The 115,343-nt window shown below is 71.4% G+C and carries 82 protein-coding genes and 1 riboswitch (1 of these 83 running past the window's edge); of the genes, 58 read left to right on the top strand and 24 right to left on the bottom strand.

All coding sequences use genetic code 11. The features are described 5' to 3' along the window. Positions 1-288: 288 nt before the first annotated feature. Both ACIGJO_RS09345 and ACIGJO_RS09340 read left to right on the top strand, forming a co-directional pair. Positions 289-981, top strand: coding sequence for a response regulator transcription factor (locus tag ACIGJO_RS09345; protein ID WP_399954402.1), 693 nt, complete (start codon positions 289-291; stop codon positions 979-981). Between the two features lie 15 nt (positions 982-996). Beyond that, a complete protein-coding gene (locus ACIGJO_RS09340) occupies positions 997-2,391 on the top strand; it encodes a sensor histidine kinase (RefSeq protein WP_399954399.1) in 1,395 nt (464 codons plus the stop codon). A 93-nt stretch (positions 2,392-2,484) separates the two neighbouring features. Here the strand turns inward: ACIGJO_RS09340 and ACIGJO_RS09335 are convergent, their stop codons facing one another. After that, complete coding sequence (locus tag ACIGJO_RS09335; protein ID WP_399954396.1) at positions 2,485-3,483, bottom strand: TAXI family TRAP transporter solute-binding subunit; 999 nt, start codon at positions 3,481-3,483, stop codon at positions 2,485-2,487. A 147-nt stretch (positions 3,484-3,630) separates the two neighbouring features. Between ACIGJO_RS09335 and miaB the strand changes: the two genes are divergently transcribed. Beyond that, positions 3,631-5,151, top strand: a complete 1,521-nt coding sequence (gene miaB / locus ACIGJO_RS09330; protein WP_399954393.1) for a tRNA (N6-isopentenyl adenosine(37)-C2)-methylthiotransferase MiaB — start codon at positions 3,631-3,633, stop codon at positions 5,149-5,151. A gap of 94 nt (positions 5,152-5,245) precedes the next feature. Then, entirely contained in the window at positions 5,246-5,986 is a 741-nt protein-coding gene (locus tag ACIGJO_RS09325; RefSeq protein WP_399954390.1) for a class III extradiol dioxygenase subunit B-like domain-containing protein, read from the top strand. Between the two features lie 179 nt (positions 5,987-6,165). On the opposite strand, the gene ACIGJO_RS09320 is transcribed toward ACIGJO_RS09325, so the two are convergent. Beyond that, a complete protein-coding gene (locus ACIGJO_RS09320) occupies positions 6,166-6,402 on the bottom strand; it encodes an antitoxin (RefSeq protein ID WP_399954387.1) in 237 nt (78 codons plus the stop codon). Positions 6,403-6,562: 160 nt separating this feature from the next. Between ACIGJO_RS09320 and miaA the strand changes: the two genes are divergently transcribed. The 6 genes from miaA to hflX all read left to right on the top strand — a co-directional run bounded on the left by miaA (position 6,563) and on the right by hflX (position 14,588). After that, positions 6,563-7,501, top strand: coding sequence for a tRNA (adenosine(37)-N6)-dimethylallyltransferase MiaA (miaA, locus tag ACIGJO_RS09315; protein ID WP_399954385.1), 939 nt, complete (start codon positions 6,563-6,565; stop codon positions 7,499-7,501). 102 nt (positions 7,502-7,603) lie between these two features. Next, on the top strand, positions 7,604-8,041 hold the full coding sequence (locus ACIGJO_RS09310) for a hypothetical protein (RefSeq protein ID WP_266927847.1): 438 nt from the start codon (positions 7,604-7,606) through the stop codon (positions 8,039-8,041). An 85-nt stretch (positions 8,042-8,126) separates the two neighbouring features. After that, a complete protein-coding gene (gene dapF / locus ACIGJO_RS09305; RefSeq protein ID WP_399954382.1) occupies positions 8,127-8,999 on the top strand; it encodes a diaminopimelate epimerase in 873 nt (290 codons plus the stop codon). Positions 9,000-9,176: 177 nt separating this feature from the next. Then, positions 9,177-11,339 (top strand): RelA/SpoT family protein, encoded by a 2,163-nt coding sequence (locus tag ACIGJO_RS09300; protein ID WP_399954379.1) that lies wholly within the window; start codon positions 9,177-9,179, stop codon positions 11,337-11,339. 105 nt (positions 11,340-11,444) lie between these two features. Beyond that, positions 11,445-12,896 (top strand): M1 family metallopeptidase, encoded by a 1,452-nt coding sequence (locus tag ACIGJO_RS09295; RefSeq protein WP_399954376.1) that lies wholly within the window; start codon positions 11,445-11,447, stop codon positions 12,894-12,896. 171 nt (positions 12,897-13,067) lie between these two features. Beyond that, a complete protein-coding gene (gene hflX / locus ACIGJO_RS09290) occupies positions 13,068-14,588 on the top strand; it encodes a GTPase HflX (RefSeq protein WP_399954373.1) in 1,521 nt (506 codons plus the stop codon). Positions 14,589-14,760: 172 nt separating this feature from the next. On the opposite strand, the gene ACIGJO_RS09285 is transcribed toward hflX, so the two are convergent. Next, positions 14,761-15,981 carry a trypsin-like serine peptidase gene (locus ACIGJO_RS09285; RefSeq protein ID WP_399954371.1) on the bottom strand — a complete coding sequence of 407 codons (1,221 nt, stop codon included), beginning with the start codon at positions 15,979-15,981 and terminating at the stop codon, positions 14,761-14,763. Positions 15,982-16,308: 327 nt separating this feature from the next. Here ACIGJO_RS09285 and ACIGJO_RS09280 point away from each other — a divergent pair, with 327 nt between their 5' ends. The 5 genes from ACIGJO_RS09280 (at position 16,309) to ACIGJO_RS09260 (ending at position 24,348) form a co-directional block, all read left to right on the top strand. Continuing rightward, positions 16,309-17,703, top strand: coding sequence for a diaminobutyrate--2-oxoglutarate transaminase family protein (locus ACIGJO_RS09280; RefSeq protein ID WP_399954367.1), 1,395 nt, complete (start codon positions 16,309-16,311; stop codon positions 17,701-17,703). A gap of 29 nt (positions 17,704-17,732) precedes the next feature. Continuing rightward, entirely contained in the window at positions 17,733-19,622 is a 1,890-nt protein-coding gene (locus tag ACIGJO_RS09275; protein ID WP_399954364.1) for an IucA/IucC family protein, read from the top strand. A gap of 89 nt (positions 19,623-19,711) precedes the next feature. Beyond that, positions 19,712-20,407, top strand: coding sequence for a GNAT family N-acetyltransferase (locus ACIGJO_RS09270; RefSeq protein ID WP_399954362.1), 696 nt, complete (start codon positions 19,712-19,714; stop codon positions 20,405-20,407). 60 nt (positions 20,408-20,467) lie between these two features. Continuing rightward, positions 20,468-22,327 (top strand): IucA/IucC family protein, encoded by a 1,860-nt coding sequence (locus ACIGJO_RS09265; RefSeq protein ID WP_399954359.1) that lies wholly within the window; start codon positions 20,468-20,470, stop codon positions 22,325-22,327. Between the two features lie 50 nt (positions 22,328-22,377). Then, positions 22,378-24,348, top strand: a complete 1,971-nt coding sequence (locus ACIGJO_RS09260; protein ID WP_399954357.1) for an ATP-dependent DNA helicase — start codon at positions 22,378-22,380, stop codon at positions 24,346-24,348. 76 nt (positions 24,349-24,424) lie between these two features. On the opposite strand, the gene lexA is transcribed toward ACIGJO_RS09260, so the two are convergent. Then, positions 24,425-25,222 (bottom strand): transcriptional repressor LexA, encoded by a 798-nt coding sequence (lexA, locus tag ACIGJO_RS09255; RefSeq protein WP_399954354.1) that lies wholly within the window; start codon positions 25,220-25,222, stop codon positions 24,425-24,427. Between the two features lie 499 nt (positions 25,223-25,721). Here lexA and nrdR point away from each other — a divergent pair, with 499 nt between their 5' ends. Then, entirely contained in the window at positions 25,722-26,234 is a 513-nt protein-coding gene (gene nrdR, locus ACIGJO_RS09250; protein ID WP_399954351.1) for a transcriptional regulator NrdR, read from the top strand. Positions 26,235-26,399: 165 nt separating this feature from the next. Beyond that, positions 26,400-29,297 (top strand): vitamin B12-dependent ribonucleotide reductase, encoded by a 2,898-nt coding sequence (locus ACIGJO_RS09245; RefSeq protein WP_399954348.1) that lies wholly within the window; start codon positions 26,400-26,402, stop codon positions 29,295-29,297. Positions 29,298-29,990: 693 nt separating this feature from the next. Here the strand turns inward: ACIGJO_RS09245 and ACIGJO_RS09240 are convergent. Then, positions 29,991-30,554, bottom strand: coding sequence for a dihydrofolate reductase family protein (locus tag ACIGJO_RS09240; RefSeq protein ID WP_399954346.1), 564 nt, complete (start codon positions 30,552-30,554; stop codon positions 29,991-29,993). 45 nt (positions 30,555-30,599) lie between these two features. Next, complete coding sequence (locus ACIGJO_RS09235; RefSeq protein ID WP_399954343.1) at positions 30,600-31,136, bottom strand: TerD family protein; 537 nt, start codon at positions 31,134-31,136, stop codon at positions 30,600-30,602. Positions 31,137-31,370: 234 nt separating this feature from the next. Here ACIGJO_RS09235 and ACIGJO_RS09230 point away from each other — a divergent pair, with 234 nt between their 5' ends. After that, positions 31,371-31,976, top strand: a complete 606-nt coding sequence (locus ACIGJO_RS09230) for a YdbC family protein (RefSeq protein ID WP_399954340.1) — start codon at positions 31,371-31,373, stop codon at positions 31,974-31,976. 57 nt (positions 31,977-32,033) lie between these two features. Here ACIGJO_RS09230 and ACIGJO_RS09225 read toward each other — a convergent pair whose 3' ends face one another. Beyond that, a complete protein-coding gene (locus ACIGJO_RS09225) occupies positions 32,034-32,714 on the bottom strand; it encodes a TetR/AcrR family transcriptional regulator C-terminal ligand-binding domain-containing protein (RefSeq protein ID WP_399954337.1) in 681 nt (226 codons plus the stop codon). Between the two features lie 88 nt (positions 32,715-32,802). Between ACIGJO_RS09225 and ACIGJO_RS09220 the strand changes: the two genes are divergently transcribed. From ACIGJO_RS09220 to ACIGJO_RS09195, 6 genes are all read left to right on the top strand, one after another. Further along, positions 32,803-34,500: an ABC-F family ATP-binding cassette domain-containing protein gene (locus tag ACIGJO_RS09220; protein ID WP_399954334.1), complete on the top strand. Its 1,698-nt coding sequence runs from the start codon at positions 32,803-32,805 to the stop codon at positions 34,498-34,500. Next, positions 34,439-35,098, top strand: coding sequence for a histidine phosphatase family protein (locus ACIGJO_RS09215; protein ID WP_399954331.1), 660 nt, complete (start codon positions 34,439-34,441; stop codon positions 35,096-35,098). Before ACIGJO_RS09220 ends, ACIGJO_RS09215 begins: the two co-directional genes overlap by 62 nt. A gap of 12 nt (positions 35,099-35,110) precedes the next feature. After that, positions 35,111-36,034 carry an ADP-ribosylglycohydrolase family protein gene (locus tag ACIGJO_RS09210; RefSeq protein ID WP_399954328.1) on the top strand — a complete coding sequence of 308 codons (924 nt, stop codon included), beginning with the start codon at positions 35,111-35,113 and terminating at the stop codon, positions 36,032-36,034. A gap of 213 nt (positions 36,035-36,247) precedes the next feature. Then, complete coding sequence (locus ACIGJO_RS09205; RefSeq protein ID WP_399954325.1) at positions 36,248-37,906, top strand: DUF4153 domain-containing protein; 1,659 nt, start codon at positions 36,248-36,250, stop codon at positions 37,904-37,906. A 217-nt stretch (positions 37,907-38,123) separates the two neighbouring features. Continuing rightward, a complete protein-coding gene (locus ACIGJO_RS09200) occupies positions 38,124-38,834 on the top strand; it encodes a ribonuclease HII (RefSeq protein ID WP_399954322.1) in 711 nt (236 codons plus the stop codon). Between the two features lie 58 nt (positions 38,835-38,892). Next, the gene (locus ACIGJO_RS09195; RefSeq protein ID WP_399954319.1) at positions 38,893-39,522 is read left to right on the top strand and encodes a hypothetical protein; all 630 of its coding nucleotides are present in this window, start codon (positions 38,893-38,895) and stop codon (positions 39,520-39,522) included. 70 nt (positions 39,523-39,592) lie between these two features. On the opposite strand, the gene ACIGJO_RS09190 is transcribed toward ACIGJO_RS09195, so the two are convergent. Then, a complete protein-coding gene (locus ACIGJO_RS09190; RefSeq protein WP_399954316.1) occupies positions 39,593-40,234 on the bottom strand; it encodes a hypothetical protein in 642 nt (213 codons plus the stop codon). Between the two features lie 325 nt (positions 40,235-40,559). Here ACIGJO_RS09190 and ACIGJO_RS09185 point away from each other — a divergent pair, with 325 nt between their 5' ends. Continuing rightward, positions 40,560-42,719, top strand: coding sequence for a RecQ family ATP-dependent DNA helicase (locus tag ACIGJO_RS09185; protein ID WP_399954313.1), 2,160 nt, complete (start codon positions 40,560-40,562; stop codon positions 42,717-42,719). Between the two features lie 113 nt (positions 42,720-42,832). Here ACIGJO_RS09185 and ACIGJO_RS09180 read toward each other — a convergent pair whose 3' ends face one another. Further along, positions 42,833-43,783 (bottom strand): methionyl-tRNA formyltransferase, encoded by a 951-nt coding sequence (locus tag ACIGJO_RS09180; RefSeq protein ID WP_399954310.1) that lies wholly within the window; start codon positions 43,781-43,783, stop codon positions 42,833-42,835. 260 nt (positions 43,784-44,043) lie between these two features. On the opposite strand from ACIGJO_RS09180, the gene ACIGJO_RS09175 reads away from it, so the two are divergent. From ACIGJO_RS09175 to ACIGJO_RS09140, 8 genes are all read left to right on the top strand, one after another. Beyond that, complete coding sequence (locus tag ACIGJO_RS09175) at positions 44,044-45,390, top strand: lysine N(6)-hydroxylase/L-ornithine N(5)-oxygenase family protein (protein WP_399954307.1); 1,347 nt, start codon at positions 44,044-44,046, stop codon at positions 45,388-45,390. 101 nt (positions 45,391-45,491) lie between these two features. Then, positions 45,492-46,550: a FecCD family ABC transporter permease gene (locus tag ACIGJO_RS09170; protein ID WP_399954305.1), complete on the top strand. Its 1,059-nt coding sequence runs from the start codon at positions 45,492-45,494 to the stop codon at positions 46,548-46,550. Positions 46,551-46,707: 157 nt separating this feature from the next. Next, positions 46,708-47,766 carry a FecCD family ABC transporter permease gene (locus ACIGJO_RS09165; protein WP_399954302.1) on the top strand — a complete coding sequence of 353 codons (1,059 nt, stop codon included), beginning with the start codon at positions 46,708-46,710 and terminating at the stop codon, positions 47,764-47,766. Between the two features lie 39 nt (positions 47,767-47,805). Beyond that, positions 47,806-48,669, top strand: coding sequence for an ABC transporter ATP-binding protein (locus ACIGJO_RS09160; RefSeq protein ID WP_399954300.1), 864 nt, complete (start codon positions 47,806-47,808; stop codon positions 48,667-48,669). A gap of 224 nt (positions 48,670-48,893) precedes the next feature. Then, on the top strand, positions 48,894-49,943 hold the full coding sequence (locus ACIGJO_RS09155) for an iron-siderophore ABC transporter substrate-binding protein (protein WP_399954297.1): 1,050 nt from the start codon (positions 48,894-48,896) through the stop codon (positions 49,941-49,943). An 80-nt stretch (positions 49,944-50,023) separates the two neighbouring features. After that, a complete protein-coding gene (locus ACIGJO_RS09150; protein WP_399954294.1) occupies positions 50,024-51,811 on the top strand; it encodes an ABC transporter ATP-binding protein in 1,788 nt (595 codons plus the stop codon). 57 nt (positions 51,812-51,868) lie between these two features. Beyond that, a complete protein-coding gene (locus ACIGJO_RS09145; protein ID WP_399954291.1) occupies positions 51,869-62,797 on the top strand; it encodes an amino acid adenylation domain-containing protein in 10,929 nt (3,642 codons plus the stop codon). Further along, complete coding sequence (locus ACIGJO_RS09140) at positions 62,784-64,484, top strand: ABC transporter ATP-binding protein (protein ID WP_399954288.1); 1,701 nt, start codon at positions 62,784-62,786, stop codon at positions 64,482-64,484. Before ACIGJO_RS09145 ends, ACIGJO_RS09140 begins: the two co-directional genes overlap by 14 nt. A gap of 166 nt (positions 64,485-64,650) precedes the next feature. Here the strand turns inward: ACIGJO_RS09140 and ACIGJO_RS09135 are convergent, their stop codons facing one another. After that, positions 64,651-65,769: an alpha/beta hydrolase-fold protein gene (locus ACIGJO_RS09135; protein ID WP_399954285.1), complete on the bottom strand. Its 1,119-nt coding sequence runs from the start codon at positions 65,767-65,769 to the stop codon at positions 64,651-64,653. A 266-nt stretch (positions 65,770-66,035) separates the two neighbouring features. Here ACIGJO_RS09135 and ACIGJO_RS09130 point away from each other — a divergent pair, with 266 nt between their 5' ends. Together ACIGJO_RS09130 and ACIGJO_RS09125 are read left to right on the top strand one after the other, a co-directional pair. Then, the gene (locus ACIGJO_RS09130) at positions 66,036-66,248 is read left to right on the top strand and encodes an MbtH family protein (protein WP_399954282.1); all 213 of its coding nucleotides are present in this window, start codon (positions 66,036-66,038) and stop codon (positions 66,246-66,248) included. Positions 66,249-66,388: 140 nt separating this feature from the next. Then, entirely contained in the window at positions 66,389-67,957 is a 1,569-nt protein-coding gene (locus ACIGJO_RS09125) for an amidohydrolase (protein WP_399954279.1), read from the top strand. A gap of 267 nt (positions 67,958-68,224) precedes the next feature. Here ACIGJO_RS09125 and ACIGJO_RS09120 read toward each other — a convergent pair whose 3' ends face one another. Then, positions 68,225-68,677: a hypothetical protein gene (locus tag ACIGJO_RS09120; protein ID WP_399954276.1), complete on the bottom strand. Its 453-nt coding sequence runs from the start codon at positions 68,675-68,677 to the stop codon at positions 68,225-68,227. Between the two features lie 389 nt (positions 68,678-69,066). Here ACIGJO_RS09120 and ACIGJO_RS09115 point away from each other — a divergent pair, with 389 nt between their 5' ends. Next, positions 69,067-69,576 carry a GNAT family N-acetyltransferase gene (locus ACIGJO_RS09115; RefSeq protein WP_399954564.1) on the top strand — a complete coding sequence of 170 codons (510 nt, stop codon included), beginning with the start codon at positions 69,067-69,069 and terminating at the stop codon, positions 69,574-69,576. Positions 69,577-69,852: 276 nt separating this feature from the next. Here the strand turns inward: ACIGJO_RS09115 and argB are convergent, their stop codons facing one another. Both argB and ACIGJO_RS09105 read right to left on the bottom strand, forming a co-directional pair. Further along, positions 69,853-70,770, bottom strand: coding sequence for an acetylglutamate kinase (argB, locus tag ACIGJO_RS09110; RefSeq protein WP_399954274.1), 918 nt, complete (start codon positions 70,768-70,770; stop codon positions 69,853-69,855). A gap of 67 nt (positions 70,771-70,837) precedes the next feature. After that, positions 70,838-71,494: an isochorismatase family protein gene (locus tag ACIGJO_RS09105; protein WP_399954271.1), complete on the bottom strand. Its 657-nt coding sequence runs from the start codon at positions 71,492-71,494 to the stop codon at positions 70,838-70,840. Positions 71,495-71,783: 289 nt separating this feature from the next. Here ACIGJO_RS09105 and ACIGJO_RS09100 point away from each other — a divergent pair, with 289 nt between their 5' ends. From ACIGJO_RS09100 to ACIGJO_RS09075, 6 genes are all read left to right on the top strand, one after another. Next, positions 71,784-73,235 (top strand): DUF4192 domain-containing protein, encoded by a 1,452-nt coding sequence (locus ACIGJO_RS09100; RefSeq protein WP_399954268.1) that lies wholly within the window; start codon positions 71,784-71,786, stop codon positions 73,233-73,235. Positions 73,236-73,376: 141 nt separating this feature from the next. Then, positions 73,377-74,150 (top strand): NUDIX hydrolase, encoded by a 774-nt coding sequence (locus tag ACIGJO_RS09095; RefSeq protein WP_399954265.1) that lies wholly within the window; start codon positions 73,377-73,379, stop codon positions 74,148-74,150. 267 nt (positions 74,151-74,417) lie between these two features. Then, entirely contained in the window at positions 74,418-76,154 is a 1,737-nt protein-coding gene (locus ACIGJO_RS09090; RefSeq protein WP_399954262.1) for an ATP-binding cassette domain-containing protein, read from the top strand. Between the two features lie 160 nt (positions 76,155-76,314). After that, entirely contained in the window at positions 76,315-77,202 is an 888-nt protein-coding gene (locus ACIGJO_RS09085) for a FadR/GntR family transcriptional regulator (protein WP_266924647.1), read from the top strand. Between the two features lie 323 nt (positions 77,203-77,525). Beyond that, complete coding sequence (locus tag ACIGJO_RS09080) at positions 77,526-79,073, top strand: RNA polymerase sigma factor (RefSeq protein WP_399954258.1); 1,548 nt, start codon at positions 77,526-77,528, stop codon at positions 79,071-79,073. Positions 79,074-79,220: 147 nt separating this feature from the next. Then, complete coding sequence (locus tag ACIGJO_RS09075) at positions 79,221-80,051, top strand: S1 family serine peptidase (RefSeq protein WP_399954256.1); 831 nt, start codon at positions 79,221-79,223, stop codon at positions 80,049-80,051. Positions 80,052-80,156: 105 nt separating this feature from the next. On the opposite strand, the gene ACIGJO_RS09070 is transcribed toward ACIGJO_RS09075, so the two are convergent. Further along, positions 80,157-80,390, bottom strand: coding sequence for a hypothetical protein (locus ACIGJO_RS09070; RefSeq protein ID WP_073721947.1), 234 nt, complete (start codon positions 80,388-80,390; stop codon positions 80,157-80,159). 443 nt (positions 80,391-80,833) lie between these two features. Between ACIGJO_RS09070 and ACIGJO_RS09065 the strand changes: the two genes are divergently transcribed. From ACIGJO_RS09065 to ACIGJO_RS09050, 4 genes are all read left to right on the top strand, one after another. Continuing rightward, positions 80,834-82,966: a type IIA DNA topoisomerase subunit B gene (locus ACIGJO_RS09065; protein ID WP_266924651.1), complete on the top strand. Its 2,133-nt coding sequence runs from the start codon at positions 80,834-80,836 to the stop codon at positions 82,964-82,966. A gap of 123 nt (positions 82,967-83,089) precedes the next feature. Next, entirely contained in the window at positions 83,090-83,608 is a 519-nt protein-coding gene (locus ACIGJO_RS09060; protein ID WP_399954253.1) for a DUF1453 domain-containing protein, read from the top strand. Next, entirely contained in the window at positions 83,605-84,768 is a 1,164-nt protein-coding gene (locus tag ACIGJO_RS09055; RefSeq protein WP_399954251.1) for a sensor histidine kinase, read from the top strand. Before ACIGJO_RS09060 ends, ACIGJO_RS09055 begins: the two co-directional genes overlap by 4 nt. Next, entirely contained in the window at positions 84,765-85,442 is a 678-nt protein-coding gene (locus tag ACIGJO_RS09050; RefSeq protein ID WP_399954249.1) for a response regulator, read from the top strand. The genes ACIGJO_RS09055 and ACIGJO_RS09050 overlap by 4 nt, the downstream gene beginning before the upstream one ends. Before the next feature lie 258 nt (positions 85,443-85,700). Here the strand turns inward: ACIGJO_RS09050 and ACIGJO_RS09045 are convergent, their stop codons facing one another. The 4 genes from ACIGJO_RS09045 to ACIGJO_RS09030 form a co-directional block, all read right to left on the bottom strand. After that, positions 85,701-87,203, bottom strand: coding sequence for an alpha/beta hydrolase (locus ACIGJO_RS09045; RefSeq protein ID WP_399954247.1), 1,503 nt, complete (start codon positions 87,201-87,203; stop codon positions 85,701-85,703). Positions 87,204-87,476: 273 nt separating this feature from the next. Beyond that, positions 87,477-88,151: a response regulator gene (locus ACIGJO_RS09040; RefSeq protein ID WP_399954245.1), complete on the bottom strand. Its 675-nt coding sequence runs from the start codon at positions 88,149-88,151 to the stop codon at positions 87,477-87,479. Next, complete coding sequence (locus ACIGJO_RS09035) at positions 88,148-89,809, bottom strand: ATP-binding protein (protein WP_399954243.1); 1,662 nt, start codon at positions 89,807-89,809, stop codon at positions 88,148-88,150. The genes ACIGJO_RS09040 and ACIGJO_RS09035 overlap by 4 nt, the downstream gene beginning before the upstream one ends. A 152-nt stretch (positions 89,810-89,961) precedes the next feature. Further along, positions 89,962-91,362, bottom strand: coding sequence for a citrate/2-methylcitrate synthase (locus ACIGJO_RS09030; protein WP_399954239.1), 1,401 nt, complete (start codon positions 91,360-91,362; stop codon positions 89,962-89,964). A gap of 139 nt (positions 91,363-91,501) precedes the next feature. Here ACIGJO_RS09030 and ACIGJO_RS09025 point away from each other — a divergent pair, with 139 nt between their 5' ends. Both ACIGJO_RS09025 and ACIGJO_RS09020 read left to right on the top strand, forming a co-directional pair. After that, the gene (locus ACIGJO_RS09025) at positions 91,502-92,656 is read left to right on the top strand and encodes a citrate synthase/methylcitrate synthase (RefSeq protein WP_399954561.1); all 1,155 of its coding nucleotides are present in this window, start codon (positions 91,502-91,504) and stop codon (positions 92,654-92,656) included. Positions 92,657-92,679: 23 nt separating this feature from the next. Then, a complete protein-coding gene (locus tag ACIGJO_RS09020) occupies positions 92,680-93,921 on the top strand; it encodes a CobW family GTP-binding protein (RefSeq protein WP_399954236.1) in 1,242 nt (413 codons plus the stop codon). Between the two features lie 77 nt (positions 93,922-93,998). Here ACIGJO_RS09020 and ACIGJO_RS09015 read toward each other — a convergent pair whose 3' ends face one another. Then, complete coding sequence (locus ACIGJO_RS09015) at positions 93,999-96,449, bottom strand: DNA topoisomerase (ATP-hydrolyzing) subunit A (RefSeq protein ID WP_399954233.1); 2,451 nt, start codon at positions 96,447-96,449, stop codon at positions 93,999-94,001. Between the two features lie 259 nt (positions 96,450-96,708). On the opposite strand from ACIGJO_RS09015, the gene ACIGJO_RS09010 reads away from it, so the two are divergent. From ACIGJO_RS09010 to ACIGJO_RS08995, 4 genes are all read left to right on the top strand, one after another. Next, positions 96,709-98,076 carry a M16 family metallopeptidase gene (locus ACIGJO_RS09010; RefSeq protein ID WP_399954230.1) on the top strand — a complete coding sequence of 456 codons (1,368 nt, stop codon included), beginning with the start codon at positions 96,709-96,711 and terminating at the stop codon, positions 98,074-98,076. A gap of 26 nt (positions 98,077-98,102) precedes the next feature. After that, on the top strand, positions 98,103-99,485 hold the full coding sequence (locus ACIGJO_RS09005; protein ID WP_399954227.1) for a M16 family metallopeptidase: 1,383 nt from the start codon (positions 98,103-98,105) through the stop codon (positions 99,483-99,485). Between the two features lie 246 nt (positions 99,486-99,731). Continuing rightward, positions 99,732-99,900: riboswitch (cyclic di-AMP (ydaO/yuaA leader) on the top strand. Positions 99,901-99,912: 12 nt separating this feature from the next. After that, complete coding sequence (locus ACIGJO_RS09000; RefSeq protein ID WP_399954223.1) at positions 99,913-100,731, top strand: M23 family metallopeptidase; 819 nt, start codon at positions 99,913-99,915, stop codon at positions 100,729-100,731. A gap of 214 nt (positions 100,732-100,945) precedes the next feature. After that, complete coding sequence (locus tag ACIGJO_RS08995; RefSeq protein WP_399954220.1) at positions 100,946-101,653, top strand: GntR family transcriptional regulator; 708 nt, start codon at positions 100,946-100,948, stop codon at positions 101,651-101,653. A 178-nt stretch (positions 101,654-101,831) separates the two neighbouring features. Here the strand turns inward: ACIGJO_RS08995 and ACIGJO_RS08990 are convergent, their stop codons facing one another. Continuing rightward, entirely contained in the window at positions 101,832-102,113 is a 282-nt protein-coding gene (locus tag ACIGJO_RS08990) for an HPr family phosphocarrier protein (protein ID WP_018105371.1), read from the bottom strand. A gap of 160 nt (positions 102,114-102,273) precedes the next feature. On the opposite strand from ACIGJO_RS08990, the gene ACIGJO_RS08985 reads away from it, so the two are divergent. The 4 genes from ACIGJO_RS08985 (at position 102,274) to ACIGJO_RS08970 (ending at position 107,910) form a co-directional block, all read left to right on the top strand. Further along, positions 102,274-105,312, top strand: coding sequence for a GNAT family N-acetyltransferase (locus tag ACIGJO_RS08985; protein WP_399954217.1), 3,039 nt, complete (start codon positions 102,274-102,276; stop codon positions 105,310-105,312). A gap of 84 nt (positions 105,313-105,396) precedes the next feature. Beyond that, positions 105,397-105,993 carry a DUF5998 family protein gene (locus tag ACIGJO_RS08980; RefSeq protein ID WP_399954214.1) on the top strand — a complete coding sequence of 199 codons (597 nt, stop codon included), beginning with the start codon at positions 105,397-105,399 and terminating at the stop codon, positions 105,991-105,993. After that, positions 105,993-107,180, top strand: coding sequence for an alkaline phosphatase family protein (locus ACIGJO_RS08975; RefSeq protein WP_399954210.1), 1,188 nt, complete (start codon positions 105,993-105,995; stop codon positions 107,178-107,180). Before ACIGJO_RS08980 ends, ACIGJO_RS08975 begins: the two co-directional genes overlap by 1 nt. 79 nt (positions 107,181-107,259) lie before the next feature. Further along, complete coding sequence (locus ACIGJO_RS08970) at positions 107,260-107,910, top strand: thymidine kinase (protein WP_399954207.1); 651 nt, start codon at positions 107,260-107,262, stop codon at positions 107,908-107,910. Here ACIGJO_RS08970 and ACIGJO_RS08965 read toward each other — a convergent pair. Further along, the gene (locus tag ACIGJO_RS08965) at positions 107,902-109,245 is read right to left on the bottom strand and encodes an erythromycin esterase family protein (RefSeq protein WP_399954203.1); all 1,344 of its coding nucleotides are present in this window, start codon (positions 109,243-109,245) and stop codon (positions 107,902-107,904) included. The two genes, ACIGJO_RS08970 and ACIGJO_RS08965, sit on opposite strands and share 9 nt — an antisense overlap. A gap of 259 nt (positions 109,246-109,504) precedes the next feature. Further along, positions 109,505-110,281: a VOC family protein gene (locus tag ACIGJO_RS08960; protein WP_399954200.1), complete on the bottom strand. Its 777-nt coding sequence runs from the start codon at positions 110,279-110,281 to the stop codon at positions 109,505-109,507. A 239-nt stretch (positions 110,282-110,520) separates the two neighbouring features. Here ACIGJO_RS08960 and ACIGJO_RS08955 point away from each other — a divergent pair, with 239 nt between their 5' ends. Further along, on the top strand, positions 110,521-111,351 hold the full coding sequence (locus ACIGJO_RS08955; RefSeq protein WP_399954197.1) for a sulfurtransferase: 831 nt from the start codon (positions 110,521-110,523) through the stop codon (positions 111,349-111,351). Positions 111,352-111,424: 73 nt separating this feature from the next. On the opposite strand, the gene sepH is transcribed toward ACIGJO_RS08955, so the two are convergent. Continuing rightward, positions 111,425-112,489, bottom strand: a complete 1,065-nt coding sequence (gene sepH / locus ACIGJO_RS08950; protein WP_399954193.1) for a septation protein SepH — start codon at positions 112,487-112,489, stop codon at positions 111,425-111,427. Positions 112,490-112,984: 495 nt separating this feature from the next. Here sepH and ACIGJO_RS08945 point away from each other — a divergent pair, with 495 nt between their 5' ends. Further along, the gene (locus ACIGJO_RS08945; protein WP_399954190.1) at positions 112,985-114,151 is read left to right on the top strand and encodes a hypothetical protein; all 1,167 of its coding nucleotides are present in this window, start codon (positions 112,985-112,987) and stop codon (positions 114,149-114,151) included. Positions 114,152-114,234: 83 nt separating this feature from the next. Here the strand turns inward: ACIGJO_RS08945 and ACIGJO_RS08940 are convergent, their stop codons facing one another. Then, positions 114,235-115,343 carry the 3' portion of a D-arabinono-1,4-lactone oxidase gene (locus ACIGJO_RS08940; RefSeq protein ID WP_399954187.1) on the bottom strand. The gene runs 214 nt beyond the window's last position, so 1,109 of the gene's 1,323 nt are visible here — the last part of the coding sequence; its start codon lies beyond the right edge, outside the window; its stop codon occupies positions 114,235-114,237.

The raw sequence follows: 115,343 nt of genomic DNA, 5'->3' as shown, positions 1-115,343 counted from the left end.
TCCGGCGGCAACCGGACACTCCGCGTGAACAGGACGCCCGGAGTGCGGCCGGGGCGTACCGGGTGCATAACGGAAACCCTGCTGTAACCGGTGGGCCCTTGACTGGCGTGCCCGTCATCGGAGTGGATGCCCTGAGGCGAACGGACGTGAAACGCCGCTGAACGGGAAGTCTCACAGAGACCACGCGGAGTGAAACGCCATGTATCGCCATGTAACAGCACGTAATGCCATGCGACATCCGTACGTGGCACAGAGCCCCGCGGCGCCGGGGAGACGGAGAGGAGGGGCATGAGACTTCTGCTCGTCGAGGACGACAATCACGTCGCGGCGGCCCTGTCCGCCGTGCTCGCCCGGCACGGCTTCCGGGTGGTGCACGCACGCAACGGCGAGGAGGCGCTGCGCGCGCTGCTCCCGGCGGAGAGGGAGCCCTTCGGGGTCATCCTCCTGGACCTCGGGCTGCCCGATCAGGACGGCTACGAGGTCTGCGGCAAGATCCGCAAACGGACCTCGACCCCGGTGATCATGGTGACCGCGCGCGCCGATGTGCGCTCGCGCATCCACGGGCTCAACCTCGGCGCCGACGACTATGTCGTCAAGCCCTACGACACCGGCGAGCTGCTCGCCCGTATCCACGCGGTCGCCCGGCGCACCCTGCCCGGCGAGGACACCGCGCCCACACCCGTCGCCGCCCTGCGGCTCGGGCCGGTCCACATCGAGCTGCCGACCCGCAGGGTCAGCGTCGACGGGGACGAAGTCCAGCTCACCCGCAAGGAGTTCGACCTCCTCGCGCTGCTCGCCCAGCGGCCCGGTGTGGTGTTCCGCCGGGAACAGATCATCAGTGAGGTGTGGCGCACCAGCTGGGAGGGGACGGGCCGCACGCTGGAAGTGCACGTCGCCTCCCTGCGCTCCAAGCTGCGGCTGCCCGCACTGATCGAGACTGTGCGGGGCGTCGGCTACCGGCTCGTCTCGCCGTCCGCGTAGGGGCGTACGTTCCCGGTGCACACCCGCCTGCTTCCGCTGCTCATCATTCTCATGGCGGCCGTTCTGCTCGCACTGGGCTTCCCGCTGGCCGTCAGCGTGGCCGCCGCCGAACAGCAGCGCGTCGTCATCGACCGGATCGACGACACGGCACGGTTCGCCGCGCTGGCGCAGTTCGTCAGTGAGCCCATGCCGGGCAACGACGAACGCCGGCGCACGCTCCAGACGGAGCTGGAGGCGTACGACTCCGTGTACGGGATCCGGGTGGGCGTCTTCTACCGGGACGACCGACCGCTGGCGAAGGCCCCGTCCGGCTGGAGCCTGCCCGCAGCAGGGGAGGGGCGGGAGGCGTTCAAGGAGGCTCTGCTCGGCCGCCGTTCCCATGATCCGCCCCAGGTCTGGCCCTGGCAGACCGGCCGGATCGTCGTCGCCTCGCCCGTCGTGCGGGACGGGGATGTCGTCGCCGTCGTCGTCATCGACTCACCCACCGGTGGGATGCGGTCCCGGACGCTGCACGGCTGGCTGCTGATCGCGCTGGGCGAGGCACTCGCGATGCTCGTCGCGGTCGGCGCGGCGTTCCGGCTCACGGGCTGGGTGCTGCTGCCCGTGCGGATCCTGGACGCGGCCACCCACGACATCGCCGTCGGCCGCATGCGTTCGCGGGTCGCGGCATCCGGCGGACCGCCGGAACTCAGGCGCCTGGCCCGCTCGTTCAACGAGATGGCCGACAACGTCGAGGACGTGCTGGAGCAGCAGCGCGCCTTCGTCGCCGACGCCTCGCACCAGTTGCGCAACCCACTGGCCGCGCTGCTGCTGCGCATCGAGCTCCTCGCCCTCGAACTCCCCGAGGGGAACGAGGAGATCGCCTCGGTGCGTACGGAGGGCAAGCGTCTGGCGCAGGTCCTCGACGACCTCCTCGGCCTCGCGCTGGCCGAGCACGCCGAGGCCGACCTCAAGCTCACAGACCTCGGCGCGCTCACGGCGGAGCGGGTCGCCTCCTGGCGGCCGGTCGCGGAGGAGAAGGGCGTCGTCCTGACGCTCGACGGCGCGGCGGCGGTCACCGCGTGGGCGGACCCCATCGCCCTCTCCAGCGCCCTCGACGCGGTGATCGACAATGCCCTGAAGTTCACGCCGCCGGGCGAGGACGTACGCGTCACGGTCGCCGCCGGCGCCGCCCGCGCGACGGTCGTGGTCGCCGACCGGGGACCGGGGCTGACCGAGCAGGAACTGGAACGCATCGGCGACCGCTTCTGGCGCAGCAACCGCCACCAGAACGTCAAGGGGTCGGGCCTCGGGCTGTCCATCACCCGGGTGCTGCTCGCGGCGGGCGACAGCTCGATCTCCTACGCCCGGCACGAGCCGCACGGGCTGCGCGTGACGGTGTCGGTGCCGCGGAACCTCCCGCACGGCTGAGCGGCCGCACCCGCGCCCGGCGGTCGCGCACCCGCGCCCGGCGGTCGCGCACCCGCACTCGCGCGGGCGCGCGCTCAGGGCTCGTGCGGGCGCTCAGGGCTTGACGGAGCGGTAGTAGCGCCCGGCCCCTTCGTGCAGGGGGAGCGGGTCGGTGTAGATCGCCGTCCGGAGGTCCACCAGCTGGGCCGCGTGCACCTCGCGCCCGATCCGGTCCCTGCTGTTGATCACGGTCCGGGTGAAGGCCTCGGTCATCGCCGGATCCGTACGGTCGGTGGTGACCAGCAGATTGGCGACGGCGACCGTGGGCACGGACTGCCCCTGCTGCGCGTTCAGATAGGCGTCGGCGGGCATCACCGCCGAACGGTAGAAGCGGGTGGGTCCGCCCGCCGCCTGGAGCTTCGCGATCAGCGGATCCTCCAGCGGCACCAGCCGGACGGCGTACCGTTCCGACAGCTCCTGCACCGCGCTGGTCGGCAGACCTCCCGACCAGAAGAACGCGTCGAGCCGGCCCTCGGCCAGCCGGGTCGGCATCGTGTCGATACCGGCCGGCACCGGCGTGATGCCGGACGCCGGATCGATGCCCGCGGCCTTCATCAGCCGGTCGGCGACCAGCCGCACCCCCGAACCCTGCTGTCCCACCCCCACCCGCTTGCCCCGCAGATCGGCGACCCTGCGCACCTCGGAGTCCCGGGGCACGACCAGCTGGATGTAGTCGTCGTACAGCCGGACACAGCCGCGCAGCCGCTGCGAGCCGGGCTTGCCGTCCCGCAGATAGGTGGCGACGGCGTCGGCGGTGGCGATGGTGAAGTCGGCCTTCCCCGTCGCGACCCGTTCGAGGTTCTGCTGCGAGCCCTCGCTGGTCCGCAGCTGTATGGACACCTTGGGCATGTCCTTGGCGAGCGCCCCTTCGAGCCGCTCGCCGTACCGCTGGTAGACCCCGCTGTGCACGCCCGTGGAGAAGGTCAGCGAACCGCTCGGCGCCGTGCCCCCCAGCGGAAGCACCCACCACAGCAGCAGCCCGAGAACGACCGCGAGAGCGGCACCCGCCTGAACGGTGCGCCGTCGGCCGAATCGGGACAGGGCGTGGAGCATGGCCGCGATCCTGCCAGCTCACACCCGTGCTGGCCAGGCCCGGGGCCCTCGGCGGGGAGTGCCGGGCAGTCCCCCGCGGCGGCCGCGGCGGGGAGGTGCGAGGGGAGGGACGCGGGGAGGCGCGCCACAACCGCCTACCCTTGTCGCATGAGCAGCGGCAACCGGAGCGAAGCAGTGGACGTCAAGAAAAGCTACGAGGTGCGCACCTACGGGTGCCAGATGAACGTTCACGACTCCGAACGGCTGTCGGGGCTCCTGGAGGACGCCGGCTACGTACGCGCACCCGAGGGTTCCGACGGTGACGCCGACGTCGTCGTCTTCAACACCTGTGCGGTACGGGAGAACGCCGACAACAAGCTCTACGGCAACCTCGGCCGGCTCGCCCCGATGAAGACCAAGCGGCCCGGGATGCAGATCGCGGTGGGCGGCTGCCTCGCGCAGAAGGACCGCGACACGATCGTCGAGCGGGCCCCCTGGGTGGACGTCGTCTTCGGCACGCACAACATCGGCAAGCTGCCGGTACTGCTGGAGCGCGCCCGCGTCCAGGAGGAGGCGCAGATCGAGATCGCCGAATCCCTGGAGGCGTTCCCCTCCACGCTCCCCACCCGCCGCGAGTCCGCCTACGCGGCGTGGGTCTCCATCTCCGTCGGCTGCAACAACACCTGCACCTTCTGCATCGTCCCCGCGCTGCGCGGCAAGGAGAAGGACCGCCGCACCGGCGACATCCTGGCCGAGATCGAGGCACTCGTCGCCGAGGGCGTGTCCGAGATCACCCTGCTCGGCCAGAACGTGAACGCCTACGGTTCCGACATCGGCGACCGCGAGGCCTTCTCCAAGCTGCTGCGCGCCTGCGGGAGGATCGAGGGCCTGGAGCGGGTGCGCTTCACCTCGCCGCACCCGCGCGACTTCACCGACGACGTCATCGCCGCGATGGCCGAGACCCCGAACGTGATGCCGCAGCTCCACATGCCGATGCAGTCGGGCTCCGACACGGTCCTGAAGGCGATGCGGCGCTCCTACCGGCAGGAGCGCTTCCTCGGGATCATCGAGAAGGTGCGCGCCGCGATGCCGGACGCCGCCATCTCCACCGACATCATCGTGGGCTTCCCCGGCGAGACCGAGGAGGACTTCCAGCAGACGATGCACGCCGTGCGCGAGGCCCGCTTCGCGAACGCCTTCACCTTCCAGTACTCCAAGCGGCCCGGGACCCCGGCCGCCGACATGGAGGACCAGATCCCCAAGGAGGTCGTGCAGGAGCGCTACATGCGCCTGTCCGAACTCCAGGAGGAGATCTCCTGGGAGGAGAACAAGAAGCAGGTCGGCCGCACCCTGGACGTCATGGTCGCCGAGGGCGAGGGCCGCAAGGACGGTGCCACCCACCGTCTCTCCGGCCGGGCGCCCGACAACCGCCTCGTCCACTTCACCAAGCCCTCCCGGACCGTGCGCCCCGGAGACGTGGTGACCGTCGAGATCACCTACGCCGCACCGCACCACCTGCTGGCGGAAGGCGCCCCGCTGGGCGTGCGCAGCACACGCGCGGGCGACGCGTGGGAGAAGCGCACCACCGCCGCGGCCCCCCGGCCCACCGGTGTGATGCTCGGCCTGCCGGGCATCGGCGCCCCTGCGCCGCTCCCGGCCGCGGCGGCTTCCGGCTGCGGCGGCGTCTGACACCTCGGTGCCCGGAGCACCGGCGGGCCCTTCACCCGCTGGTGCTCCGGAGACCGCGGGACCCGGCGCGGCGCCCCGCAGTACGCTGACCGGCATGCTTGTCGCCGCCGCCGTGTGCCCCTGCCCGCCTCTCCTGGTGCCCGAGGTCGCCGCCGGAGCCGCGCCCGAGCTCGATGCCGCGCGGAGCGCGTGCCTCGACGCCCTGGGTGTGCTCGCCGCCTCCCGCCCCGATCTGCTGGTCGTGATCGGCCCCGCCGGCGAGGAGGGGCGTGGACGGCACCTGGAGGGCGCTGTCGGCTCCTTCGGAGGCTTCGGGGTCGATCTGGACGTACGCCTGGGCGCGGCGCCCGTGACGGGGCCTGTGGGCGAGTCCTCGCCGGACGTCGCGTCCCGGCCGCTGCCGTTCTCCCTGGCCGTCGGCGCATGGCTGCTGGACCGGGCGCGGTGGGCCGGTGCGCCCGTCGAGGGACTCGGCGTGGCGGAGACCCTGAGCGGGGAGCGCTGCGCGGCGGCGGGCCGGGAACTGGCGGCCGCGGCCGGCCGCGTCGCTCTCCTGGTGATGGGCGACGGCAGCGCCTGCCGCACGCTGAAGGCGCCGGGGTATCTGGACGAGCGGGCCGCGGAGTTCGACGCGCGGGCGGGCGCGGCGCTGGGCGCCGCGGATCTCGCCGCGCTCCGCGCGCTCGACGAGCCGCTCGCGTACGAACTGAAGGCGGCGGGCCGCGCCCCCTGGCAGGTCCTCGCGGGCGCCGCCGAGGGCACGGGCCTGGGCGGCCGGCTCCTGTACGAGGACGCCCCCTACGGCGTCGGGTACACCGTCGCCGCCTGGTCGTGACCCCGCGGTAGCCGGCACCGCCCCCCGCCACGAGCGGTGGGGCGGTGGGCGCGCACGCCGCACGGCCGCGGAGCACGCTCGCTCCACGGCCGTCCGGCAGCACGCTCGATCACATCCGCCCCGGCCCCGTCAGGACCGGACGCCCGTCAGGAGCCGGACACCCGAACGCGTGCCCCGGATCAGGAGGCCGGCGGCTTGCCGCCCTCGTCCTTGTGGCCCAGGCGGTCCACCGCGTCCTTCGCCTTCTGCGTACCGGACACGATCTTGTCGCTGTACTTGCCCTTGGTCTTCTCATCCACTGTGCGCGCGGCCTTGTCCAGACCCTGTTCGATCTTTCCCCCGTGCTGCTGCGCGAGGTCACCGACCTTGTCCTTGGCCGGAGCCAGCTTGGCCTTGAGGCTGTCCAGGAAACCCATGGGGCACCTTCCGTGCGGAGTGGACTGTCTGTGTACGGGTGCTCTCTCCCACCCCATTGTCCGTTACCGCCGATTTTGCTGGGGAGGGCGGGCGATGGCGCCGTTTCGGACGCCGTTCGGTACGTTCGGGAAGCAGCCGTACATTTGCGAGACTGTGGCGGTGACAAGTCCCGCTTCAGCCCCCCGCGTCATCACCGTCGTCGGCCCCACCGCGGCCGGAAAGTCCGATCTGGGGGTGTTCCTCGCCCAGCAGCTAGACGGTGAAGTGGTCAACGCCGACTCCATGCAGCTCTACCGCGGCATGGACATCGGCACCGCCAAACTGACGCTTCCCGAGCGCGGCGGTGTGGAGCACCGCCTGCTGGACATCTGGGACGTCACCGAGGCCGCCAGCGTCGCCGAGTACCAGCGGCTGGCCCGGCTGGAGATCGACCGGCTGCTCGCCGAAGGCCGTACCCCCGTCCTCGTCGGCGGATCCGGCCTCTACGTGAAGGGCGCCATCGACGCCCTGGAGTTCCCGGGCACGGATCCCGAGGTGCGGGCTCGCCTGGAGCGGGAACTCGCCGACAGCGGCTCCGGCGTGTTGCACGCCCGGCTGGCCGTCGCGGACCCCGACGCCGCCCGCGCCATCCTGCCGAGCAACGGGCGCCGCATCGTCCGCGCCCTCGAAGTCATCGAGATCACCGGCAAGCCGTTCACGGCCAACCTCCCCGGGAGCGAGGCGGTCTACGACGCCGTACAGATCGGCGTCGACGTCGACCGCCCGGAACTGGACGCACGCATCACGGCGCGCGTCGACCGGATGTGGGAGGACGGTCTGGTGGACGAGGTGCGCGCCCTGGAGGCCGAAGGACTGCGCGAGGGGCTCACGGCCTCCCGCGCGCTCGGCTATCAGCAGGTGCTCGCAGCCCTCGCCGGACAGTGCACCGAGGAAGAGGCGCGGGCCGAGACCGTGCGCGCCACCAAACGCTTCGCGCGCCGTCAGGACTCCTGGTTCAGACGCGACCCGCGTGTGCAATGGCTCAGCGGTACGGAGGCGCAGCGCGGGGAACTCCCGCACCGCGCGCTGACGTTGGTCGAACGAGCGGTTACAGCCTGATCACGTGATGGCATCGGGAAGCTCCGGCCGTCATTTCGGCACCCGTGGGCGTGCCATCATCGAGCATCGATCGACCAGTCCGAGTTGGGAGGGCGCGTGGCGATGGAGGCCGGCCCTCGCGACACAGAACGAGACGCACCGGATGCGCGGCACACGGCGGGACCACTGAGCCCCGACGGGCCCGATGAGCACGACGTCACCCCCGAGGTGGAGGTCGAGCTCCGCCCGGCGCGCCGACTGCGGATCTGGCAGCTCGCACCGATCGTCATCCTGGCCACCGTCGGCTCCCTGATGTTCGCCTTCCCCCTCGCCTTCGAGTTCGGCGGCGGCGGCGCGGTGGTCGCCATGCTGGGGCTTCTGATCAGCTGCTGCGCGGCCGGCTGGGGCATGATGGCGGCCCGCCGCGTCGGCTACACCTGGCCCGGCCTGCCGGCCAGGGGCAGCGGTGAGCGCCCCGACTGGCGCGTGCTCGCCCTGTACGTCGCCGTGTGCGCCGCACTGGTCGCGCTGGCCGTCTGGCGCGTGGACCGCCTCCGCTGACGGGGACCGCCGTCCGGCGGGGCGGCCACCGCCCGGCCCGTCCCCGGTTTCGCGGACTGTCGGTGCCGCCTCGTACAGTTGCCCTGTGAGCACCTCGCAGATCGCCTTCCTCAAGGGCCACGGCACGGACAACGACTTCGTGATCGTTCCGGACGCCGACAACACCGTCGCCCTGCCACCGGCTGTCGTCGCCCGCCTCTGTGACCGCCGGGGCGGTATCGGCGGCGACGGCCTGCTGCACGCCGTACGCTCCGCGGCGCACCCCGAGGCGCGGGCGATGGCGGACGAGGCCGAGTGGTTCATGGACTACCGCAACGCGGACGGTTCGATCGCCGAGATGTGCGGCAACGGCGTACGGGTCTTCGCCCGCTACCTCCAGCGCGCCGGGCTCGTCGAGGAGGGCGATCTCGCCGTCGCGACCCGTGGCGGCGTCAAGCGGGTCCACCTCGCCAAGGGCGCCGACATCACGGTCTCCATGGGGCGCGCCCTGCTGCCGGACGAGGGCGTCACCGTCACCGTCGACGGCCGCAGCTGGGAAGCCCGCAACGTCAACATGGGCAATCCGCACGCCGTCACGTTCGTCGACGACCTCGCGCACGCCGGGGAGCTTCGCTCCGTACCTCCGTTCAGCCCGGCGGCCGTCTACCCCGACGGGGTCAACATCGAGTTTGTCGTCGACCGGGGACCGCGTCACGTCGCGATGCGCGTCCACGAGCGCGGCTCGGGAGAGACCCGCTCCTGCGGCACCGGCGCGTGCGCCGTCGCGGTCGCCGCGGCCCGCAGGGACGGCGTGGACCCCGCGCTGACCGGCCTGGCCGCCACGTACACGGTGGATCTGCCCGGCGGCACCCTGGTCATCACCGAGTACCCGGACGGCGGGATCGAGATGACCGGCCCCGCGGTGATCGTCGCGGAAGGCGTCATCGATCCGGCCTGGCTCGAATCGGCGACCGGCTGAGGGACAGCCCGTAAAGGCTGTCCCGGACACGCCGACGGCTTCGCTCGAATGGGTGATCCGTTTCACGCTCGGCGAGAGCCGGACTGCGCCACGTGGTGGGGTCGGTAGCATCAAGCACCGGCCCGGAGACGCATCCGTGTCCTCCCACCGCCGGCCGACGTTGCCGGAGGCGCCCCCATGAGTGCAGAGGCCACCAACCCAGGTGCTCCCCTTCGCAAACGGGGCCGTCCCCGCATCGATCTGCGCCGGCTGGGCCGGGTGGCGCTGCTCGGGCCCGTCTCCCGCGACCGGCTGCCCGCCGCCATCGGCCATGTCGCCGAGGCCCATCGCGCCCACCACCCGGACGCCGACCTCACCATCCTGCACAAGGCCTATGTCCTGGCGGAGTCCTCCCACCGGGGCCAGATGCGCAAGAGCGGCGAGCCGTACATCACCCACCCGCTCGCCGTGACGCTGATCCTCGCCGAACTGGGCGCCGAGACGACGACCCTGACCGCGTCACTCCTCCATGACACCGTGGAGGACACCGAGGTGACACTCGACCAGGTGCGCCAGCAGTTCGGCGAAGAGGTCTGTTACCTCGTCGACGGCGTCACCAAACTCGAGAAGGTCGACTACGGCGCGGCCGCCGAACCCGAGACGTTCCGCAAGATGCTCGTGGCCACCGGCAACGACGTCCGGGTCATGTCGATCAAACTCGCCGACCGGCTGCACAACATGCGCACGCTCGGGGTGATGCGGCCCGAGAAGCAGGCCAGGATCGCCAAGGTCACCCGCGACGTGCTCATCCCGCTCGCCGAACGCCTGGGAGTGCAGGCGCTCAAGACCGAACTCGAAGACCTCGTCTTCGCGATCCTGCACCCGGACGAGTACGCGCACACCCAGGCCCTGACCGCCGCCGGGGGAGCCGGGGACGATCTGCTCGGCACCATGGCCGACAGCGTCAGGACCACGCTGCGGGACGCCGGCATCACCGCCGAAGTCCTGATCAGACCCCGGCACTTGGTCTCACTGCACCGGGCCAGGATCAAACGCGGAGAACTGCGGGGCACCGACTTCGGGCGGCTGCTCGTCCTGGTCGCCGAGGACGCCGACTGCTACGCCGTGCTCGGCGAACTGCACACCTGTCTCACCCCGGTGATCTCCGAGTTCAAGGACTTCATCGCGGCCCCCAAGTTCAACCTGTACCAATCGCTGCACACCGCGGTCGTCGGTCCGGACGGCGCGGTCGCCGAAGTCCTCATCCGCACGCACCAGATGCACAAGGTCGCCGAGGCGGGCGTCGTCGCCCTCGGCAATCCGTACACCACGGACGGCGCCACCGCGGCGCAGCAGGCCGAACAGGCGGACGGCGAGCGCGCCGACCCGACCCGGCCCGGCTGGCTCTCCAGGCTCCTCGACTGGCAGGAGTCGGCACCGGACCCCGACACCTTCTGGCGGACCCTGCGCGCCGACCTGGCCCAGGACCGCGAGATCACGGTGTTCCGTACCGACGGGGGAACGCTTGGTCTCCCCGCCGGGGCCAGCTGCGTCGACGCCGCGTACGCGCAGTACGGCGAGGAGGCGCACGGCTGCATCGGTGCCCGGGTCAACGGCCGCCTCGCCACGCTCAGTACGGTTCTCAGCGACGGCGACACCGTGCAGCCGCTGCTCACCGAGGACGCCGCGTCCGGTCCCTCGCCCGACTGGCTCGACCACGCCCGTACCCCGGCCGCGCGGATCGCGATCACCGGCTGGCTCGACACCCACCCGGACGCCGCCCGGATCCCCGACGCCACGCGGCCCGTCGGACCCGGGCCCCAGCAGGCCGAGCCCGCGGCCGGCGGCCCGGAGAACGCGGCGGGCGGACGGACCGGGAACCCCGCCCGCACGGCCGGCGTCGTGCTGGACGGTCCGGACGCCCCCGTACGTCTGGCCGGCTGCTGCACTCCGGTGCCCCCGGACCGCATCACCGGATTCCTCGTACGCGGCGGCGCCGTCACCGTGCACCGCCAGGAGTGCCCGGCCGTGGCCCGGATGCGGGCGATCGGCCGCGCACCGGTCGCGGCCCGCTGGGACGGGACGGGCGACTGGGGCGACGGCTCGGAATGCCGGGTCACACTGGTCGCCGAGTCCTTCGGACGCCCCCGGCTGCTCGCCGACCTCACCGAGGCGATCGCGACGGCCGACGCGGCGATCGTCTCCGCCACCGTCGAACCGCCCAGCGAACAGCGGGTCCGGCACACCTACACCCTCCAGCTCCCGGACGCCGCGGGTCTTCCCGCCCTCATGCGCGCCATGCGCGATGTCGCCGGGGTCTACGATGTGAGCCGCGCCCAGCACCCGGCCGCCACGGGCTGACGGGGCTCCGACCACCGCGTTCCGGGCCCGGACGGGTCGATCTCGTTCGGGTGGTGCGGCGCGCGCCACACACGCGCGGCGGACGGTCGCTGGTAGCCGTAGTCCATGCCGCTCACCTCCCGCCGGCTGCGGGCCGCTCTTCTGGCCACCGCATCGGTCACCCTCGTCGCCGCCACCCTTCCCGCGCCCGAGCCCCTCGGCATCGGCGACCGGCTCTTCCCCGAGCTCGGCAACCCCGGCTACGACGTGCTCGCGTACGACATCGCCCTCACCTACCACGGCAGCAACACCGAACCTCTCGATGCCGTCACCGAGATCGCGGCCCGGACCACCGCGCCGCTGGAGTGGATCAACCTCGACTTCACCCACGGTGCCGTCCGCGATGTCGAGGTCAACGGTCTGAAGTCCGACTTCGTCACGAAGAGCGAGGACCTGATCGTCCGGGCGCCGGGCCGCCTCCCGGCAGGTGTGCCGCTCAGCATCACCGTGAGACACACCAGCGATCCCAACGGGGACCAGAACAACGGTGGCTGGGTCCGCACCGGCGACGGGCTCGTGATGGCGAACCAGGCCGACGCCGCACACCGGGTCTTCCCCGGCAACGACCATCCGGCCGACAAGGCGTACTTCACCTTCCGGGTCACCGCCCCCGAGAACCTGACCGTCGTCGCGAACGGCCTGTCCGCGGACCGTACCCGGCACGGCGCGACGACGACCTGGACCTACCGCACCGAACACCCCATGGCCACCGAACTGGCCCAGGTCTCCATCGGCGGATCCACCGTGGTGCGGCGCACCGGACCGGACGGCCTCCCGGTGCGTGACGTCGTGCCGGCGGCCGACCGCGAGAAGCTGGAACCCTGGCTGAAGAAGACCCCCGGCCAGCTGGCCTGGATGGAACAGCAGGTCGGCGACTACCCCTTCGAGACGTACGGCGTGCTGATCGCCGACGCCGCGACGGGGTTCGAGCTGGAGACACAGACGCTCTCCCTCTTCGAGAAGTCGCTGTTCACCGAAACCGCCTACCCCCAGGGGTACGTCGACTCCGTCATGGTCCACGAGCTCGCCCACCAGTGGTTCGGCGACAGTGTCTCGCCGCACTCCTGGTCCGACCTGTGGCTCAACGAAGGACATGCGACCTGGTACGAGGCCCGTTACGCGGAGGAGCACGCCGAGCAGCCGCTGGAGCGCCGGATGCGCGAGGCGTACACCCGGTCCGACGCGTGGCGCGCGGCCGGAGGCCCCCCGGCCCACCCGGACGCCCCGGTCCCGGGGCAGAAGATCAGCCTGTTCCGGCCGGTGGTGTACGACGGCAGCGCGCTCGTCCTCTACGCGCTGCGGCAGGAGATCGGCGACGCTGCCTTCGACCGGCTGGAGCGGACCTGGGTGCACAGGTACCGGGACGAGTCGGCGGCCACCGCGGACTTCACACGGCTGGCGTCCCGGATCGCGGGACGGGACCTGAGCGGGTTCTTCGAGGCCTGGCTCTACGCGGAGAAGACGCCGCCGATGCCCGGACATCCGGACTGGCGCAGCCAGAAGCCCGCCGAGCAGTGAGCCGCCCGCGCCGGCCGTGGCACCGGAAAACCCGAGTGACGCTCCGGGCAGGGTCATGCCACTATCAACGGGTCGGCACCGCGGCCGCCCCGGGATTCCCGCCCTGGGAATCATCCGGGCAGGTCACGCGTTGTGACTGACGTAACCGACTTCTATCGACGTAAGGATCCAATGACCTCCTCTTCTTCCCTTCCCCAGGACGCGCAGGACGCGCAGAGCGCCACGGAGAACGCCACCGAGAGCCTCAACGAAAGCCTTCGGGCGGACGCCCTGATGGAAGAGGACGTCGCCTGGAGCCACGAGATCGACGGAGCGCGGGACGGTGACCAGCTGGACCGCTCCGAGCGTGCCGCACTGCGACGCGTGGCGGGGCTGTCCACGGAGCTCGAGGACGTCACCGAGGTCGAGTACCGGCAGCTGCGCCTGGAGCGCGTGGTGCTCGTCGGTGTCTGGACCTCGGGGACGGTGCACGACGCGGAGATCTCCCTCGCGGAGCTCGCGGCTCTCGCCGAGACCGCCGGTGCCCAGGTGCTCGACGCCGTCTACCAGCGGCGCGACAAGCCCGACCCGGCCACGTACATCGGCTCGGGCAAGGCACTGGAGCTGCGCGACATCGTTCTCGAAACGGGGGCCGACACCGTCGTCTGCGACGGTGAGCTGAGCCCGGGCCAGCTGATCCACCTGGAAGACGTCGTCAAGGTCAAGGTGGTCGACCGGACCGCCCTGATCCTCGACATCTTCGCCCAGCACGCCAAGTCCCGTGAGGGCAAGGCGCAGGTCTCGCTGGCTCAGATGCAGTACATGCTGCCGCGTCTGCGCGGCTGGGGTCAGTCGCTCTCCCGTCAGATGGGTGGCGGCGGGTCCAGCGGCGGTGGCGGCATGGCCACGCGTGGTCCCGGTGAGACCAAGATCGAGACGGACCGGCGCCGGATCCGCGAGAAGATGGCGAAGATGCGCCGGGAGATCGCGGAGATGAAGACCGGCCGCGAGATCAAGCGGCAGGAGCGCAGGCGCAACAAGGTGCCCTCGGTCGCGATCGCCGGATACACCAACGCGGGCAAGTCCTCGCTGCTCAACCGGCTCACCGGTGCGGGCGTCCTGGTGGAGAACGCGCTGTTCGCCACCCTGGACCCGACCGTGCGCCGGGCGGAGACCCCGAGCGGCCGTGTCTACACCCTGGCCGACACCGTCGGCTTCGTACGGCATCTGCCGCACCACCTCGTCGAGGCGTTCCGCTCCACCATGGAGGAGGTCGGCGAGTCCGATCTCATCCTGCATGTGGTGGACGGCTCCCATCCGGTGCCGGAGGAGCAGCTCGCCGCGGTGCGTGAGGTGATCCGGGACGTCGGCGCGGTGAATGTGCGCGAGATCGTCGTGATCAACAAGGCGGACGCCGCGGACCCGGTGGTCCTTCAGCGTCTGCTGCGTGTGGAGAAGCACGCGATCGCGGTGTCGGCACGGACCGGCGCCGGGATCGACGAGCTGCTGGCGCTGATCGACGACGAGCTGCCGAGGCCGTCGGTCGAGCTGGAGGCGCTGGTGCCCTACATCCAGGGCGGCCTCGTCTCCCGGGTGCATGCCGAGGGAGAGGTGATCTCCGAGGAGCACACCTCCGAGGGCACGCTGCTCAAGGCGAGGGTGCACGAGGAACTGGCCGCGGAGCTCGCGGTGTTCGTTCCCGCCGCGCACTGACGGCGCACGCCGCCACAGCCGTACGGACCGAAGGCCCGTGCCGGGGAGACCGAGAGGCCTCCCCGGCACGGGCCTTCGGGCGTGACGCGGGAATCGGGACCGCCGACCGCTGATACCGGCGGTCGCGCGACCGGGGCCGGGCCGAACGCCCGGCCCCGGTCGCGCGTTCGGGCTACTGGCCCGCGTACTTCTTGCTGACCGCCTCGTAGATGCCCTTGGCCTCCTTGCCCAGGCGCGGGCCGGCCAGCCATCCGGCCGTGACCGGGCCGATCGACGTGTTCGAGACCAGGGCGGGCTTGCCGTCCTGGCCCGCCGCGACCCAGCCGCCGCCGGAGGAGCCGCCGGTCATCGTGCAGCCGATGCGGTACATCGTCGGTTCGTCCTTGACGACGGAGAGACGGCCCGGCCTGTCCTCGCACTGGAGCAGCTTCTGGCCGTCGAACGGCGGGGCGGCCGGGTAGCCGGTCGCCGTCATGTCCGCGATCTCCGGCACGGCCGGGGCGTTGAACTCCACCGGGAGCGCCGAACCGACCGTCTCCTCAAGAGACTTGCCCGACGCGCCCTTCTCCGGCGTCACATGCAGCACCGCGAAGTCGTACGGAGCGCCCTGCCCGCCGACCGACGCGCCCTCGGCGATCCACTGCTCGGACGTCTGGGCCCACTGACCCCACCAGACGCCGTACGGCGCGATCTTCTCCTTGGGGGCGCTCTCCAGCTCGGCGAGCGACAGCCCGCTGTTGTTGTACGCCGGGACGAAGGCGATGTTGCGGTACCAGCCGCCCTTCTTCCCCGCGTGCACACAGTGCCCCGCGGTCCACACCATGTTGGACTTGCCGGGGTTCGCGGGGTCCTTCACCACGGTCGCGGAGCAGACCATCGATCCGTCGGGACCGTCGAAGAGCAGCTTCCCGGACTCCGGGGCGCTGTCGTGGTACGGCGTCGGCACGGCCGCGGCCTGGACCGGGGCGGGGGTCGGGTCCGTCACGCCCTCGTCGCCGGATATGTCGTTGTCGACCGGCTTCTCCGGGGACTTGTCGGCATCGCGCATCCGGTCCGGGTCCCAGAGACCCTCGATGATCGGGTTCACGAAGTCCTTGGCCTCACGCAGCCATTTGTCCCTGTCCCAGTTCTTCCACTCGCCGTCCCTCCACTTCTCCGGGTCGATCCCGTGCTCCTTGAGCCGGTTCTTCAGGTCGTCCGGAATCGTGACCTTGCTGTCGGACTGGGCCGCGGAGCCGCTCGGCGTGACGCTCGCGTTGTCCTCCTCCGGCCCGCAGGCGGTGGCGGTGAGCGCCAGGACGGTGGCGACGGCTGCGGCGGCGAGCACGGGGGCGGGCGTGCGGCGTGCGCTCCTCCCACGGCGTGCTGCATCGGTCGGGCGAATGGGTCGCATCTGGTGATCCCCCTGGGACTTCGACACTCGTGACTCGGTACTTCTCTTCGGCTGCATCGGGCACTTCAGGTACATCGGGAACTCGGGGCGCCGGAACGACCGCTCCTGTCCTGAGTGCGGCCCCCACTATGCCGGTGCCGATGGGGACGGTGCGCGGCAGGGCCGTGGTTCCGCGTCCGCAAGGATCTTCCGATTTCCCCGTGCTCCCCGGCGGCCCGTGTCGTTGGTACGTACGGGGCACACCGGGGCGGCGTTCACCCGTGGTGTCCGCCCCCGTGACAACGCGACGACGTGCAGCGCAACCGTGACAGCAGGAGGACAACAGCTGTGGCCGTGACCGAACCAGCTCCGGTGGTACCGCCCTCCGCACACGAGGGCATTCTGCGGCGCCAGTCGCTGCGTGAGTCCGCCGCCAGGACGTATGCGCGTTCCCTGCCGATCGTGCCCGTACGGGCACGCGGCCTGACCATCGAGGGCGCGGACGGACGGCGCTATCTCGACTGTCTCTCCGGGGCGGGCACGCTGGCGCTCGGGCACAACCACCCGGTGGTGCTGGAGGCGATCAGAAAGGTCATCGACTCCGGCGCCCCCCTGCATGTGCTCGACCTCGCCACGCCGGTCAAGGACGCCTTCACGACCGAGCTGTTCGCCACTCTGCCCCCGGGGCTCGCCGACAACGCGCGCATCCAGTTCTGCGGCCCCGCGGGCACGGACGCCGTCGAGGCGGCGTTCAAGCTCGTCCGCACCGCGACCGGACGCAGCGGTCTGCTGGCCTTCACCGGTGCCTATCACGGCATGACCGCCGGGGCCCTCGAAGCCTCGGGCGGTGCCCAGGACATCCGGGTGACACGGCTGCCCTTCCCCCAGGACTACCGCTGCCCCTTCGGGATCGGCGGTGAGCGCGGCGCGGCCATCGCCGCACACTGGACCGAACACCTCCTGGACGACCAGAAGGGCGGCGTACCCGCCCCGGCCGGAATGATCCTGGAACCCGTCCAGGGGGAGGGCGGAGTGAACCCCGCCCCCGACAGCTGGATGCGCCGGATGCGGCGGATCACCGAGGACCGGTCCATCCCGCTGATCGCCGACGAGGTACAGACCGGGGTCGGCAGGACCGGAGCCTTCTGGGGCGTCGAGCACAGCGGCATCGTGCCCGATGTCATGGTGCTCTCCAAGGCGATCGGAGGCTCCCTCCCGCTCGCCGTGATCGTCTACCGCTCCGAGCTGGACCTGTGGCAGCCGGGGGCCCACGCGGGCACGTTCCGGGGCAACCAGCTCGCCATGGCGGCGGGAGCGGCCACCCTCGCCCACGTACGGGAGAACGGGCTCGCCCAGCGCGCCGCGACCCTGGGCGAGCGCATGCTCACGCGTCTGCGGTCACTGGGCGCGCACCATCCGGGCATCGGCAACGTCCGGGGACGCGGCCTGATGATCGGCATGGAGCTCGTCGACCCCGAGGCCGCACCGCTCCCCACGACGGCCGAAGACGGCGCGGCCCCGCCGCCACCGGACCCCGCCTTCGCCCGCGCCGTCCAGCAGGAATGCCTGCGCCGCGGCCTCATCGTCGAACTCGGCGGACGCCACGGTGCCGTGGTCCGACTGCTCCCACCCCTCACCCTCACCGATGAACAGGCAACCGCGGTCATCGACCGCCTCGCCGACGCGCTGACAGCCGCCGAGCGCTCGCCGAACCGTCGGGCCGCTGCCGGGTCGATCCACTGACCCCGGACACCCCCACAAGGAAGACCGCCGTGAACCCCACACCCGTACCCGAGGCCGACGGCCCTCTCTCCCACCAGCACCGAGGGCAGGACGGACCGGCCGGCCCCTGCACGGTCGAGGCGGCGACGGTGCCGCGCCAGAAGGCCGTCCCCCGCCGGGACCGGCGCGTCTCCACCGGCACCCCCGGCGGCCCGGCACCGGCGGACCCGCTGGACCACCCGGACCCGTTCCGGGCCGCGGACGCCGCGGGCACCGAGAACCTCCTGCGCTGCTGGACCCGGGAGAACGACCTGCCCCGACCCGGCCTCGGCACCCTCCGTATCCCGCTCCCCGCCACCGGCACGGCTCTGCTCGCCCCGGTCCTCTACTGGTCCGCCACCGGAGCGCACCGCTTCGGCCCGCCGGTCCTGGAGGGCGCGCCCGAGGGCGCGCCGCCCGCCGAAGCGGTCACCGTCGCGGCACTGCTCGGCCGGGAGGCCGACCGCCACAACGGCACCGATCTGGTGGCCAGGGTCGCCGACTCCGTACGCCACACCGCCGCCTTCATCGCCCAGCGGCGGCGCACACCCGAGGCCCCCGCCGGGTCCGGACCGTTCCTCACCGCCGAACAGTCCCTGCTGCTGGGACACCCGATGCACCCCACGCCCAAGAGCCGCGAAGGCCTCTCCGAGTCGGAATCCCGCCGATACTCGCCCGAGTCGCACGGCTCGTTCCCGCTCCACTGGATCGCCGTGGACCGCTCGGTGCTGGCCACCGGATCCTCCTGGACCGACCACGAAGGCCCGGTCTCCGCCGAGGCACTCCTGGCCCCCCACACCGACGGACTCCGCGTCCCCGAGAACGCCGCGGCGCTCCCGCTGCACCCCTGGCAGGCCGCCGAACTGCGGCGCCGCCCCGACGTCTTGGCGCTCCACGACGCGGGCCTGCTCCACGACCTCGGCCCGCACGGCGAGCCCTGGCACCCCACCTCCTCCGTCCGTACCGTGTACCGGCCCGGCGCGAACGTGATGCTCAAGCTCACCCTCGGCGTACGCATCACCAACTCCCGCCGCGAGAACCTCCGCAAGGAACTCCACCGGGGCGCGGAGGTCCACCGGCTGCTCGGCACGGGGCTCGCCGCACAGTGGCAGCAGGCCCACCCCGGCTTCGACATCATCAGGGACCCCGCCTGGCTCGCCGTCGACAGCCCGGACGGCCGCCCCGTACCGGGCCTCGATGTCATGCTCCGCCACAACCCGTTCGGACCGGGCGACGACGCCGTGTGCATCGCCGCACTCACCGCGCAGCGCCCCTGGCCGGGCCGCACCCACATGAGTTCCCGGCTCGCGGAGATCGTCTCCGCACTGGCCGCGCGCACCGGCCGGACGACCGGAGCCGTCTGCGCCGAGTGGTTCCTGCGCTACCTCGACCGTGTCGTACGCCCCGTCCTCTGGCTGGACGCGACCGCGGGGGTGGCACTGGAAGCCCATCAGCAGAACACACTGGTGCTGCTCGACCACGACGGCTGGCCCATCGGCGGCCGCTACCGGGACAACCAGGGCTACTACTTCCGCGAATCCCACCGTGCCGAGCTGGAACACCGGCTCCCCGGCATCGGCTCCGTCAGCGACACCTTCGTCTCCGACTCCGTCACCGACGAGCGCTTCGCCTACTACCTCGGCATCAACAACGTGTTCGGCCTCATCGGAGCCTTTGGTGCCCAGCGCCTCGCCGACGAACAGGTGCTCCTCGCCGCCTTCCGCCGGTTCCTCACCGGGGCCGCAGGAATGGGCTCACCCCTGCCCGCGTACCTCCTGGAGACCCGGCAACTGCGCTGCAAGGCCAATCTGCTGACCCGGATGCACGGCCTCGACGAGCTGGAGGGGCCGGTGGACACCCAGTCGGTGTACGTCACCATCGACAATCCGCTGAGCCCCTGACCCGCTGATCCCCGTGTCCCCGGCGCGCACCCGCTGCCGTGGGCGTCCGGGGATCCGACCGTCCGAAGCCATGAGAGGAGAGCCTCACCGTGCCCCCCGCAGACGCGCACACCGGCACCGGCGCCGAGGACACCCTCGACCTGAGGCTCTCCGAGGAACTCCTGGCCCTGTTCCGCGACGGATCGAGGGCGGCCGGCCCCCGGTCAGCCGCCTGTGACCTGCTCGGCGATCCGGCCTCCTGGCGCCCCGTCACCACAACCGCCGGAGAGTTCCGCCTGGTACCGGTGTGTCCGGACCGCGACCTCGCCGTGCTCAGCCGCTGGATGAACGACCCCGCGGTCGCCGCCTTCTGGGAACTCGCCGGACCCGAGACCGTCACCGCCGACCACCTCCGGCCACAGCTCGAAGGCGACGGGCGCAGCATCCCCTGTCTCGGCGTGCTCGGGGGGAAGCCGATGAGCTACTGGGAGATCTACCGAGCGGACCTGGACCCCCTGGCGCGCCACTACCCGGCCCGCCCCCACGACACCGGCATCCATCTCCTCATCGGAGGCGTGAACAACCGAGGCAGAGGCATCGGCACCACACTGCTCCGCGCGGTCGCCGACCTCGTGCTCGACAACCTCCCCCTGTGCGCACGCGTCGTGGCGGAGCCGGACCTGCGCAACACCCCCTCCGTATCCGCGTTTCTCAGCGCCGGCTTCCGCTTCTGTGCCGAAGTGGAACTCCCCGCCAAGCGCGCCGCACTGATGGTCCGCGACCGAGCGCACCGTGCCCAGCTGTGAACAACTCGCCGTATTGCCCACACCGCTCGAACCCCATCGGTTCCACCCGGAGGAGTCCCCGTGCCGAAATACCCTGCGAGCCATGAATCAGCCGAGCCCCAGAGCCTGCTCAGGACCCCCGAGCTGAACCGGGCGGTCTGGGACCGGGCCGCGGCCCGGCTGCTTGCCAAGATGCTCGGCGAGTTCGCCTACGAAGAGATCATCGAACCGGTCCAACGGCCCGGCGGCCGTGACACCTACGCCGTCCCGCTCGACGACGGGGGATTCCTGAGCTTCCGGGCCAGGCGCGGTGTCTACGGCAGCTGGCGCATCACACCGGAGTCGATCCGTCTGGGCGAGGAACCGTCCGGGACCGGGGTGTGCGGCGCCCCGGACACCCGGACGCGGCCGTTCGGCGACCCCCTGCACTTCCTCACCCGCGCCCGCGGCCTCCTCCGGCTCGACGGCGCCACACTGGGCCATCTCATCCGTGAGCTCACCACCACGCTGTCGGCCGACGCCCGCCTCGATCACACCGCGCTCACCGCGGCACGCCTGGCCGACCTGGACTACGCCGAACTCGAAGGGCACCAGACCGGGCACCCGTGGCTGGTGGCCAACAAGGGGCGGCTCGGCTTCTCCACCGTGGACGCCGCCGGGTTCACCCCGGAGGCCCGCAGAGCCGTCCGACTGCCATGGATCGCCGTCAGCACACGGATCGCCGGATACCGCGGAGTGACCCGGCTGGCCACGCCCGAGCGCCTGTACTCCGAGGAACTCGACGCCTCGGTCCGCGCGTCCTTCGCCGCCGAACTCACCTCACGCGGACTCGACCCGCAGAGCTATCTCTACCTACCCGTGCACCCCTGGCAGTGGAACGAGTGGATCGCTCCGCTCTTCGCCCCGGCCATCGCCGGCGGGGACATCGTCGCGCTGCACGCGGACGGCGACGCGCGTCTGCCGCAGCAGTCCATCCGCACGTTCTCCAATATCGGCCGGCCGGACCGGCACACGGTCAAACTGCCGCTGTCGATCCTCAACACCCTCGTATGGCGCGGTCTGCCCACCGAGCGCACCCTCGCCGCTCCGGCCGTCACCGCATGGGTCCAGGGCCTGTGCGAGACCGATCCGTTCCTGCGCGACACCTGCCGGGTCATCCTCCTCGGCGAGGTCGCCTCGGTGGCCGTCGAGCATCCGCTGTACGACCATCTTCCCGAGGTGCCCTACCAGTTCAAGGAAATCCTCGGCGCGATCTGGCGAGAGCCCCTGCCGCCCCGTCTGGCACCGGGCGAACGGGCCCGCACCCTGGCGTCACTGCTGCACACGGACCCGCACGGCCGCGCGTTCACGGCCGAACTGGTCGGCCGGTCCGGGCTGACACCGGCCGCGTGGCTCACCCGCCTCTTCTCCGCCCTGGTGCCGCCGCTGCTGCATTTCCTCTACCGCTACGGAACGGTGTTCTCCCCCCACGGCGAGAACGCCATCGTGGTCTTCGACGACCACGACGTCCCCGTACGTCTGGCGATCAAGGACTTCGTCGACGACGTCAATGTGAGCGCCCAGCCGCTGCCGGAGCACGATTCGATGCCCGAGGACGTACGGCGGGTCCTGCTGAGGGAGGAGCCCTCCTTCCTGACCCAGTTCATCCACTCCGGTCTCTTCGTCGGGGTCTTCCGCTATCTGTCGCCGCTGTGCGAGGAACAGCTCGACGTGCCGGAGGATGAATTCTGGTCACTTGTCCGGGCGGAGATCCTGCGCCATCACGCGCGGTTCCCCGAGCTCAAGGACCGGTTCGAGACGTTCGACATGCTCACCCCGCGGATCGAACGCCTCTGTCTCAACCGTAACCGTCTGCATGTGGACGGTTACCGGGACCGGCCCCAGCGCCCGCACGCGGCCATCCACGGCACCGTTCCCAACCCGCTCCACCCCATGGCGTGAGGCCGGGAGTGATCGCCGTTGTCAGTGGTGCGCCGTAGGGTGGTCGGGCTATGACGAAGCCATCTCTCCCCGAGCTCCTCCATGCCGCCGTCACCGCTGTCGGCGGTTCGGAAAGGCCCGGCCAGGCCACGATGGCCGCCGCCGTCGCCGAGGCCGTGGACGACCAATCCCATCTGCTCGTCCAGGCCGGCACCGGTACGGGCAAGTCCCTCGGCTATCTGGTGCCCGCCCTGGCCCACGGAGAGCGTGTCGTGGTGGCCACCGCGACACTCGCGCTCCAGCGCCAGCTCGTGGAGCGGGACCTGCCGCGCACGGTCGACGCGCTGCACCCGCTGCTGCGCCGCCGGCCCCAGTTCGCGATGCTGAAGGGGCGGTCGAACTACCTCTGCCTGCACCGGCTCCACGAAGGCGTCCCGCAGGACGAGGAGGAGGGGCTCTTCGACCAGTTCGAGGCGGCGGCGCCGTCCAGCAAGCTGGGCCAGGACCTGCTGCGGATGCGTGACTGGTCCGACGAGACGGAGACCGGGGACCGGGACGATCTCACTCCCGGGGTCTCCGACCGTGCCTGGGCGCAGATTTCCGTCTCCTCGCGCGAGTGCCTGGGTGCGACGAAGTGCGCGTACGGCGCGGAGTGCTTCGCGGAGATGGCCCGGGAGCGCGCCAAGCTCGCCGATGTGGTCGTCACCAATCACGCGCTGCTGGCCATCGATGCCATCGAAGGTGCCCCGGTGCTCCCGCAGCACGAGGTGCTGATCGTCGACGAGGCCCACGAGCTGGTCTCCCGGGTCACCGGCGTGGCCACCGGTGAGCTCACCCCGGGCCAGGTGAACCGCGCGGTCCGCCGGGCCGCGAAGCTCGTCAACGAGAAGGCCGCCGACGCGCTGCAGACCGCGTCGGAGGGTTTCGAGCGGGTGATGGAGCTGGCGCTGCCCGGTCGTCTGGAGGAAGTGCCCGAGGACCTCGGCTACGCGCTGATGGCCCTGCGCGATGCCGCGCGCACGGTGATCTCCGCCATGGGTGCGACCCGGGACAAGTCGGTCCAGGACGAGGACGCCGTCCGCAAGCAGGCCATGGCGTCGGTCGAATCGATCCACAGTGTGGCCGAGCGCATCACCCAGGGCTCGGAGTACGACGTCGTCTGGTACGAGCGGCACGACCGCTTCGGGGCCTCCGTGCGCGTGGCCCCGCTCTCCGTCTCCGGTCTGCTGCGCGAGAAGCTGTTCGCCGAGCGTTCCGTGGTCCTGACCTCGGCCACGCTGAAGCTGGGCGGGGACTTCAACGGGGTGGGTGCGTCGCTGGGACTCGCCCCGGAAGGCGCGGCGGGCGATGACTTCCCGCAGTGGAAGGGGCTGGACGTCGGCTCACCCTTCGACTACCCGAAGCAGGGCATTCTGTATGTCGCCCGGCATCTGGCCACACCGGGGCGGGAGGGGACGCGTACGGACATGCTGGACGAGCTCGCCGAGCTGGTGGAGGCGGCGGGCGGCCGCACGCTGGGTCTGTTCTCCTCGATGCGCGCGGCCCAGGCGGCGGCCGAGGAGCTGCGTGGCCGGCTGGACAAGCCGATCCTGCTGCAGGGCGAGGAGACGCTCGGGGAGCTGATCAAGAACTTCGCCGCCGATCCGGAGACCTGTCTCTTCGGCACGCTCTCGCTCTGGCAGGGCGTCGATGTGCCAGGGCCGAGCTGCCAGCTGGTGATCATGGACCGGATCCCGTTCCCGCGGCCCGACGATCCGCTGATGAGTGCGCGCCAGAAGGCGGTGGAGGAAGCGGGGGGCAACGGGTTCATGGCCGTGGCGGCGACACACGCCGCTCTGCTGATGGCCCAGGGAGCCGGCCGGCTCGTACGGGCCACGGGCGACAAGGGTGTCGTTGCCGTGCTCGACCCCAGGCTGGCCAATGCGCGGTACGGGAGCTACCTGCGCGCTTCGCTGCCCGATTTCTGGTACACCACGGACCGCAACCAGGTACGACGCTCACTGGCCGCGATCGATGCGGCAGCCACGGCCGACGGCAGGTGAGCGGGCTGACGGCGGGCAGAGCAGGACCCCGGGATCGGCGCAGTTAATCCCGGGGCCCGGTCGAGGTCGGCGGGTTTCACACCCGCCGCAGCACCGCGACGACCTTGCCGAGAATGGTCGCCTCGTCGCCGGGGATCGGCTGGTACGCGGCATTGTGCGGGAGCAGCCATACATGGCCGTCCTCGCGCCGGAAGCGCTTGACGGTCGCTTCGCCGTCCAGCATCGCGGCCACGATGTCCCCGTTCTCGGCGACGGGCTGACGGCGCACGGTCACCCAGTCGCCGTCACAGATCGCCGCTTCGATCATCGAGTCACCGACGACCTTCAGGACGAACAGCTCGCCGTCCCCCACCAGCTGGCGGGGGAGGGGGAAGACGTCCTCGACGGACTCCTCGGCGAGGATCGGTCCACCGGCGGCGATCCGTCCCACCAGGGGGACGTACGAAGCGGCGGGCTTGCCCGTCGTGTCCGTGGGCTGGGTGCTGGGCTGGTCGGAGCCGCGGACCTCATAGGCGCGCGGGCGGTGCGGGTCCCGTCGGAGGAAGCCCTTGCGCTCCAGCGCCATCAGCTGATGGGCGACGGACGAGGTGCTGGACAGGCCCACTGCCTGACCGATTTCCCGCATGGAGGGCGGATATCCCCGCCGCTGGACGGAATCGCGAATGACCTCGATCACCCGTCGCTGCCGGTCGGTGAGTCCCGAGCTGTCCGCCCGGATTCCTGGGGGCCGGCCGGGCAATGAGCGCGCGGGGCGCGCGGGCTCCGGCCCCTCCGTGTTCATGACTGAGTCATTCATTGAATGCACCGGCTCAAGTCGGCTCTGGGAGCGGTGGTCCTGGGCAGTGATGGTGGCACTGTCTGCGGTGGTGGTCACGTCGGCCCCTCTCGAATGTTCTCCCTAGTTGGACAACGGTAGTAGCTTTCGAAAGGTTGCGCCAAACACACGTTCGAGTGAAAAACGAATAAAGGGCTGTCGTGGCCTTACCGTCAGGTGTATGCGCGGGACGCGGAGTGACCGGCAATTCGGTTCATTACGGTAGCGTTCCCGGGCGCGGCCGGGGGTGCGCGGGCGGTCCGTGAGGGTGCCGTTCCAGTGTGTCATCCGGCGCCCCCGGGATCTCGGCGGCCGTGCGTTTCCCGTACCCTCATGGCTGGCCCGCCCGTCCCCTCTCCGCTCCCGCCGCGCGACACGCGACAGGGGCGAAAGTGCGGCCAAACCCTAGATCTAGTGGTTGGATTGCTCCGGCCACCCAGAAGTTGTGGTCCCGGGTCATCGGGTTGATGGTCATCGCCTATGCTTGAACCTGCTTCAACGGGTCCGTACCGGGCCTGAAGAGGCTATTCAGTCGTGCTGTGAAGGAGGGTTGGGAGCCATGCACTGCCCCTTCTGCAGGCACCCCGACAGCCGGGTCGTCGACAGTCGCACCACCGACGACGGCACGTCGATCCGCCGTCGCCGTCAGTGCCCGGACTGCTCCCGTCGTTTCACCACGGTGGAGACCTGCTCGCTGATGGTGGTCAAGCGCAGTGGCGTGACCGAGCCGTTCAGCCGTACCAAGGTCATCTCGGGCGTCCGCAAGGCATGCCAGGGGCGGCCCGTCACGGAGGACGCCCTCGCCAAGCTCGGCCAGCGGGTCGAGGAGGCGGTGCGCGCCACCGGCAGCGCGGAGCTCACCACCCATGACGTGGGTCTGGCCATACTCGGCCCCCTGCGGGAACTCGACCTCGTCGCCTACCTGCGCTTCGCGTCCGTGTACCGGGCGTTCGACTCACTCGAAGACTTCGAGGCCGCCATCGTGGAACTGCGCGAGCGGCGGCCCCTCGTGGAGGACTGCGGGGGCCGGGAGACCGTCGAGGTCCCGGCACCCGCCACCGCCGCCGACTGAGCGGCATGTGCCCGTCCCGCCCGGCAGAGGCCTGCCGGCGGAGACCGGGCAGCACAAGACCTGTTCCCGGAGCGCCGTACGCGGTGGCCGGAACATCAGACACACACTGTGTCCCGGGAAGAACTGGGCACTTCAGGGCGTTTTTGCCCACATATGGGAGGCGGCATGACAGAGACGGCGAGCGGCCCGGCACGAGGTTCCCGCACCAAGGGCACCAAGTCGAGCAAGGGTCTGCGTATCGAGCGCATCCACACCACCCCCGGCGTGCATCCGTACGACGAGGTGGCGTGGGAGCATCGTGACGTCGTCATGACCAACTGGCGCGACGGCTCGATCAACTTCGAGCAGCGTGGCGTCGAGTTCCCCGACTTCTGGTCGGTGAACGCGGTCAACATCGTCACCAGCAAGTACTTCCGTGGGGCTGTCGGCACTCCGCAGCGCGAGACCGGTCTGCGACAGCTGATCGACCGGATCGTGAAGACGTACCGGAAGGCCGGAGAGGACTACAACTACTTCGCCTCTCCCGCGGACGCCGAGATCTTCGAGCACGAGCTGGCGTACGCCCTCCTGCACCAGATCTTCAGCTTCAACTCGCCGGTCTGGTTCAACGTCGGCACGCCCCAGCCGCAGCAGGTCTCCGCCTGCTTCATCCTGGCCGTCGACGACTCCATGGAGTCGATCCTCGACTGGTACAAGGAAGAGGGCATGATCTTCAAGGGCGGCTCCGGCGCCGGCCTGAACCTCTCCCGGATCCGTTCCTCCAAGGAACTGCTCTCCTCCGGCGGCAACGCCTCCGGTCCGGTCTCCTTCATGCGGGGTGCCGACGCGTCCGCCGGAACCATCAAGTCCGGTGGCGCCACGCGCCGCGCGGCCAAGATGGTCATCCTGGACGTCGACCACCCCGACATCGAGAACTTCATCGAGACCAAGGTGAAGGAGGAGGAGAAGATCCGCGCCCTGCGCGACGCGGGCTTCGACATGGACCTGGGCGGCGACGACATCACGTCCGTCCAGTACCAGAACGCCAACAACTCGGTCCGGGTGAACGACGAGTTCATGAGGGCCGTCGAGTCCGGCGGCAAGTTCGGGCTGCGTGCCCGGATGACCGGCGATGTCATCGAAGAGGTCGAGGCCAAGTCCCTCTTCCGCAAGATGGCCGAAGCCGCCTGGGCCTGCGCCGACCCCGGCATCCAGTACGACGACACGATCAACCAGTGGCACACCTGCCCGGAGTCCGGCCGGATCAACGGCTCGAACCCGTGCAGCGAGTACATGCACCTGGACAACACCTCGTGCAACCTGGCTTCGCTGAACCTGATGAAGTTCCTCAAGGACGACGGCGAGGGCCACCAGTCCTTCGAGTCCGAGCGCTTCGCCAAGGTCGTCGAGCTGGTCATCACCGCGATGGACATCTCGATCTGCTTCGCGGACTTCCCGACCCAGAAGATCGGCGAGAACACCCGCGCCTACCGTCAGCTCGGCATCGGCTACGCCAACCTCGGCGCCCTGCTGATGGCGACCGGCCACGCGTACGACAGCGACGGCGGCCGCGCGCTCGCCGGCGCCATCACCTCGCTGATGACCGGCACCTCCTACCGGCGCTCCGCCGAGCTCGCCGCGGTCGTCGGCGCGTACGACGGCTACGCCCGCAACGCCGAGCCGCACCAGCGCGTCATGCGGCAGCACTCCGACGCCAATGCCAAGGCCGTCCACGTGGACGACCTCGACTCGCCGATCTGGGCCGCCGCGACGGAGGCCTGGCAGGACGTGATCCGCCTCGGCGCGAAGAATGGTTTCCGTAACGCGCAGGCCTCGGTCATCGCGCCCACCGGCACCATCGGTCTCGCGATGTCCTGCGACACCACCGGCCTGGAGCCCGACCTCGCCCTGGTCAAGTTCAAGAAGCTGGTCGGCGGCGGCTCGATGCAGATCGTCAACGGCACCGTGCCGCAGGCACTGCGCCGCCTCGGCTACCAGCCGGAGCAGATCGAGGCGATCGTCGCCCACATCGCCGACAACGGCAACGTGATCGACGCTCCCGGTCTGAAGACCGACCACTACGAGGTCTTCGACTGCGCGATGGGCGAGCGTTCCATCTCCGCCATGGGGCATGTCCGGATGATGGCGGCCATCCAGCCGTGGATCTCCGGCGCGCTCTCCAAGACCGTGAACCTGCCGGAGACGGCCACCGTCGAGGACGTCGAAGAGGTCTACTTCGAGGCGTGGAAGATGGGCGTCAAGGCGCTCGCGATCTACCGCGACAACTGCAAGGTCGGCCAGCCCCTCTCCGCGAAGACCAAGGACAAGGAGAAGGCGGCGGTCACCGCCAAGGCCGAGGACACCATCCGCACCGCGGTGGAGAAGGTCGTCGAGTACCGTCCGGTCCGCAAGCGCCTGCCCAAGGGGCGCCCGGGGATCACCACCTCCTTCACGGTGGGCGGCGCCGAGGGCTACATGACCGCCAATTCCTACCCGGACGACGGTCTCGGTGAGGTGTTCCTCAAGATGTCCAAGCAGGGCTCGACCCTCGCGGGCATGATGGACGCCTTCTCCATCGCCGTCTCGGTGGGTCTGCAGTACGGCGTTCCGCTGGAGACGTACGTTTCGAAGTTCACGAACATGCGCTTCGAGCCGGCCGGTATGACGGACGACCCGGACGTGCGGATGGCCCAGTCGATCGTCGACTACATCTTCCGCCGTCTGGCGCTCGACTTCCTGCCCTTCGAGACGCGCTCGGCGCTCGGCATCCACTCGGCCGAGGAACGTCAGCGCCACCTCGACACCGGTTCGTACGAGCCGTCCCTGGAGGACGGGGACCTGGACGTCGAGGGCCTGGCCCAGTCCGCTCCGCTGCACGTGGAGCCCCTGAAGGCGGTGGCGGCTCCGGCGGAGTCCGCTGAGAAGCCCGCCCCGAAGACGGCCCACACCTCGGCGGAACTGGTCGAGATGCAGCTCGGCATCAGCGCCGACGCACCGCTCTGCTTCTCCTGCGGTACGAAGATGCAGCGCGCCGGCTCCTGCTACATCTGCGAGGGCTGCGGCTCGACCAGCGGTTGCAGCTGAAACCGGGCGGAATTGCGTCGGATGCATCATCCGGCGTAGCTGAACCCGGAGCGTGATCTCTGCGAGGGAGGGGCGTCGGCCACGGCCGACGCCCCTCCCTTCTGCGGTCGGTACACCACGACTGCGTTCGGAGAACGCGCATCGCGCCAGCCCCGGCCTTGCCGGGAGCCGGGCGGTCGTCGAAGTCGGTGCCCGCCGCTGTCCGCGCCCGAGCCCTCGGCATCGACGTCGGCGTGGCCGTCAAGTGGCAGCGGGCCGCCGCCGGGGACCGGGGGCGCCTGCGCCACCGAGATCAGCCGACGCACATGCGATGACCATTCCCGGAGGAAACAGCCGCCCATGCCCCCACACCGCGCTGGAAGCAACTGCTTGACGACCGGCTCGCCGAAGCGGTCGACGTGCTGGGCGCCATCGCAGGCGTTCCCGGCAGTTCTCACACCCGCCCCCCTCATCAGACGTGTCGCCTCATTGGATGTGTCGGACGAGTAGCGAAACCGCTGGTGCTCCGGGCGTTCAGAGAACGTCCTGCCAGAGCTCTGGAGGAGACGCGTCCCGCTACGAGCAACGTGTCCTGGACGCGTACTTCGCGCGCACCTCCGCCCATTCCAGCGAAGTGGCCGATGCTTTCCACGACGCGTACATCCCGATGCACACGGAGGGGACCGTCCTGCGGCGCGGTCCCGTCCGCGGTGTTCAGCTCAGGCGCTCATGGCGGAGGAGCACGACGCCATTGCCGAACGCCCTGGTCTCCACGAGCCTCAGATCGGTCCTGGTCTCCGCCGGCCGGAACAGGGGATTTCCCTCTCCGAGGATGACCGGATGAACGCAGAGGTGGTACTCGTCGATCAGGCCGAGCCGCGCGAAGGAAGCGGCGAGGTCGGCACCGCCGAGCGCGAGGTCCCCGTCCGTCCGTTCCTTGAGCTCCAGGATCTCGTCGACGACGACTTCACGCACGACGGTGGTGTTCCAGTCGGCCCGTTCGAGCGTTCTGGAGAACACGTACTTGGGCATGTCCCGCCAGATCCCGGCGAAATCGGCCATGGGGGCGGGGCACGACGGGTCGGCGTCCGCTGTTGGCCAGAAGTCGGCCATCAGCTCATGGGTGACACGGCCATCGAGGAACGCCCCCATCATCCTCAGCCGGTCATTGAAGTATCCGTGCACCTCGTCGTCGACCAGGTGCCAGCCGATGTCGCGGCCGGGTCCCTCGAAGAAACCGTCGAGGGATACCGACATCATCAGGATGATCTTGCCCATGCGGGTCCTCGCCGACGTGATCGGATCAGGGTTCCCGCCGCCGGATCAGGTCCCCGGGGTATGGCTCCCCATCATCATGGCGAACGAGTCGGGGTCCCCCTCGAAGCCACGCACGGCCGAGCGGAACCCCCATACTCCCGAGCTGTCCCGGGTGAACTCGGCGACGACCGCCGCGGTGGCCGTGGAGACTCCGGAGAAGTCGTCCTCCGCGAGCGTGGTGTAGCCCTCGCGGATCTGTACGCCGGTGCGCTGTATCCCGCCGAACGTCTTGTGGCCGTTGCGCTGCTGGATGGCGACCCCGACCACCACCCGCCCGTACCTCGGCGCCAGCCGGTCCAGCTCGATGGTCATGACCTCGTCGAAGCCGAGGCCCTGGCCGGTCCTGCTGTCCCGGTTCAGCGCGATGGTGCCGTCCGGCGAGCGGCTGTCGAAGTGCACCACGTACGAGGGGCTGCCGTAGGGCTCGTCCACCGTGTACGTGGCGGCGATGATGTCGAGGTCATTGGCCGGATCGCCGCTTTCGCTGGGGTCCCATTTCAGCCGTACTTCGACCTTCTCGATGTCCTTGTTGGGAGTACTCACAGGGCTTCCCTCCTGGCCGCCGCACCGACGGTCCGCTCTCATCAACCGATCATGTACGTAACTCTCCATGGAACCAACTGTCCTGACACCGGGCGACGGATTCGGGCCATCTGTACCGCAGCGGCGACACACCTGTGAACCGGTGGATACGAGAGGGATCCGGGATGCGCCGATTCCGGGCAGGCATCGCCGAGCTGGTGACCTGCGACACGTTCGGCGCCGTACGATGGCGCGGTGCTGGTCAAGTGGATTCGCTGCACCGTCGTCGACCGTCATGGCTTCGAGCGGGGACAGCGAAAGTGGGCGGGGCTGCTCGGTGAGCCGGGGTTCAGGGGACAGAGCGGCGGGTGGAGCCGAGTGCACCCCGAAGTCGCCCATGTGTTCGCGTTCTGGGAGAACCGTGTCTTCTACGACTCCTTCATGGCCCGCGGCCACGACCCGATAGCCTCCGCACAGTCGGGAACGCACCGGGACACGCAGGTCAAGCTCTTTGAGCACCGGTTCGATGTGAAGACCGGTTTCGAACCCCACTTCGCGGACGCGGACGTCGTCAGGGTGGCGCACAGCCGGGTGCACGAGGACCGGGTCGAGCACTTCGCGCTCATGCAGGAGCAGGTGTGGAACCCGGCGATGGCGGGGTCGCCGGGGATGCTGCGCGGGGTGTTCGGGGAAGCGCCGGGACATGAGTTCCTGGTGCTGTCGATGTGGAACTCCAGCGCCGAGCGCGGCAAGTACCGGGCGGAGGGCGCCGAACGGCTGTCGGCGCGTGCGCAGACCGAGACGGATGTCGCGGAGCTGGCCGGAGACGTGGTGATGCTCGAACCGTCCTGGACGGTGTGACCGGCCCGCGCTCCGACGAGCGCGCCAACGGCCTTGTCGCTCGGGCCGGTTGACAGCTCAGGAGCCTTCCGTGGCGCGGTCCGGGGTGTGCTCCGGCTGCGTCGGCGCCGTGAAGACCCCGGCCAGCGCCGCGGCCAGCGCGGTGTCCGCCGCCTGGACCGCGATGTCCGCGTCGACGGGTTCGCGCGTGATGAACAGGCGCAGGAACAGGGGCGCCGAAGCCGCCCGCACCAGTGCGCCGGCGTCGGTGCCATGGGGGATCTCGCCGCGTCCGGCCGCCCGCGACACCAGGGCCTCGCAGCGCGAGAACCGCTCGCCGTAGAAGGTGCGCAGCGCTTGTGCGGCCCGCGGTGACTGGAACGCGGCGGCGATGAACGCGGTCGGCGCGGCGGCCTCGGCGGGGTCGCTGAACGAATCGGCCGTCTCGCGGAGCAGTGCGCGCAGGTCTCCTCGCAGGCTGCCCGTGTCGGGGGGCGTCCAGCTGTCCTCACCCGCGAGTTCGAGAGCGTCGACGATCAGCCCCTCGACGCTGCCCCAGCGTCGGTAGAGGGTCGTCTTGTGCACCCCCGAGTGCTCGGCGACGTACTCGATGGAGAGCCCCGGGAAGCCTTGTTCCGCCAGTCCCGTGAGGACGGCGTCGCGGACGGAGGCCCGGGTGCGTGCGGTGCGTCCGCCGGGGCGCCGGGTACCGGGTGCCGGATGCCCGCCGGCCGGTGGGGCGGTCTCTTCCTCACTCAATTGCTACTCCCGTTGCGTTAGTGGGCTTCAGTGTGCCACAGTCTCGCTAACGCGACATCGATTGCATTTACTTGACCTGGAGGCGCCCGTGTCCACTCAGATCTCGCTGCGTGATGTCACGGTGTCGCGCGGTGACCGGGTGTTGCTGGAAGGTGTCTCGCTCTCCGTCCGCCCCGGTGAGCGCGTCGGCATCGTGGGGGAGAACGGCGCAGGGAAGAGCACGCTGCTGCGTCTGCTCGCCGGTCTTGAACAGCCCGATACGGGGGAGGTGGTCACGATGTCCGGGCGCGGTGCCGGAATGCTGGACCAGGTCCCGCGGCTGCCGCCCGCCCGCACGGTCGGGGACGCGGTCGACGTGGCTCTTGCGGAACTGCGCTCGATGGAGCGGCGGCTGCGCGAGGCCGAGGCCGGTCTCGGAGCGGCGAGCGGCGAAGCCCTCGCGGCGTACGGGGACCTTCTCACCGCCTATGAACTGCGCGGTGGGTACGAGGCGGATGCCCGCGTCGACAAAGCGATTCATGGAGTCGGGCTGGGCCACATCGGCCGTGAACGGACCCTGGGCAGTCTCTCCGGCGGCGAGCAGGCGCGGCTCGGCATCGCCTTGGTGATCGCCGCGGCCCCGGAAGTGCTGCTGCTGGACGAGCCCACCAACCACCTGGACGAGGCGGCCCTGGAGTGGCTGGAGACGGAGCTGCTCGCCCACCCCGGCACTGTCGTCGCGGTCTCGCACGACCGGGTCTTCCTGGAACGGGTCGCCACCGCGGTCCTGGAGGTCGACGCCGACCGCAGATCGGTCGTGCGGTACGGCGGCGGTTACGCCGGCTTCCGCGAGGAGCGGGAGGCCGCCCGCCGACGGTGGGAGCAGGCGTACGCGCGCTGGTGCGACGAGAGCGACCGGCTCGCGGAGTACACGCGGACCACCGCACACGGTGTCGCGGCCGGCCGGGCGATCAAGGACGGCAACAAGATGGCCTACGACCGTGCGGCCGGGCGCGTTCAGTCATCGGTGTCCGGGCGGATCCGCCAGGCTCAGGAAAGGCTGCGACGGCTCCAGGCCGAGCCCGTGGCCAGACCGCCCGAGCCGCTGCGCTTCGCCGCCCGCCCCGCGGCCGGGGAGGCGGCGGGGGAGCTGCTGTCCCTGCGGGGCGTCCGTGTCGGCGACCGGCTCGCCGTCGACGAGTTCACCCTGTCGGCGGGGGAGAAGCTGCTGATCCACGGCGGGAACGGGGCGGGCAAGTCGACTCTGCTGCGGGTCATGGCCGGTGTCCTGGTTCCGGACGAGGGCTCCGTCGTCCGCCGGGGCGGTATCGGGTATCTCGCGCAGGAGATTCCGGTGCGGCGTCCCGCGGATCAGGTGATCGAGGTGTTCGGCAGAGGGCTGCCGGCAACCCAGGACGAACAGGCCGAACTGCTCCTGTCGTACGGCCTGTTCCGACGCCGCGACCTCCATGTGCGGGTCGGCTCCCTCTCCGCCGGCCAGCGTCGGCGACTGGCTCTCGCCAGGCTGCTCGCCCGCCCCGCCGACCTGCTGCTCCTGGACGAACCGGCCAACCACCTCGCCCTCGGGCTGGTGCAGGACCTGGAGACCGCGCTGGACCACTGGCCCGGGGCACTGGTGGTGGTCTCCCACGACCGGCTGCTGCGCCGCCGTTTCGTTGGTCACATACGCCGGATGGAGTCCGGACAACTGCTCGATCGAGCCGGACTCGATCTAGGGTCGGTCCATGGCACGACCGCAGCGCATTGTCCTCGTCCGGCACGGCGAGTCCGAGGGCAATGCCGATGACACGGTGTACGAGCGGGAGCCCGACCACGCGCTGAGGCTCACCGCCACGGGGCTGCGGCAGGCCAGGGAGACGGGGGTTCGGCTGCGTGACCTGTTCGAAGGCGAGCGGGTGAGTGTCTATGTGTCTCCCTACCGGCGCACGCACGAGACCTTCAGGTCACTCGGCCTGGACCTCGGCCGGGTGCGGGTCCGGGAGGAGCCGCGGCTGCGCGAACAGGACTGGGGCAACTGGCAGGACCGGGACGACGTGCGGCTGCAGAAGGCCTACCGGGACGCCTACGGGCACTTCTTCTACCGGTTCGCGCAGGGCGAGTCCGGGGCCGATGTGTACGACCGGGTCGGGGCCTTCCTGGAGAGTCTGCACCGGAGTTTCGAGGACCCGGACCACCCGGAGAACGTCCTGCTGGTCACCCACGGGCTGACCATGAGGCTGTTCTGCATGCGCTGGTTCCACTGGTCGGTGGCGGAGTTCGAGTCACTGTCCAACCCGGGGAACGGTGAGACACGGACCCTCCAGCTCGGCGCGGACGGCCGGTACACCCTCGACCGGCCATTCATACGCTGGCGCACCCCTGAGCCGTACGGCATCACCGGATAGAGTGGCAGGGCGATGACCGCTGATTCTGCTTCCGACCGGCGCTTCGAACGCGCCCTGGCCAGCCTGCGTGGGCTGTCCGTGGGAGACGCCCTGGGCTCCCAGTTCTTCGTCCCCGCCAACTATCCGCTGCTGAAACAACGAGGCCTGCCGCCGGGCCCGTGGCAGTGGACCGACGACACCGAAATGGCCTGCTCGGTGCTGGCCGTCCTCGTGGAGCACGGCCGTATCGACCAGGACGCCCTCGCGCGCTCCTTCGCCGTGCACCACGATTTCGACCGGGGCTACGGTCCCGCCGTGAACCGGATGCTCAGGCTGGTGCGGGAAGGCGGCGACTGGCGTGAGCTGGCGTCCGCGCTGTTCCAGGGCCAGGGGTCCTGGGGCAACGGATCGGCGATGCGGATCGCTCCCCTCGGGGCCTGGTACGCGGGCGATCCGGAACAGGCCACTCACCAGGCCGAGATCTCCTCGTACACCACGCACCAGCACCGCGAGGCCGTGGTGGGAGCGATGGCCGTGGCCGCGGCCGCCTCACTGGCCGCCGCCCCGGGCGGCCCGCCGACGCCGGAAGGCCTGCTGGACGGGGTGATCGCCCTCGTTCCCCGCAGCGCTGTCGGCCAGGGCCTGCGCCGGGCGCGCGACATGCTCGACTACCGCGACCCCGGGACGGTCGCCGCCGTCCTGGGCAACGGACGCCGCACCAGTGCGCACGACACCGTGCCGTTCGCGCTCTGGTCGGCGGCGCGGAGTCTCGGTGACTTCGAGCAGGCGTTCTGGGAGACGGCCCAGGCCGGCGGTGACGTCGATACGACGTGCGCCATCGCGGGCGGAGTCGTCGCCTCGGGCAGTACGGGAACACCCCCGGCAGCCTGGCTCGCGCAGACGGAGGAGTTCCCGCGCTGGCTCGGCACGGCACACGGCTCCCGGTCCGGCAGGTAGCCGGACACCCCGCCGACCCGCGATCCGCCTCACCGCGCCGACTGTCACGGTCCTGCCACAGCATCACGCGGGAAGCCGGAGGACACCGGTCCGCAGCTACTCTTTCGGCCACGCCGCCCCTTGTCGATCTTGACGGGCGTGCGCCGAATGAGACGCCGGGGCAGCCGCGCAGCCCAGTCGCCGCGCGAGTGGACCCCGGTGGGGAGGGGTCCCATGTCAGATCAACCGTCCGAGGCGTCCCGTCAGCCGTCCAAGGCGTCCGCCCCGCCCGAGGAACCCGCCCGTGCGCGGGCGCAGCACGGACAGGGAACCGGCCGGCACCAGGGCAACCCGTGGTCGCACGGAACCCCGGCGCCCTCATCGCTGACCCGGCTCCGTCCGGCCCCGCCGGCCGTCGTCCGGACCGCCACACTCTGGGCGGTTCTGGCCACGGCGCTGCTCAGCGCGGCGCTGCTGGGCGACGGCCTCGGGGTGAACCTCCTGATCGTGGCGGTGCCCGCGGCACTGGCCGCGTTCTTCGCCGCGCGGGCGGCGGGGCGCCGGCCCCGTCCATGGACGCTGACCTGGGCGGCCGGCGGACTCGCCCTCCTCACCGTCCCGGCCCTCCGGGACGCGGGCTGGCCGGCCTTCTTCGCGGTCGTGTCGGCCTTCGCGCTGGGCTCGCTCGCCCTTCACGGCAGCCGGAGCTGGCCGGGTGTGCTGGCCGGTTCGCTGGGGATGGCCGACTCGATCGTTCCCGGGGCCCTGTGGGGCTGGCGCGGACTGCGCGACCGTACCGCCGGGTCGAGCGGCCGCCTGGGCACAGCGGTACGCACCACGGCGGTGGCCGCCGTGCTGCTGATCGTGTTCGGGGCTCTCTTCGCCGGCGCCGACGCCGCCTTCGCCGACCTCCTGAGCAACCTCGCCCCCGATGTGTCCGCCGCCGACGGACCGTGGCGGTTCTTCCTGTTCCTGGCCGGTCTCGTGGGCGCCCTGGCCGCCGCGTACACCGCGGCTGCCCCGATGCGCTGGGACGGGATCACCGTGCGCCCCGGCAAGCCCCGCGGCAGCGCGGAGTGGGCACTTCCGCTCATCGTGCTCAATCTGCTGTTCGCGGCCTTCATCACCCTCCAGCTGGCCGTTCTGTTCGGTGGCTACGGCAAGGTGCTGGAGGAGACCGGGCTGACCCGCGCCGAGTACGCCCGACAGGGCTTCTGGCAGCTCCTCTGGGCCACGCTGCTCACCCTCCTGGTGATCGCCCTGGCGCTGCGCTGGGCCCCGCGCGGCGGCAACCGCGACCGCACCCTCGTACGGGCCGTGCTCGGCACGCTGTGCGTGCTCACGCTCGTCGTCGTGGCCTCGGCGCTGCGCCGCATGGACCTGTACGTCGACGAGTTCGGCCTCACCAGGCTCCGGATATCCGTCGCCGCCGTGGAACTCTGGCTCGGCGTGGTGCTCGTCCTGATTCTGGCGGCGGGCGTGTTCGGTGCCAGAATCCTGCCGCGGGCCGTGGCCGTCAGCGCCGCGGCCGGGGTGCTCGCCTTCGGGCTGCTCTCACCGGACGGGGTGATCGCGGAGCAGAACGTCCAGCGCTTCCGCCAGGACAAGCCGATCGACATCGCCTACCTCAAGGGTCTCTCGGCCGACGCCGTACCGGCCCTCAGCACGCTGCCGGAACCGCTGCGTTCCTGCGCGCTCCAGGACATTCAGCGGACCCTGGACTCCACGGACTCCCCCTGGTACGCCACCAGCTGGGGCGAAGCGCGGGCCAAGGACATCCTCAGGAACCGGAGAGCGACGGTCGAGGGCCGGGGCTGTTACGCACCGGGCAGCGGCAGCGAGCGGGAGGGCAACACCGAGAGTGAGCCCTACGACCCCTACGACCCGTACTGATCCACTGGACAGGGCTGAGGCGGGCGGACGGGGCCGGTCCCGATCGGGCCGGATCCGGGCTGTCCCGTGCCGCCTCCGGGGCCCGCCCGCTCGCCTTCCGGGGCCCTCGGCCGTGGCCGGTTCGCGCTGCTCAGGGGGACGCCGCGAGCGGATCCGCGGTATGCCGGGCGCCCCGGGGTGTTGCTGCCGTTGCTGTCGGCGTACGCTTGCTGGCGCCATGCCGTACGAACCACCCACGCACACCGTCGAGCGCTCGATCCGCGCTACCACCGGTGCCAGGACCGTCGCCGGTGTCGACGAGGTCGGACGCGGAGCGTGGGCCGGCCCCGTCACCGTTTGCGCGGCGGTCACCGGCCTGCGGAAGCCGCCCGAAGGACTCACCGACTCCAAGCTGATCACTCCCAGGCGCCGCGCCGAACTGGCCCCGCTGCTCAAGAAGTGGGTCACGGCCTACGGACTCGGTCACGCGTCGCCGCAGGAGATCGACGAACTCGGCATGACCGCCGCCCTCAGGCTCGCCGCGGTACGGGCTCTCGAAGGCCTGCCGGTACGTCCCGACGCCGTCATCCTCGACGGCAAGCACGACTACCTGGGGCAGCCCTGGAAGGTCCGTACCGTGATCAAGGGCGACCAGTCCTGTATCGCGGTCGCGGCGGCCTCGGTCATCGCCAAGGTCCACCGCGACCGGATGATGGCCGAACTGGGCGCGGAATCAGAGGAGTACACAGACTTCGCCTTCGGCGCCAACGCGGGGTATCCCTCTCCCGTGCACAGGGCCGCACTGGAGGAGCGGGGGCCGACGCCCCAGCATCGCCTCTCCTGGGCGTACCTGGACGCGTTGCCCAGGTGGCAGCACCTGAAGAAGGTCCGTTTTTCCGCCGAGGCGGCTGAACTGGAAAGCGGGGGCCAGCTCGGCTTCGACTTCTGATCGCGCACACGCGCCCACCTCCGATGCCGACCGTGTCGGCGTCCTACCGACCACATTCATGCCTCTCATCCCCGAGGAGCCTCAGATTCACGAGAGCGCCCAGGGTCCCCGCGTCACTCCGGCCGCCGGCCGCACCGCGCCGACCCCCCGTCCCGTACCAGGTCCGCGTTCCGCGGCCACGCCGCGTCCCGGACGCCCGGTCCCGGGTCCCGCGCGGCCCGCGCCTCCGGCGCAGCGCACGCAACCCGCACCCACTCCCGCCGCCCGGCCCGTGCCGGCCAAGCCGGAGAATCGCTCCGCGCCGCAGCTCCAGGTGATCCCGGCTCCGGCCGGGGGCGCACTCGACGCGGCCGAGGGGGCCGTCGACCTGCTGCTCGAATCCGGACGGGCACCGGGCGACATCCTGGTGCTCACCACCGGTGATCAGCACCCGTGGGCCGCACACGAGCTCTCCTTCGGAGAAGCCGCCTACTGGGCCCAGCACGACGCCGGTGACGACGTCTTCTTCGGGGACGCGTCGGCGATCACCCGTGCCAAGGACCGCCCCGTGGTCGTGGTCGCGGTGAACGGGGACGCCGATGGCGCCGCCGCCCGCACGCTTCCCGCGGCGCGGGAGCGCGCGGAGGCGCTGCTGATCGTCTGCGGTGACCCGGGGACGATCAACTCCGTGCTCGGCGCGGGCGTCTGAGACGTCCGTCCCCGGTTCGCCCGGTGTCCCGGCCGCCCACGCGGCAGCCGGGACACCGGGCAGACCGCTTTTAGCGGGCGGCGGTGCGCCGCAGGGCCTCCGCCGCTCCGCCGCCGGTGCGCGACGGTGCCGGGTGCTGACCGCCGGCGGTGCCGGTGAGCGCCGACGGCCGTGACAGCGAACTGGGCCGACGGCCGCCCCGCCCTTCCCCCAGCACCTGCCAGCCTCCGCGGGTCAGCGTGATGTACGCGCCGCACCGCAGGCCGTGCAGTGTGCAGGCGTCGCGAAGGCCCCACATCCACGCACCGTCCTCCTCGGTCCACCGCTCGTCGCCCTCGCGGCAGTAGAGGAGCACCGCGGTGCGCACCGGCGTGCGGCGGCGCAGATCGTGCGGTATGACGCGGCGCAGATGGGCCAGCAGTGCGTTGCGGAAGTCCCAGCCGTCCGCGGGCACCGCGGTCCGGCGGACGAACGAGGCGCTGGCCGTGAGCCGCTCCTCGTGGTCGAGAACCGCGACGACGGCGGTGGACGGCGTCGGGTGGTGCCGGGCGTGCAGGCCGCTGACGACCTCGCGCGGGCTGCGCAGGAGGGGGATGCCCGCCGAGGCCCACTCGGCCGGTTCGAGCATCCTGGCAAGGTGATTGGCGGAGTAGGCGGAAACCGAGGACGCCGCTGTCGCGGAGTCCGCGGACGGAGCGAATCCGAAGGTCACGGTCCTCCCTTCGCTACGCGCCCACGTTGCGGGCAGGGTGGGTGGGGGCGCGCCGCGGCACAGCCCTTCCGGGCCGCGAAGAGACCGTGCGGGGAGCGACTCCAATTCTTCCTGGCGTATCCGCAGGCGGCAACGAGCAATTGCTGCGGCTGACGGGAATCAGCCGGAATGACACTGATATCCCTGCCCGGATACCACCGGATGAGACCACCTTGCCCGCCCGGACAGCGAGGACCAGCGGAAACACCCGTTCCGGCCTGCCGCGCGGGCGGCCGCCCGGCGGCGGCGATTGTCCATTGTCGGTGCCATCGGGTTGCATGGGGGGATGGACAACCTGGAACTCCGCGCCGAAGCCGATGCCATCCTCGCCGAGCTCGTCGGCGACCCCGGGGGGACGGCGCGGCTGCGGGAGGACCAGTGGCAGGCCGTGGCGGCTCTGGTGGAGGAGCGCAGGCGGGCGCTGGTGGTGCAGCGCACCGGCTGGGGCAAGTCGGCGGTCTACTTCGTCGCCACCGCGCTGCTGCGCCGTCGCGGCTCCGGCCCCACGGTGATCATCTCGCCGCTGCTGGCGCTGATGCGCAACCAGGTCGAGTCCGCGGCACGGGCCGGTATCCAGGCGCGGACCATCAACTCCGCCAACCCGGAGGAGTGGGAAACGATCTACGGGGAGGTCGAGCGCGGCGAGACCGATGTCCTCCTCGTCAGTCCGGAGCGCCTCAACTCCGTGGATTTCCGTGATCAGGTGCTGCCCAAGCTCGCGGCCACGACCGGTCTGCTGGTGGTGGACGAGGCGCACTGCATCTCCGACTGGGGCCACGACTTCCGCCCCGACTACCGCAGGCTGCGGGCGATGCTCGCCGAGCTCGCCCCCGGTGTGCCGGTCCTGGCCACCACCGCGACCGCCAACGCACGCGTCACCGCGGATGTCGCCGAGCAGCTGGGCACCGGTGCCGGCGAGGCCCTGGTGCTGCGCGGCCCGCTGGAGCGGGAGAGCCTGCGGCTCGGTGTGGTCCGGCTGCCCGACGCGGCACACCGCCTCGGCTGGCTCGCCGAGCACCTGGACGAGCTGCCGGGCTCCGGGATCATCTACACCCTCACCGTCGCCGCGGCGGAGGAGGCCACCGCCTTCCTGCGCCAGCGGGGCTTCCGCGTGGCCTCGTACACCGGGAAGACGGAGAATGCCGACCGGCTGCAGGCCGAGCTCGACCTCCAGGAGAACCGGGTCAAGGCGCTGGTGGCGACGTCGGCGCTGGGCATGGGCTACGACAAGCCGGACCTGGGCTTCGTGGTCCATCTCGGCTCGCCGTCCTCGCCGATCGCCTACTACCAGCAGGTGGGGCGCGCGGGCCGCGGTGTCGCGCACGCCGATGTGCTGCTGCTTCCGGGCAAGGAGGACGAGGCCATCTGGCGTTACTTCGCCGACACAGCCTTCCCGCCCGAGGCACAGGTTCGCCAGACCCTCGCGGCCCTCGCCGACGCGGGGCGGCCGCTGTCCGTTCCGGCCCTGGAAGCGGCGGTGGATCTCCGGCGCAGCCGGCTGGAGACCATGCTGAAGGTGCTGGATGTCGACGGCGCGGTCAAGCGGGTGAAGGGCGGCTGGACGGCCACGGGAGCCGAGTGGGTGTACGAGGCCGAGCGCTACGCGTGGGTGGCGCGGCAGCGGGCGGCCGAGCAGCAGGCGATGCGCGACTACGTGAGCACGTCCCTGTGCCGCATGGAGTTCCTGCGCCGGCAGCTGGACGACGAGGGGGCGAGCCCGTGCGGCCGGTGCGACAACTGCGCGGGCGCCTGGGCCGATTCCTCCGTCTCGGCGGAGACGCTGACGGGGGCGACGAGGGAACTGGACCGTCCGGGAGTGGAGGTGGAGCCCCGGCGGATGTGGCCGACGGGGATGCCCGCCCTCGGTATCGAGCTCAAGGGGCGCATCCCGGCCAAGGAGCAGTGCTCCACCGGGCGTGCCCTGGGCCGGCTCTCGGACATCGGCTGGGGCAACCGGCTGCGTCCGCTGCTCGCCGAGAACGCGGCCGACGGGCCGGTCCCCGACGACGTCCTGCAGGCCGCGGTGGCGGTGCTCGCCGACTGGGCGCGTTCCCCGGGCGGCTGGGCGCCCGGGGTGCAGGACGCCACCGCCCGGCCGGTGGGAGTCGTCGCCGTACCGTCCCTGACCCGCCCGAAGCTGGTGGGTTCCCTCGCCCAGGGAATCGCGGACATCGGCCGTCTCCCGTTCCTGGGGACCCTGACGTACACCGGGGCGGGCGGCGCGCACGCGGCGCGGCGCAGCAACTCCGCCCAGCGGCTGAGGGCGTTGTCCGGTGCCTTCGCCGTTCCGGAGGAGCTGGCCGGTGCGCTCGCAGGGTCTCCCGGTCCGGTCCTGCTCGTGGACGACTTCACGGAGTCCGGCTGGACCCTTGCCGTCGCCGCCCGGCTGCTGCGCCGGGCGGGCGGTGAGCAGGTCCTTCCGCTGGTCCTTGCCGCGACCGGGTGAACCGGACGCCGCCCGCGTGAACTCCGCCCCGGTGGACTCTGCCCGCCGGGGCGGCTCGGGCCGGCGTCAGGAGCGGCTCGGGCGTCGGGGGTGACTCAGGCGTCAGGAGCGGCTCAGGCGTCGGGGCGGCTGGTCAGATAGCCGCCCATGGAGGTGAAGTACTCCGCCGCGGGCAACTCCCGCCCGTCCTCGGTCCGTACGCAGGTGATGGCCAGTCCGTGGTTGCGGCCGGTGCGGGCCTCGGGTCCGGCCACGATCACCACGCCGTCGCCCTCGCGGTAGAAGATACGGCCGGGCGTACCGCCGTAGCGGCCCCGGGACACCACCGCGGCGAGGAGTTCGAGCCGCTTGCCCTTGTGGAAGGTGAAGGCACTGGGGTACGGCTCGGACTGCGCGCGGACCAGACGCTCCAGGACGTCCGCCGGCCAGGTCCAGTCGACACGGATGTCCTCGGCGGAGCGCTTGTGGAAGAAGCTCGCCCCGGAACGGTCCTGCTCGGTGAACTCCGTCTGCCCGGCGGCGATCAGGTCGAGGGCGCCGATGGTGACCGGGGCGATGAGGTCGACGGTCTTGTGGAACAGGTCGGTCGCGGTGTCCGCGGGGCCGACCGGGACCGCCTCCTGCCGGACGATGTCACCGGCGTCGAGTTCGTTGTTCATCATGTGCGCGGTGACGCCCACTTCGGACTCGCCGTTGATCAGGGCCCAGATCAGCGGCGAGAAGCCGGCGTACTTCGGCAGCAGCGAGTCGTGGACGTTCAGCGTGCCGTGGCGAGGGAGCCCGAAGATGCGCGGGGGTATCCACGTCCGCCAGTTGTTGGCCACGATGATGTCCGGTCCGGCCTCCTTGAGACGCTCGAACACCTCGTCGTCGGGGCGGTTGCAGATCACCACCGGGACGCCGTGCTCCTCGGCGAGATCGGCGACGGAGTCGCTCCAGATCTTCTCGTACGCGTGCTCGCTGCGGGGGTGTGTCACGACCAGGACCACGTCGTGATCGGAGTCCAGCAGGGCTTGCAGGGTCCGGTGCCCCCAGGTCTGGTATCCGAACATGGCGACCCGCATGGGGTTCCTCCTCAGAGCAGGGGTTGACCGACGGAAAGTAAAGCAAGGCTTACCTCAGTTTGCAACGCGCTCACTTGGAGCCCCAGTTGGCGGGACTCGTTGTCCGTTCTTCCGTCTTGCCCTATCGACAGTCACGTGAGATTAGCTTAGGCTCACCTAAGTTTTGACGGGTCGTTCTGTCGGCGTGCCCATCTTTCGTATGTCGTACTTTCCCCACGCCTGCGCCTGACAGGCGGCTTCTCCTTACGATTGGGAGTGACATGTCACCGGTTCTTCCTGGCGACGCGGCACCGGTCCACGACCTCATAGGCATCGGCTTCGGGCCGTCCAATGTGGCCATGGCCATCGCGCTGAGCGAGCACAACGCACGCGTCGGCAGGCAGGAGACGGTCACCGCCCACTTCTTCGAGCAACAGCCGCGCTTCGGCTGGCACCGCGGCATGCTGATCGACGACGCGACCATGCAGGTGTCCTTTCTCAAGGACCTCGTGACGCTCAGGAACCCGGCCAGTGAATTCAGCTTTCTCTGCTATCTGCAGAGCAAGGGCCGCCTGATCGACTTCATCAATCACAAGAACTTCTTCCCGCTCCGGGTGGAGTTCCACGACTACTTCGAGTGGGCCGCCGCCAAGGTCGACGACATGGTCTCCTACGGCCACGAGGCCGTCGGCGTCACGCCCGTCGTCCGCGACGGAGTCGTGGAGCACCTGGATGTGACGGTCCGCTCGGCGGAGGGGCTCGTGGTCCACCGCGCCCGCAACCTCGTCATCGGCACCGGGCTGCGTCCCCGCATGCCGGAAGGCGTGGAGCGCGGCGACCGCGTCTGGCACAACTCCGAACTGCTGTCGAAGGCCGGGGGGCTGGAGGGCGCCTCGCCCTCCCGGTTCGTCGTCGTGGGCGCCGGCCAGAGCGCCGCCGAGAACGTCGCCTATCTGCACCGCTGTTTCCCGCAGGCCGAGATCTGCGCGGTCTTCTCCCGCTACGGCTACAGCCCCGCGGACGACAGCGCCTTCGCCAACCGGATCTTCGACCCCGGGGCGGTCGACGAGTACTTCGCCGCGCCCGACGACGTCAAGAGCCGGCTGATGGACTATCACGGGAACACCAACTACTCCGTGGTGGACATCGACTTGATCGACGACCTGTACCGGAAGACGTACCAGGAGAAGGTTCTCGGCGCCGAGCGGCTGCGCTTCCTCAATGTGTCCCGGCTCGTGGACGTCAAGGAGACACCGGACAGGGTCCACGCCACGGTGAGGTCGCTCGTCACGGGTGAGGAGAGCGATGTGGACGCCGATGTGGTGGTGTGCGCCACCGGCTACAGCCCCGTCGACCCCCTCCGCCTCCTCGGCGAGGTCGCGGACCGCTGCCTCCGCGACGACGAGGGCCGCGTCCGCGTCGAGCGCGACTACCGCATCACGACGGACCACGACCTGCGCTGCGGGATCTATCTGCAGGGCGGTACGGAGCACACGCACGGCATCACGTCGTCCCTGCTGTCCAACACCGCGATCCGGGTCGGCGAGATCCTGGACTCACTGGTCGGCCGGGGCGCCAAGTCCGCCTCCGACGAGGCCCGTCCGGTCGTCGACGGAACCGCCCGCTGAGGACGGTCCCGCGGGCCGGGTCCGGCGGCCCCGCGCACCGGGCGCGGGGCGTCCGCACGGCCGTGCGGCCCCGGTGGAGCAAAGGGATAACGTACGTCGACATGTGCACGACCGCAGTTGAGCGCCCCGTGCCCCGGGGCATAGCAGAGGCCCGCCGCCGGCGGGCCATGGGTGTGGGCGCGCTCCTGGTGATCCTCGTGATCGCCGGGGTGGTGTCGCTGGCCGTGGGCGCACGCGCGCTGAGCCCCGCCGAGGTGTGGCACGGGCTGTTCGCAGCGCCGGACCCGGACCGGAAGCTGACCGAGATCAGGCTCATCGTGCAGACCGTGCGGGTGCCCCGGACGGTGCTCGCGGTCGTGGCGGGCATCGCGCTGGGGGTCGGCGGGGCGCTGATCCAGGGGTACACGCGCAACCCGATCGCCGACACGGGCCTGCTGGGGGTGAACTCCGGTGCCTCGTTCGCCGTGGTGGGCGTCATTGCCCTGTTCGGGCTGAGCGACCCGTTCCAGTACGTCTGGTTCGCCTTCCTGGGGGCGGCGGTCGCCGGGGTCGTCGTGTTCGGCCTCGCGAGCATCGGCCGCGGCGCCGGCAATCCGCTGACACTCGCCCTGGCGGGGCAGGGGGTCACGGTGTTCCTCGCGGCGATGACCACGGCCATCGCCCTGTCGGACCAGAAGTCGCTGAACGCGCTGAGGTTCTGGAACTCGGGGTCCGTGGCCGGTGTCGGGTTCGATGTCATCTGGCCGGTGGCCGCGTTCGTCGCGGTCGGGCTGGTGCTCGCCCTGTCCGCGCTGCCCACCCTCAACCTGCTCAATCTGGGCGACGACGTGGCACGCGGCCTGGGCGTGAACATCGCGCTGAGCCGGACCATCGGTATCTGCGCCATCACACTGCTGGCCGGCGCGGCGACGGCGGCGTGCGGACCCATCGCGTTCCTCGGGCTCATGGTGGCCCATGTCGCCCGGTACCTGACCGGACCGGACTACCGCTGGCTGGTGCCGTACGCGGGTCTGCTCGGGGCCGTCGTGCTGCTGGTCTGCGACATCGTGGGGCGCTTGGTGGTGCGACCGGGCGAGCTGGACGCGGGTGTCGTCGTCGCCCTCCTCGGCGCACCGTTCTTCGCGCTCCTGGTGTGGCGGGGAAAGTTCAGGAGCGCGTGAGCGGGCCGGGGCGTGCGAACGGGCGGGGACGCGTGAAGGCGAGGGGCGCATGAGGGCGACGGAGCGCGTGGACGGGTCGGAGTCCGGTGGGCCGGAGTCTTCGGGCGGGACACGGACGCCGGACGGCGCGGGGCAAGTGAGCGGAACAGGGCGCGGGATGGGGACGGATGTGAAGCGAGCGGCGACGCCCGGTGTACGGCTGGGCCGGGTGTCGTTCGTATGGCGGCCCTGGATCGTCCTGGTCACGCTGGTGCTGGCGGCGGCGACCTTCCTCGTGTTCTGTCTGTCCATCAGCATCGGGGACTTCCCCATCGGTCTGTCCCGGGTGATCGCCACGATTCTGGGCGGGGGCGAACAGGTCGACGAATTCGTGGTCATGGAGCTGCGGATGCCGCGCGCCCTGGCCGGTCTCGTCGTCGGCATCGCGCTGGGAGTGTCCGGCGCGGTCACCCAGTCCGTCGTACGCAATCCGCTGGCCAGCCCGGACATTCTGGGGATCACCTCGGGGGCCAGCGCGGTCGCGGTCTTCCTGGTGACGGTGTCGGGCGGGACCGCCGCGGCGGTCGTCAGCTCCGTGGGTCTGTCGGCAGCGGCGCTCGCGGGCGGTCTCGGCACGGGTCTGCTGGTGTACTTCCTGGCGTGGCGGCGCGGGATCGACGGCTTCCGGCTCATTCTCATCGGCATCTCGGTGAGCGCCGTGATGGAGGCGGTCACGACCTGGCTGCTGGTCTCGGCCGACATCAAGGATGTGGCCAAGGCGCAGGCGTGGCTGGTCGGTTCGCTGGACAACCGGTCGTGGGACGAGGTCCGGGTCGCGTTCTGGTGCTCGCTCGCCCTGATGGCCGTCGTGGCCGCCGCCGCCTTCCAGTTCAAGCCGATGCACCTCGGCGACGACGTCGCGGCGGGGCTGGGCGTGCGGTACTCACGGGTGCGGGCGGTCCTGCTGCTGTGTGCGGTACTCCTCGCCGCGGTGGCCGTGAGCGGTGCGGGCCCGGTGCCGTTCGTCGCGCTGGTGGCGCCACAGGTGGCGATGCGTCTGGCGAGGTGCCCCACACCGCCGATGGTGGCCTCCGGCCTGGTGGGAGCGCTGCTGCTGATCGGTTCGGACCTGGTCGCGCGCAACGCGCTGCCGATCTCCCTCCCGGTCGGTGTGGTCACCGCCGCGATCGGAGGGCCTTTCCTTGTCTATCTCTTGGTGCGGGCGAACGTCAGATAGATGATAGAAAGGTTAGGCAATCCTAATAAAGGGGAGCTTGTGGCCGCTCAGCGCAGCACCGAGAACGGGTCCGGGGTCAATGGCGTCGCACGGCTGGCAGCCAGGGGCGTCACGGTCGGGTACGGCGGCCGGACGGTCATCGACGATCTCGACGTGGCGATCCCGCCGGGGGTGATCACCACGATCATCGGCCCCAACGGGTGCGGGAAATCGACCCTGTTGCGCACCCTGACGCGGCTGCTCAGGCCGACCAGGGGAGCGGTCGTGCTGGACGGCGAGGACATCGCCGGGCTCAGGACCAGGGATGTGGCCAAGAAGCTCGGTCTGCTGCCGCAGGCGCCGGTTGCCCCCGAGGGACTGACGGTGGCCGACCTGGTGGCCAGGGGACGTCATCCGCACCAGAGCTGGCTGCGCCAGTGGTCCTCGGACGACGCCGATGTCGTGGAGCGCGCGCTGGAGATGACCGGGGTGTCCGAACTGGCCGACCGCCCCGTGGACTCGCTCTCCGGCGGTCAGCGTCAGCGCGTGTGGATCTCGATGACCCTGGCCCAGGGCACCGATCTGCTGCTGCTGGACGAGCCGACCACGTATCTGGACCTGGCGCACGCGGTCGATGTGCTCGACCTGGTGGACGACCTGCACGAATCCGGGTGCACCGTGGTCATGGTGCTGCACGACCTCAACCTGGCCGCGCGGTACAGCGACAACCTCATCGTGATGCGCGACGGGCGGATCCTGGAGCAGGGGCATCCGCGTGACGTGATCACCGCCGAACTGCTGCAGGAGGCGTTCGGACTGCGGGCCGAGGTGATCGACACTCCGGTGGGCGGCGGGCCGCTCATCGTGCCGATCGGCCGTACGCACGTCCAGCCGAGGCGTGCGGTGTCCGCGGGTATGGCCTGAGGCTCGCCCCCGCGGTCCCCGCCGGGCGTGCCACCGGTCCGTACGGGGACGTCATGGCCCGTGAAGGGGACGGCGTGGCCCGGGAGTTGACCGCGTCCGCCGTCGGGTTGCCCTCGGCGGAGGAATTATTCAAGTAAGGCTAGGCTAACCTCACCTGTGCAGGATAAGGTTTGGCTGCCCTTAGACAGGGCGTAGCGGACAGCGCGAAAGCAAAGGGAACCCGGATGCTCCTCCATAGAACGACACTTGTGAAGCCATGGCGGCGGTTCGCTGCGGTCCTGTCCGCCACGGCCCTCGGCGTCGGCCTCCTCGCGGCATGCGGTTCCGACACGGAGGACAAGGCGAGCGACGACGCCCCGGCCGCGGCCGGCGGCGCGTTCCCGGTCACCGTGGAGCACGCGTTCGGGTCCACCAAGGTCACCAAGGCGCCCCAGCGGGTCGTCTCCGTGGGCTACACGGACGACCAGGCCATCCTGGCGTTCGGCATCAAGCCGGTCGGCATGGTCGACCAGTACCCCAACCCGGCGGGCAAGTCCCCCGACATCAACACCCAGTGGCCCTGGGTGAAGGACAAGTGGGGCGACACCCGTCCCGAGGTCGTCATGAACAACGGCGACTCGGGCCCCAACTACGAGAAGATCGCGGCCCTCCGGCCGGACCTGATCATCGCGGTCTACTCCGAGATCGACAAGGCCGCGTACGAGAAGCTCTCCAAGATCGCCCCGACGGTGGGCCGTACCAAGGCCGAGAAGGAGCCGTTCAGCGCCCCGTGGCAGGACAACGCCGTCCACATCGCCAAGGCGCTCGGCAAGGAGGACGAGGGCACCAAGCTGGTCCAGGGCATCCAGGGCAAGCTCGACGCGGCTCGTAAGGCACACCCGGAGTTCGCGGACCAGACCGCCGTCGCGCTGTCCTGGTACAAGGACTCGGTCGCCCCCTTCACCACCACCGATGTGCGCGGGCAGTTGCTCACCGGCATCGGCTACAAGGGCGCGACGGAGGTCGACAAGGCCGCGGGCGGCGAGTTCTCCACCGTGCTGTCGCCCGAGCGCATCGACCTGGTCGACGTGGACCGTATCGTCGTCATCAACGACAAGGCGGACCAGGAAGCGCTGAAGAAGTTCGAGCTGTTCACCAACCTGTCGGCGGTCAAGGACGGCAAGGTCTCGTACCTGCTGGACAGTGAGGGCCCGGCGGTCGGTGCGGCCATGTCCCAGGGCACCCTGCTGTCCCTGCCGTACGCGATCGACGAGCTCGTCAAGTCGGTCGAATAGGGATCCCGGTCGAGAACGGATCGCGGTCGAATGGAGATGGTGGTCACCCTGTCCGGTCACCGGCACGAACCGGCCTCCGCGTGAGCGCCACCGAGACCCGCGCGGCGCGGGCGACCCTGCGCACGGCGACCGGCCGCGAGGCCACCGGGTGGGTCGCGGCCCACTGCCGCGAGACGCCGCGGCTGACGGCGGCCACCGTGCTCACCACGGTCGTCGGCGCGGCCCTCCAGGTGGTCCCGGTGCTGCTGCTGGGCCGGGTGGTCGACGGGGTGGTCGGCGGCGAGCCGCGCTCGGTCCTGGTCACGGTCGGGGCGCTGATGGTGACTGCCGCGCTGCTCGGCGCGGCGGCCACCGCGGTGTCGACGTACCTGATCGGACGGCTGGGCGCCGAACTGCTCGCCCGGCTGCGGGAAGGTGCCGTCCGGGCGGTGCTGGGAATGCCCAGCGCCCGGGTCGAACAGGTCGGCAGGGGCGACGTGCTGTCCCGGGTCGGTGACGACGTGGCCGTGCTGTCCAACGGCATCCGCACCGCCATTCCCACCGTGTTCTCCGCGGGGGTGCTGGTCGTCATCGCGACGGTCGGCATGTTCGGACTGGACTGGCGGCTCGGCCTGGCGGGCGCCGGCGCACTGCCCGCGTACGCGCTGGCCCTGCGCTGGTACCTGCCCCGCTCCGCCCCGCTCTACCGGAAGCAGCGGGCGGCCCAGGCCGACCGTGCGCAGGCGTTGATCAGCGGTCTCAACGGGATCGACACCGTCCGGGCCTACCGCCTCGAAGGCGCCGTCCGCGAGACGGTCACCCGTGAGTCGTGGCGGGTGCGCGAGCTGGGTATCGAGGTGTTCCGCTTCTTCGGCCGGTTCGTCGGCCGGGAGAACCGCGCCGAGTTCATCGGGCTGGTCCTGATCCTCGTGGTGGGGTACGCCCTGCTGGAGACCGATGCCGCCACTCTGGGCGAGGTGTCGGCGGCCCCGCTGATGTTCCACCGGCTGTTCACCCCGCTGGGCGCCATCATGTTCACCTTCGACGAGGCGCAGAAGTCCGGCGCGAGCCTGATCCGCCTCGTCGGTGTGATGGCGGAACCCGCGGAGGACCGGCTGGTCGGTGACCGTTCGGTGGCGGCTGCGGAGAGCGTGCCGTACGCGGTGACGGTGGAGGGGCTGACGTTCGGTTATCCCGATGCCGAGGAGCCGGTCCTGCGGGACGTCGGCCTGACGATCCCGGCCGGCGGCTCGCTCGCGCTGGTCGGGGCGACGGGCGCCGGCAAGTCGACCCTGGCCGCGCTGATCGCCGGGATCGGCACTCCGCAGGCCGGTTCGGTGCGCATCGGCCCGCACGACCTCGCCGCCCTGGACGAGGCCGGCGCGCGGGCGCTGGTGAGCATTCTGACGCAGGAGACGCATGTGTTCTCCGGTTCGATCGCCGACGACCTGCGGCTCGCCGCGCCGGAGGCGACCGACGACCGGCTGATGGAGGCGTTGCGGACGGTCGGTGCCGACGGGTGGGTCGAGGTGCTGCCCGACGGACCGGACACCCTGGTCGGCGAGGGCGGCGAGCGTCTGGACGTCACCAAGGTCGCCCAGATCGCGCTCGCCCGGCTGGTGCTGGGCCGGTCGCCGGTGGTCGTGCTCGACGAGTCGACCGCCGAGGCGGGCAGCGAGGGCGCCGCCGAGCTGGAGCGGGCCGTGCTGGCCGCCTGCGCGGGCCGGACCACGCTGTTCGTGGCTCACCGGCTGACACAGGCGATGGCGGCGGACCGGATCGCCGTGCTGGACGCGGGACGCGTGGTGGAGCAGGGAACGCACGAGGAACTGGTGGCTCTGGGCGGCCGGTACGCACGGCTGTGGCGGGCCTGGCGCGAGGGAAGTTAGGCGTCCCTGAGTCAGGTCTGGCCAACTCTGGTACTTGGAAGGGATGCTGAGTCATCGATGAGGGAACCGAACGCTCGTCTCGTTCTGCTGTCTCCCGCGCGCCTGGACGGCGTACGCAGGCGCACCGGTGACTACGGTGACCGCACCATCGCCCGAGCGTGTGCCATCGCGCTGGCGTACTGGGCGACGGGCCGGAGCCCCGAGGGCGCGGATCTCGCCCCCGGCACGCTGTTCGCCGACGTCCTCGGATGGGCCGACAACGGCGGCTCCGGGGCCGACGGCTGGGAGGCCGGCGCGGACGGCCGGAGCATCACCGTCCCCGCGGGCGTCGTGCCGGCCGACGCACAGCTCGCCCTCGAGGATCTGGCCGACTTCCCGGACCGGCCCATCGGCACCATCGGCCCGGACAGCGCCGCGCTGAGGATCGCCGCCCTGGCCGAGTGGAACGACACCGGCGCCGACCGGGTCCGCCCGACCGTCGTGGAGATGTTCCTGGAACAGGCGCGGAACAGGCCGGACGCCATCGCCATCGTCGACGAGCACCGGTCGCTGACCTACCGTGAGGCCTCTGAGAAGTCCGGCCAGTTGGCCGGCCACCTCGCCGGACGGGGCCTCACCTCCGAGCAGGTCGTCGGCATTTCGCTGAGCCGCTCCGCCGACATGGTGATCGCCCTGCTCGCGGTGCTCCGGGCGGGGTGCGCGTTCGTGCCGCTCGATCCACAGTGGCCCGCCGCGCGCCGGGCCGTCGTCGTCGAGGACGCCCGCATCGTGCTCCAGCTCAACGATTCGGGTGAACACGCGGCGGGCGAACCCGAAGCCGTGGCCGTCGGCCTCGGCGACTGGAGGTTCGCCGCCGAGCCCGACCGGGGGACCGGTGCAGCCGTCCGCGGCCCGGACCTGGCATACGTCATCTTCACGTCCGGTTCGACCGGGCGGCCCAAGGGCGCGATGATCCGCCACGAGGCGATCAGCGAGCGGCTGCTGTGGCAGGCCGAGGAGATCCTGGGCTTCGGCCACGACGACGCGTCCTTGTTCAAGGCGCCGTTGTCCTTCGACATCTCCGTCAACGAGATCTTCCTGCCGCTGGTCTCCGGCGGCAGACTGGTGGTCCTGCGGCCCGGCGGCGAACGCGACCCGCATCACCTGCTGAGCGTCATCGCCGGGCAACGCGTCACCTTCACCTACCTGGTGTCGTCCATGCTGGACGTACTGCTGGAGATCGCGGGCGACTCCGGGCGCCTGGACAGCCTGCGGCACGTGTGGTGCGGCGGCGAGGTGCTGACCCCGGAGCTGTACGAGCGGTTCCGCACCCGGCTCGACATCCCCATGTACCACGGCTACGGCCCGGCCGAGACGACGATCGGTGTCTCCCACGTCATCTACCGGGGCGAGGCCGAGCGTCTGTCGACGTCCATCGGCAGGGCCAACCCCAACACCCAGCTGTACGTGCTGGACGGCGAACTGCGCCCCGTCCCGGTCGGGGCCGGCGGTGAGCTGTACGTGGGCGGGCTCCTCCTGGCACGCGGCTACGTCAACGCGCCCGGTCTGACGGCGTCCCGGTTCGTGGCGAATCCGTTCGCCGCGGACGGATCGCGGCTCTACCGGACCGGTGACCTCGCGCGGTACCTCCCGGACGGCTCGCTGGACTTCCTCGGCAGGGCCGACAACCAGATCAAGATCCGCGGAATGCGGCTGGAGATCGAGGACGTCGAGGCCGGTCTCGCGGAGCACCCCGGCGTACGGCACGTCTGCGTGGTCGCCAGGAAGAACACGGCGGGCGGCACCTATCTGGTGGGGTACGTGATCCCGGCCGCCGGGAGCGAGGAGCTGCGGGCGGACGAGGTCAAGGCATGGGCCGCCCTGCACATGGTGGAGTACATGGTGCCCGCCCACATCGTCGTGATGAGGGAGTTCCCGCTCACCGCGAACGGCAAGACCGACCGGCGCGCACTGCCGGAGCCCGTGGCCGGGTCGGGCGCGGTTCTCCCACCCGCCACCGAGAACGAGCGCGTGGTGTGCGCGGCGGTCGCCGCGGTGCTGCGGCTGGACCGGGTCGGCGCGGACCAGGACTTCTTCCAGCTCGGCGGGGACAGCATTCTGGCGATCTCGCTGCTGAGCGCGCTGCGCGAGGCGGGGCTCCATGTCACGGCGCGGCAGATCTTCACCAACAGCGTCGTCGGAGCACTGGCGGCGGTGGTGAGCCGTGAGGACATCTCCACCGTGGACCACGGCGATGCCGCGACCGGTCCCGTCGTGGGATCGCCCATCGTGCAGTGGCTCGGGGAGACCACGGGCGAGATCGACGGCTTCGTCCAGTCGGTGGTGCTCACCACCCCGGCGGACCTGACCGCCGACGCGCTCGGCACGATGCTCGACGCCGTGACCGCGCGGCACGACATGCTGCGCGCCCGGCTGGTGCGCGGCGACCGCTGGAGCTTCGACATACCCGGGGCGGACCGCACCGCCACCGGATGGCAGGAGAGCGACCGTCCGCTGGAGGAGTGCGTCGCGCTCGCCACCGAAGGGCTCGACCCGGCGGGCGGCGTGATGCTGCGGGCCGTGTGGCGCCGCGAGGCACGGCAACTGGTCGTGGTCGTCCACCATGTCGTCATCGACGGTGTGTCCTGGCGGGTCCTGATGGAGGACCTGGCCACCGCCTGGCGCCGGCTCTCCTCGGGCGAGCCGGTCGAACTGCCCCCGGTGGGCACGTCGTTCCGGCGCTGGACACAGCTGCTGGGGCGTACGGAGTTCGACGCCGACCGCGAGTACTTCCGCCGCCCCCTGCCGGGAGCGGACGGACCACTGGGCCGGCGTGCGCTCTCCGGCGCCGACACCGTCGCCCGGGAGCGGCAGCGGAGCTTCCCGGCAGGCCCCGAGGTCACGGCGGCGCTGCTCGGCGAGATACCCGCGAAGTTCCACGCGGGCGTCAACGACGTGCTGCTGACCGCGCTGGCCGTCACCCTCGCCCGCTGGCGCCGCGACCTGGGCCAGGACCAGACGTTCGCCCACATCGAACTGGAGGGCCACGGCCGCGAGGGCCGCTCCGTGGCGGGCGCCGCCGGATTCGAACCGGACCTCTCGCGGACGGTGGGCTGGTTCACCACCCTGTTCCCGGTGACCGTCGACCCCGGTGCGGCGGCCGATCCCACCGCTCCCGAGTACCTCGCCGCCGCCCTCAAGGCGGTCAAGGAGGACCTCGCACGGGTGCCGGGCAACGGCATCTCCTACGGCGCCCTGCGGTATCTGGCCGGCACGGTGTTCGACGCGCCCGCGCCGCAGGTGCTGTTCAACTACCTGGGCCGCTTCGACGCGGGCGCCCCCGGGGACTGGCAGCTCGCGGGGGCCACCGGGCAGTTGGGCGAGAAGCGCGACCCGAGGATGCGCCTGCCGCGCGCCCTGGAGTTCAACGCCATCGCCGAACCCGCCCCCAGCGGCGCGTACGAACTGGTCACCACCGTCTCCTGGCCCGACGGGATGTTCACCGACGAGGACATCGCGACCCTCGGCGGCTACTTCCTGACGGCCCTGGCCGGCCTGGCCGCGCTCGACGAGGGCGGCCACTCGCCCAGCGACTTCCCCCTGATGCCGCTCACCCAGTCCGACGTCGACGGCCTCGACGGCCCCGCGCTGCGGAACATCCTGCCGCTGACGCCGCTGCAGGAGGGCCTGTACTTCCACTCGGTCTTCGACGACGACTCGGCGGGCAGCTACGTCGAACAGCAACTGCTCACACTGGAGGGCGAGGTGGACGCCGACCGCCTCGCGGCGGCCGCCACCCGGCTGCTCACGCTGTACCCGAACCTGGCCGCGCGGTTCGTCGCCCTGGCCGACGGCCGGGTGGTCTCCGTCCTCGGAAGCGGCGCGGAGGTCCCCTTCACCACGCTGGACCGCCCCGGTATCACCGACGAGGAGATCCGCGACCACGCCGAGCTGGACCGCCGCGCCGGGTTCGACCTGGCCACCGGCCCGCTGATGCGCTGCACGCTCATCCGCGCCGGTTCCGGCCGCAACGTCCTGGTGCAGACCGTGCACCACATCATCGCCGACGGCTGGTCCGTGCCGCCGATGCTCCGCTCGCTGCTGGCCGAGTACCACGCGCCGGGGACCGTGTACCCGCTGGGCGGCTTCTCCGACTACGTGGAGTGGCTGGCCGGACGCGACGCCGACGAGAGCGACGGGGTGTGGCGCGGCGAACTCGCCGGCCTGCCCGCCCCCTCGCTGGTCGCCGAGGGGCACACCCCCTCCGACCGGTTCGCCGACACCTCCGTCGTACCCGGGGACGAGGGCATCGACATCGACGGGGCCGTCCGGTCGGCGGGCGTGCCGCTGAGCGTGGCCGTGCACAGCGCCTGGGCGGTGACCCTGGGCGGCATCCTGCACGGCAGGGACGTCGTCTTCGGCTCCACCGTGTCCGGGCGCGACGCGGACGTGCCCGGCATCGGCGACATGGTGGGCCTGTTCATCAACACGATCCCCGTGCGCGCACGGTGGACCGGGACCAGCACGGCGCGCGACCTGCTCACCGCGGTGCGGGAACACCAGAGCGCGGTGCTGCCGCACCAGCATGTCTCGCTGGCGCGGATCGGCCGGCAGGCCGGGGCGGGCGCCCTGTTCGACACCCTGGTCGTCTTCGACGTCGCGACGGACGTGGACGCTCTGCGGCGGCCCGGCGACACCCTGGCCGTCACCGGCATCGTGAACGAGGGCGCCCCGCACTACCCGTTGACCCTGGTGGTGGAGCGCGGACGCGACGGCCGCCCGCGCTTCACCCTGATCTACGACGGCGAACTGCTGCGCGAGGCGGGGGCCCAGGAGATCCTGCGCACCTTCACCCGGACCCTCACCGGCCTGCTCACCCGGCCGGACGCCCCGGTCGACGGCCCGGCACCCGAGGACGGCCGGCGGCCGGCGCGGATCACCGCGACGACCCTGGACCGGCTGTTCGGCGCCGCGGCGTCCCGCGCCCCGGCCGCCACCGCCGTCACCCAGTGCGCACTCGACGGCGAAAGCCGCTCCCTGACGTACGGCGGACTGGCGGGCGCCAGGGACGAGCTGGCCGCCGCCCTGCGCGCGGCGGGTGCCGGACCGGGAAGCAGGGTCGCCGTCGCGGTGCCGCGCTCCCTCGAACAGGTCGTCGCCCTGGTCGCGGTCGTCACCGCGGGCGCCGCGTACGTACCGCTGGACCCGGCCTACCCGGACGAGCGGCTGGAGTACATCCTCGCCGACTCCGCTCCGCAGGCCGTCCTCGTGGACCGGGAGCAGAAGGACCGCTTCACGGCCCTTCTGGCCCGTGCGGGCGTACCGGCCCGTGTGCTCGTACAGGGGGAGGAGCCGCCGGCGGACCGGCCGCAGACGTCCGGCACGGGCCCCGGCGAGCCGCCGGTCACCGGACCCGCCCCGCACGACGCCGCGTACGTGATCTACACGTCCGGATCGACCGGCAGGCCCAAGGGCGTCGTCGTCCCGCACTCCAGTGTGGTGTCGCTGCTCGCGAACACCGGGCCGGACATGGCCTTCGGCCCGCACGACGTCTGGGTCCAGTTCCACTCCTTCTCCTTCGACTTCGCGGTCTGGGAGCTGTGGGGCGCGCTGGCCCACGGCGGCGAGCTGCTGGTGCCGGAGTACGGGCTGACCCGCTCCCCGGTCGACTTCCACCGGCTGGTCCGCGAGCGCTCGGTGACCGTGCTCAACCAGACCCCGTCGGCCTTCTACCAGTTCATCGAGGCCGACCGGCTCGCCGACGAGCCGGTCACGGCACTGCGCCGGATCATCTTCGGAGGCGAGCCGCTGGACCTCGGGCGGCTGCGAGGCTGGACCGAGCGGCACGGTACGGCCGCGCCCGAGCTGGTCAACATGTACGGCATCACCGAGACCACCGTCCATGTCACCCACCGGGTGCTGACCGGCGAGGACTTCGGACCGGGCGACGACGTCAGCCCGATCGGCGGCCCGATCCCCGGGCTGGTCACGCATCTGCTCGACGACCGGCTCCGGCCGGTGCCGCCCGGCCGGGTGGGCGCCATCTACGTCGCCGGTGACCAGGTGTCCCTCGGCTACCTGGGCAGGCCGGGTCTCACCGCGGGCCGGTTCGTGGCGAACCCGTTCACGGGCGACGGCTCGCGGATGTACCACACGGGCGACCTCGCCCGCCGCACGCTCGGCGGCGAGCTGGAGTTCACCGGCCGCGCCGACGACCAGGTGCAGCTCAAGGGATTCCGCATCGAACTCGGCGAGGTGGAGTCCGCGGTCAGGGAGCTCGCCGGCGTGGTCGACGCGGCCGTCACCGTGGCGGACAGCGGCGACCACCTCGTCGCGCATGTGGTGGGCAGCGTGCCCGGTGACCTCACCGGCCTGCTGGCCGCGAGACTGCCTGTGCACATGGTGCCGGGCCGGGTGCTGCCCGTCGACGCCCTGCCGCTGACGGTCAACGGCAAACTCGACCGGAAGGCCCTGACCGCGCGCGCCGCGGCCGCGCAGGACGGCCCCCCGGCCGCCACGAGCGGGTCCGCGCTCGCCGCGCTGGTCGGCGTCTTCGCCCGGACGCTGCCCGGCTCCGCCCCGGACGCCGACACCGACTTCTTCCGGGCCGGGGGCGACAGCATCGTCGCCATCACCGTGGTCAACCGGGCCCGGGCGCTCGGCCTGCCGATCGCCCCCCGGGACGTGTTCCTCTTCAGGACACCGCGCGCCCTCGCCGAGCACCTGGCGACACGTACCCCGCAGGCCGCGGCGCCCGCGCCGTCGCGCCGCGAGGACGGCCCGCTGACACCGACACCGATCATCCTGCGCCAGCGCGAACTGGGCGGATCGCTCGCCCGGTTCGCCCAGGCCAGAACACTGGTGGCGGCCGAGGGCACCGGGCTCGCCGACGCCGAACGCGCCGCGAACGCCGTCGTGGCCGCGCATCCGGCCCTCCGGCTGCGGCTGCGCGCCGAGCACGGGGTGTGGGCCCTGCGCACCGAACCCGCCGGCGGGATCACCGTCGTCACCACCGACGCGGCCGACGCGACAGCGGCGGCGAACGAGGCCGCCGGACGGCTCGATCCCGAGTCGGGGGACGTCATCGCGTTCTCCTGGCTGGAGGCGAGCCGCACCCTGGTGGTCACCGCGCACCACCTCGCCGTCGACGCGGTGTCCTGGCTCGTCCTCCTCGACGACCTGGCCACCGTCATGAGCGGCGCGGACCCGGCACCGCCGACCACGTCCTACGCCGAGTACGCCGAGGCGCTCGCGGGACGCTCCGCCCACGGGACGGAAAGCCTCGGGGACTGGATCACCACACTCCGGGCCCCCGCGCCGCTGCCCCCGGCCGAACGGCTCCGCGAGACCACCGTCGTCCTCGCCCCCGGGGCGAGCGACCGGGTGACGCGCACCGCCCCCGCCGCACTCGGCGTGGGGCTCACCGAGCTGCTGTGCGGCGCGCTGCGCGCCGCGCTGACCCGGATCCAGCCGGAGCCCACCGATCTCGCGATCGACCTGGAGCGGCACGGCCGGGTTCCCGCGCTCGAACACCACGACTACACCCGCACGGTCGGCTGGTTCACCTCCATCGCGCCCGTACGGCTCACCCCGCACACCGACCCCGTCGCGGCGGCGCGCGAGGTCGCCGAACGCCAGCCGGACGAGCGCGGGCACGTCGCCTACGGAGCGCTCAGATACCTCAACCCGCAGACGGCCCCGCTGCTGAACGCCCGCCCGCAGGTGCTGTTCAACTACCTCGGCCGGGGCAGCGAGTCCCAGGCGCCGCGCCTCACCGGCGGGGACCAGGGCAGCCCGTACGCCGTCGAGGTCAACGCGTGGACCGACGAGGCCACCGGAAGCCTGCACGCGGCCTTCACCCTCGCCGAGGGCATGTCCGACGAGATCACCGGGCACTGGCTCGGCGCGCTGGAGCACATCGCGGACGTCTCCGCGACGGCCGAGCGCACCGCACCGGTCACCCCGCTCCAGCGGGGCCTGTTCTTCCAGGCCCAGATGGCGGGGACGGCCGGACACTATGTCGCGCAGTCCTACTTCGCCTTCGACCGGCGCCTGGACACCGACGCGCTGGCCGGGGCGATGGCGTACGTGATCGCGCGGCACCCGGTCATGGGCGCCGGCTTCACCACCGACGACGACGGAAACCCGGTCCAGGTCCTCAGGGCCGGCCGGCGGGTCGATGTCCGTACCGTCGTCCTGTCGACGGACGCGGAGACCGACGCCCTGCGCGCCCGGGACCGCGACACGGGATTCGACCCGGGGGAGCCGCCACTGATCCGGCTCACCGTGGTGCGGCTGCCCGGTGACCGGGACGGGCTGCTGCTGAGCTACCACCTGCTGCTGCTGGACGGCTGGTCCCGCGAGATCCTGCTGCGGGACCTGTTCGACGCCTACGAGACCCTCGTCGCGGGCGGGACACCGTCCGCGACGCCGGCCCTGCCGAGCTTCGAGGACCACGCCCGGACGCTCGCCGCCAGGGACCCCGCCGTATCGGAGCGTTTCTGGGCGGAGCACCTGGCCGGCCTCAGCGGCCCGACCCTGCTCGCCGGACCGCGGCCGTCCCTCCCGGACGAACTGCCGCACGCGCTCGTGCACACGCTCTCCGCCGAACTGTCCGAACTGCTGCGGGAAGCGGCCAGGGCGCACGGCGTCACGCTGAACTCGGTGCTGACCGGCGCGTTCGGCCTTCTCCTCGGCGCACACACGGGCCGCGCCGACGCCGTGTTCGGCGTGACCGTCTCGGGCCGGGACGGCGAGGGCCTGTCCGGCATCGTCGGCGTGCTGCTCAACACCGTCCCCATGTGGACCCGGGCGCGCCCGCACGACACGGTCCGCGACTACCTGTCGGCCGTCCAGGCGGCCAGGGTCGAGGCGATGGAGCACGAGCACCTGGGGCTCGGCGAGATCCAGCGGGCCGGCGGGCACGACACCCTCTTCGACAACCTGTTCGTCCTCCAGAACTTCCTGGACATGGACGCGTTCGCCGAGATGAACGCCCGGCACGGCATCACCTCGGTGAAGGCCGACGACTCCACGCACTACCCGTTCACCTGGGTCGTCACCCCCGGCGACCGGCTGACGGTCAAGCTGGAGCACCGCGACGACGACACCGGCAACGCCCGCCGTCTCCTGGACGGCTATGTGCGCGTACTGAAGGACCTGGCCGGGGCGACGGGGCCGGTGGGCGCGCTGCCGGGCCTCGGAGCCGGTCCCACACCCGCGGAACGTACGGACGTGGGCACGGACACCGTCGTCGACCGGTTCGACCTGGCCGCGGACCGTGATCCGCAGCGGGTCGCGCTCGTCGCCCACGGTTCGGTCATGACGTTCGCCGAACTCCGTGACCGCAGCCGTGCGGTGGCGGGGGTGCTCGCCGGGCGGGGCATCGGCCCCGAGCAGTCCGTGGGCCTGGCGGTCCCGCGCTCCCTGGACTCGATCGTGGCGCTGTTCGCCGTGCTGCGCGTCGGCGCCGCGTACGTGCCGCTGGAGCTGGACCACCCGGACGAGCGGATCGCCACGATCGTCGCGGACGCCCGCCCGGAGGTGATCCTCACCGTCAGCGCCGTGTCGCCCCGGCTGACCGGCGAACTGATCGAGCTGGACCGCCCGCTGCCCCGGGCCGAGCCGTACGTGACCTTCGCGGCGGACGACCCGGACCGCCTGCGCCACCCCGCGTACACGATCTACACCTCCGGGTCGACCGGGAAGCCCAAGGGCGTGGTGACCGAGTACGCCGGCCTCACCAACATGCTGATCAACCATCAGCGCCGGATCTTCGAGCCGGTCCTGGCGGAGCACGGCAACCGGGTCTTCCGGATCGCCCACACGGTGTCGTTCGCGTTCGACATGTCGTGGGAGGAACTGCTGTGGCTCGCCGACGGCCATGAGGTGCACATCTGCGACGAGGAGCTGCGCCGCGACGCGCCCCGGCTGGTCGCGTACTGCCTGGAGCACGGGATCGACGTCATCAACGTGACCCCGACCTACGCGCGGCAACTGGTGGCCGAGGGACTGCTCGACCAGCCGGAGCGGCGGCCCGCGCTGGTACTGCTGGGCGGCGAGGCGGTCACCCCGACGCTGTGGCAGCGGCTGGCGGACACCGGGGGGACGGTCGGCTACAACCTGTACGGACCCACCGAATACACCATCAACACCCTCGGCGTCGGCACGTTCGAATGCCAGGACCCGGTGGTGGGCGTCCCGATCGACAACACCGAGGTGTACGTCTTGGACCCCTGGCTGCGGCCCCTGTCGGACGGAGCGCCCGGTGAGCTGTACGTGTCGGGCATCGGCATCGCACGCGGCTATCTCGGGCAGAGCGCCCAGACCGCGCACCGCTTCGTGGCGTGCCCGTTCGGCGAACCGGGCGAACGGATGTACCGCACCGGCGACCTGGTGGTCCGGCGGCCCGACGGCAATCTGACGTACCTGGGCCGCACCGACCAGCAGGTCAAGATCCGCGGCCACCGGGTCGAACCGGGCGAGGTCGAGGCCGCGTTCGCGGCACACCCGGCGGTACGGTTCGCCGCCGCGGTCGCCCAGCCCGACCCGCAGGCCGACGGCGCCCACCGGCTGGCCGCCTATCTCGTGCTGGACGGCGCCGGCCTGGCCGAGGTCGCCGCCGAGGTGGGCGCCGGGCTGCCGGACTTCCTGCGCCCGACGCACTACGCCCAGGTCGACAGCATCCCGCTGACGGTGAACGGGAAGGCCGACACCAAGGCGCTGCCGGAGGCCAGACCGTTGGGCGCACTGACCACGGCGGGTGAACGCGGCCCGGAGACGGAGACCGAGACCGTGCTGTGCGAGTTCTTCGCCGAAGCGCTCGACCTGGACGACGACGAGGTGAGCGCGGTGAGCGACTTCGTGTCCCTCGGAGGGCACTCCATGCTGGCGGTGCGGCTGATCGGCCTGCTCCGCCAGGAGTACGGTCCTGTGGTCACCGTCCGTGACCTGTACACCCTGCGAACCCCGGAAGCGATTGCCCGTCACCTTGATGACCACTCCTGACACGCAGAGGCCCCGCGCGGGGTCCCGGATCCTGCGGACCGCACTGCGCCGCAACGTCGGTGCCATGGCCTGGGGCACCGTCCTCATGGGCATGTACCAGGCGGCGGAGACCGCCTTCCCCATCGCGCTCGGCCTGATCGTCGAGCACACGATGCGGGACAGGAGCCTCGGCTCGCTCGCCGTGTCGATCGGCGCGCTGGCCGTGATCATCACGACGGTGTCGCTGTCGTGGCGGTTCGGCATGCGCATCCTGCAGAAGGCCAACACGACCGAGGCGCACCGCTGGCGGGTGCAGGTGGCGGCCTGCGGACTCCAGCCGGTGGCCAGGGATGTCGACCTGAAGTCCGGCGAGGTGCTGACCATCGCCACCGAGGACGCCGACCAGACCGCCGACATCATCGAGGTGGTGCCGCTGCTGATCAGCTCACTGGTCGCGGTGCTGGTCGCGGCCGTCGCGCTGGGGCTGGCCGACCTCCGGCTCGGTCTGCTGGTCATCGCGGGAACCGTCGCGATCCTGTCGGTCCTGGCCGTGATGTCCAAGCGGATCGGTGCCAGTACCCGAGAACAGCAGGCCCGGGTGGCGCGGGCGGGCGCGAAGGTCGCCGACCTGATCACCGGCCTGCGCCCGCTGCACGGCTTCGGCGGCAACCACGCGGCGTTCCTCTCCTACCGGAAGGTCAGCACGGAGGCGAAGCACCAGGCGATCACCGTGGCCAGGGTGAACGGCGCCTACGCCGGTACCGCGCTTGCCCTCAACGCGGTTCTCGCCGTGGCCGTGACCCTGACGGCGGGCTGGCTGGCCTTCGGCGGCGCGATCACCATCGGTGAGCTGGTCATGGCGGTGGGCCTGGCGCAGTTCATCATGGAACCGCTGAAGATGTTCTCGGAGATGCCGAAGTACGTGATGATCGCGCGCGCGTCGGCCGACCGGATGTCACTGGTGCTGTCCGCGCCGCCGGTGACCGCCCCGGGCCCGGAGCGCCCGGCCGCGGGCGGCGACCTCGTGGTCGACTGCGTACGGTACGGGTCCCTGCGCGAGCTGAAGTTCGAGGTGCCCGCAGGCGAGTTCGTGGCGATCGCCGTCTACCAGCCGCGCGCGGCGGCCGACCTCGCGTCGGTGCTGGCCGTGAACGTCCCGCCCCGTGGTTACGAGGGCACGGTACGGGTCGGCGGGCAGGCGATCGGGGACCTGTCCGTCGAGGCGGTCCGCGAACACATGCTGGTGAACCCGTACGACGGGGAGATCTTCGCGGGAACCCTCCGGACGAACATCGACCCGTCGGGCACCAGCCGGACGGTTCCCGAGGCCGTCGAGGCGTCCATGCTGACCGACGTTGTCGCACTCCACCGCGAAGGACTCGACCACGGCGTCCGCGACCGCGGTGCGAACCTCTCCGGCGGGCAGCGCCAGCGGCTGTCCCTGGCCCGCGCCCTCGCCGCCGACACCGAGGTGCTGGTCCTGCACGACCCGACGACGGCCGTCGACGCGGTCACCGAACAGCTCATCGCCCGCAACGTCGCGAAACTGCGCCGGGGCCGCACCACCGTCGTGATCACCAGCAGCCCGGCCCTGCTGGACGCCGCGGACCGGGTGCTCGTCCTGGACGACGGCGTCATCACCGCGCAGGACACCCACCGCAACCTGCTGGCCACCGACGAGGACTACTGCCTGGCCGTGGCGCGGTGACCACGCGTCAAAGACGCCCGTAGGCGTGCGTGCGTGGAGGATGCCGGGGACGCGGCGGCACGTCCCCGGCACCCTCGGCGCTCCCGGTGGCTTCTGCGTCCTCGGCGTCCCCCGGCGTTCTCCGTGTTCCCCGAGTCCTCGGCGCTCCCGGTGGCTTCGGCAGTGCTCAGTCGAGTGCCCAGGCGACATCCCGGAGCAGGGCGTGCCGCCAGCCCGCCCGGTCGTGGTCCGAGGCCGACCGCGAGACCCGCACCGTGGCACCGGCGCGCTCGGTCAGCGTCTCGGCCAGCTCGCAGTGGGGCAGCATCCGTGTCTCGTGTTCCCCCACGTCGAACGCGGCCCGCAGCCCGGTCAGCCCCGGGTGTTCCCGCAGGCGCGCGGCGACGGCTCCGCCGACCGGGCCGCCCAGGGGATCCGCCGACTCCATGGCCTGGGGCGTCCACCAGAACGACGCCGACTGACAGGCGATCCGGGACACCAGGTCCGGGAACTCCAGCGCCGCGTACAGCGCGCTCAGCCCGCCGAGACTCTGCCCGGCGACCACCAGCCGGTCCGGGTCGGCGGGTACCCCGGACTGCGCCACCAGCGGCAGCAGTTCGTCGCGGACCGCGTCCCACAGCTCCGGCCGGCACCCGAACTCGGCCGCCCGGTCCTTGGCCGGAAGGAAGACGAGCGTGACGGGGGGCATCTCCCCACTGGCGACGGCCGAGTCGAACGCGGTCATGGCCGGGTGCAGATACAGCCAGTCGTCCCCGTCGAGCAGCAGGACCACCGGGCCGCCGCCGCCCGCCGGGTGGACCCGCACGGTACGCCGCCCGCCGAGCCGTTGGCTGTTCCAGCGGAGCCGGGCGGACGGCACGGGGAGGATGTCCTCGGCGCCGAGGACGGGCCAGTGCGGCTGGGCCGGGGCGTCCGGGGTCGCGGCGATGGACCGGTCACCGCCCGCGCCGACCGGGTTGAACGGGTCCGCGTACGTCGCGCCGCCCGCCACGAACCGGTAGGTCACCCGCAGCCGCGCGGGCATACGCACCTCGGCGTACCAGCAGTCCGTATCGTCGAAGCGCAGCAGGGGGACGGGCTCCGACCAGCTCTCGAAGTCGATGACCGCCGGAGATCCGCGCCACAGGAACACGGTGGACCAGCCGGCACCACCGTCGTCGGCGGGTACCGACGCGGGTGTCCGCGCCGCCGCCCAGAACTCGTCGGTTCCGGGTCTGCCGTGCATACCGAACCTGACGAAGGGGGTCTCCCCGCCGGCCGCGCGGCCGGGTACCGGACCGGTCATGGCCGGGCGGTGAAGCAGCCGTCCACGGTCCGGAAGGACCCGGTCGCGGGGTGGTCCGTGCCGTCCCCGGCGCGGGCCGGTTCGGTCACCAGGCGCATGAACGTCTCCTTGTGAGAGGGAAAGGGAAAGGCTAAGCTCCCTTTTAATTAGGCGAGCCTAACCTAATTCGCTCCCGGTGTACCGGCTCAATCCGCAGCCACGACGACCTGACACGCACTCACGACGCGGCCACCACCGGCCCGTCGGCCCGAGGAGGCACCGACAGCATGAGCACCAACCCTTTCGACGACCCCGAAGGCCGCTTCCTGGTCCTGGTGAACGACGAGGGACAGCACTCGCTCTGGCCGTCCTTCGCCGAGGTTCCCGGGGGCTGGACGACCGCTCTCGGCGAGACCACCCGGGAGGCGTGCCTGGAGTTCATCGAGACCAACTGGACCGACCTGCGCCCCCGTTCACTCGCGGCGTCCATGGACGCCTGACCTTCACGGCGAACCGTACCGCGAGGGGCCTGCCCCGACAGGGGTGACGAGGACGGCGGTACGCCGCGGAAGGCGGCCGTTCCCCGGGGGCCGGGCCCGCCCGCGGTCATCCCGGGCGACATCTCGGAGGGACACCGCTGATGCTCTGCACCAGACTGACGAACGCGCGCTTCCTCACCATGGACCCGGACCACCCCGTCGCCCATGACCTGGGCATCTGGCGGGGCCGGATCGTGGGTCTGGACGAGGCGGTGACCTCCCTGCCCGCCCGGGAGGTGGTCGACCTCCAGGGAGCCACCGTGCTGCCCGGGTTCATCGACTCCCATGTGCACCTGGCCTGGACCGGGCTCAAGGAGACGACCCTGAGCATCGCGGGACGCACACGGATCGACGAGGTGCTCGCGATCGTGGGGGAGGCCGCCGCCCGGACCGGCTCGCCCGGCGACTGGCTGAGCCTCGTCGGCTACGACCAGCGAGCCCTGGGCCGCCATCTGACCGCCGCCGAACTCGACACGGTCAGCCATGGGCGCAAGGTGTTCATGCTGCACGACTCCGGGCACGGATGCGTCGTCAACTCCGCCGTGCTGGCCCTGCTGCCGGACGGTGTCCCGCACGAGAACGGCTTCCTCGCCGAGGGCGCGATGGGCGCCGCCCGCGCGCTGCGCCTGCCGTACTCCCAGCGGGAGCTGGCCGGGGCGATCGGGCGTGCCGCCCGGACCTGTCTGGCCGAGGGGGTCACCGCCTGCGCCGAGGCGGGCATCGGCGGCACTCTCTTCGGTCACAGTCCGGTCGAGCTGGGCGCCTACCAACTCGCCCGCGAGGAGGGATCGCTGCCGCTGCGCGTGCAGCTCATGGTGTCGGCGGAACGGCTTCGCCCGGTCTCCGTGCACGCGACCGACGGTATACCCCGGGCCCTGGACCTCGGCCTGCGCACGGGGTTCGGCGACGACCGTCTCTCCGTGGGCGCGCTGAAGATCTACACCGACGGCGGCATGATGGCCCGGACCGCCGCGCTCTCCGGCCCGTACGAAGGGCTGGACCACGCGGGACAGTTGCAGGACGACCCCGATGTGCTCGCGGACATGATCGTGGACGGCCATCTCGCCGGGTGGCAGCTCGCCGTCCACGCGATCGGTGACCGTGCGGCGGACCTCGCCCTGGACGCCCTGGAACGGGCCCAGCGCCTCCGGCCGCGCCCCGGCGCCCGGCACCGCATCGAGCACGCCGGCCTGATCCGTCCCGACCAGCTCCCGCGCTTCGCGCGGCTCGGCGTCAGCGCGGTCGTCCAGCCCAACTTCCTCCGGTACTACGGCGACGACTACGCGGCGGTCATGGGCGCGAAACGGGCTCCGTGGCTCTACCGGGGCAGGGGGTTCCTGGACCACGGCATTCCCCTCGTCGGCAGCTCCGACCGTCCCGTCACGGACGGATCCCCGCTGCGAGCCGTCCAGTTCATGGTCGAGCGCACCTCCTTGTCCGGCCAGGTGATCGGCCCGGACGAGGGCATCACCGTCGACGAGGCACTGCGGGCCTACACCGTCGCCGGAGCGTTCGCCTGCCACTGGGAGGACAGCCTGGGAAGCCTCACCGCGGGCAAGTCCGCCGACCTGGTCGTGCTCGGGGACGACCCCCGGCGGGTCGATGTGTCACGCATCGGGGACATCGAGGTGGTGGCGACGTACGTCGGTGGCAGGAAGACCGGGGGCTGATCCGCGACGGAGCCGGGTTCTGCGGCTTCCGTTCCGGACCGGCCCTGCTCTCTTCTCGACCCGCGATGCACTGCATCGCATCGCATCGGGTTGCGCCGTGCTGTGTCGTGCGTGCGGTGCGGTGTTGTGTCGTGCGGTGCGGTGCGGTGCGGTGTTGTGTCGTGCCTTGTCGTGCGGCCGCCGGCCGGTGTCCCCGTCGCGAACGGGGGCACCGGCCGGCGGTGTTGCTGTCGCTGTTGCGTCCCGGCACGTCGCCGGGGGGCCGGCTCAGAACACGAACGGTCCCGGCGCCTGGGCCGACGTCGCGTTGCACGTCACGCTGATGCCGAAGACCACGACCTTGAGGGATGTGGCCGCCAGGCTGTCCCCGGAGGCCACGGTCCCCTTCAGCGGGCCCGTGGAGACGGGGCTTCCGGCCGGGATGGCAGGGTTGGCGCTGCCGGTGAACGTCACCGAGCCCGCACCCTTGTTGGTGAGTGTGAGCGTCGACTTGACCGAGTTCGCCCCGACGTTGATGGGGGCGGTGATGGCGGACGTCGAGACGTTGATGGTCGCGGCCGTCCCGCTCTGGGTGGCGGTGAGGGACGCGCTGCCCGAACCGTAGGAACCGCAGTCGAACGTGATGGTGGCGGTGGTGGGGGTGACCGCGCTGGCTGTGGGGGCCAGCGCGAGCATGCCCGCAGCAAGGACGGAACCGATACCGAGCCGAGTGCCGTGCATGGTGGTTGCCCTTCGTGTGGGGGGACTGCCGGCGCGCGATCGCCGTGCCGCGCCGCATGGCGGAACCGCCCTGACGTGTCGTCAGGAAGGCGGTTCCCCCATTGAGGCACGGCCCCCTGGAGACAACAAGGCACACCGTCATGATTTTTGACATGCTACGGCCAAAATGAGGGTGGATTCGCGCGCACTGAGGCCTTCGTGCGGCATGGGGCCGGCAGGGTGTTCCGGCCACTGGTGGGGGTCGAAGTGGCGGTGCCGCATGGTCGGTTCCGCACTGGACGAGCGACTAAGGTAAGGCTAGCCTTACCTCGCTTGTTCGTTGCGGTGTCACGGCGATGAGCCATTTCTTCGATCGTGGAAACCGAGGAAGGAAAGCCTTGTTCACGGCCATGCCGCGCCCCGCCCCGCCGCCGCACGCGCGTTTCGCGCCGGCACCCTCCGTGCGCTCCGCCCATGAGGGCGACGCTGCCGCGCTGGCCGAGCTGTCCCGGCCCTTCGTGCTCTCGGGGGCGCTGAGGGAACGGCCCCTCCCGCTGTACGCCGCCCGCGCGGCCGAGTTCCTTGTGTCGGCGGCCCCCGAGGGTCCCCTGGAAGGCTGCGTGGGCCTGCGTGTGTACCCGGCCGGCCCGGGGGAGGGGGGCGGTCCCGCAGGTGTTCTGTACAACTTCTGCGTGGCCGGGCACAGGCAGGGGCATGGGGTGGGAGCCGGGCTCCTGCGGGCCGCGCTGGCCATGGCGCACGCCCGGTCGCTCGGTGCGCTGTTCACGGCGACGACCGGTGGCGGTGGCCTGTTCCTCCGGTACGGATTCACGCCCGCGGCCGCAGGTCTGGCGCCGCCGTCCTGGGTGGAGTCCCTGGACCCCCGGCGCAACGCGCGGATACTCGCGAGGTCCCTGTGACGTACGGCGGGTGCGCTTGCGCCGGTTTCCGCCGGGCGCCGGCTGCCGTCGGCACCGGTTTCCGCTGCCACCGGGTCCAGGAGGCCCCGTTGCTGCCGGCACCGGTTTCCGGACGGCGTCGGTATCTGTCGGCATCGGCTTTCGCCCGGCACCGTTTCCGTCGCACCGGCCTTCTGTCGGCACCGTTCTCCGCTGGTGCCCTGGTGCCCTGGTGCCCTGGTGCCCCGGTGCCCCGGTGCCCCGGTGCCGGGGCCGAGGCGACCGTCCCCGTGGGGGTCAGGCAGCGCTCCGGCCGGTGTCCGGACGGCCGTCGGGAACCACGGTGGTGCCGGGGCTGGTCCCGCCGAAGACGGCCCGCACCGCGTGCGGCACGCGGCCGTCGAGCACATGTGCCCTGTGCACGCCGCCGCGTACGGCCCGGAGGCAGCCCTCCATCTTGGGCAGCATCCCGCTCGCCAGCTCCGGCAGCATCCCGTCCAGGGCGTCGGCCGTCAGACGCCCGATCACCTCGGTGCTGTGCGGCCATTCCGCGTACAGCCCTTCCACATCGGTGAGCACCACCAGTCGCCGGGCGCCGAGGGCCACGGCGAGAGCCGACGCCGCGAGATCGGCGTTGACGTTGTAGACCTGGCCGTCCTCGCCGCGTGCCACGGGGGAGACCACCGGGATGTGGCCCTGCTCCAGGAGTGCGCGGACCACCCCCGGGTTCACCTCCACCACATCACCCACGAGACCGATGTCCACCGGCCGGTCGTCCACCCGGGCCGACCGCCGCACCGCTGTCATCGTGTGCGCGTCCTCGCCGGTCATGCCCACGGCGAAGGGGCCATGGGCGTTGATGTGTCCGACCAGTTCCCGCTGGACCCGGCCGGTCAGCACCATGCGCACGACGTCCATGATCTCCGGAGTGGTCACCCGCAGGCCCGCCTCGAACCGGGTCTCCAGGCCGAGGCGGTCGAGCATCGCGCTGATCTGCGGCCCGCCCCCGTGCACGACGACCGGGCGCAGACCCGCGCGCCACAGCTCCACGACGTCCTGGGCGAACGTCCGCTGCAGTGCGGCGTCCACCATGGCGTTGCCGCCGAACTTGACGACGACCACACCGCCCGGCGGTTCCTCCGGCCGGATGCGCGGCCCGGCGGCCGGATCCGCGTCCGCGCGCTGCGTGACAACTGCTGCGGCCCGATGAGTCATGGTCTCCGTCTCTCGTCGGTGCCCGTTCGTCCTGCGCGTCCGGTTGTCCGTCCGGCGTGCGAAGTGGTCACGCGTTCTCGGGTTCCCTGTGCAGGAGCAGGCCGCGCAACAGGCCGTCCGTCATGCAGACCACGCCGCTGCGCGCGGCCCAGCGAAGCGCCAGCATGTGTTCCTCGGCGGAGAAGTCGGCCACCGCGTCGGCGACGACGAACGGCTGGATGTCGTTCATGAAGGCGTCCGCGGCGGTCAGCAGCACACCGAGGTGCGCGTACACCCCGCAGATGATCAGCTGGTCGCGGCCGTTCGCGCGCAGCAGCCTGCCGAGATGGCTGCGCAGGAAGGCGTTGTGACGCACATTCGGCAGCAGATGCTCGCCGGGGCGCGGAGTGAGGGGCTCGACGATCGCGGCGGCATCGGGCTCGTCCCCGATGCCCGGCCCCCATATGTCGGCGACCAGTCCGCGCTGCCCCGGCTCCTGTCCGGCCGGCTCCGCGCTGAAGATGACCGGCATGCGCAGTGTCCCGGCGAGTTCCCGGAGCGCCGCGATGTTGTCGACGAGTTCCAGCACGGGCGACCGCCCCGCCGGAAACGCTCCGACGAAGTGGCTCTGCATGTCGTGGATCAGCAGCGCGGCCCGCGCCGGATCGATCCTCCAGGAGACCTGCGACAGGGGGAGAGCGCCGCGTTCCGGCATGGGGTAGGCGTCGATGGCGGGTAGGCGCATGGGTGACTCCCCTTCCCCGATGACGCACGCACCGCCGGGTCCGAACTGCCGAGTTGTTATTAGCTTAGCCTAACCTAAATTCTTGCAATCATGGCGTGGCCCTCCCCGTCTCCCGGTGTCCGCCGGGCAGGTCAACTGCCTTGCCGTGCAAGGGGATGCCGATCGGATCGCGGCACCGCCCCCCATGCAACCCGATGGCTATGACAAACCGCGAACGGCGGTGCGGCCCTGTGGACAACAGTTATCCACAGGGGTCGCGGAATTCCGCGGATCGCGGGACGGTCATGCCATGAACAAGCACCACGAATCCACCGGACCGGCCGACGAGCAGCAGATCACTCTGCGCGGTCCCGCCGAGCTTGCCGATGCCCTTCCGTACCTCATGGGATTCCATCCGAACGACAGCGTGGTCATGGTGGCCCTGCACGGCGGCCGCGGCCGCTTCGGCGGCAGGCTCAGGCTCGGCATTCCGCGGGCGCCGCAGGAATGGGCGCCCGTCGCGGGCCAATTGGCGGAGTCCCTGATCGTGGGGAGCGGGCGGCGCGGTTCCCGGCCCGACGCGATCGTCGTGTTCCTCTGTCAGGATCCGGCCGAGGGGGAGAGCGCCCACGAGACCATGGATCGTCTGAGGCCCCTGGCCCAGTGCCTGCGCACCGCCTGCGGAGCCCTCGACGTCCCCGTTCTGGAGGCCCTCTGCATTTCCGACGGCCGTTACTGGTCCTACTGCTGCCCCGATGCCCGGTGCTGTCCCGTACAGGGAAACCCTCTGGCGATGCCCGGCACCACGGTCATGGCGGCCGCGGCGGCGTACGCCGGTATTCAAGTGCGGGGTTCCCTGCGGGACATGGAGGAGCGGCTCTCGCCGTGGCGGTCTCCGGCCGCCCCCGCGCAGTGCCACGCACTGGACACGGCGGGGGCTTCGATGGTGTCCCGGATCCTGGACAAGGAGGGGCGGGCGGAGGTGGCCGGGGAGACCCTGGAGCTCGCGCGGGTGCTCATGCGGCGTCTGCGGCAGGTGCCGCCGTCCGTGCCGTCGGCCGCCGACCGGAGCGACGACCAGCTGATCAGCCACGACGAGGCGGCAGCCGTGATCCTCGGACTCCAGGACCGGGAGACCCGGGACAGGGCGGCGGAGTGGATGGAGGGTCCCGAAGCGGATTCGGCGCTGAGGCTGTGGCGGGCGCTCTCCCGCCGCTGCGTGGGCCCGTACGTGGAACACGCCGCCGCTCCGCTCACCCTGGCGGGCTGGGTCTCCTGGTCGACCGGTGACGAACCGGGCGCGCGGGTCGCCCTGGGGCTGGCCCTCCGTGCCGACCCCGATTACACCTTCGCCCAACTGCTGCACCAGGCATGCAACGAGGGCCTGGACCCCGAGACGCTGCGCCGCTGTCTGCGCGGCGAGGACGACTCCGCCACGGGGGGTGGTGTCACGGGCGGTGTCCCGGGCACCGACTCCTCGGGCGACGGCGTCCCGGCCGGAGGACACCGGGACGCCGAAGCCGCGGGAGGTGACGCCGGGAGTGCTGACGGACGGTCAGGGAGCGTTCGGAGCACCCTGCGTGAATGCGGCACGCGGCCGCGCGCGGAGCGGACGCCCCGGCTGCCCCGTCCGCCGCGGCGCGCACCCGACGCGAAGCGGAGGAAGGAGACACCCGGTTCCGTCCGTCCGGGTGATGCCGCCCGGCGCAGGCAGCGGGAAGCCGGCCGCTACGGGCGGCGGGGGACCGGGAGCGGCCGATGAGTCCCGCGACGGCGGAGTACGGCCACCCGGCGCACCCGCCCTGCCCCGGCACGGCCGGCTCCGTTGGATCCGACGGATTTCACGGATCGCGAGGATGTCGAATGGAGTGTTTATCGTCAGGCAGACGACTATGATCGCGGCATGCCGCCCTACGACCCGTCGACCTTCCCGCCCTTCGCTGTCACCGTCGACCTGGTCGTGCTCACGGTGCGCCGCCATGCGCTCTGCGCGCTGGTCGTACGCCGAGGGGAACCGCCGTTCCAGGGCCGGTGGGCGCTGCCCGGCGGATTCGTCCGGACCGATGAGGATCTCGGAGCGGCCGCGGCGCGTGAACTCGCCGAGGAGACCGGGCTCTGCGCCCATGATCCGGCGACTCAGACGACCCCGGCGGTGGGCAACGGCGCGCACCTCGAGCAGTTGGCGACCTACGGGGACCCGGCGCGTGACCCTCGGATGCGGGTCGTGAGCGTGGCACACCTCGCGCTCGCGCCGGACCTTCCCGCGCCCCGCGCGGGCGGCGACGCCAACAGTGCGCGCTGGGCCCCGGTCGGGGATCTGCTCCGCCCGGACAGCGACCCGGGCCGCGACGGCGATCAGCCGGCGCCGCTGGCGTTCGACCATGCGCGGATCCTCGCGGACGGGGTGGAGAGAGCCCGTTCCAAGATCGAGTATTCGTCGCTGGCCACGGCGTTCTGCCCGCCGGAGTTCACGGTCGGCGAGCTGCGCCGGGTGTACGAGGCGGTGTGGGGCGTGGTTCTCGACCCCCGGAACTTCCACCGCAAGGTCACCGGCACGCCCGGCTTCCTGGTGCCGTCCGGAGGGACTACCACGAGGCAGGGCGGCCGTCCCGCGCAGCTCTTCCGGGCCGGCGCCGCCACCGTGCTCAACCCGCCGATGCTGAGGCCCGAGGTCTGAGGCCCGAAGCCCGGTGCTGAGGCCCGAGGTCCAGGTCCGTGGCCCGGGGCCCGGGGCCTGATCCGTGGTCCGTGGCCCGTGAGGTCTGAAGCGGTGCGGGTCCGGAGCCCCGGGCGGCGAAGCCGCGCCCGGGGCGCGCGGCCCGACCCCCGCGGAACACCCGCCGGTCCACTGCTGCGCCAAAAGTCGCAATTGTCGCGTTATGTTGCTGCGGTACCCACCTGCCGCCGAGCGGTCTCACCTTCCGCGAGAAACGCGAGAGAAGCGATGCTCCAGGCCATCGGACTCACCAGCAAACCCCGCCGCGACGCCTCGCCCGCCGTGGGCGATCTGACCTTCGAGGCCCGGCCCGGCCGCGTCACCGCGCTGCTCGGTGCTCCGGGCTCCGGGAAGACCACGGCGCTGCGCCTGATGCTCGAACTCGACGCCGGGCGAGGTGTCACCTACTTCCGCGGGCGGCCACTGCACCGCATCGCCCACCCTGCGCGGGAGGTGGGCGTCCTTCTCGGGGACGTTCCCGGCCACCCCGCCCGTACGGCCCGCGGCCAGCTCCGTATGCTCTGCGCGGCCGCGGGGGTACCCGCCGCCCGCGCCGACGACGTGCTCGAAGCCGTCGGCCTCGCCGGACTGGGGGACCAGCGCATCGGCAGCCTCTCGGTGGGCATGGACCGTCGCCTCGCTCTCGCGTCCGCGCTTCTGGGGGACCCGCACACACTGCTCCTCGACGAACCCGCCGAAGACCTCTCGCCCCGGGAGAACAACTGGCTGTACGGGCTGTTGCGCGCCCACGCGGCCCAGGGGGGAACGGTCCTGTGCGCCGTCAGCGACCCCAAGGAGGCGGCCCGTACCGCCGACCGTGTCGTCACCATCGACGGCGGGCGGCTCGTCGCGGACCAGGACGTCGCCGACTTCTCCCGCACCCGGCTGCGCCCGCGCGTCGCCGTCCGGACTCCGCACGCGGCCCGGCTGGCCGCGGTCGTCACCCGCGAGGCACGCGCGGCGCGGCGCTCCGTCGAAGTGGTGACCGAGGCGGGCAGCCGTCTGTCGGTGTACGGCAGCAGTTGCGCCGAGATCGGGGACACGGCGTTCAGGCACGGCGTCCCCGTTCATCAACTCGCCGACGAGACCGGCGACACCGGACCGGTCGTCACCGGTGAAACGGGGACCGTGCCGCGGCAGGCCTCGTCCGCCGCCCGCTCCGAACCGCCGCCGGTGATCCCGGTGCGCCCCGCCCGAGGACCGCTGCGCCCGCTGCGCTACGAACTGCGCCGCCTGCTGGGCGTCAGGACAACGGCCCTGATCATGGCCGCTGTTCTGCTGGTGTCGGCCGGGCTCGCCGCTCTGCTCGCCCGCACGGACGGCACGCCGCTGCCGCATCTGCTGTCCGCGTGGCCCGCTCTGCTGCCGTTGCCCCCGGCCGCGCTCGGTGCCGGACTGATCGGGGCCCTCTCCTTCGGGGACGAATTCCGGTATCCGGCGCTGGCCGCGGGCCGTGGGACGGTTCCCCGGCGCCTCGGGCTGCTCCTCGCGAAGCTGGGCGTCACGGCCGGTACCGCCCTCCTGCTCGCGCTGCTCTCGGTGCTGTGCGACGCCCAGGTCATTCGCCTCGTGTACGGCCGGGAACTGATCGAGGTCCCGGCGAACGCCGCCCCGCTCGCGGCGAGTTGGGCGGGCCTCACCGTCGGCTGTGCCTGGGCCGGCCTGCTGGCCGCAGGGATCTTCAGGGTGACGGGTGCCGGAGTCGCCGCGGTGCTGGCCGTTCCGGTGCTCATCGTGCCGCTCGTCCGGAAGGCGCTGGAGGGACCGGTGGCGCGGTCGGCCGCGGGGCTCCCGGGAAGGCTGAGGGAGCTGGCCTGGTGGCAACTGCCGCACGAGGCGGACAGATGGGTCCTGGCGGTCGTGCGGGTGGTGGCACAGCCCGTGGGGACGGCGCTCGCCCTGTCGCTGTCGGCCCTGATCTGCGCGTATCTGTTCACCAGCCTGCGAAGCAGGGCTCGTTGGTGACCGCGATGTATCCGGTGGGCGGCTCAAACCCAGCAACTCCCTTGAAAATGCTCTTCTTGTGGCATTATGTCGTCAATTGAGGGGTGGGTGCCGATCACCCTTTCGTGTGCTTTTCACCAAAGACCTCAAGAGGCGGGCGCGCCGCGCCGACAAAGGATGCGTGAGTACCCTTGCGCACACCATGATGACCGCCGCCCGCTCCGCCGACTCCGGCCTCGCCGGCTCGGGCGAACTCGACCGCTACCCCTACACGGAGGCGCCGGCCGGCGAGCGCGCCGCGATCCGCTCGTGGGGCGGACCCGATTCCGAGCTTGGGCGGGCGAGCCGACGCGGGGCTGCCAGCCGAGGACGTGGCCTCCACGGCCAACTCGTTCAGCAGCTGGGCCAGATGATCGTTTCCGGAGATCTCGGCGCCGATCGCCCGCTCGTTCCCGAGGAGATCGGTCAGCGTTTCGAGGTCTCCCGTACTGTTGTGCGTGAGTCCCTGCGCGTGCTGGAGGCCAAGGGCCTGGTCAGCGCGCGCCCCAATGTCGGTACGCGGGTGCGTCCGGTCAGTGACTGGAATCTGCTGGACCCCGACATCATCGAATGGCGGGCCTTCGGTCCTCAGCGGGACGACCAGCGCCGCGAGCTGGCCGAGCTCCGCTGGACGATCGAGCCGCTCGCGGCCCGGCTGGCGGCCGGGCACGGACGTGAGGACATCCAGCAGCGGCTCGGCGACATGGTCGAGATCATGGGCCACGCGCTGGGACAGGGGGACGCGATCACGTTCTCCCGGGCGGATGCCGAATTCCACTCCCTGCTCATCCAGGCCGCGGGCAACCGGATGCTGGAGCACCTCTCCGGCATCGTCTCGGCGGCGCTGCACGTCTCAGGTGGCCCCGTCACTGGCTGTGACCGCCCGGCGGAGGCGTCGCTCGCCCACCACGCCCGCATTGTCGAAGCCCTCGCGTCCGGCGATTCCGCGGCCGCCGAGACGGCCATGCGCCAACTGCTCGTCGTTCACCCCGAGGTGGAGCGGGTGGTTCCCGCGCCGCGCGAGCACTGATCGCAGCACGGCCGGGGTGCATGGACCCTGTGCCGCCGGACCCTCCGGTCCGGCGGCACAATTGTGGGGGGATGTCACCCCTGGCACTGTTCGTCGCAAATGAGGTGTGACTCGGGCCACGCGGATTGGGCGTAACACTCCTCGAAACAGTGCGATGACTTAAGAGGTGACCGCCGCAGAAGGAATACAGCAGCCGTTCAGTGCGCTGTGCAGTTCTGAGGCCAAACCCGCGCCGTCGGCGACATCCCCAGTCGACGGTCGTCGGTTCCAGCCCTCTCGAGGGCCGGGCCGGAAGCCGTTTCCATCGTTCCGAGAGGTTGTTCGTGTCGGCCAGCACATCCCGTACGCTCCCGCCGGAGATCGCCGAGTCCGAGTCTGTGATGGCGCTCATCGAGCAGGGAAAGGCTGATGGGCAGATCGCCGGCGATGACGTGCGTCGGGCCTTCGAGGCTGACCAGATTCCGCCAACCCAGTGGAAGAATGTTCTGCGCAGCCTCAACCAGATCCTCGAGGAAGAGGGTGTGACGCTGATGGTCAGTGCCGCGGAGTCGCCGAAGCGCGCCCGCAAGAGCGTCGCAGCGAAGAGCCCGGTCAAGCGCACCGCCACCAAGACCGTCGCGGCCAAGACGACCGTGACGAGGACTGTCGCGGCCTCTGCCGCCCCGACGGCCGAGAGTGCGGACGCGGTGGCCGACGACGCCACAGCGGCCGCTCCCGCGAAGAAGACGGCAGCCAAGAAGACCGCTGCCAAGAAGACCGCCGCGAAGAAGACCGCGGCCAAGAAGACAGCGACGAAGAAGTCCGGCAAGCAGGACGACGAGCTCCTCGACGGTGACGAGGCGGCCGAGGAAGTCAAGGCCGGCAAGGGCGAGGAAGAGGAGGGCGAGGGCGAGAACAAGGGCTTCGTCCTCTCCGATGACGACGAGGACGACGCGCCTGCCCAGCAGGTCGCCGTCGCCGGCGCCACGGCCGACCCGGTCAAGGACTACCTGAAGCAGATCGGCAAGGTCCCGCTCCTCAACGCCGAGCAGGAGGTCGAGCTCGCCAAGCGCATCGAGGCGGGTCTGTTCGCCGAGGACAAGCTGGCGAACTCGGACAAGCTCGCGCCGAAGCTCAAGCGTGAGCTGGAGATCATCGCCGAGGACGGGCGCCGCGCCAAGAACCACCTGCTGGAGGCCAACCTCCGGCTCGTGGTCTCGCTGGCCAAGCGCTACACCGGCCGCGGCATGCTCTTCCTGGACCTGATCCAGGAGGGCAACCTCGGTCTGATCCGTGCCGTCGAGAAGTTCGACTACACCAAGGGCTACAAGTTCTCCACGTACGCCACCTGGTGGATCCGCCAGGCGATCACCCGCGCCATGGCGGACCAGGCCCGCACCATCCGTATCCCGGTGCACATGGTCGAGGTCATCAACAAGCTCGCGCGCGTCCAGCGCCAGATGCTCCAGGACCTGGGCCGTGAGCCCACCCCGGAGGAGCTGGCCAAGGAGCTCGACATGACCCCCGAGAAGGTCATCGAGGTCCAGAAGTACGGTCGTGAGCCGATTTCCCTCCACACCCCGCTGGGTGAGGACGGCGACAGCGAGTTCGGTGACCTGATCGAGGACTCCGAGGCGGTCGTTCCGGCCGACGCGGTCAGCTTCACGCTCCTCCAGGAGCAGCTGCACTCGGTGCTCGACACCCTCTCGGAGCGTGAGGCCGGCGTGGTCTCGATGCGTTTCGGTCTGACCGACGGCCAGCCGAAGACGCTGGACGAGATCGGCAAGGTCTACGGCGTGACGCGTGAGCGCATCCGTCAGATCGAGTCGAAGACGATGTCGAAGCTTCGTCACCCCTCGCGTTCCCAGGTGCTGCGCGACTACCTCGACTAGGCCGCGGACACACGGAGCCGGACACACAGGCCGAGGGCCCGGACCCCATGGGGGAGCCGGGCCCTCGGCCTGTGTGTCCGGATGCGGGCCCAGGAGCACTGGACGACGCTGGGTGGACCCTTGATCACCGCAGCGTCAGGAGCCTTCATGTTCCGTACCGTCGTCCGTGCCCTGCCCGGGGTACTCGCCCTGACCGCCGTGGCGGCCGTGGTGCAGCCCGGAACCCCCGCCTCGGCTGCCGCGGGCGGCATCATCATCGGCGGACAGCCCGCCTCCGTGGCCGACAGCCCCTGGGTCGTGGCCGTGTCGAGCCGTGACCGGTTCGGTGGAACGCGCGCAGGTCAGTTCTGCGGCGGGGTGGCGGTGGCTCCGACGAAGGTGCTCACGGCAGCCCACTGCCTGAGCGGAGAGGTGCTAGGCGGGGAGGCGGCCGACGTGGACGATCTGCGGATCATCGCGGGCCGGGACCGGCTGCGCGACTCCACCGGTCAGGAGATCGCCGTACGGGCGTCGTGGGTCAATCCCGGATACGACCGGGACTCCAACGCGGGTGATCTCGCGGTGCTCACTCTGGCGACTCCGCTGCCGAAGGGCAGCATGATCGAGATGGCTCCGGAGAGTGACACCGCCTATGCGGCCGGTACCGGTGCCGTCGTCTACGGGTGGGGCGACGTGAGCGGCAGCGGCGCCTATGCGTCGGCTCTGCGCTCCGCCGAGGTCGAGCTTCTGCCGGACAGCACGTGCGAGCGTGCCTACCCGGGCGGCCCGGAGGGCACGTACGACGCCTCAGCGATGGTCTGCGCGGGCGATCCGGAGGGCGGGCACGATGCCTGCCAGGGGGACAGCGGCGGGCCTCTGGTGGCCCGTGGGCGGCTTGTGGGCCTGGTCTCCTGGGGCAGCGGCTGCGGGCGCGCCGACAGCCCGGGGGTCTACACCCGGGTTTCCGCGGCCATGCGCTGGGCGGCCGGCCGGATCTGACCGGAAGCGGCGCGAAACGGCGAGAACGGGCGGTTCCCCCTCATCGGGGGAGCCGCCCGTCGGTCGGTCCGGGACCGGCCCCTGGCTCGTCGTGGATGCGAGGTGTCAGTGTTGTTCCTCTTCGGCGGCACTGGCCTGTACGGCGGTGAGCCGATCCGTCTCATCCTGTATTTCCGCGGCGATCTTCTTGAGTTCCGGCTCGAACTTGCGCCCATGGTGAGCGCAGAAGAGCAGTTCACCGCCACTGATCAGGACGACGCGCAGATATGCCTGGGCGCCGCAACGGTCACAGCGGTCTGCTGCGGTCAGCGGGCTCGCGGGGGTCAGAACAGTAGTCACGTCGCCTCTTCTCTAGCTCGACGAGCTGTCGTACCAGGGTCAACATCCAACCAGGCCGAAAACGTTCCCGCTCGTGGCTTTTCTTCGAAACTTCTTCTCAGGATGGCTGACTGTTGCCGGTTGGCGGCGAATGTGCCGTATTGCGTAGCGCTACGGTTTCGCGTTGCTTGTCTTGGACGGTCCGCCGGCTGGCTTGCCGGTTGTTCATGAGGACGTGCCCGGAGCCTAAATGGTTCATGCCTCGAAGGGAACGTGATGTGCACGTCACTCCAACGAATGATCGAACATTCATGCGAGCCTAGGAGTGGCTCGACTAGCATGAGGATTCCCCGAGGGTGGCGTTACAACCGCTCTACCAGGCCTCGGTAGGCTCTCAGCGGCAACCGAAGCCGAGCCCGTTACCCACTTGGGGCCCAAATGAAATTCAGCGAGGAGCGAACCGCGTGACCGCCGATACGTCCGTGCCGTCCACTGCGCTGCTGACCGGAGCAGGCGGCGTCGTAGACAGGGACAGCTCCAACTACACCGCGCGGCACCTTCTCGTACTCGAAGGGCTTGAGGCAGTCCGCAAGCGCCCCGGGATGTACATCGGGTCCACCGACAGCCGCGGCCTCATGCACTGCCTCTGGGAGATCATCGACAACTCCGTCGACGAGGCCCTCGGCGGCTACTGCGACAACATCGAGGTGATCCTCCACGACGACTCGTCCGTCGAGGTCCGCGACAACGGTCGTGGCATCCCGGTCGACGTGGAGCCCAAGACCGGTCTCTCCGGCATCGAAGTCGTCATGACCAAGCTGCACGCCGGCGGCAAGTTCGGCGGCGGCTCCTACGCGGCCTCGGGCGGCCTGCACGGTGTGGGCGCCTCCGTCGTCAACGCCCTCTCCGCCCGCCTGGACGTCGAGGTCGACCGCAACAGCGCGACCCACTCGATCAGCTTCCGGCGCGGGGTCCCCGGCATGTTCACCGAGCAGGGGCCGGACAGCCCGTTCGATCCCGCCAACGGTCTGCGCAAGGGGAAGCGGGTTCCGAAGACCCGTACCGGTACCCGGGTGAGGTACTGGGCCGACCGGCAGATCTTCCTCAAGGACGCCAAGCTCAACCTGGAGACCCTGTACCAGCGGGCCCGCCAGACGGCGTTCCTCGTCCCCGGCCTCACGATCGTCGTGCGCGACGAGCGGGGCATCGACGGCGAGGGCAAGACCGAGGAGACCTTCCGCTTCGACGGCGGGATCAGTGAATTCTGCGAGTACCTGGCCCAGGACAAGGCCGTCTGCGACGTCCAGCGCCTGACCGGCACCGGTACGTTCAAGGAGACCGTCCCGGTCCTGGACGACCGCGGACATATGACCCCGACCGAGGTCACCCGGGAACTGGGGGTGGACATCGCACTGCGCTGGGGCACCGGCTACGACACCAACATCAAGTCCTTCGTCAACATCATCGCCACCCCCAAGGGCGGCACGCATGTGACCGGATTCGAGCGCTCCCTCACCAAGACGGTCAACGAGGTGCTGCGCTCGGCCAAGCTGCTGCGCGTGGCCGAGGACGATGTCGTCAAGGACGACGCGCTGGAGGGCCTCACCGCGGTCGTCACCGTACGGCTCGCGGAGCCGCAGTTCGAGGGGCAGACGAAGGAGGTGCTCGGCACCTCGGCGGCCAACCGGATCGTCGCCAATGTGGTGGCCAAGGAGCTCAAGGCCTTCCTGACCTCGACCAAGCGGGACGCCAAGGCCCAGGCCAGGTCGGTGCTGGAGAAGGCGGTGGCGGCCGCACGTACGCGTATCGCGGCCCGCCAGCACAAGGACGCGCAGCGCCGCAAGACCGCGCTGGAGTCCTCGTCACTGCCCGCCAAGCTCGCCGACTGCCGCAGCGACGACGTCGACCGCAGCGAGCTCTTCATCGTCGAGGGCGACTCGGCCCTCGGTACGGCCAAGCTGGCCCGGAACAGTGAATTCCAGGCCCTGCTGCCGATCCGGGGCAAGATCCTCAATGTCCAGAAGTCATCCGTCTCGGACATGCTCAAGAACGCCGAGTGCGGCGCCATCATCCAGGTCATAGGAGCAGGGTCCGGACGGACCTTCGACATCGACTCCGCCCGCTACGGCAAGATCGTTCTGCTGGTGGACGCCGATGTCGACGGTGCCCACATCCGCTGTCTGCTGCTGACCCTGTTCCAGCGGTACATGCGGCCGATGGTCGAGGCGGGACGGGTCTTCGCCGCGGTGCCCCCGCTGCACCGGATCGAGCTCGTCCAGCCCAAGAAGGGCCAGGACAAGTACATCTACACGTACTCCGACGGCGAGCTGCGCCAGACCCTGCTGGAGCTCCAGCGCAAGAACGTCCGGTTCAAGGATTCGATCCAGCGCTACAAGGGTCTCGGTGAGATGGACGCCGACCAGCTGGCGGAGACCACGATGGATCCCCGTCACCGCACGCTGCGCCGGATCAACATCGGCGACCTGGAGTCCTCCGAGCACGTCTTCGATCTGCTGATGGGCAACGAGGTCGCGCCCCGCAAGGAATTCATCACCAGCTCGGCGGCGACGCTGGACCGCTCGCGCATCGACGCCTGAGGGTTCTCCACCCGTGGGTGGAGAGCGATTCTCCACCCACGATCAACCCCCGGGCCGATCCCACGTCCCCGGCGGCTCCGTAGCGTCGAAGGCGATGAACCTTCCCGCACCTCGGAGGCTGCCATGTCCGGGCTCTTCAACGTCCTGGTGATCGTCGCCGTCATCACTCCCGTCGTGGTCCGCCCGTTCCCGGCGCGGCGCGTCGCCGGGGACAGGCGCTGGTGGCTTCTCCCGGGTGTGCTGCTCGTTCTCGTGGCGCGGGAGGACGGACCGACCGATCCGCACCACGAGGCCCTGTCCATAGCGGTGCTCGTGTCCGGGCTCCTGGCCGGACCGGTCACCGGCGCCGGCCGGGGCTGGACGGCCCGGCTGCGGAGCGAACGGGACGGCACCCTGGGGAGCGCGGGCACCCGCGCCACCGTGTTCGTGTGGTCCGGCGCAGTGGCCCCGCGTGCGGCGCCGGCCGGGGCAGCCGTGCTGACGGGCATCCGCCGGGGCAGGGCCGCCGTGATGGCCGTCCTGTCGGCGATGCTGTTCGCACGCGGCGGCACCCTGGTGCGGTGGGCCCGGCCGATGAGTCTGCCGTACGGTGTCGCAGCCGCGGGCATATCGGCGCAGCCGGCCTGGAAGGACCGCGTGTGACCCGCAGCGCCTGGACGAGCTGGCCGTCACGGGAGGCTCTCGCCAGGATGAGCCGGACCCGCCCCCGGGCGGTGATCGCGTGGTCGGTGCGGCTGGCCGTCATGGCCGGTCTGCTGTGGAGCACGTACAGGAACACGGACTTCGGACCGTGGGGCATCGTGATCGCTCTGCTGGGTGTGGCCGGATGCGCGGTGGCCGCGCGGGCCTTCTTCCGCGCCACGCTGAACCACCGCCTGTGGCCGTCTCTGGGGCTGCTGGTGCTCCTGCTGCTGGTGGCGTTCGGGGCGCACGGAGCGGGGGCGGGGACGCTCGCCGCGGTGCTCTGGTGCGGTTGCGCCGTCACGGCCCTGGAGCGGCTTCCGCTCGGTGCGGCTGTGCCGCCCACGCTGGTGGCCCTTGCCGCCTATGCGCTCGTCGAGGGCGACGGATGGCTGACCACGGCAGTCACCACGGGAGGGCTCTGCCTCGCCGGGTATGTCCTGCGGCTCGACGCGGAGGCACGTGCCGGTGCCCAGCGGCTTCTGGAACAGGCGCGCGCCGCCAGGGCGGCTGAGGCGGAAACGGCCGCGCTGGACGAGCGTGCCAGGATCGCCCGCGAGATCCACGATGTGCTCGCCCACAGTCTCTCCGCGCAGCTCGTGCAGCTGGAGGCGGCGCGGCTGCTGATCGAGCGGGAACCGCCCGGCGCGTTCCGGGACCAGGTGCTGGACCGGGTGGTCGCCGCCCGGTCCAGGGCCGAGGACGGGCTCACGGAGACCAGGCAGGCGCTCTCCGCCCTGCGCGGTGAGATGACCCCCGTGGAGGACTTCCTGCGCCGGCTGGTGGCCGCCGAACCGGCCGAGGTGACGGTGCGGGGGGAGCGCCGGGGGCTGCCGGTGGAAGCCTCTCAGACGGTGAGGCGGGTGGCGCAGGAGGCGTTGACCAATACGCGCAAGCACGCGCCGGGGGCCGCCGTGCTCGTGACACTGGAGTACCTCCCGGACGCCGTCGCCCTGGAAGTACGCGATTCGGGTGGTTGCCGACCCGCCGACGAGCTGGCTGTCAGCGGCTCCGGCTACGGTCTGCTGGGGATGCGGGAGCGTGCAGAACTGCTCGGCGGGACACTGCGTGCCGGGCCGGGCGAGGAGGGGTTCGTGGTGAGTCTGCGGGTGCCCGCGTGAGTGCGCGGGTGGTGGTCGCCGACGACCAGTCGGTGGTCCGCGAGGGAATTGTCATGCTGCTGGGGCTGCTGCCCGGGATCGAGGTGATCGGATCGGCGAAGGACGGGGAGGAAGCGGTCCGGCTGGTCGCCGAACTCGCGCCGGACGTCGTGCTGATGGATCTGCGGATGCCCCGTTGCGACGGAGTGGAGGCGACGCGGCGGATTCGCCGGGAGCACCCCGGGACCCAGGTCGTGGTGCTCACGACCTTCGCGGACGACGACTCGCTCCTCTCGGCGCTGCGGGCCGGAGCGCGCGGCTATCTCACCAAGGACGCCCGGGGTGAGGAGATCGTCCGGGCCGTCGAGGCGGTGATGGCGGGCGAGGCCGGACTGTCCCCCACCGTGCAGCGGCGTCTCGTGGAGCGGGTCGCCGCGGCCCCGGTCCAGGACACGCGGGCCGGGCCGGGGGAGCTGCCGGACGGGCTGACACCCCGGGAGGCCGAGGTTCTCGTCCTGGCCGCCGAGGGGCTGTCCAATCCCGAGATCGCGCGCAGTCTGCACATTTCCCGGGCCACGGTGAAGACCCACATCAACAACCTCTTCGCCAAGACGGGAGTGCGCGACAGAGCTCAGGCGGTGCGCTATGCGTACGTTCGGGGACTCGCGCACCCGCCCGGTACGTCCGTCACCTGAAGAGGTGAAGCCGGGCGGAAGATGTGCCCGGGAGCCTCCCGGCCCGCCCGTGGCGGGCTGCGCGGCCAAGAAAGTACGCGGACAAGGAAGTTGTCCGGCGGAGACCCGCTTCCCCCTCCGCCTTGGTCGTCCATGACCTTCAAGGGCGGAGACGGAGACTGGCACACTGACCCGCGGCAGGAGTGGTCCAGGACTGTCGGGCAGGGGCCGGGAGCGGTCGGATACGCGCCGCCGCCGGCCCCTGCCCGGTCCTTCGGTTCAGTTCTTGCGGCTGGTCAGGTAGGTGTCGGTCACCCGCATTGCTTCCTCAGTGGCGCCCCGGCGGTAGAGCCAGTGGCCCACGACATCCATGGTGAACAGGGAAGCCTTCGGGAAGGAGGCCGCCATGCGGCGCGCGCCCGCCAGAGGGGTCGCCATGTCGTGGGTGGCGTTGACCACGAGGACCGGCGGGAGGCTGCCTCCCGCCTGGGCGGGCCGGGGCTTCGGGGGCATGGGCCAGCCCTGGCAGGCGAGGACGAAGTCCAGGGCCTGGGCGTTGTAACCGACGTGCGGGGCGGCTTTCGCGACCCGCTCGCGGATGGCCCGGTACTGGGCGTAGTCGCGGATCCGGAAGTCGTTGTCCCGGCACAGCACGAGCCGCGTGGCGATGTCGTGGCTGCCGCCGTCCAGCCAGCGGACCTCTCCCTTGCCGCTCTGCAGGGCGGCCAGCTGATCCGCCGTCTCCTTCGGCATCCACAGACTCAGCTGACCGGTGAGGAAGCCGGACAGCCGGTCGGCATCGACCTTGGTCCGCGTCGGCCCGTCAGGACCCGGATCGTGGAGCGTGCCCGCCTCGGCGCGGGCGAACAGCCGGTCGGTCACGGCTGCCAGGTCCTGGCCCTTCAGCGCGCAGGAAGCGTCCTTCTCGCACCAGTCCGCGACCCGCTTCAGGGTGTTGTTCACGGAGACGCTGCCGTCGGTGATGTAGCGCTCGGCACTCGGCCGGTCCGGATCCATCGCGCTGTCGAGGGCCAGCGCGCGGAGGTTCCCCGGGAACAGGCGCGCGTAGTGGTCGCCGATGGAGGTGCCGTAGGAGTGCCCGAGGAAGCTGATCCGGCGTTCGCCGAGGGCCGCACGGATCGCGTCCACGTCGCGGGCCACGCTCTCGGTATCCATATGGGCGGCGAGCGGGCCTGTCCCCTTGAGGCAACTGGCCGCGAACCGGCCGTTGAGCGTGCGCAGCTGCTCGAACTCGGCCGCGTTGCGGGGGCGGGCCGGGATCGAGTCGAGAATCGTCTCGTCACAGCGGGCGCCCCGGCTGCGGCCGATGCCGCGCGGGTCGAAGCCGATCATGTCGAAGCGCTGGAGCATGGCGGGGGAGTAACCCCCGAAGGGGTCGTCCGCGTACAGCGCGTCATCGGCTCCCGGCGCCCCGGGCCCACCAGGGTTCGACATCAGGACACCGATCCGGCGCGCGGGGTCGGTGGCCGGGTACCGGGCGACGAAGATGCCGGTCTTCGGGCCCTTCGGTTTCGACCAGTCCACCGGTACCTCGACCGTCGCGCACTGCGCCTTGGGGCTGGGGTCGGGGTAGGGCGGATCGCCCTTGGGGCAGGCGCCCCAACTGATCCCGGGGGCTGCGGTGGTGGCGGCCGCGGACGTCTTCTGGACGGCCGCCGCGCCGGGGACGGCCAGGACCGCGGAGGCCGACATGGCCAGGACGACGGAGAGAGCCCGCCGTTTCGTGTGCGGGTTAATGTTCACGCGCATGCTCGTGTTCATGCGCGTCACTGTTCCGGCCGCGCATGATGGCACTTCTACGGGTACATGGTGGGAACGTAACAACGGGGCTCCGGCGGACCCTCAAGTCCTCCTGGAACGACCGTGGTTCCGGCCGGGCCGACGACCGGACCCCTTGCGTGCCCGTGGTTCCGGCCGAGCCGCTGCCGGACCCACGCGCCGCGCGCAGGACCCGCGCGCCGGACCCCCCGCGCCGCGCGCAGGACCCGCGCTGCCCGGCCTTCCGGACCCCCGCGCCCGGCCTTCCGGATCGGCTCAGCCCGTGGCCCACGCGTAGCGGTGTTCCGGGCGGCCGGTCTCGCCGTATCGCAGGGTCAGACGGACCCGGCCGGTGCGCTCCAGCAGCTTCAGATAGCGCTGGGCCGTCTGCCGGCTCATCCCCGCGCTGTCCGCGATCTCCTGGGCGGAGAGCGGACCGCCGGCGGTCCGCAGTGCCTGCCGGACCAGTTCCGCCGTGGTCGGTGAGTGCCCCTTGGGGAGATCGGGTTCGCCCGCCGCCCACAGTGCGCCGAAGAGCCGGTCCACTTCGGCCTGTTCGGCCTCGCCGCCCTCGTCGAGGGCGTGGCGCAGTGCCGCGTACGCCTCCAGCTTGGTCCGCAGACCGGCGTACGTGAACGGTTTGACCAGGTACTGGAGGGCCCCGTGCCGCATCGCCGCCTGAACCGTGGCGACATCGCGTGCCGCCGTCACCATGATCACGTCGACATGGTGGCCGAGCGTGCGCAGTTCCCGTACCACCGCGAGACCGTTCCGGTCGGGGAGGTAGTGGTCGAGGAGGATCAGGTCCACGGGGACCTCCTCGGCCCTGGCGAGTGCCTCGGCCGCCGAGTGGGCCCGCGCGGCGACCCGGAAGCCGGGCACCTTGGCGACGTAGGCCGCGTTGATCTGCGCGACCCGGACATCGTCGTCCACGACCAGGACCTGGATCAACGGTTCTCTCCTGCCGTCGCCGCTTGTACAGGGGCCGGGTCCGGTTCGCCCAGGGCCTCCGGCAGCACGACCGTGAACACCGCGCCGCCCTCCGCGGACTCGCCGACGGCCACGCTGCCGCCCTGGCGCTCGGCCAGCCGGCGCACGAGCGCGAGCCCCAGACCACGTCTGCCGTGTGCCGGGAGCACCTTCGTCGACCAGCCTTCCGTGAAGATCGACTCGTACTGGGAGGGCGGCACCCCGGGCCCGCTGTCGTGGACCCGCAGGACCACCGTACGGCCCTCGGTCCGCAGTCCCACCTCGACCCGTGCCTCCTCGGACCCGGCCGCCGCGTCCAGGGCATTGTCGACAAGGTTGCCGACCACCGTGACCAGGCCCCGCGGATCCACCAGCCGGTCCGGCAGCAGCGAGCCGGGCGCCACGCGCAACGAGACGCCGCGCTCGGCGGCGACCGTGGCCTTGCCGACCAGCAGAGCGGCCAGCAGAGGGTCGTGCACCTTCTCGGTGACCTGTTCGGCCGTCGCCCGGTGTACCCCGACGACCTCCGTGACGAATTCCATGGCGTCCTCGTGCATCTCCAGTTCCAGGAGTCCGAGAAGGGTGTGCAGGCGGTTCGCGTGCTCGTGGTCCTGGGCGCGCAGCGCATCGATCAATCCCCGGGTGGAGTCGAGCTCGCGGCCGAGATGTTCGAGCTCGGTGCGGTCGCGCAGGGTCACCACGGCACCTCCGTCGTCGGTGGGCATCCGGTTGGCGAGCAGCACCCGGCTGCCCCGTACGGTCAACAGGTCGTCACCCACCACCCGGCCGGACAGCACATCCGTGGTCCGGCCCTCGCCCAGTGCCTCGTCGAGAGGGTGCCCGGCGGCGTCCGGACCCAGGCCGAGCAGGCGCTGCGCCTCGTCGTTCAGCAGCCGGATGCGCCCCGTCCGGTCGAGCGCGACAACTCCTTCGCGGATGCTGTGCAGCATCGCCTCGCGTTCCGTCAGGAGCGCGGAGATATCGGAGAACGCCAGGTCATGGGTCTGCTTCTGGAGGCGGCGGGAGATCAGATAGGCGGCCAGCGCGCCGACCGCCAGCGCCCCGCCCGCGTACGCGAGCAGCCCCGGGATCGCCGCGAGCAGCCGGGCACGGACGCTGTCGTACGCGATTCCGACCGAGACCGCGCCGACGACCCGGCCGGAGGTGTCGCGCAGCGGCACCTTGCCACGGGCCGAGCGGCCGAGCGTCCCGCTGTCGATCTCCATGATCTCCCGGCCCGCTAGCGCCTCGCCGGGGTCGGTGGAGACGACCTTGCCGATCCGGTGGACCTCGGTGTGCGACCAGCGCACCCCCCGGCCGTTCATGATCACGACGTACTCGGCGCCGGTCGCCCGCCGGATCCGTTCGGCGGCGGCCTGCACGGAGCCGTGCGGGGAGGGCTCCGTGGTGAGGAGCCCCGTCGTGATCCGGGGCTGAGCCGCCGTGCTCTGGGCGATGGCGAGGGCCCGGCGCATGGCCTGGTCGTCGAGCTGGGCGCTGAGCGGAGCCAGGAACAGGCCGGTGACCAGCACCGTGACGCCGGTGATGATGGTCAACTGCATGAGCAGCACCTGGGAGAAGACCCGCTGGGGCCAGCCGAACCGGCGCGGGCCCCGGGCGGTGGTCGTCGGGGTGCTCATCGTACGAACGGTAAAGGGGGTTCCGGCCCTTCCGGAAATTCCGGCGGACGGCCGGGTAGCGGATGTCCGGGGTAGCGGATGTCCGCCGCGGTTTCCCTCCGCGCCGCGCCGGGCCGCCGCACAGGACCGGGCTGCCGCCCCGCCCGGGACAGCTACACGGGACCGTGCGACCGCACCGGCTCGGGCAGGGGCTGAGGCGGGAGCGGGCCCCGGTACTGCCCGATGGGCCGCATCCGCAGCGGCCGCTCCGCGTACTCCTCCAGCGCGTGCGCGATCCAGCCCGCCGTCCGGGAGACCGCGAACACCGTCTCGCCCGCCTCCGCGGGCATGCCGCCGGCGACCGTGAGGACGGCCAGGGCCAGATCGACATTGGCGTGCAGGGGGGTATGGCGCGCTGCCGTGCTCACCACGTCGCGGGCCGCCGCCAGCACGCCGGCCGCCCGCGGCACCTCCTCCAGCAGGGCGAACAGCGTACGGGCGCGGGGGTCCTCACCCGTGTACAGCCGGTGCCCCAGGCCCGGTACCCGGCGGCCGGCCCGCAGATGGTCGGCGACGACGGGGGCCGCGCTGCCCCGCGCCACGACGTCGGTCAGCATCTGGTGGGCCAGGCCGCTCGCGGCGCCGTGCAGCGGTCCCTCCAGTACGCCGAGACCCGCCGAGACCACGGCGTACGGATGGGCGTGGGCGGACGCGGCGACCCGGGCGGCCAGCGTCGACGCGGCCAGATCGTGATCGATCAGCAGGGTCAGGGCGGTGTCGAGCACGGCGAGCGACGCCTCGTCGGCGGGCTGGGCGGTGAGCCTGGGCCACAGCTGCCGGGCGAGCGGACGGGTGCCGTCCGCACCGGGTGCGCCGTCGCCACCCCCGGTGACGGCGGTGGCCGGGGCGGCTTCCGCCGCGCGACGGCTCCCGCTTCCCGCCAACGGCAGAGCGCCCACCAGGGTGGGAATCAGGCTGCGGGCACTGCTGAGCACCGCCTGCGGCGAGAGGTCGAACCGCAGCGGATCGGCGGCGGCCGCCGCGATCACCGCCACCCGCAGCCGGTCCGTCGAACCGCTGTGCGGGGGCAGCGCGTCGACCGCCCGGCGCGCCGCAGCGAGAGCCGCCTCGGGCGCGGCGAAGCGGATACCCGGCCGGAGCTCGCCCGTCCACAGCCACTCGGCGACCTCCTCGTAGCCGTACCGCCGGGCGAGCCCGGTCGCGTCGACGCCGCGGAAGTAGTACCGGTCCGGCTCGATGAGGGTGATGCCGGTACGGAAGACGAGGTCGCCGTCGGCCGGTGCGGGCTCGCGGCGCCCCGTACGCCGGATCAGCGCCTCGACCTCGGCGGCGTCGAACGTGCTGCCGCGCCCTCCGGGGACGCGCCGGCTGCTCAGCTGCCCCCTGCTGACGTACGCGTAGACCGTCTCGGGCTTCACCCCCAGCAGCTCGGCCGTCTCCCGCGTGGTGAGCCGCCGGTCACCGGGCGCGTCCGCCGTGCCGGAGCCGGAGCTGGTGCCGGAGGAACGGTGGCCGTGATCGCTGCCGGGGGCCTGCGCTGCGTGATCCGTCATGGCGCCCACCGTATCCATGCATCGGTCAAGTTCACCGGGCCTTACACATTGATTCAATCAATATTGACAGAAATTAAGTCAAGCATGGACAGTCGAATCAATATTCAAAGCCACGGAGGAGTGACCAGAGATGACGGCCATGACCCGGAGCACCGCTCCGCTCGACGTACCCCGTGGCCTCGCGGGCGTCGTCGTCACCGACACCGCCCTCGGAGATGTCCGAGGCCGCGAAGGCTTCTACCACTACCGGCAGTACTCGGCGATCGAGCTGGCGCAGACGCGCAGCTTCGAGGACGTCTGGTACCTGATGTTCCACGGGGAGCTGCCCGACCGGGCCGCCGGCGCGGACTTCGCCGCTCGCACCGCGGCCCTGCGCCGGCTGCCCGCCGAGGTGCGCGAGGCGCTGCCCGCCATCGCCCGCGCCGGCGCCGTCTCGGGCCCGCTCGCCGGACTGCGCACCGCACTCTCGCTGCTCGGGGCCTCGGCGGGATTCCGCCCGGTGTACGACATCGGGGCCGGCCGCCGCCGCGACGACGCGCTCGCCGCCTGCGCGGCCGTACCGACCGTGCTCACCGCGCTGTACCGGCTCGGCCAGGGTCTCGAACCCGTGGAGCCGCGCGAGGACCTGCCGTACGCCGCGAACTACCTGTACATGCTGACCGGTTCGGAACCGGCCGCCGCGAACGTCAGGGCCGTCGAGCAGTACCTCATCTCCACCGTCGACCACGGGTTCAACGCCTCGACCTTCACCGGCCGGGTCGTCGCCTCCACCGGCGCCGACGTGGCCGCCTGCCTGGTCGCCGCCGTCGGCGCGCTCTCCGGACCGCTGCACGGCGGAGCGCCCAGCCGGGCCCTGGACACACTGGACGCGATCGGCACCCCGGACCGTATCGACGGCTGGATCCGCGAGCAGGTGCTCTCGGGCGCGCGCATCATGGGCTTCGGTCACCCCGTCTACCGCACCGAGGACCCGCGCTCGCGCATGCTGCGGGGCATCGCCCAGAGCTTCGGCGGCCCGCTCGTCGACTTCGCGGTCGAGGTGGAACGCCAGGTGGAGGCCATCCTCGCCGAGCTCAAGCCCGGACGTGAGCTGCACACCAACGTGGAGTTCTACGCGGGAGTCGTCATGGAGCTGTGCGGGCTGCCGCGCGAGATGTTCACCCCCACCTTCTGCGCGGCGCGTGTGGTCGGATGGAGCGCCAATATCCTGGAGCAGGCGGAGGACTCGAAGATCATCCGCCCGGCGGCCCGCTACGTCGGCACGCCCCCGCCCCAGCCGGTCCCGGCACCCTGACGACATTCCGAGGAAGGCCCCCGTTGACCCCGACCCGCAGCCCGCAGATTCCGGTCGTCGTCCTGGCGGGTTTCCTGGGATCCGGCAAGACGACGCTGCTCAACCATCTGCTCCGCAACCGGGCGGGCAACCGGATCGGCGTGATCGTCAACGATTTCGGAGCCATCGAGATCGACGCCATGACCGTCGCGGGCCAGGTCGGCTCGACGGTCTCGCTCGGCAACGGCTGTCTGTGCTGCGCCGTCGACGCGAGCGAACTCGACACCTTCCTGGAGACGCTGACCCGGCCCTCCGCCCGCCTCGATGTGATCGTCATCGAGGCGAGCGGTCTCGCCGAACCCCAGGAGCTCGTACGGATGCTGCTGGCCAGCGACAACCCGCACATCCGGTACGGGGGACTGGTCGAGGTCGTGGACGCCGCCGAGTTCGGGCGGACCAGGGAGCGCCATCCCGAGATCGACCGCCATCTCGCCGTCGCCGATCTCGTGGTGCTGAACAAGACCGACCGGGTGGACGAGGCGGAGCACGCCCGGCTGCGCGGAAGCGTCGCGGAACTGGGCAGCCGGGCCGCTGTCATCTCCGCCGTGCACGGCCGTATCGATCCCGGACTGCTCTTCGACCCCGTGCTGAGGCCGGACCACGAGGACGGGGCCCGGCAGCTCACCTTCGAGGATCTGTTCCTGGACGAGTGCCAGGAGGGGGAGGCCGGGCACGCGGGCCACCTGCACGCGGCGTACGAGAGTGTCGCCTTCACCTCCCAGGAGCCGATGGACCCCCGCCGGTTCCTGGAGTTCCTCGACTCCAGGCCCGAGGGCCTGTACCGGATCAAGGGGTTCGCCGACTTCGGCGCGGGGGACCGGGCGAACAAGTACGCCCTGCACGCGGTGGGCAGGTTTCTGCGCTTCGTCCCCCAGCCCTGGTCGCGGGGGGAGCAGCGGCTCACGCAGCTGGTCCTGATCGGTTCGGGCATCGACGCCGAGGCGCTGCACAAGAAACTCGCGGACTGCCGGACGCGAACGGGCGACGCCACGGACAGGCCCCGTCCGGACGTGTCACCGGACGCCCCGCGGAGCGCCTCGTACGGCACCCGGCCCGAAGACGCCCCGCACGACGCGGACCGGCCGCATGACGACCGGCCGCACGACGACCGCCCGCATGACGACCGCCCACACGACGCGGACCGGCCTCATGAGGACCAGGAGCAGCACGAACGCAGCATGTGGGGCGTCCTGAGATACGTACAGCGGCCGGCCGAGGCGCCCTGAGCGCCGTCCCGTGATCCACGCCCGTCAGGACCGGGACCACGGGACAGCCCCCGGCGCGACGGCCGGCCGCCGCGCCGTCACACGGGTCCGGCGATCACCGCCACCGGCTGGAGCAGCGGTGTGCCCGAACCGTCGCGTCGCGGATCCGGAGCGGGCAGCTGTGCCGGAGCGCCGTTCTTCTGGGCCGCCCGTGCCGGGACCGCGCCCGCCCAGGCGAACACCAGGATGTCCTCGCCCTTCAGGAACCGCTGGCAGCGCACCCCGCCGGTCGCCCGGCCCTTGCGCGGGTACTGGTCGAACGGGGTGAGCTTCGACGTCAGCTCCGAATCGTCCAGCGTGCCGTGCGAGCCCGCGACCGTGAACACCAGCGCGTCCGCCGCGGGATCCACCGTCGTGAACGAGAGCACCTCCGCCCCGGCCGTGAGCTTCACTCCCGCCATCCCTCCGGCGGGCCGGCCCTGCGGGCGTACCTGCGCGGCCGGATAGCGCAGCAACTGCGCGTCGGAGGTGATGAAGACCAGGTCCTCCTCGCCCGTACGCAGCTCTGTCGCGCCCACGATCCGGTCACCGTCCTTGAGGGAGATGACCTCCAACTCGTCCTTGTTGGCCGGGTAGTCGGGCACCACCCGCTTCACCACTCCTTGGAGCGTGCCGATCGCCAGGCCCGGTGAGGACTCGTCCAGGGTGGTGAGGCAGATCAGCTCCTCGCCCGTCTCCAGGGTCAGGAACTCCGAGATCTGTGCCCCGCCGGAGAGATTGGGGGCCGCGTGGGTGTCCGGCAGCTGGGGCAGATCGATCACCGCGATCCGCAGCAGGCGCCCGGTGGACGTCACCGCCCCCACATCGCCGCGGGCCGTGGCAGGGACGGCCGACACGATCACGTCGTGCTTGGCACGCTTGGCGTCCTCGGCCACCACGATCGGGTCACCGGTGGCCGTGCGGGCCAGCAGACCGGTCGAGGAGAGCAGCACACGGCACGGGTCGTCCGCGACCTCCAGCGGTACGGACGCGACCTGCGAACCCGCCGACTCCAGCAGCACCGTGCGCCGGTCGGTGCCGAACTTCTTCGCCACCGCGGCCAGCTCGGAGGAGACCAGCTTGCGCAGCTCCGCGTCGGACTCCAGGATCGCGGTCAGCGCGGCGATCTCCTCGCTGAGCCGGTCGCGCTCGCCCTCCAGCTCGATCCGGTCGAACCGGGTGAGCCGGCGCAGCGGGGTGTCCAGGATGTACTGGGTCTGGATCTCGCTCAGCGAGAAGCGCTCCATGAGCCGCTCCTTCGCCTGCGCCGAGTTGTCGCTGTCCCGGATGATCCGGATGACCTCGTCGATGTCGAGCAGCGCGACGAGCAGGCCCTCGACCAGGTGCAGCCGGTCGCGGCGCTTGGTCCGGCGGAACTCGCTGCGCCGGCGCACCACCTCGAAGCGGTGGTCGAGATAGACCTCCAGCAGCTCCTTGAGGCCCAGGGTGAGCGGCTGGCCGTCGACGAGCGCCACGTTGTTGATGCCGAAGGACTCCTCCATCGGCGTCAGCTTGTAGAGCTGTTCCAGCACGGCCTCCGGTACGAAGCCGTTCTTCACCTCGATCACCAGGCGCAGTCCGTGCGCCCGGTCGGTGAGGTCCTTGACGTCCGCGATGCCCTGGAGCTTCTTCGCGGAGACCAGGTCCTTGATCTTGGCGATCACCTTCTCCGGGCCGACGGTGAACGGCAGTTCGGTGACGACCAGGCCCTTGCGCCGCGCCGTCACGTCCTCCACGGCGACCGTCGCCCGGATCTTGAACGTGCCGCGGCCGGCTGTGTACGCGTCCTTGATGCCGCCGAGCCCGACGATCCGGCCACCTGTGGGCAGGTCGGGTCCGGGGACGAAGCGCATGAGCGTTTCCACGTCGGCGCCCGGGTGCTTGATCAGGTGGCGGGCGGCGGCGATGACCTCGCCCAGGTTGTGCGGGGGCATGTTGGTGGCCATGCCGACCGCGATTCCGGACACCCCGTTGACCAGGAGGTTCGGATACGCGGCGGGGAGGACGACCGGTTCCCGCTCCTGGCCGTCGTAGTTCGACTGAAAATCGACGGTGTCCTCGTCGATGGCTTCGGTCATCAACGACGTGGCATCGGCCATCCGGCACTCGGTGTACCGCATCGCGGCCGGCGGGTCGTCATTGCCGAGCGAGCCGAAGTTGCCGTGTCCGTCGACGAGGGGGAGCCGCATCGAGAACGGCTGTGCCATCCGCACCAGCGCGTCGTAGATCGACGCGTCCCCGTGCGGGTGCAGCTTACCCATGACTTCGCCGACCACACGGGCGCACTTCACATAGCCGCGGTCGGGGCGGAGCCCCATCTCGTTCATCTGGGACACGATGCGGCGGTGCACCGGCTTCATGCCGTCGCGGGCGTCGGGCAGGGCCCTGGAGTAGATCACCGAGTACGCGTACTCGAGGAAGGAGCCCTGCATTTCGTCGACGACGTCGATGTCGAGGATCTTCTCCTCGAAGTCGTCCGGCGGCGGGGTCTTCGTGCTACGGCGGGCCATCGCGGCTGCGACTCCTTCACGGATTCTGATCGGGCAACCTGAGGTTCTGACGCGGACCATTGTGGACCGCCGCACTGACAACGCCGACCTCGACCCGTCCGAAGCGGTCCGAAGCGGCCCCACAGGACCCGGCACGGGTCCCGGTTGCGGCAGCATCTACAGCAACATCGACGGAACGGGAACTTCGCCAGGTGTCGGTGCGCTTGCTTACAGTGGCAGGTCTGGCAGGAAATCCAGTATCGCGATCGAAGGGACGTACATGCCCATGGGTCACACGGCCACAGCACAGGCCGGCTCCGGCGGCTTGACGGCGACCGAGCACCGCCTGGCCAACGGTCTGCGGGTGGTGCTCTCGGAGGACCATCTGACCCCGGTCGCCGCGGTCTGTCTCTGGTACGACGTCGGTTCGCGCCACGAGGTCAAGGGACGCACAGGCCTGGCTCACCTTTTCGAGCACCTGATGTTCCAGGGTTCGGGCCAGGTCAAGGGGAACGGGCACTTCGAGCTCGTACAGGGGGCCGGTGGCTCGCTCAACGGGACGACCAGCTTCGAGCGGACGAACTACTTCGAGACCATGCCCACCCATCAGGTGGAGCTGGCTCTCTGGCTGGAAGCCGACCGGATGGGCTCCCTCCTCGCCGCCCTCGACGAGGAGTCCATGGAGAACCAGCGCGACGTCGTGAAGAACGAGCGGCGCCAGCGCTACGACAACGTGCCCTATGGCACCGCGTTCGAGAGGCTGACCGCCCTCGCGTACCCGGAGGGCCACCCGTACCACCACACCCCGATCGGCTCGATGGCCGACCTGGACGCCGCGACCCTCGAAGACGCGCGTACGTTCTTCCGCACGTACTACGCCCCGAACAACGCGGTGCTCTCGGTGGTCGGCGACATCGACCCCGAGCAGACGCTGGCCTGGATCGAGAAGTACTTCGGCTCCATCCCCTCCCACGACGGCAAGCAGCCGCCGCGCGACGGCACGCTGCCCGAGGTGATCGGGGAGCAGCTGCGCGAGGTGGTTCGGGAAGAGGTCCCGGCGCGTGCGCTGATGGCGGCCTACCGGCTGCCGCACGACGGCACCCGGGCCTGCGACGCCGCGGACCTGGCGCTGACGGTGCTGGGCGGCGGCGAGTCGTCCCGGCTGCACAACCGTCTGGTCCGCCGTGACCGTACGGCGGTGGCCGCCGGATTCGGGCTGCTGAGGCTCTCCGGAGCGCCCTCGCTGGGCTGGCTGGACGTCAAGACGTCCGGCGGCGTCGAGGTGCCGCAGATCGAGGCGGCGGTGGACGAGGAGCTGGCGCGGTTCGCCGCCGAGGGCCCCACGCCCGAGGAAATGGAACGGGCCCAGGCCCAGTTGGAGCGCGAGTGGCTGGACCGGCTCGGTACGGTCGCGGGCCGCGCCGATGAACTGTGCCGGTACGCCGTCCTGTTCGGCGACCCGCAGCTCGCCCTGACCGCCGTGCAGCGGGTGCTGGACGTCACCGCCGAGGAGGTCCGGGCGGCCGCCGAAGCGGCGCTGCGTCCCGACAACCGGGCGGTGCTGGTCTACGAGCCGCTGGAGCCGGCGGCCGACGAGACCGCCGACGACACCGAAGGCACCGACGCGCCCGAGGGGGCGGACAAGTGAGCGACGCCGCCGCGACTGGAGTAGCCATGGAGTACCACCCGCAGCCCGCCCCCGGCGTGGCCCGGCCCTGGGCGTTTCCCGCCCCCGAGCGCGGTTCGCTGCCCAACGGGCTGACCGTGCTGCGCTGCCACCGCCCCGGCCAGCAGGTCGTCGCCGTGGAGATCTTCCTGGACGCCCCGCTGGACGCCGAGCCCGAGGGGCTCGACGGCGTGGCCACGATCATGTCCCGGGCCTTGTCCGAGGGCACGGACAAGCGCAGCGCCGAGGAGTTCGCCGCCGAGCTGGAGCGCTGCGGTGCCACGCTCGACGCGCACGCCGACCACCCCGGCGTCCGGGTCTCCCTGGAGGTTCCCGCCTCCCGGCTGGCCAAGGCGCTGGGTCTGGTCGCCGAAGCGCTGCGGGCCCCGGCCTTCGCCGAGAGCGAGATCGAGCGCCTCGTCGGCAACCGGCTCGACGAGATCCCGCACGAGCAGGCCAACCCCGCGCGCCGCGCCGCCAAGCAGCTCTCCAAGGAGCTGTTCCCGGCGACCGCGCGTATGTCACGCCCGCGCCTGGGCACCGAGGAGACGGTGCGCGGGATCGACGCGGCGGCCGTGCGCGGCTTCTACGACGCCCATGTCCGCCCGTCCACCGCGACGGCCGTGATCGTCGGCGACCTCACCGGGGTCGATGTGGACGCCCTGCTCGCCGACACCCTCGGCGACTGGTCCGGAAACGCCGGCCGGCCCCGTCCGGTGCCGCCGATCACCGCCGACGACACCGGCCGTGTCGTTATCGTGGACCGTCCCGGCGCGGTGCAGACGCAGCTGCTCATCGGCCGGATCGGCGCCGACCGGCACGACAGCGTCTGGCCGGCCCAGGTGCTCGGCACCTACTGCCTGGGCGGCACCCTCACCTCCCGGCTGGACCGGGTGCTGCGTGAGGAGAAGGGCTACACCTACGGTGTCCGCGCCTTCGGCCAGGTCCTGCGCTCGACGGCTCCCGGCTCGGCCTCCGGGGCGGCGGGCGCCGCGATGCTGGCGATCAGCGGCTCGGTGGACACCGAGTCCACCGGACCGGCGCTGGCGGACCTCTGGACGGTGCTGCGGACCCTGGCGGCCGACGGGCTGACGGATGCCGAGCGCGAGACGGCCGTGCAGAACCTGGTGGGGGTCGCCCCGCTGAAGTTCGAGACCGCGGCGTCGGTCGCGGGCACCCTGGCCGACCAGGTCGAGCAGCACCTCCCGGACGACTTCCAGGCCCACCTCTACGCCCGCCTCGCCGAGACGGGCACGGTGGAGGCGACCGCCGCCGTGGTCAGCGCGTTCCCGGTGGACCGGCTGGTGACGGTCCTGGTGGGGGACGCGGCGCGGATCGAGGAGCCCGTGAAGGCCCTCGGTATCGGTGAGGTCTCGGTCGTCAGCGGCTGACTCGTCCGGGTGTGCGGCGGCGGGCGCTCCCTGCTCCCGCCGTCGCATACCGGGACACAGAGGACCCCGGTGCGAGCCGTCGCGCCGGGGTCTCCCTTTTTGTCCTATTGGGTTCCTTTGTGGGGGAAGTCGCCCTTCTGTTCTGTGGGATGAGCGACAAAACCCGCTGTCCGTTTGGTGCGGGAAAGTTGTGCCGCTTAGCGTCGGCTCCGCTGTCCGTCATCCGTATGCCGCGTCCGCGGCGCCGGGCAGCCATCGCCGAGTCCCCGTCAGGCGCGAGCCTGGGGAGCCGGGGACCCATGAAGTCCCTGGGGTGAATCGGATGCCCGTGCCCCGTACGAGGCCCAGGTGTCCGTAGGAGACCTTCCTGCTCCGAACCCGTCAGCTAACCCGGTAGGCGAGAAGGAAGGAAAGGATCAGCCCCTCCATGGCGTTCACCCGTGCCACCGGGAAGCACCGTGCCCCGAGCCGCCTGACGCGCAAGCGCGCCCAGGTCGCCGGCGTCGCGGCTCTGGCCACCACCGGCGTCATCGGCGGTATGGCCTCCCCGGCCCTCGCCGCGGACTCCGAGGCCCACCCCGTCAGCGACACCGGCCTGACCGCGGTCATCGCCATCGACGCCACGCTCGCCCGGCAGATCGACGCCCAGGCGAAGGTCCAGGAGCACCAGGCGGAGATCGCCGCCGAGGCGAAGGCCAAGGCCGTCGCGGAAGCCGAGGCCAGGGCCGCCGCCAAGGCCAGGGCGAAGGCGGAGGCCGAACGCAAGGCCGAGGCCCGCGCCGAGGAGGCCCGCCAGGACAAGGCGCGCGCCGCCCGCGCGGCCGAACGCGCCCGGCTGAACTCCTTCCACCTCCCGGTCGCCGGCTCGTACGTCAGCACCGGCTACCAGTCCAGTGGTTCGCTCTGGTCCTCCGGCAGCCACTCCGGCGTGGACTTCCACGCGGCCTCCGGCTCCTCCGTCGTCGCCGTCGGCGCGGGTACGGTCGTCGAGGCCGGCTGGGGCGGCGCGTACGGCAACAACATCGTGCTCCGGATGACGGACGGCACGTACACCCAGTACGGCCACCTCTCCTCGATCGGCGTCTCCGTCGGCCAGAGCGTCACCTCCGGCCAGCAGATCGGCCTCTCCGGCTCCACCGGCAACTCCACCGGACCGCACCTGCACTTCGAGGCGCGCACCACGCCCGAGTACGGCTCCGACATGGACCCGGTCGCCTACCTGCGGGCCCACGGCCTCAACGTCTGACCGTCTCCGCACCCCGCCGATGGCCCCGGCTCTCCGCCGGGGCCTCCGGCATTTCACGGGCCGGGTCCGGCGGAGCCTCCGCCGAAGTGCCCGGTGGCCGAAAGATATCCCCTGGATTTCCCGGCATCATCGGAATTTCCGGCCGATTGTCATAGAGTCACGGAAAAGGCGTCGGTCGGCCGCGTTCCGCGGGGATTATGGCGGAGGTTCGGACATGCGCATTCCCGCGTATTCGGTATGCACGGCAATCCGTGACGACATCGTCTCCGGTGTCTTCGAGCGCGGCAGCCGCCTCACCGAGGAGGTGCTCGCCCGGCGCTACGGAGTCTCCCGGGTCCCGGTCCGGGAGGCGCTGCGCACGCTGGAGTCCGAGGGGTTCGTCGTCACCCGCCGGCACGCCGGTGCGTGTGTGGCCGAGCCCACCGAACAGGAGGCCGCCGACCTGCTGGAGGCCCGGATGCTCCTGGAGCCCCTGGGGGCCGCACGCGCCGCTCAGCGGCGCACCGAGGCCCATCTCAGGGTGCTGCGCGGCCTGGTCAGGCTGGGGCAGGAGCGGGCCCGCCGGGGCGAGGGCGAGGACCTGTGCCCACTGGGCGGCTGGTTCCACGAGACCCTCGCGCAGGCCTCCGGCAGCCCCGGCCTCATCGCCCTTCTCACCCAGCTGCGCCACAAGACCGCCTGGATGTACGCGGTCGAGCAGCCCGCCCGCCCCGCCGAATCCTGGGCCGAACATGGCGCCATCGTGGACGCCGTGGCGCGCGGCGACGCAGAACGGGCCAGGGCGCTGGCCGCCCGGCACGCCGAGCGGGCCATGTCCGCGCACCGGCCGCGCCGCACGGCCCGCCGGGATGTCCGCGCTCCGGGCCGGGCCCGGGTGAGCACTCCGCAACACGGCGTAAACATCGCGAGTGTCCGGCATTAACAATGACGCCGTATACAAGCCTTATGCGAGGTGAAGTAATTCCGCAGGGCTTCATTTCCGCCGCCCGAATCGGTGCCGGCGGTAATTGCGTGCGGAGGGGAAACGAAAGAGCCGCGGCTCCCTTTCGGGATACCGCGGCCCGGTCGGGGAAGAAACCCCGGTCCGATCCGTGCGGGAATCAGACCGTCTCGGGAAGCTCCTCAAGACCCTCGGCGACCAGCTTCGCCAGACGGTCCAGGGCGGCCTCCGCGTTGTCCGCGTCGGACGCGAGCACGATCTCCTCGCCGCCCTGCGCGCCCAGGCCGAGCACGGCGAGCATGGAGGCGGCGTTCACCGGGTTGCCGTCGGCCTTGGCGATCGTCACCGGGACGCCGGAAGCCGTGGCGGCACGGACGAAGATGGAAGCGGGGCGGGCGTGCAGGCCCTCGGCCCAACCGACGTTTACGCGGCGCTCAGCCATGGTTCTGCCCTTCACGAATCAACGGTTGTCTAGACCAGTCTCTCATGCAGTGCGCGGTGCTGTGCCCGGCCTCCGTCCCGGCCGCGCCGCCGGTCGGCCTCCCCAGACTGCCCCGGCCCCGCCCCCTCCGCGACTGGTGTGCCGGTCGTAGGCTTTGGCCATGCACCCGAAGCCGGAGCAGAGTCCGCATCACGTGTACCCCGACCACTGGGAAGCGGACGTGGTGCTCCGCGACGGTGGCACCGCGCGCATCAGGCCCATCACCACCGACGACGCCGAGCGGCTGGTCAGCTTCTACGAGCAGGTCTCCGACGAGTCGAAGTACTACCGCTTCTTCGCCCCGTACCCGCGTCTCTCCGACAAGGACGTGCACCGCTTCACCCATCACGACTACGTCGACCGGGTGGGGCTCGCCGTCACGATCGGCGGTGAGTTCATCGCGACCGTCCGCTACGACCGGATCAACGAGCAGGGACGGCCCGCCTCCGCGCCCGCCGACGAGGCCGAGGTCGCCTTCCTCGTCCAGGACGCCCACCAGGGCCGAGGGGTGGCCTCGGCGCTCCTCGAACACATCGCCGCGGTCGCCCGCGAGCGGGGCATCCGCCGCTTCGCCGCCGAGGTGCTTCCCGCCAACAACAAAATGATCAAGGTGTTCCGGGACGCCGGATACACCCAGCAGCGCAGCTTCGAGGACGGCTCCGTCCACCTCACCCTCGACCTCGAACCCACCGCCGAGTCCCTCGCCGTCCAGCGCGGCCGTGAACAGCGGGCCGAGTCACGCTCGGTGCAGCGGCTGCTGGCCCCCGGTTCCGTCGCCGTCATCGGCACCGGCCGCACCCCCGGCGGGGTGGGCCGCACCGTCCTGCGCAACCTCCTCGGCTCCGGCTACACCGGGCGCGCCTACGCGGTCAACAAGGCCTTCGACGACGGCCTGACGACGCTGGACGGCGTCCCCGCGCACCGTTCCGTCGGCGAGATCGATGAGCGGGTCGACCTGGCCGTCATCGCCGTCCCCGCCCACCGGGTGCCCGAAGCGGTGGCCGACTGCGGCGAGAACGGCGTCCAGGGGCTCGTCGTGCTCTCCGCCGGATACGCCGAACTGGGCGCCGAGGGCCGTGAGCTCCAGCGCGAACTGGTCCGGCAGGCCCGCTCGTACGGCATGCGCATCATCGGGCCGAACGCGTTCGGCATCATCAACACCGCCGAGGCCGTCCGGCTGAACGCCTCCCTCGCCCCCGAGTCGCCCGCCCCCGGCCGCATCGGCCTGTTCACGCAGTCCGGAGCCATCGGGATCGCCCTGCTCTCCGGCCTCCACCGGCGCGGCGCGGGGCTCTCCACCTTCATCTCCGCGGGGAACCGGGCCGATGTCTCCGGCAACGACTTCCTCCAGTACTGGTACGAGGACCAGGACACCGATGTCGCCCTCCTCTACCTCGAATCCATCGGCAACCCCCGCAAGTTCACCCGGCTCGCCCGGCGGACCGCGGCCGTGAAACCCGTCGTCGTCGTGAAGGGCGCCCGGCACAGCGGCTCCACCCCGCCCGGCCACGCCGTGCCGGTCAGCCGCATCCCCGACGCCACGGTCTCCGCGCTGATGCGGCAGGCGGGCGTCATCCGGGTCGACACCGTGACGGAGATGGTCGACGCGGGCCTGCTCCTGGCCGATCAGCCGCTCCCGGCCGGCCCCCGGGTCGCGATCCTCGGGAACTCCGAGTCCCTCGGCCTGCTCACGTACGACGCCTGTCTCGCCGAGGGGCTGCGCCCGCGCCCGCCCCGCGACCTCACCACGGCGGCGGGTCCGCAGGACTTCCGGGACGCGCTGGCCGAGGCGCTCGCCGACGGGACGTGCGACGCGGTGATCGTGACCGCTATCCCGTGGGTGGGGGAGAACGGCGAGGCCGAGACGGGCGACGGGGAGGTCCTGGCCGCGGCCCTGCACCAGGCGGCGGCCGACGGCCCCGCCAAGCCGGTGGCCGTGGTCCATGTGGAGATCGGCGGGCTGGCCGAGGCCCTGGCCGTCGCCACCGGCACGGTGACCCGGCCGCGCACGGGGGCGACGGCGTCCGGCGGCGGCACCACGGGCCCCGTGAACGGCCCGGTCACCCCCGGCACAGGGACGACCCCCGGCACAGGGACGACCCCCGGCACAGGGACGACCCCCGGCGCTGCGGCCACCCCCGGCACCACGGCCACCCCCGGCGCACCGCCCGCCCCCGCACCACGTACCCCCGGCACCACGACGGCACCGCGTTCGGCGGCCCCCGTGCCCTCCACAGCCCCCGTGCCCTCCGCCGCGGGCTCCGCCCCCACCCGCCCCCGGACCGGCCGCATTCCCGCCTACCCCGCCGCGGAACGCGCCGTCCGCGCGCTCGCCGAAGCCGTGAAGTACGCGCAGTGGCGGCGCCAGGCCGCCGTACCCGGAAAGGTGCCCGAGTTCCTCGACGACACCATCGACGAACCCGGAGCCGCCGCTCTGATCGGCACACTGCTCGGCCCCGACCCCGACCCGCGCGGCCGGACGCTCACCCACGACGAGGCCCGCGAACTTCTCGGCCGCTACGGCATCACCGTCCGGCCGACGCTTCCGGCCCGCGACGCGGACTCCGCCGTCGCCGCCGCGGCCCGGCTCGGCTACCCCGTCGCGCTGAAGACGACCGCCCCCCATCTGCGCCACCGTGCCGACCTCGGCGGCGTCCGCCTCGACCTCGCGGGCGAGAGCGCGCTGCGGCGGGCGTACGGCGAGATGACCGACCTGCTCGGCAGGCCCGCCGAACTCCAGCCCGTCGTCCAGGCCATGGCGCCGCGCGGAGTGGACACCGTCGTACGGGCCTCGATCGACGCCGCCGCCGGAGCGGTCCTCTCCTTCGGCCTGGCGGGCGCGCCCTCCGAACTGCTCGGGGACACCGCCCACCGGCTCGTACCGGCCACCGACCGCGACGCCGCCGAGCTGATCCGGTCCATCCGGGCCGCCCCGGTGCTGTTCGGCTGGCGCGGCTCGGCGCCCGTGGACACGGCGGCGCTCGAAGAGCTGCTGCTGCGGGTGTCGCGCCTGGTCGACGACCACCCGGAGGTGGTCTCCGTGGCGCTCGAACCGGTCGTGGTCGCCCCCCACGGTCTGACCGTGCTCGGCGCGAGCGTCCGCATCGCCCCGCCTCCCGCCCGCACCGACCTCGGCCCGCGCCGCCTGCCCAGCTACTGACCCCGGCGGGCCGCTCGCCCCGGCCCGCCGCCGGCCCGCCCACAGCGTCCCCGGCAGTCATCGGGCCCCCGTAGGATGGTCCGTATGGCAAAGACCGGTACGACGACCCAGGGGCTGCGCGCGGCGATCGAGCGCAGCGGCTATTACCCGGCCCTCGTGGCCGAGGCGGTGGAGGCCGCCGTCGGCGGAGAGCCGGTCGCTTCGTATCTGGTGCACCAGGAGACCACCTTCGACTCCAACGAGGTGCGCCGTCACGTCACGGTCCTCGTTCTGACGGAGAACCGGTTCATCGTCAGCCACACCGACGAGCAGGCCGCCGACACCAGCTCCCCGACGCCGTACGCCACCACGTCCACCGAGTCGGTCAAGCTCGACCGGATCTCGTCGGTCGTGGTCAGCCGGGTGGTGGCCAACCCGGAGAAGTACGTACCGGGCACGCTGCCCCGTGAGGTCGTCCTCACGATCGGCTGGGGTGCCGTTTCCCGGATCGACCTGGAGCCCGCCGCCTGCGGCGACCCCAACTGCGAGGCGGACCACGGCTACACCGGCAGTTCCACCGCCGACGATCTGAGCCTGCGGGTCAGCGAGGCCGGTGACGGTCCGGACACCGTCCGCCAGACCCTCGCCTTCGCCCAGTCGCTCTCCGAGGCGACGGCCGCCACCGCGGCGACCGGCCGCTGATGGCGCAGCCGGCCTGGCAGGAGCCGGTCCTGCTCCCCGTCGACAGCGCGCCCGTGCCCGAGTACGGCAGCGGTTCGCTCGCCGATCTGCTGCCGACCCTGGCCGCCGGACAGGGCGTACCCGGTCTCGTCGCGTCGATCCCGGAGCTCACACCGGCCGACCGCAACTGCGTGTTCCTGATCGACGGCCTCGGCTGGGAGCAGATCAAGGCGCATCCGGACGAGGCACCCTTCCTGCACTCCCTGCTGGCGACCTCCCGCGGGGGCACCGGCCGCCCCCTCACCGCGGGTTTCCCGGCGACCACCGCAACCTCGCTCGCCTCGGTCGGTACGGGGCTGCCGCCCGGTGAGCACGGCCTTCCCGGCTACAGCGCGCGCAACCCCGAGACGGGCGAGCTGATGAACCAGCTCCGCTGGAGGCCGTGGACCGAGCCGAAGGTCTGGCAGCCGTATCCCACCGTCTTCCGGCTCGCCGACGCCGCGGGGGTGCGCACCGCCCAGGTCTCCGCGCCCGCGTTCGAGCACACCCCGCTCACCAAGGTCGCGCTCAGCGGCGGCTCCTTCCTCGGCCGGCTCACCGGCGAGGAGCGGATGGACGTGGCGGCCCAGCGGCTCGCCGCGGGGGACCGCTCGCTCGTCTACACGTACTACAGCGAGGTCGACGGTGCGGGGCACCGGTTCGGCGTCGACTCCGACGCCTGGCGCGGTCAGCTGATGTACGTCGACGGGCTCGCCCAGCGCCTGGCCGAACAGCTCCCGCCCCGCTCGGCGCTGTACATCACCGCCGACCACGGCATGATCGACATTCCCTTCGACGAACAGTCCCGGATCGATTTCGACGAGGACTGGGAGCTGGGCGCCGGAGTCGCCCTGCTCGCCGGCGAGGGCCGGGCCCGTCACGCGTACGCGGTCCCCGGGGCCGAGGCCGATGTGCTGACCGTATGGCGCGAAGTGCTCGGTGAGCAGTTCTGGGTGGCGGGCCGGGACGAGGCGATCGCGGCCGGCTGGTTCGGGCCGCGCGTCGACGAACGGGTGTACGGCCGGATCGGTGATGTGGTCGCCGCCGCCCACGCCGACGTGGTGATCACCGCGTCGGCGAAGGAGCCGCACGAGTCCGCGATGGTGGGGATGCACGGCTCGATGACCCCCGTCGAACAGCTCGTCCCGCTCCTCGAAGTACGCTCGTAACCGCGTTTTCCCTCCCGCCCCGGATTCCCTGTCCCACGGCCGCCTTCCGGCTGCCCGTCCGAAAGGTGCTCGACCTCTCATGCCCGAGCTTGTGTTCTTCTCCGGAACGATGGACTGCGGAAAGAGCACGCTGGCCCTCCAGATCGGGCACAACCGGTCGGCGAGGGGGCTGCAGGGCCTGAACTTCACCCGCGACGACCGTGCGGGGGAGGGGAAGCTCTCCTCACGGCTCGGGCTGGTGACCGAGGCGGTCGAGGCGGTGCGGGGCATGGACCTGTACGCCTATGTCGTCGACCGGGTCTCGCAGGGCGGCAAGGTCGACTACCTGATCGTGGACGAGGCGCAGTTCCTGGAGCCGGTGCAGATCGATCAATTGGCGCGCGTCGTGGACGAGTTGGGGCTGGACGTCTTCTCCTTCGGCATCACCACCGACTTCCGCACGAAGCTCTTCCCCGGTTCACGGCGGCTGATCGAGCTGGCGGACCGCGTGGAGACGCTGCAGGTCGAGGCGATGTGCTGGTGCGGGGCGCGTGCGACGCACAACGCCCGCACACTGGGCGGCGAGATGGTGATGGAGGGTGAACAGGTCGTTGTCGGCGACGTGAGCAGCCCCGCCGCGGAGGTCGGCTACGAGGTGCTGTGCCGGCGTCACCACCGTCGTCGTATGACGAGTGCCACTGCGCATGCCGGCACGCTCTCTCCGGACGTCCTGCCGGTTGCTTCAGACTGAGCCGCCGGACGGGCGGACGGGCTGGTCTACCGTGCCCTGCCCGACGTCTTGCGGGTCCCAGCTCCGGGTGACATCGGCGACGGTGGAGGCGGGAGTGCAGAGGACGCCGTCGAACGCGTCGAGGACAGCGGTGTGTACGTAGACGCTCTGCATCCGGATACGGTCGGGGCCGCTGAGGCCTTCGGCCCGTGCCCGCCGCAGATCGGCGAAGCCGAGCCCCGGACCGCTGTCGGCGAAGGCGGCTTCGACGCTGCCGGGTTCGGGCGCATCCAGCGCGGTGCCGGCGATGGTGAAACCGAAACGCGCCTTCTCGTCGCGGTGCATCTCGGCTGTGTGCCCTGTGGTGCTGGTCAGTCCGAGGGCGAAGTACGCGTCGCCGAGGGCGTTGTGCAGGTGCTGGCCCATGGGGAGTCCGGTGAGGCGGCCGTCGAAGGCGACCGGTGTCTTCTGGATGTGGGCGTTGTGGGCCGCCAGCACGACGCGGGCCGTGGGCCCGAGCTGGTTCAGGTGCCACAGGAGTGACTGGGCCATGTAGAGGTCGCGGGCCGAGGTGTCGGCGGTGAGACCGTCTCCGGCGAAGAGGGCGGCCATGGCGCGGAAGGTGTAGTCGGCGTGGCCCGCGCCTTCGAGGCATCGCAGGGCGATGTCGTAGCTCTGCTGGTCCCCGCGGGAGACGTACAGAGGCTCCAGGGAACGGAACCGGATGAGCAGGCGCGCCAGGAGTGCGCTGAGCGCGTCCTGTTCGGCTGCGGCCAGGCGAGCCCACGCGGGTGCGGCCACGGCCGCGGAGTCACCGGCGAAGGATTCGGCGATCGTCATCGCGTCCCGGACCGCCGGCAGCGTTTCGGGGTCGATCCGGCGCAGGTAGTCGGCGACGGGGACCAGGGCGGGGAGCAGCGACCCGCCGGCCGCCGGGATGTCGATGCCCGCGAAGCGGACCGGTCGTGCGGCGGTGCGGTTGTGCCGGCGTATGTAGCGCAGGGGCTCCTGGAGCCCGATGGGGACCGCTGTCGCGAGGTGGGCGGAGAGGTCGTCGTCCGTTCCCCGGCCGTGGGCCCAGGCGTCGAGGGGGAAGCCTTCGCCGAAGCCGTACTCGAAGGCCAGGACGGTGAAGCCGCAGCGTTCGACCAGGAACCTCAGGATGCGCCCGCGCATCATGGCGAACTCGCCGATGAAGTGGGAGTGTTCGCCGAGGGCGACCACGCGGGCACCGCCGAGGATGTCGCCCAGCGGTTCCAGGTCGTCCAGGGGCGCTGCCGGGTCGAGGTGGGCGAGCCGGATGGCATGGCCGCGGAGCCAGTCGGTGAACGGTGTGCGGTCGGTCGTATCAGGCATGCGGGGCTCTTCCGTGAAGGGAACTCCGAGGGGCAGGCGGGGACTCACCGGTGCGGGGGCGTGGATGCCGCGACGCGACGCCGGCGCCTTTCGGCGCACGGGCACGTGTCGTGCCGGTGGGAAGGACGGCCCGGGACCAGGGTCGGCCGTCGTCCGCCTTCGACCCGGCGACGGCGGCCTTCCCGGTCCGCCGTAGTTCCCGCTGCTGATCACGCGGGGACCACGTACCCACCCGCTACCCGCACAGGGCGGCCCCGGGTCAGCGTCCGGACGACCGTACGATCGTGAACACGGCGCCCTCCGGGTCCGAGACCGTCGCGATCCTGCCGCTCGACCCCTCCCGGGGCGGCTGGAGGATGTGGCCGCCCAGTTCCACGACCCGTGCGGCGGACCGGTCGGTGTCGGCGACCTCGAAGTACGTCATCCAGTGCGGACCCCGGTCGCGCGGCAGGGCGTGCCCCACACCGTGCAGCGCCGCCACCGGGCGGCCGTCCAGGTGCAGGGTCTGGTAGTCGAAGTCGGCGGAGACGATCGCCTCCGTCTCGTAGCCGAAGACCGCCTGGTAGAACTTGCCGACCATGGACGTCTCCCGGGTCACCAGCTCGTTCCACACGGGCGTGCCCGGGGTTCCCGCCGTCCGCGTACCGATGTGTCCGGAGGCCTGCCAGATGCCGAACACCGCCCCGCTCGGGTCGGAGGCGATGGCGAGGCGGCCCGCGTCGCCCGCGTCGAGCGGACCGACCGCCACGGTGCCGCCGCAGGAGCGGATCGTCTCCGCCGTGACATCCGCGTCGTCGGTGGCGAGATAGGTCGTCCAGGCGATCGGCAGATGCCGGTCGGGCGGCAGCTGGCCGATGCCCGCGACCTCCTTGCCGTCGAGCAGACCACGCACATAGGGGCCCAGCTGATCCGGGCCCGGCCGGAATTCCCAGTCGAACAGGGCTCCGTAGAACTCCTGGGTAGTGCTCAGGCCGTGCACGATCAGACTCACCCAGCAAGGTGTTCCGGGCGTGCGCCGGGCAACAGCCTCGGTCATCGTCTTCTCTCTCCTCGGACCTTCGTGGTGGCCGTACAGGGGGCGGGTGCCGGTGCTCCGTCCGGCGGGTGCGGACTCCGGTGTCTTCGCCCCGTGCAGATGCTTGCACCACCTGGCTCGTGAGACGCCCCGGCCGCGCCGGGCGGCCCCGGTTCTCGACGGAGGGAGGCCGATTTGCTGGCGTTTGTCCGTCCGGGCACTGTTACGGGTGGGCCGGCCCCTGCGCGAGGATGGCACCCATGAAGCCCATCATCACCGCATCCGGATGCGCGAGCGAGTCGGCGGGGCTCCGCCCGCCGGTGCTCCTGGACGTCCGCTGGCAGCTGGGCGGCCCGCACGGCCGCCCGGACTACGAGGCCGGGCACATCCCCGGCGCGGTCTTCGTCGATCTCGACTCGGAACTCGCCGGGCCGCCCGGCGGCGGCGGCCGTCATCCGCTGCCGGACCCGGAGACCTTCGGCGCCACGATGCGCCGCGCCGGGGTGTCCCGGGACACCCCCGTCGTGGTCTACGACGGCGGTCAGGGCTGGGCCGCCGCCCGTGCCTGGTGGCTGCTGCGCTGGACGGGGCACCCGGACGTCCGCGTCCTGGACGGAGGCCTCGCGGCGTGGACCGGCGAGCTCTCCACCCGGATCCCGGCCCCCGCCGAGGGCGATTTCCGGCCGGAGCCCGGTGCACTGGAGACACTGGACGCGGACGGCGCGGCGGCCTTCGCCCGTTCCGGTCTGCTGCTCGACGCACGGGCCGCCGAGCGTTACCGGGGTGATGTGGAGCCGATCGACCGGGTGGGCGGCCATATCCCGGGCGCGGTCTCGGCGCCGACCTCGGAGAACGTCGGCGCGGACGGGCACTTCCTGCCCGTGGCGGAGCTGGCCTCCCGCTTCTCGGGGCTGGGGGCCGCCGGGAGCGCCGGGGGCGTCGGTGTCTACTGCGGCTCGGGCGTCTCGGGGGCGCACGAGGTGCTGGCTCTGGAGATCGCCGGGTTCCGGGGTGTTCTCTACCCGGGCTCCTGGTCCGAGTGGTCCTCCGACGAGTCCCGGCCGGTCGCCAAGGGGCCCGATCCCCGGTAAGCCGGGTGGCCGGGACGGAGAAGGGCCCGTACGCGACCGTGTACGGGCCCTTCTCCTGCCGGTCATTTCTCGGTCAGTCCTGCTTCTTGCGGCGGGTACCGAAGACGATCTCGTCCCAGCTGGGCACCGCGGCCCGGCGCCCAGGGCGGACCCCGTCCGCCTCCGCCTGGCGGTCCGTCGTCCCGGTCAGCCGGTCCCGATGGCCGGCCACCGCCCGCGGCATCAGCACGTCCGCGTACGCGGAACCGGCGCCCGCGGAGGCGGCGGCCGGGGGCTCGTCGGCCTCGGGCTCCTGCGCGGCGGGCTCGATCGCGGGCGGCTCGGGCGGTGCGGGCCGTTCCGGTACGACCATGTCGCCGCGGAAGCTCGGCACCGCCTCCAGCAGGCTCGTCAGCGAGTCGCGCTCACCGGCCGATGCGGTGCCGATGTACTCCTCCGGCTCGGGGGCGGGCGGGGCCGGGCGCTCCATCTGGATCTGGCGGTCCAGGGCACGGTCCAGCGGCCGGTCGCGCGGCAGCCGCGCGATCCGGGGCACGAAGGGGAAGCTCGGCTCCGGCGCGGCGACGTCGTCGCTCTCGCCGATCAGCGAGCGGGCCTCGTCGTCGACGGCCTGGACCAGTCGTCTGGGCGGGTCGTACGTCCAGCTCGCCGAATGCGGCTCGCCCGCGACCCGGTAGACCAGGAGGACCTCCCAGGTGCCGTCGTCACGGCGCCAGGAGTCCCACTGGACGGTTTCCTTGTCGGCGCCGCGCAGCAGGAGCCGCTCCTGCACCGCCTCGCCGAGCTGGGGGCCGGTGTTCTCGCCGGGACGGCGCACAGGAGTCTTCCGGGCCCGCTCGGCCATGAAGGCGCGCTCCGCGAGCACAGGGCCCTCGAAGCGGCGCACACGGTCGACGGGGATGCCGGCGAATTGGGCGACCTCCTCCGCGGAGGCACCGGCACGTATCCGGGCCTGGATGTCGCGGGGGCGGAGGTGGCTCTCCACCTCGATCTCGATCTGACCGAGCCGTGCGCGGTCGTTGCGTACGGCGGCGCGCAGCCGCTCATCGATCGGAAGCGTGTACTCCGTGCTGTCCGCAGCTTTGAGCACCAGTCGTGTGCCGTCGTTTGAGACGGCCACGACACGCAGTTCGGGCATGGGAACCTCCCGGGTGGTGCCTGCCGACGTCACGTGCGTCGCTGCTTCCGCTAGTCGAGTGTGACCTGCCCGGGTGCAGCCTGTCACAACCTTGCCAAGTTGCCCGGCGTGTCGGGCGGTCGCCCTGGAACGCCTGCATGACACGGTTACCTGTTGCGACCCAAAGTAACCCAAAGGATCACCTCGCGCAGCAGGCGCCCGTGTGCCGCCTCGGCACCGCCGGTTCGAGTGCCGCCGTCGGCCCCCTCCGTAGCTGCGGATACCCATGCGGGAGTCCGCCCCAGGGCTCGTCACAGTACTCCATTTGGGCCAGCTGGTGTGGACCGGCGCGCCGCCGAACTTCTCGTGCGGCACGGGAGTTGAGTTACCCGGTTACTTGCGAAATGCCCCCGATGCGTGTCCTGCTTCACAGAATCACCAGAAACGGAACTATCCACTTCGTTCATTTGTCCCTTCCTGTTGCATGGTGGGAGAGATGTCAAGCAGGGGCTGGTAATGGTTCAGAAGCCGGAAAATGATACAGAACCCAAGGAAAGGCGCATAGATCTGAGTCTGCCGCAGGTCGCCGGCAGTGCCGTGGCGGCCGTGGCGGCCGCGGTACTGGCCTCGCAGCTGGGCGTATACGGAACGATTCTCGGTGCCGGTGTGATGAGTGTCGTAGCCACCTGCGGAGGATCGGTCTTCCAGCACTTCTTCCGCCGCACGGGTGAGCAGATCCGCGAGGTCACCGTCCAGGTCACGCACCCGGCGGGCCGTCAGGTGACCGTGCGCACCAGGGAGACGGCGCCGGCGCGGGAGACGCGTGCGACGGACCGGCCTGCGGACGACGCCACGACCGTGCTGCCCGCGGCGGGGCTCGGCCCGGACCGTACACGCGCGCTGCGGCCCGGCGCCGGGGGCGCGGACCCTTCCACCACCGCCGCAGGCCTTTCCACCGGTTCCGGCGGCGCGGACCCCGACCGTACGCAGCTGCTGAACCTCGACCCCGAGCGCACCCGGATGCTCCGCCAGGTGCCGGGCAGCCGCGGACCGGACGGTTCCGACCCGGCCCGGACCCAGCTCGTTCCGCAGGCCGGCGGAGCGCCGGCGGGCGCCCCGGGCGGAGCGGACGACGCGTTCTCCGGGGCGACCACGCACGGCACCCGGCTGCGCGGCTGGAAGCGCCCGGTCCTCGCCGCCGCCGTCGTCTTCGCTGTCTCGATGATCGGCATCACCGCGTTCGAGATGATCTCGGGCAACGATCTGAGCGGCGGCCGCGGGACGACCGTCGGCTCCGTCGTACGCGGTGGGGACAACGACTCCGCTCCCTCCGACCCCACACCCTCCGAAGGCACCGGACAGGAACCGGACGGGGACCGGCAGAGCCCCGGCAGCGGGACCGGGTCCACGCCGGGCACGGACGGCGAGGACGGCCGGAGCGCGAATCCGGACACGGACCGGGACCAGGGCTCGACCACCGAGCCGGCCCCGAAGCCCTCGGGTTCCGGTGACGGCGGGACCGCGCCGACGCCCCCGCCCACCCCGACGCCGTCCGGCGACGGGGGCGGTGACACCCCCGAGCCGCCGGCCGACCAGGGAGGCCAGGGCGGTCAGGGTGGCCAGAGCGCTGTCCAGGGACAGCAGGGGCAGGCCACGCCCGGCACGGACGGCGCGGGACGCTGACACCGGAGAGAGCTGACACCGCTCAGTGACGCTGACACCCGCCCCCGCCGCTCGTCCGAACCGGACGAGCGGCGGGGGCGGACTCAGTCGCCCAGGACGCGGCGCAGGTAGTCGTTGCCGAACAGGCGGTCCGGGTCGAGCCGGTCGCGTACCGCGGTGAACTCGCCGAACCGCGGGTAGACCCCGGCCAGGTACTCGGCGTCGCGGGTGTGGATCTTGCCCCAGTGCGGGCGGCCGGCGTGCGCGGTCATGATCCGTTCGACGGCGGTGAAATACGCCTGGTACGGCGTGCCCCGGTACAGGTGCACCGCGATGTAGGCGCTCTCCCGGCCCGAGGCCGTGGAGAGGGCGATGTCGTCGGCGGGCGCGGTACGCACCTCGACCGGGAAGCTGATCCGCAACGGCGAGCGGTCCACCATCGCCTTCAGTTCGCGCAGCGCCTCGACGGCGGCCTCGCGCGGAAGGGCGTACTCCATCTCCACGAAGCGCACCCGGCGGGGGCTGGTGAAGACCTTGTACGGGATGTCGGTGTACGTGCGGGCGGACAGCGCCCGGCTGGAGAGCCTGGCGATGGACGGGATGGTCGCCGGGACCGCCCGGCCGAGCGCGCAGGCGACCTGGAAGATCCCGTTGGACAGCAGTTCGTCGTCTATCCAGCCGCTGACCTTGCCGGGCGGAGCGGCGGGGCCCGCGCTGCGGTTGTTGCGCTTGGTGTTGCAGTTGCCGGTGTGCGGGAACCAGTAGAACTCGAAGTGCTCGTTCTCGGTCACCAGCCGGTCGAAGTCCGCGGTGACCCTGTCGAAGGTCATCGGCTCCTCACGGGCGGTCAGCAGGAAGACCGGCTCCACGGCGAAGGTGATCGCGGTGATCACACCGAGGGCGCCCAGTCCCAGCCGGGCGGCGGCGAACACATCCGGGTTCTCCTCGGCCGAGCACCGCAGCACCGTGCCGTCGGCGGTGACCAGTTCGAGGCCCCGGATCTGCGCGGATATGGATGCCGAGTCGCGGCCGGTGCCATGGGTTCCGGTGGAGGTGGCCCCGGCGACCGTCTGTTCCATGATGTCGCCCATGTTCGTGAGCGACAGGCCCTCACGGGCGAGAGCGGCGTTGAGCCGCTTGAGCGGGGTGCCGGCCTCGACCGTCACCGTCATCGCCGTACGGTCGACCTCCCGGATCCCGGTGAGCAGCTCCG

This window comes from Streptomyces sp. NPDC079020, assembly GCF_044542225.1.
GTDB lineage: Bacteria > Actinomycetota > Actinomycetes > Streptomycetales > Streptomycetaceae > Streptomyces.
This window is presented reverse-complemented; position numbering and strand designations above follow the sequence as displayed.

Excerpts from the sequence above, each read along its gene's own strand:
- ACIGJO_RS09345 (WP_399954402.1), top strand. The coding sequence starts at position 289 with ATGAGACTTCTGCTCGTCGAGGACGACAATCACGTCGCGGCGGCCCTG.
- ACIGJO_RS09335 (WP_399954396.1), bottom strand. The coding sequence starts at position 3,483 with ATGCTCCACGCCCTGTCCCGATTCGGCCGACGGCGCACCGTTCAGGCG.
- miaB (WP_399954393.1), top strand. The coding sequence starts at position 3,631 with ATGAGCAGCGGCAACCGGAGCGAAGCAGTGGACGTCAAGAAAAGCTAC.
- ACIGJO_RS09325 (WP_399954390.1), top strand. The coding sequence starts at position 5,246 with ATGCTTGTCGCCGCCGCCGTGTGCCCCTGCCCGCCTCTCCTGGTGCCC.
- ACIGJO_RS09320 (WP_399954387.1), bottom strand. The coding sequence starts at position 6,402 with ATGGGTTTCCTGGACAGCCTCAAGGCCAAGCTGGCTCCGGCCAAGGAC.
- ACIGJO_RS09310 (WP_266927847.1), top strand. The coding sequence starts at position 7,604 with ATGGAGGCCGGCCCTCGCGACACAGAACGAGACGCACCGGATGCGCGG.
- ACIGJO_RS09300 (WP_399954379.1), top strand. The coding sequence starts at position 9,177 with ATGAGTGCAGAGGCCACCAACCCAGGTGCTCCCCTTCGCAAACGGGGC.
- ACIGJO_RS09295 (WP_399954376.1), top strand. The coding sequence starts at position 11,445 with ATGCCGCTCACCTCCCGCCGGCTGCGGGCCGCTCTTCTGGCCACCGCA.
- hflX (WP_399954373.1), top strand. The coding sequence starts at position 13,068 with ATGACCTCCTCTTCTTCCCTTCCCCAGGACGCGCAGGACGCGCAGAGC.
- ACIGJO_RS09285 (WP_399954371.1), bottom strand. The coding sequence starts at position 15,981 with ATGCGACCCATTCGCCCGACCGATGCAGCACGCCGTGGGAGGAGCGCA.
- ACIGJO_RS09260 (WP_399954357.1), top strand. The coding sequence starts at position 22,378 with ATGACGAAGCCATCTCTCCCCGAGCTCCTCCATGCCGCCGTCACCGCT.
- nrdR (WP_399954351.1), top strand. The coding sequence starts at position 25,722 with ATGCACTGCCCCTTCTGCAGGCACCCCGACAGCCGGGTCGTCGACAGT.
- ACIGJO_RS09245 (WP_399954348.1), top strand. The coding sequence starts at position 26,400 with ATGACAGAGACGGCGAGCGGCCCGGCACGAGGTTCCCGCACCAAGGGC.
- ACIGJO_RS09240 (WP_399954346.1), bottom strand. The coding sequence starts at position 30,554 with ATGGGCAAGATCATCCTGATGATGTCGGTATCCCTCGACGGTTTCTTC.
- ACIGJO_RS09215 (WP_399954331.1), top strand. The coding sequence starts at position 34,439 with ATGGCACGACCGCAGCGCATTGTCCTCGTCCGGCACGGCGAGTCCGAG.
- ACIGJO_RS09210 (WP_399954328.1), top strand. The coding sequence starts at position 35,111 with ATGACCGCTGATTCTGCTTCCGACCGGCGCTTCGAACGCGCCCTGGCC.
- ACIGJO_RS09205 (WP_399954325.1), top strand. The coding sequence starts at position 36,248 with ATGTCAGATCAACCGTCCGAGGCGTCCCGTCAGCCGTCCAAGGCGTCC.
- ACIGJO_RS09200 (WP_399954322.1), top strand. The coding sequence starts at position 38,124 with ATGCCGTACGAACCACCCACGCACACCGTCGAGCGCTCGATCCGCGCT.
- ACIGJO_RS09195 (WP_399954319.1), top strand. The coding sequence starts at position 38,893 with ATGCCTCTCATCCCCGAGGAGCCTCAGATTCACGAGAGCGCCCAGGGT.
- ACIGJO_RS09185 (WP_399954313.1), top strand. The coding sequence starts at position 40,560 with ATGGACAACCTGGAACTCCGCGCCGAAGCCGATGCCATCCTCGCCGAG.
- ACIGJO_RS09180 (WP_399954310.1), bottom strand. The coding sequence starts at position 43,783 with ATGCGGGTCGCCATGTTCGGATACCAGACCTGGGGGCACCGGACCCTG.
- ACIGJO_RS09175 (WP_399954307.1), top strand. The coding sequence starts at position 44,044 with ATGTCACCGGTTCTTCCTGGCGACGCGGCACCGGTCCACGACCTCATA.
- ACIGJO_RS09170 (WP_399954305.1), top strand. The coding sequence starts at position 45,492 with ATGTGCACGACCGCAGTTGAGCGCCCCGTGCCCCGGGGCATAGCAGAG.
- ACIGJO_RS09165 (WP_399954302.1), top strand. The coding sequence starts at position 46,708 with ATGGGGACGGATGTGAAGCGAGCGGCGACGCCCGGTGTACGGCTGGGC.
- ACIGJO_RS09155 (WP_399954297.1), top strand. The coding sequence starts at position 48,894 with ATGCTCCTCCATAGAACGACACTTGTGAAGCCATGGCGGCGGTTCGCT.
- ACIGJO_RS09145 (WP_399954291.1), top strand. The coding sequence starts at position 51,869 with ATGAGGGAACCGAACGCTCGTCTCGTTCTGCTGTCTCCCGCGCGCCTG.
- ACIGJO_RS09140 (WP_399954288.1), top strand. The coding sequence starts at position 62,784 with ATGACCACTCCTGACACGCAGAGGCCCCGCGCGGGGTCCCGGATCCTG.
- ACIGJO_RS09135 (WP_399954285.1), bottom strand. The coding sequence starts at position 65,769 with ATGACCGGTCCGGTACCCGGCCGCGCGGCCGGCGGGGAGACCCCCTTC.
- ACIGJO_RS09130 (WP_399954282.1), top strand. The coding sequence starts at position 66,036 with ATGAGCACCAACCCTTTCGACGACCCCGAAGGCCGCTTCCTGGTCCTG.
- ACIGJO_RS09125 (WP_399954279.1), top strand. The coding sequence starts at position 66,389 with ATGCTCTGCACCAGACTGACGAACGCGCGCTTCCTCACCATGGACCCG.
- ACIGJO_RS09120 (WP_399954276.1), bottom strand. The coding sequence starts at position 68,677 with ATGCACGGCACTCGGCTCGGTATCGGTTCCGTCCTTGCTGCGGGCATG.
- ACIGJO_RS09115 (WP_399954564.1), top strand. The coding sequence starts at position 69,067 with ATGCCGCGCCCCGCCCCGCCGCCGCACGCGCGTTTCGCGCCGGCACCC.
- argB (WP_399954274.1), bottom strand. The coding sequence starts at position 70,770 with ATGACTCATCGGGCCGCAGCAGTTGTCACGCAGCGCGCGGACGCGGAT.
- ACIGJO_RS09105 (WP_399954271.1), bottom strand. The coding sequence starts at position 71,494 with ATGCGCCTACCCGCCATCGACGCCTACCCCATGCCGGAACGCGGCGCT.
- ACIGJO_RS09100 (WP_399954268.1), top strand. The coding sequence starts at position 71,784 with ATGAACAAGCACCACGAATCCACCGGACCGGCCGACGAGCAGCAGATC.
- ACIGJO_RS09095 (WP_399954265.1), top strand. The coding sequence starts at position 73,377 with ATGCCGCCCTACGACCCGTCGACCTTCCCGCCCTTCGCTGTCACCGTC.
- ACIGJO_RS09090 (WP_399954262.1), top strand. The coding sequence starts at position 74,418 with ATGCTCCAGGCCATCGGACTCACCAGCAAACCCCGCCGCGACGCCTCG.
- ACIGJO_RS09075 (WP_399954256.1), top strand. The coding sequence starts at position 79,221 with ATGTTCCGTACCGTCGTCCGTGCCCTGCCCGGGGTACTCGCCCTGACC.
- ACIGJO_RS09060 (WP_399954253.1), top strand. The coding sequence starts at position 83,090 with ATGTCCGGGCTCTTCAACGTCCTGGTGATCGTCGCCGTCATCACTCCC.
- ACIGJO_RS09045 (WP_399954247.1), bottom strand. The coding sequence starts at position 87,203 with ATGAACACGAGCATGCGCGTGAACATTAACCCGCACACGAAACGGCGG.
- ACIGJO_RS09035 (WP_399954243.1), bottom strand. The coding sequence starts at position 89,809 with ATGAGCACCCCGACGACCACCGCCCGGGGCCCGCGCCGGTTCGGCTGG.
- ACIGJO_RS09030 (WP_399954239.1), bottom strand. The coding sequence starts at position 91,362 with ATGACGGATCACGCAGCGCAGGCCCCCGGCAGCGATCACGGCCACCGT.
- ACIGJO_RS09025 (WP_399954561.1), top strand. The coding sequence starts at position 91,502 with ATGACCCGGAGCACCGCTCCGCTCGACGTACCCCGTGGCCTCGCGGGC.
- ACIGJO_RS09015 (WP_399954233.1), bottom strand. The coding sequence starts at position 96,449 with ATGGCCCGCCGTAGCACGAAGACCCCGCCGCCGGACGACTTCGAGGAG.
- ACIGJO_RS09010 (WP_399954230.1), top strand. The coding sequence starts at position 96,709 with ATGCCCATGGGTCACACGGCCACAGCACAGGCCGGCTCCGGCGGCTTG.
- ACIGJO_RS09005 (WP_399954227.1), top strand. The coding sequence starts at position 98,103 with ATGGAGTACCACCCGCAGCCCGCCCCCGGCGTGGCCCGGCCCTGGGCG.
- ACIGJO_RS09000 (WP_399954223.1), top strand. The coding sequence starts at position 99,913 with ATGGCGTTCACCCGTGCCACCGGGAAGCACCGTGCCCCGAGCCGCCTG.
- ACIGJO_RS08995 (WP_399954220.1), top strand. The coding sequence starts at position 100,946 with ATGCGCATTCCCGCGTATTCGGTATGCACGGCAATCCGTGACGACATC.
- ACIGJO_RS08990 (WP_018105371.1), bottom strand. The coding sequence starts at position 102,113 with ATGGCTGAGCGCCGCGTAAACGTCGGTTGGGCCGAGGGCCTGCACGCC.
- ACIGJO_RS08985 (WP_399954217.1), top strand. The coding sequence starts at position 102,274 with ATGCACCCGAAGCCGGAGCAGAGTCCGCATCACGTGTACCCCGACCAC.
- ACIGJO_RS08980 (WP_399954214.1), top strand. The coding sequence starts at position 105,397 with ATGGCAAAGACCGGTACGACGACCCAGGGGCTGCGCGCGGCGATCGAG.
- ACIGJO_RS08975 (WP_399954210.1), top strand. The coding sequence starts at position 105,993 with ATGGCGCAGCCGGCCTGGCAGGAGCCGGTCCTGCTCCCCGTCGACAGC.
- ACIGJO_RS08970 (WP_399954207.1), top strand. The coding sequence starts at position 107,260 with ATGCCCGAGCTTGTGTTCTTCTCCGGAACGATGGACTGCGGAAAGAGC.
- ACIGJO_RS08965 (WP_399954203.1), bottom strand. The coding sequence starts at position 109,245 with ATGCCTGATACGACCGACCGCACACCGTTCACCGACTGGCTCCGCGGC.
- ACIGJO_RS08960 (WP_399954200.1), bottom strand. The coding sequence starts at position 110,281 with ATGACCGAGGCTGTTGCCCGGCGCACGCCCGGAACACCTTGCTGGGTG.
- ACIGJO_RS08955 (WP_399954197.1), top strand. The coding sequence starts at position 110,521 with ATGAAGCCCATCATCACCGCATCCGGATGCGCGAGCGAGTCGGCGGGG.
- sepH (WP_399954193.1), bottom strand. The coding sequence starts at position 112,489 with ATGCCCGAACTGCGTGTCGTGGCCGTCTCAAACGACGGCACACGACTG.
- ACIGJO_RS08945 (WP_399954190.1), top strand. The coding sequence starts at position 112,985 with ATGGTTCAGAAGCCGGAAAATGATACAGAACCCAAGGAAAGGCGCATA.